Source organism: Pantoea piersonii (assembly GCF_003612015.1).
Lineage (GTDB): Bacteria > Pseudomonadota > Gammaproteobacteria > Enterobacterales > Enterobacteriaceae > Pantoea > Pantoea piersonii.
Genome location: NZ_RARB01000001.1, coordinates 1 through 114009, shown reverse-complemented (window position 1 = coordinate 114009; position 114009 = coordinate 1). Strand labels below are relative to the sequence as shown.

Sequence of the window (114009 nt, the reverse complement as noted above, 5' to 3'; positions counted from 1 at the left end):
CTAATTCAGCTATATTATTTCTTTCGCCTGGCAACTATGTTCGCTCAGAAAAGGAAGCATGGAGATGGATTCCCGGCTTCCAAGACATGACAATGGTCCAAAAACTGACATTTGGCTTTGACCGCGTACATCAAACAGTAGTGATGCACGATGGAATCATATTTGGTACTTTGTGTTTTCTGTGCATATGCTTGCTTTCTATCAGCCAGTTCAAATCAAAAACAGCAAGTTTCTTTAAATTAGTCATGATTATTCACCTTGTAATTATGGCTATTAAGCATTTTAACCTGACAAATCTAGGCGTAGCATTCTACAACGAAGATTATCTTAATCCACAACGATGGATTTCATATGGTCGATATGCCTCTTACTTTTTCTCCTTACTGGTGATTATTTCTGTTTTTTATAGTTTAAGCATTGCTTCAACAGTAAACAAAACCCTAATTAAGCCACTAATAGCATTACTACTTGGATATGCTACCGTAGCTATGCTTAGCTTCTCCCCAACGGTTTTCGCGTCATGGATGCGAGTCTTATTCGTTTGGGAGGTTGTTGCAGCAGCGGCTTGCTTGTGGATTTATTACGAAATGTTTTCTAAAGATGTAAATAGAAACTCTTATTTGATTTTTGGTCTAATGGCAACTGCCGCCCTGATGTTCTAATTAAAGGGCAAAAATAACAAAGCACATTAGCTCTTCATAACGAATGCCGTAGCGATCGCCTACGGCTTTCGCCTCCCTTATCACGTCACCGGTCTTGTCATCCGCTTGCTCTGGTGTGGCTTCCCATTTATCCAGGCATGCGATTCTATAACGGAACGGGTTTATCCCCTCAGCCTCGCATCATGAGCAATTACGCCGGTGTAGATGCGCACGTCACCCTTTTTTCTCTTTATTTTCTTTAAACCGGAACATCTTGATCAAGCCCTAAACCCTGACTGCTACGCGCTTTTCAGCGGCCGAAATGCCGCAATCGTCAGTTTTAAGGTGCTGTCTGACAGAAAGGCGGTGTTTGCTGTGAGTGTTCCATATTCGCTTTTCCCGGCTCTGGATGCTGTGAAGACTTTACCATTAACGAATTAAGTCAGATTGCCACTTGCATCGTGCCCCTTGCGGCAATACCGCTGTTAAGAGCCAATAAAACGCAATAGAGAATAAGGTAGCGATCCTGTCCTCGCTCTATTCTATGTAACGCTGGGTTGATGAAACGATCACCTGCTTTTCTCCGGACAATAAAAAACCGCCGAAGCGGATCAGGTGATAAGAATGAAGATGCCTTAGAGATTGGAACAAATGTGTAACTGGGTTAAATTAACGGCGCTAAATTGACACAACATTCATAAGCCCTCATTAACACCGAAAAGGATACTTATGCGAAAGCCGCCAAGTCTGCTCATGGACAGAATCAATATCAGGGTTCCATAAGGCATGCGCAAATCCATCGCTGAGCGAGCAAAGCGCAATGGCCGGTCTATGAACTCAGAAGTGATTCACATCCTGGAACAAGCAGAAATGCAGGACAGAATGCTCAACTCCGGCTCGAATTATGACCCAAGAGTTCAGATAGCGAAAGCATTGATAGATGCAGGAAGGCGCTAGAAGCCATTAGGGAACAGAGTTAGATATTGTCAGGTGATTGGTTTACCGAATTCCGTAGCAAGAGCAACAGTAAATACGCATCTTGCCCTGCTTCGCGTGTTACTTAACCTGGCTGTCATCTGGAAGTGGCTCGACAAGGTTCCGAAGATATCGACGCCGCGGCCAAAGAACATGGGGCGTACAAACGTAACAGATTTAGAGTGGTCTCAGGTTGATCTTGAAAGAAAGGTTGCATGGATGCCCCGGAAGAGACAAAGGCGGAGAAAGATATCGGCGCTCCGCCGAACGCAACGACCTTGGGGATTCTGCAGGGGCAGCAAGGGAAGCATAAGAGGTCGGTGTTCGGGCACATAGCAACGTCAGCATACCGGAACAACGACACCAAAACAGCCGCGCTCAGAAAATGCGATGTGACAGCAATAAGGCATAGAGGGGAGTACACAAGCGAGCAGGCATCAAAAACTTCCGCCTCCATGACTTACGGCATACATGAGCAAGCTGGCTGGTTCAGCTGGCGCATCGCTTCTTTCGTTCAAAAAATGGGCGGATGGAAAGCATTGAGATAGTTCGCAGGTATGCACATCTGGCACCGAATCATCTGACGGAACATGCGAAGCAAATCGACACTCACACAGGCTAAAAGGAGAAGGAACGAATGACGGGTAACGCTTTGATATAACTGGTGCCGGAAACAGGAGTCGAACCTGCGACCTTCGCATTACGAATGCGCTGCTCTACCAACTGAGCTACACCGGCATTAAGGCGAGAACTACGGGGCAATAAGGTAGAAAAAAGCGCTACCTGCGTCAAGAGCCGCAGCGTGCAGATGCTGCTTTTCTCGTCATTTGATACCTGAAATCGCTCCCCCGCTCGCTTTCTGCGCCAGAAACAAAAAAAGGCGAGGCCGCAGCCTCGCCAAAACGTGCCTGTCATCAATCGTAATAAGGAACCTTGCGGTCGGTACCATTGATATTGATAAGCACAAAGCCCGAAGGCGTGGTTTTGTTAGTCGGCGTACCCGCGGTCGTCGCGAGCGTGACTACGCCTTTCTCGTTGGCGCCGATCCCCGCCAGTCCATTATGCAAGCCAAAGCGTGCGGCCGGTTTCAGCGTCCCCATCTTGGTGGTGTCCGTTACCACCGACATATCGGACTGGAACAGCGAGCAGGAGCCGCTATCGAAGCGCGTTGGGCCGGTACATTGCAGGTTGAACATAGTGTCCCCACTGTTCGCGGCCAGCTTTACCCACACCACCGCATAGGTGGTGCCGACACGACTGTAGCGAATATCCAGCACCGCCGGTTGCCCCATATGGCAGGCGTCGGCCCAGACGGTTTCCAGTCGCTGCAGGTTGATCCAGGTTTTACCGGTCCCCACCATATTGACCGGCGAGGTGGCGGTCGTGGACGGTGAAGTGGCGTCGCCTTTACCAATCATCTCAATAACCCACTGCTGGTTAGGGTTAGGGAAGAAGAACTGGCCGAGGCGATACCAGTTATCGGTGCTGGTATTGTTGGTTACTTTATAACCGCTGTAGTACCCTGCTCGCAGCGAGCCGGTCATAAAGGTGCCGTGGTTCTCGTCACGACGATAACCATACTCAAAGGTAGAGAGCCAGCGGCCGCTGACGGCATCCTGAGAGATAGTGCCGCCCGACTGCAGGCCGATCTGGCGCATCACCACGCGCGCATTGTTCAGATTGAATGGGTTGTCGCAAGCTTCAATGTTCAGCGTGTCGATAGTCCAGCCGCCGTCGGAGAGATTGCCGGGGTTGCGCGTATGCTCAATCCAGACGTTGCGCATAATCCCCTGGGTCACGCGCGGCATATAGAGCGTGGCGTCGCCGTAACCAGTCTGGAAGTTAGCGTTGCTCAGCTCGATTGCCGTTGAGTGATCCCAGACGCCATTCGGTGAGTTTGACCAGCCCACATCAAACACGCGCGAATAGGTGTAGAGGGTATAGATCTGGTCAAACTTACTGTCGAGCGTATCCAGCAGTTTGAACACTGTGCCGCCGGTATTTTGCGCGCGGAAGCAGTGAATATTCACCGTTTCCCCTTCGATACAGGTGTTCTCAAAGAACGGCTGGGTGTTGCTCACCAGATCGGCGGTGATGGTGCCGGTGTTCTTCACGGTATCGGCGCTGGCCTGGCCGTTCCACGCCATCCCGGTGATCACCGTACGGCGCGCTTTTACCTTAAACACCGGCGTGGCGCTTTTATCAGAGATAATGGTGGTACGCGGCAGCGACCCCAGCGGCGAGTCATCGCCGAGCAGACCAAAGAAGGTCGCATCAGTGGCGCTGAGATCGATAGGCTTGATCAGGAATTTCCCGCCGGGAAAACGCACGGGCAGCGCGACGCAGTTGGCGTTCCAGGTTTTGGTCCAGTTGTACATGCGCATAAAGGCGTCGGTGTCGTCAGTGTAGCCATCGCCTTTCGCACCGAAGTGCAGCACGTTCAACTCGGATGGATCGTTAATGGTGCGCTTCCAGTAGAAGCCATCGCCCACCGCAATTGTGCCACCGTCATCTTTCAGCGTGGTGGTGCCGAGGTAGCCGATAAAATCGCCGCCGCCACGGAAGGTTGAATCCTTATCATAATAGCGGTTCAGGCTGGCGACCTGGCCTGCTGCTGCGGGTTTGGTGGTACGCAGTTCAGCATAAGAGTTCACTTCAATCATGGTATCCTCCTCAGGATTTCAGGGTACTAATGCTCTGACGTCTGTCAGTGCGTGGCCGGACGGCCGCAAAGTTGGTCCCACATATCGTTGTGGGTATTGATGGCGCGAACGGTGCGAACGTCCATGCGTTGCGCATCGTCGCCGTGGGTGTAAATCGGTGAAAAAAGCACGCAGGCCGAATCGGTGACGGCCGCTGGCTCAGGGTTTGTTGTATTTCGACTGCTGCAGCTTGTCGCGAGCAGCAGCGTCATCAAGATTGCTGTTCTCGGTCGTAACACGGGTCGCCTCCTCGCGATGCAGTTGTTGCTGATGCGCGACGGCGGCAGTTTGCGCCGCCTCTTTCTTCGCGCTCTCCGTATCGGCTTTGGCCTGCTGCTGCACCTTGCCGATCTTTTTGCCGCCGAAGTAGCTGGCGCCCAGCGCGGCAATTAGCGCCCCAATAACGGCGATCCAGTGCCAGCCGCCTGAGAGCAGTGCGGTAAACAGGCTCATTTTTTCTTCGTCTCCAGTTCTTGCTTTTGCAGCAGCAGATTCTTCTGCCGAACAAACTGCGCAATGACGCCCATCGCCACCATAAAGGCGCCGATCAGGCCGAGATAGTTGTGGGGAAGAATGGCTTTAACGTCTTCCGGCAGGGTGTTCCAGGCGTCCAGCGCCGCAGTGGGAAAGGACTGCACCCAGGCACTGAGCATCGATCCCAGCGACGCCAGCCAGACAGACCAGGTTTTAAACAGCAGCCGCGCATGGGCGACAAACTCCAGGGTGGTGAAGCGCTGCATAATCAGCAGCACAACGATGACCGCCAGGACGGCGATGATAAAAAGCAACCATTTCATAGCAGCCCCCGATAAACGTCATAGGTGCCGCTGCGCATCACTTCGGCATGACGACGGGCGCGTCCCGGCGTCTGACGCGCCCACAGGCTGTTGAGCATGGAGTTGGCCGCGCTGTCGTAGTCCTCCGCCGCCACCGCGCTCAGCATGCTGGTAAACAGAGAGAGACCATCGACCCCGAGCTGGTACGCCATGCTGTAAAGCACGTCGCTTCGCGCGTCGTTGCACTTCGCCAGCGCCTGTTGCAGCAGCGGTCGGCTCTGCATCTGCTGGGCTTTGCCCTCGATGATGCATTTCTTCCAGACGTCGCCGACCTGACGCGGCACGCGAAACACATAGTTATTGAGTGACGCGCCTTTTGGTCCGATGCGAATGCCACCCGCCACGGTAGGAAACCCCTGCGTGTCGAGATAAGGCGCTTCGACGTAACCCTCTTCAAAATTGAGAATCTCAATAATCTGGCTCATGACCATTCCTCTATTACGGGCATGGGAAAGCGTTCCCGATGCGACAACGACAGTTAAAGCGCACTGATCAGTGCCAGAGATAACCCCAGCAATGCCCCAGGCGAACCCAGCAGCAGGCCTAAACAGTGCGGTCAGGATCCCCGTTCAGACAAAACGGGAGAAAAGGTGAAGTACAGCGGTACAGGCAGGAAACAGGGCAGATTCAGCGCACGGCGTAGAGGTGCACATGCGGCAGACAGCAGTTATCGAAACTGGCGTTTTCGGAACGGTTAACGTGCGTCGGGGCGATTGCCCGTTCAACACGCGAGGTCACCGGACGCTGAGCGATGCGTTCGGCGTGACGTAAAGGGGGATTTTCGGGTTCGCAGCCCAGCGCCTGATCGATGCTGAGCTTGAGTCGACTGAGCGGCTGACGCCGACGATGTCTGCGGGTGCGTGCATTACCTACGAATACGCTTTTGCCATAATGTATTATCGCCATAACTCCTCCTGTGAATGAGTCTTTGGCGATGGGGTGGCAGGCGCGGGTTTTCGGCAAGCCGAACCGTCCCGGATGCCGCGTTTTCCGCTCACAGCGCAGTGCCCCGGCTGTAATAACAGCCAGGCTAAGCGCGAGTTGGGAGAAAAAGGCGGCATCTGACGACGCTGCATGTGCGCATCCACCCCATCCCAAAGTTCACTGACTTTGGATGGTTTGATTCGCGCTTGTGCAGCGCCTCGATTGTTTAAGAGCGGCTCACTCCGTGAGAGAAGGGCTTCGTTGGTCCACGCTCAAATTATTAACCTGTTCTTATGCTTTATCAAACACCAACAGTTAATTTTTTATTTACTATTGGTTAAATTTTTGAATTTTGCTGAATTATTTTTTTTCAGCAGGCTGGTACTGAACAGATTTTAGACAGACGCTAACCCAGTAGCTGATAGTGCCGCGCCTGGCTCAGGATGACCTTGGCCATCACCTGCATACTGTCTACATCCTCCCGATTAAGATACCAGGTTTCATAACGCTTATTATCTGAAATTACAGCGATTTTTTTATGCTGCAGCTGCAGTCGCTTGAGGTAAAGCTGATTATCCAGGGTAAAGATATAGATACCGTCTCCGTCGAAAACCTTCACGCTGATGTCCACGAACAGCTGATCGCGCGGCGCAAAGGTCTCTACCATCGAATCGCTGTTGATGGCAATTAACCGAATATTTTCCGCCGGACGGCCATTGAAGAGCACGCGCGCCTCATCCACGCCATATTCAATGGCATGGATGGTCTCGACGAACTCTTCGCGTACATACAGCCCGGATGCTGACTTTTGCCCAATATCGAGGCTTTCAATACGGAACACATTGCGCTGCGCGTTAAGACTGTCGATCGACAGCGATTCGGCAGGCTTTTCCATTCCGTACTGCAGCCATTCAACCCGCACGCCCAGTAGCCGGCTCAACGCCAGCAAATTATTATCATCGGGCACCGATTGCGCGTTAAACCACTTCCAGACGCCCGGCGTCGATATTTTGCACCCCAACTGTTGTAACGCTTTGGCAACCTGTTTATTTCGTCCATGTCCGACAATTCCCGCGCTTTCGCAAGCGGCAATCAGCCTGGCAGTAAAAGCTTGTCTCGTACTCTCTTTTTTAACCATTAGTTAATAATCTGCCATAGAGGAGATACTGGATGTTATTTTCATTATTGCTACCAGTTCATTTTATATTACCGTCCGTTTGCTACCCAATTGCTTTTGTAAAGCAGCGCTAATTATCATTATCCTCTTCACGTCTTGAGCAACCAGTCTCGAATGCACTGCGGCCCGTTGCGGCGCGGCTTTCAGGAATGTTCCGTAGAAAAATGGGCAAAAAACAGGCAGCCGCTTTGCGGAAAAAAAAGTGACGTCCTGACGCGCCGCAAGTCGCACCGGAAAACTCCAAATTTAACTGGATCGAAAAAGCGGCGTTAAAAAAAAAGGCGCCCGCTCTGGACACCCTTTTTGTTAAATAAAATCGCGATCAGGGGCGCAGCGTATCGTCGCCCCATGCGACCCATTTATAGGTCGTCAACGCCTCCAGCCCCATCGGGCCGCGCGCATGCAGCTTCTGCGTGCTCACTGCGACTTCCGCGCCGAGTCCAAACTGACCGCCGTCGGTAAAACGCGTGCTGGCGTTTACGTATACCGCCGAAGAGTCGACCCGTTTAACAAAGCGGCTGGCATTCTGCGTGCTGCGCGTCAGGATAGCGTCTGAATGCTGGGTGCCGTGCGTGCGGATATGCTCGATAGCCGCATCCATATCATCCACCAGCTTTACGTTGAGATCGAGCGACAGCCACTCGTCGTCGTAGTCGCCCGTTTTGATCGGCGTGACGCTGGCGGGGCCGTCCTGCAACTGCGCCAGCACATTCTCATCGGCGTGCAGCGGGATCCCCTCCTGCGCCATACGCGCCGTGAATGCCGGTAAGAAACGATCGGCGATCGCGCGATGGATCAGCAGGGTTTCCAGCGAGTTACAGGCGCTGGGCCGCTGTTTTTTCGCGTTGACGATCACCTCCAGCGCCGGCGCGATCTCCATGGTTTCATCCAGGTAGATATGGCAAACGCCGATCCCGCCGGTAATCACCGGTATCGTCGAGTTTTCGCGGCAGAGCTTATGCAGCCCTGCCCCGCCGCGCGGGATCAGCATATCGACATAGCGATCCAGCTTCAGCAGCTGGTTCACCAGTTCGCGATCCGGATTCTCAATCGCCTGCACCGCCGCCGCCGGCAAACCGTACTGCTGCAGCGCATTCTGGATTACCCGCACCGTGGCCGCGTTGGTGCGCCATGTCTCCTTGCCGCCGCGCAGGATCGAGGCGTTGCCGGTTTTCAGGCACAGGCTGGCGACATCCACCGTCACGTTGGGGCGCGCCTCATAAATCACGCCTACCACGCCGAGCGGAACGCGGCGACGCTCGATGCGCAGGCCGCTGTCGAGCTGGCCGCCATCGATCAGCTGGCCGACCGGATCGGCGAGCTGGCATACCTTACGCACGTCGTCGGCGATGGCACTCAGGCGCTGCGGATTCAGCGTCAGGCGATCGAGCAGCGCGGCGCTCATGCCGTTCGCGCGCGCATCGGCGAGATCCTGCTCGTTGGCCGCCAGAATCGTATCGCGTTCCTCATCGAGACGATCGGCGATCGCCAGCAAGACCTGATTTTTCTCAGCGGTCGAGAGATCGGCCAGCTTATACGCAGCGGCGCGCGCCGCTTTTCCCATTTCTTCAAGCATTTGACCGCTCCTTAACTGACGATCATGTCGTCGCGATGCACGGCCACCGGACCGTATTCATAACCGAGGATCTCCCCGATCTGCTGACTGTGACGACCAGCGATCATCCGCAGCGCATCGCTGTTATAGCGCGAGACGCCGTGCGCGATATCGCGCCCCTGCAGGCTGCGAATGCGGATCACCTCGCCGCGTGAAAAGTTGCCGCGCACGTCACGAATGCCTTTCGGCAGCAGCGAACTGCCGCGTTCGAGCATCGCCGCCAGCGCGCCGTCGTCGACGGTGATTTCGCCCGCAGGCGGCGCGCCGAAGATCCAGCGCTTGCGGTTCTCCAGCGGCGTCTGCATGGCGTGAAAGCGCGTGCCGACCGGTTGACCGGCAATCACGTCGGCGATAACGCCGGGTCGGCTGCCCGCAGCGATAATGGTGTCGATACCGGCGCGACAGGCGACGTCCGCCGCCTGCAATTTGGTGGACATGCCGCCGGTTCCCAGACCGGACACGCTGTCCCCCGCCAGCGCGCGTAGCGCGTCGTCGATTTCATGCACGTCGCTGATCAGCTCCGCCTGCGGATTACTGCGCGGATCGGCCGTGTAGAGCCCCTGCTGATCGGTGAGCAGCAGCAGCTTGTCGGCGCCGCCCAGCATCGCCGCCAGCGCCGACAGGTTATCGTTGTCGCCGACTTTGATCTCCGCCGTTGCCACCGCGTCATTTTCGTTGATCACCGGCACGATATGGTTGTCCAGCAGCGCGCGCAGGGTATCGCGCGCGTTCAGGAAACGTTCGCGATCTTCCATATCCGCGCGGGTCAGCAGCATCTGGCCGATATGGATGCCGTAGATAGAAAACAGCTGCTCCCACAGCTGGATCAAACGGCTCTGCCCCACCGCAGCCAGCAGCTGCTTTGAGGCGATGGTAGGGGGCAGTTCCGGGTAACCCAGGTGCTCGCGTCCGGCCGCCATTGCGCCGGAGGTAACGATCACGATGCGATGGCCGGCCGCGTGCTGCTGCGCGCACTGACGAACCAGTTCCACCATATGCGCCCGGTTCAACCGGCGCGAACCGCCGGTAAGGACGCTGGTCCCCAATTTGACCACCAGGGTCTGACTGCCGCTCATATTTCCTGCCGTTTAAGTAAAAAAAGAAAAAAATTTCTGCGAAGGAACTTTTTATCAGGAGTCAGAAGCGAAGCCAACTCTCCACCGGGGAAAAGCACGAAAAACCCCGGACAATCCGGTAGACCAAAAGTTCGCAGATAACAAGAAATCAGAAAAAATGTCATAAAACTTTCATCTACAACCGGTAAAACGTCCCCTGTTTAATAAGCCCTTTTCAGGGGCATAACACATTTTACTCATTGGGATTGATAGCAAATGAAGAAAAGTACACTGGCACTCGTCGTATCGGCTCTGGCGCTGACTTCTGCTGCTCATGCGGCGGAAGTGTATAACAAAGACGGCAACAAGCTGGACTTCTACGGCAAAGTAAAAGCGATGCACTATCTGAGCGACGCGGACAGCCAGGACGGGGATAAGTCCTATGTACGTATCGGCTTCAAAGGCCAGACCCAGATCAACGACCTGATGACCGGTTACGGCCAGTGGGAATATCAGTACAACATCAATAACTCCGAAGGCTCCGACGCCAACAACGGCAACAAAACCCGTCTGGGCTTTGCCGGTCTGAAATTCGGCCAGTATGGCTCGTTCGACTACGGTCGTAACTACGGCGTACTTTACGACGTAGAAGCCTGGACCGACGTATTCCCGGAATTCGGCGGCGACGGCACGGCGCGTGCTGACAGCTATATGACGCAGCGCGCGACCGGCGTAGCCACCTATCGCAACAACAACTTCTTCGGTCTGGTTGACGGCCTGCGCTTCGCGCTGCAGTACCAGGGTCGCAACGACGCCAACGGCGGCAACTCGCGTACCGATATCAACCGCCAGAATGGCGACGGCTACGGCGCGTCACTGGGCTACACCATTGGCGATACCGGTATCAGCCTGATGTCGGCGATTACCTCTTCCGACCGCACCAACCAGCAGCAGGCGCGTACTTACGGCAAGGGCGACCGCGCTGACTCCTGGGGCGCTGGCGTGAAGTATGATGCCAACAGCGTCTACCTGGCGGCGATCTACACCGAAACGCGCAACATGACCCCGTTCAGCGGCACCGACCGCGCAACGGGTCTGGCAGCAGCGGGCGCGGCGAACAAAGCGCAGAACATCGAGCTGGTGGCGCAGTATCAGTTTGATTTCGGCCTGCGTCCGTCACTGGGCTACGTTCAGACCAAAGGCAAAGATATCGAAAACGGTATCGGCGATGCGGATCTGGTTAAATATATCGACGTGGGTGCCACCTACTACTTCAACAAAAACATGTCAGCGTTCGTGGATTACAAAATCAACCAGCTGGACGACGACAACCGTCTGAGCCTGAACAACGACGACGTGGTTGCTGTAGGCATGACTTACCAGTTCTAACCCTCTGACGCCGCTGCGAAGCGACGCGCGACGGCGACAGTGCTTTACCCTCAATGTGTCTGTAAATAAGGGCCGCCTCATCAGCGGCCCTTTCTTTTTGTCGCTTGAGCAGTGGCGATCAGAACGTCCAGCGCACCCCGGCGTTATAGCGCCAGCCCTTCACGCCGTTGCCGTCAATCTCCTTGCGGTAGTCCGCCTCGGCATAGAGCGAAACATCGCTGCGAAAGCGGGTCGTCCCCCCGATGCCGACGTCCCACGTCTGACCGAACTGACCGCTGTTGAAATCCTGACTGATAGCGTTCTCCGCCGAGCCGACCTTCACCTTCGACCCGCCGCCCCAGCCGTGCGTATAGCTGGCGCGCAGATAAGGCGTATACTCGCGCTGCGCATCGTCCTGCCAGGTGCGATCCAGCCGCGCGCCAAGACGACCGATAGTCTGGTCGTCGTCGTCGAACGCCACGTCAACGCCATCCTTATCGCGGGTATCATCAAACTTCAGACGCATCCATGTCAGCTGCGCCTGCGGCTCCAGACGCACGCCGTTGGCGAAGATAAAGGGATAGCCCGACTCCAGCGAGGCGCTCCAGCCGTCGCCCTTCACTTTCCCGACCTCTTTTTGCCGCGCGATATCGGTATCGCCGCGGTGCCAGCTCCAGCTCAGCGAGCCGTCAAGATAGAACCCGCTGTCGCGCTGCCAGGTGCCATAGAACGAGACGCTGTCGCTGTCGAAGGTCGTGGAGCTAAAGCCGTCGGCCGCGTGTGGACGGATACGCGTATTGCCGCGCGTATAGGCCACGCCGCCGCGCAGGCTGTCGCTCTCCCCGTCCAGCTGCAGCAGGTTGCCGCCAAGCTGCACCGCGCTGAAGTCGATATCGGCGTCAAAGCCGTAGTTGCTAACGTCGCGATTGCTCATATAGGTCAGGTTCGAACCGAGATAGCGCAGGAAGAGTTCGCCGCCCGCGCCGCTGCGCTGACCGTCGCGCAGCTCGCCGAGACGCTTATGCAGATCGTCAGTGATCGCCTGGGTGTACCAGGCGAGGCCCACCGGCGCGGAAAGATAAGAGGGCACCTGCGGCGCTAACGCCGGTCGCACCGCTCGCGATGCCGCGCGCCCCGCCTGCGGCTGACAAAGCGAGCCATCTTCGCACACGTAGCGGCTGGCAAGCCGGTAATCCCAGCCCTGGTCACCGCTGTCAGGCGCAAAAGCGTAGAGCCCGTACTGCCAGGGACCGGCGACAAGGTAGCCCCTTTTCAGCGCGAAGCTGTCAGCGCTGGCGCTGCCGGAAACCTGCGCCAGTGAGATCCCTTCGCTGCCGTCGATAACACCGTCGCCGTTGGCGTCGCTCTGCGCTGCGGCGCTGCTGGCGCTCAGCCGATCCTCAATCAGCGTGGTGCCGGTGACGTTGCCGTTTACCCGCAGCGCGTCGCTCTGGCCGCCTGCGCCGTTAAGCCGGGTTGCGAGCTTCAGCGTGCCGCCGAGCGACGCCAGCGTGCCGTCAATCGTAAGCCGATTACTGGCCGCGTCGCCGTTGCTCAGATCGAGCGTACCGGCGTTGTTTACCACCAGCGAGTCATTGGTCGCGCCCGCCAGCAGCGGATTAACGCCATTTCCGGCAAACAGCGTGGAGTCGCGATCGATATTAATCGTGCTGTGTGCCAGTTTGAGGTTGTCGGTCAGCGTCCACTGTGTTTTATAGAAGTTGAGCGTGCTCCAGCCCGCGCCGAGGTTAACCCCTTTGCTGAGATCGTCGCGGCTGAACGAGCCGCCGCTGGCGTCGATGTTGCTGAAGCTGAGCGTGCTGCCCACGCCGCCCGCGGTGGTGATATGGCGGGTATTCGCCAGGCTAACGTTCTCTATCAGCGCCTGATTATTCTCGCCGCTGCCCAGGGTCAGGCTGCCGTTGAGGGTACCGCCGGTGACGGCAAGGGTATCGCTGCCGTTGCCGGTATCGACATCGCCGACCACGCTGCCGTCGATAAAAGCGAGCCGATCGCTGGTCGCGCCGCCCGCCACGATAGGGGTATCGGGATCGACCGCGCTGATATCGCCCTGGTTAATAAACAACGACTGGCCGCCGCGCAGATCGATAACCGGCGCCACGCGGCTGTAGGAGATAATGGAGCCGCGGTTGATCACTTCGCTGGCAGTATGGGTGACGATGGCCGAGCCGCCCGCCTCACTGGCGATAGCGATAAAGCCATCGGAGAAGACCCGGCCGGTGGTGTTGGCGTGAATGCCGTCGCCGCTGCCGTTGACGATAATCTGATAGCCTGGCGGCACCACCAGATCGTGAGTGGTGGTCGAACCATCCTCATTCTGAAACAGATAGCCTGTCGCCCCTTCAAGAATAGAAAGATAGGCTTTCCCGCCATAGTCGAAGGAGGTGGCGGAGCGTATGCCTGCACCATTGATGGCGATGATATAGGCATTATTCAGCGCAATATTCGCGGTTTCGGCGCGGTTATTGATGGCGCTGCCGCCGCCCTCGGCGCTCAGGGTAATTTCGCTTGCCTGTAATCCGGCCGCGCCGCGATCCAGCAAGACCGTATCCGCGCCGCCGCGGGCCCAGATACCGCTGCGGAAAAACTGATCCCCCTGAATATCCAGCGTGGCGTTTTCCCCGACGCGCGCGCCAGCGATGCCGCCGTCTACCTGCACCGTGCCGTTATAAGGCTGATAAATGCCTGCCCCCTGGCTGACGTCAATGCCTACGCCGGATGCCACACTGATCCAGACGTTGTTGATGGCGCGGCCGCCGTTCAACAGCCGCACGCCGGTGTTGTTTTCGCCGGAAAGCAGAATAGTGCCGTTGTTCATGACCGTTGCGCCGTCGCTTGCCTGCAACGCGGTGACGTTTTTGCCGCTGCCGATGATGTTGCCGTTGCTGAACACCGCGCCGTCGCCATTCTCGCTGATGGCGCCGATGCTGTTTTCGCCGTTCAGCCACACATCGCCTAAATCTCCGTAGGCGCCGTTTGAAGCGCGCAGCGCCACCGCGCCCTTACCGTTAACAAAATAGGTCTCATTGTCATACAGGGTGGCGGTGCCGGACATCTTCACCCCGGTGGTATTGGCGCCGCTCAGCGTGATCTCCCCAAGACGCTGCAGCGAAAGAATGGCACCGTCGCCCAGCTGGTAGAGCGTTGAACCCTCGGTAGAGACATCCTGGTTGCTGCCGTAGGCATAGATAATGCCGCCGCCCTCCACCACCCGCCAGGCGGTCTGGTTGGGGTCGTGAAACACGACGTTGGTCTGCTGACCAAGCACGAGCGTGCCGCCGTTGAGCGCCTCGCCCGCCAGCACGTTGCCGCCGTAGAGATTAACCGTACCGTTCTGCTCAATACGCGCCGCATCACCCGAGGCATAGAGGCCGGTAGTAGGGAAAAAACCGTCCGCGCTGCCTGCCGTTACGTTCAGCGTGCCGCTGCTGGTAATCGCGGTGCCGCCGCCAGGGGAGTCAAACGAGTAGCCTGACGCAAAGAGCGCTACAGCACCGTCGCTGACGCTGATATTGCCGCTGTTAACTGCCTGGCCGCTGATGAGCGCCTGGATGCCGTAGCTCTGGTCGCCGCGCAGGTTAATATCGCCGGTATTGGTCAGCGCCCCGCGATACTGAGCGATCAGACCGATCTGCTGATTGCCCTGCCCGTTGATGGCCGCATGGTTGACGAGGGTGGAAGCGAAAGGCTGATCGAAGCTGTTGGTGATGTAGCGCGTCAGGTTGTAGTAATTACCGTCTACCACCGCCGCCGTCGCGCCGCCCACGTTCAGGTTAAGCTGCGTCGCCGCATCGATAGTGGCCTGTGCGCCGCCCTCAATGCGCAGACCGGTCGAGGTGTTGCCGATGTTAAACGTCGCGCCGTGGGTGTTGACTACCGAGCCTTCGCCAACGGCCTCAATGCCGGTCGAGAAGGCTGCGCCCGGCGCGATGGTCAGGCCTGCGCCGTCAAAGTCCGCACCGTCCTGATAGCGAAAAATAGTGGCATACCAGTCGTCGGGACCGGTCGCATAGTTGCCCGCTTTCGGCAGAGCGATCCTGGCTTCTGGCCCTATGGCCAGAAAGCCCATCTGATATTGCCCGCTGCCGCCCAGCTGCGGCACCGCGTCGGCGGTAAGATCGACACTCGATTTGCCTTCGGCGCGAATGCCGATGGCGCCGCTGCCCTGGAGAGCGATCGGCCCGCTCAGCGTGGCGGAGGCGACGCCGCTGCCCTGTCCGTTGACCCATACCGCCGTGTTGAAGCTGCCGTTCAGGGTATCGGCGCGGCCGGTGACGTTGATCGCGCCGCTGGAAAAGGCGCTGGCGCGCTCGCCGTCGCTGGCGATAACCTTGATGCCGGTGCCGCCGTCGCCGTTGAGGTTGATGGTGCCGGTGTTGCCCACCAGCCCGCCGCTGCCGGCATTGATCGCCAGCAGGCCGACGTTTTCTGCCGGTCTGAACTGCGCCCGGCCGTTGATATCAATAGTGCCGTTGTTAAGCGCAATTGCTTCAGGTCCATCCTCGACGCGCATCGCTACGCCGTTCTGCACTTTGCTGCCGAGCACGATGCGCCCGTCGTTAATGACCGTCGAGTTAAGCGACTGAGAAATGGCGCTGACGCCGCCGCTCTGGTTAATCGCCACATCCTCCGTGGCATCGCCTTTATCATTCTGCGGCGTGCGGCCAACGTAGATAACGCCGCCCGCGCCGTTGATAAAGCTGGCGTTGTCGGTATTGAGCACCACGCCGGCGCTGCTGCGGCTGCCGGTAGCGTCCGCCACGCCGATATTCATATTGCCGTTGTTGATCCCCAGCGCGTCGCTTAGCCGCAGCGCGCTGCTGGCATCGCCCTCTTGCGTGATGGCGTAATTCAGCACGCCGTTGTTGATAAAGCGGCTGCCGTCGGTCGCCAGCACCGTGGTGCCGCTGTAGCCCAGCGTTGCAGGATCCACGCCGCTGCCGTCGGGGTTGTTAAAGAAGCCGCCGTTGATAACGCCATTGTTGACGCCGCGGCTGCCGGAGAGGCGCAGCGCCGTGTTCTCATGAGCCGCCGATCCGCTGGCCGCCAGCTTGCCATCAATCGTTGCTTTTGCGCCGTTGGTGGCGCGCACCGCGCCGCCGTCCGAGTCCACCACTTCCAGCGTCGCCCCCTTCTGCACCGAGACGCTGGCGCCAGGGCCGTCCGCGCTCATCACTACGCGCTCGCCTACTGGCTGCGTTACCTCGTCGTTGTACTCATCGGCGTCGATCACGTAGGCGATGGGCGCGCTGTAGAGAGAGAGCGCTTTGTTGAATTCGGCATTGTAGCTGCCAGCGCTGAGGTTGCCGCTCTGCAGCTGCTCAATCAGCCAGTCGTTGTACCGCTGCAGATCGCTCAGGCTGGCGACGTTGAACTCACGGCGGTTGCCGTCCAGCGTGGTCACGCTGAAAGGGCCGCTGTACTGGGCGACGTTATCGACCCAGTACGCCAGATTGTAGGTATATTCCGTTGCCGAGCCGGTAAAGGCGATACGGTTGTCAGACTGCCAGTTCATCGCGCCGCTGCCGCTGGCGGTAAACAGCTGGCTCTGTTTCGCCGCCATGCTCCAGCCGTTGGTGGCGGCGGTGGTCGCCGCGCCGTCGACGCCGATATCGACATTGATGACGCCGTTGCTCACCTGCGCCACGCGGGTATTGATATATTGCTGTCCGTTGACGTTGTAGTAGTTGGGCAGCTCGCTGGCAGGCGTCACTGAGGCGAGCGCGCTGATATTCGCCGTATTAAAAACCTGCAGCTGATTATTTCCGCTGCCGTTGACGTCAGGCACGCTAATCACATAATTTTGCGCGCCTAACGTCAGCCGATCCGCGCCAATAACATTGTCATCAGAAATAATTCTGCCGCGACTTAATAATTCGCCGATGGTAATACGACCGCCGCCATCCTCGCCCGGCTGAAAGCGTTGAATACCGCTCAGGGTTTGCGTCGAACCATTACAGACGCAAAAGACGCCTGCTTTATTGTCATTTAATAAGGGTGAAAAAGGTTTTAACGTGGCGGCATGACTAAAAGTAACGGGGAAAAACAGTCCGGGCGCAGCGGCCAGGCTTAATAATATGGGATTTAATTTAAACAAAACGTTTTCCTCCAGAGAGACAGCGCAGGACCACCCAGACTTTTAGGGGCGTCCGGGTTGGCATTGTTTTTATAGCGAGAACAAACGGAGAAAAGCCGCGACAAAGGCAATCGCGCTGGCTGTTATCACACCATTTCGTCAGGAAAACGTCTACAAAGCGTCAGTGCGATCGGCCTCAATAAAATGAGAATAAGAATTATGCTGTGCCGCACTCTGTTTTATCTGGACCGATTATTTTAAGTGGCCGTGTTGATTACAAAGGTTTTATAAAGCGGAGTTAGTTAATAACCATAATCAAATAAGCAGAGAGAATGTTTTTAACGCGTAGGCGTCTGAAAAAATAAAAAGCGGCAGTTAGCCAGGATATTACAGGGCGGTGGGGAAATATAAACGTAGCGGAAAATTCAGGGTAATGCAGAACAGGCATAGCCGAGCGAATCGGGCTATGCCTGCCGTTAAAGGTTTAGCAGCGTCAGGCGCTGAGTTTGACCGGCTGTTCGTCGAAGCCGCTGGCGGGCGTCAACCCCAGATTCAGCTCCTGCAGCATCGCTTTCAGACGGGTGTGGAAGTTACGCAGTGTCTCTTCCACCTTCTGATTATTCTCTTTTCCCTTGATGTTCGCGACAGACCAGTCGCCATCTTTATCGAACAGGCCAATATGATAGACGTAGGTAAAATGGTCCTGTTGCGCCTCCAGCTCCATCCACCAGCCCCAGAACTCGCGGCTTTCCGGCGCGGGTTTGACATTGACGCAGGCGGCCAGGCAGTCGAAAAAGAACCGCGTTTCTTCACATTTCCCTTCGCGGATATACGGTCCCAGCTCGGTGAAGCGCTTAAGCAGGCGACTACGGGGGTGACCACTCGGTAACGTCATGCTAATTCTCCATAAGTTTGACCGTTAGTATTAAAGCAAACCGCAGTGAATTTGCCAGCTACTGTTGTAACCGCTTTGCCAGCCAGTCGCAAACCTGATTCAGGGCGCGCTCAAAATTCGCCAGCGCCGGTCTGGCGGCAATCGGCAGCAGTTTGCCGTCGGCGGAGGAGTGGGCGATCAGCCGCGCATCCTCTTCCGGGCCGAAAGGATCGCCCGGCCAGTAGCCTGCGAGCATCGGCGTCGGCGTGCGGCGTCCCAGCAGCCCCTGCACTTTGAGCGAGTAGCGATTAAGCTCGGTGCGCAGCGCGCTGTCGCTGGTAAAGGCCATGCCGAGGCGGCTGGCGAGCATATCCATATACATATCCGGAATAGCGTCCTGCTGCTGTGCGCTGGTCAGCAGGCTGTGCACCATCGGGCCCAGCGTCGCCACGGCGCGCAGGCGCGGCGCTTCCAGATAAGCCAGACGCACCGCGACGTTGGCGCCGAAGCGATAGCCGAACGCCGCTACGCGCCGGTGATCGATCCAGGGCACATTCGCCAGCTCGCGCAGCACCTGCTGATGCAGAAAGCTGGTGTCCTGGTTGAGCCGCCATTTTACGGAGAAGCCCACCGACGGCATATCCAGCGTCAGCATGGCGATGCCGCGCGGCGCAAGATAGTCGTGAAACAGCCGGTAGTGGTCGCTTTGCAGCGAATCGAGACCGCCGCACAGCAGCACGACTGGATAAGGCGCCGACGCGTTGGGCGGCATATGAAGAAAGCCGGTAATCGGACTGCCGCCTTCGATATTGAAGCTGAGCGCTTTAAGCTCGCCGGGCAGACGGCGCGTCGCCTCTTCATAGGCGCGATTCGCCAGCGTCTGCGCCTGATCCGCCAGCTCATCCCCTTTGATATAGGGATAGGCGGCCAGGCTAAAAAGGTGCGAGGCGCGCAGCCAGTGTTCGCCGGCGCGGCTGTCGTCGCCCTCTTCCTGAGCGCGCTGCTGCCAGAGGCCCGCCTGCTTCGACCACTCAAACGCCCAGTTGCCGCTGCGAAAGCCGATCACGGTATCGAGCAGCGCGTCGTCGGTATGCCGCTGGTCGCTGATGGCGATACGTGCCAGCACTTCGCTGATCTCCTGCGGCGGCACGCCGCGCCACGTCCACATCAGCTTATTAAGCATGCGATACCAGCCGTGCTGGCTGCTGCCGTCCAGCGTCGCTTCGACGTCCACGGCGGCATGATGCTGACGATGCACCAGTGATGAGGTTTCGGGATAGTTGTAGTGCGGCTTGAACAGCTCTTCGCTGAGGTTTTTGCTCGACATACTCGGTTCTCCTGACGGCCCTGGCAGAGGCTAAGTGTACTGCAGGGTCAGGGGCGGCGCGAGGCGCAAAAGAGCGCAATGCCCGAGCGCGGCGGCAGGCAGCGTGGCGTTTAGCCAGCTTACGACAAAAAGCACAACGCCCGGCAAGCCGGGCGTTGTCAGAAGTGGCAGATCAGGCACCTTTAACGATAGGCGGAATGTAAACCACACCCATGTCCCACGGCTGCTCAATCCAGGTATTCTGAGGGATATCAACCACATAATCGTCTACCAGCGGGCGGCCTGCCGGTTTAGCGAAGATAGTGACGAAGTGCGCTTTAGGGTACATCTCACGGATCGCCTGCGCGGTGCCACCGGTATCGACCAGATCGTCAATAACGATAAAGCCTTCGCCGTCGCCTTCCGCGCGCTTGAGGACTTTCATCTCGCGCTGATGGTCGTGGTCGTAGCTGGAGATGCAGACGGTATCGACATAGCGGATGCCCAGCTCGCGCGCCAGCAGCGAAGCAGGCACCAGGCCGCCGCGGCTGACTGCGATAATGCCTTTCCACTGTTCAACAGGAAGCAGGCGCTGAGCCAGTTTGCGGGCATGAATCTGCAGCATGTCCCAGGTAACGACGTATTTTTCACTCATGAATAGCGATCCCAGCCAACTTAATCGGCTTAAATAATGTGCAACGGGAAAAAGGTTGCGCGAGATTATAAGGATCCTCAGCGCTAAAAACCAGCATCCGAACCACTGGTTGCGGGTTTTTAGCGCGCCTGAGTACGCACCCGACGATAACAGTGATATTCTCAGCCTCATCACGTCAGATCCGCTGACGGCGACCATTCACTGGAAACTCGCGCACACCGGCCTGGCCGGCGCACTGACACAGGAGACCTGTCGTGTCTGAATTGTCTCAGCTTTCTCCCCAACCGCTGTGGGATATCTTCGCCAAAATCTGCTCCATTCCGCACCCCTCTTTTCATGAAGAAGCGCTGGCCACTTATATTGTCGGCTGGGCAAAAGAGCAGGGTTTCTGGGTCGAACGCGACGCGGTCGGCAATATCCTGATCCGCAAACCGGCTACCGCTGGAATGGAAAACCGCACGCCGGTAGCGCTGCAGGCGCACCTCGATATGGTGCCGCAGAAAAACAACGACACCGTGCATGACTTTACCAAAGATCCGATTCAGCCCTATATCGACGGCGAATGGGTGAAGGCACGTGGCACCACGCTAGGCGCCGATAACGGCATCGGCATGGCCTCCGCGCTGGCGGTGCTGGCCGACAGCAGCCTGACTCACGGCCCGCTGGAAGTGCTGCTCACCATGACCGAAGAGACCGGCATGGACGGCGCTTTTGGTCTGCAGCCGAACTGGCTTCAGGCTGAGATTCTGATCAACACCGACTCGGAAGAGGAAGGCGAGATCTATATGGGCTGCGCGGGCGGCATCGACTTTATCACCACGCTGCCGCTGACGCGCGAAGCGGTGCCCGCTGATTTCCAGACGCTGAAGCTGACCCTGAAAGGGCTGCGCGGCGGCCACTCCGGCGCGGATATCCATATGGGTCTCGGCAACGCCAACAAGCTGCTGGCGCGTTTCCTCGCCGCGCACGCTGCCGAGCTCGACCTGCGTCTGATTGATTTTACCGGCGGCACGCTGCGCAACGCCATTCCGCGCGAGGCCTTCGCCACGCTGGCGATAGAGAGCCACAAAGTCGATGCCCTGAAAGCGGCGGCGGCGCACTTCCTGCTGGCGCTGCAAAACGAACACGGCGTCAAAGAGAAGAATATCAACGTCGTCACCGAGCCGCTGGCGCATCAGGGCGACGCGCTGAGCGCGGAGAGCCGCGACCGCTTCCTTAACCTGCTGAACAGCACGCCGAACGGCGTTATCCGCAATTCCGACGTGGCGAAAGGCGTGGTAGAAACCTCGCTTAACGTCGGCGTCGTCACGATGGATCACGACAAGGCGGAGATTAACTGCCTGATCCGTTCGCTGATCGATACCGGCCGCGACTATGTGGTGCAGATGCTGACCTCGCTCGGCCAGCTGGCTGGCGCGCAGACCAAGCCGAAAGGCGGTTATCCGGGCTGGCAGCCTGACGCAAACTCGCCGATTATGGCGCTGACCCGTCAGACCTATATCGCGCTGTTCGACAAAACGCCGAATATTCAGGTGATCCACGCCGGTCTTGAGTGCGGCCTGTTCAAGAAGCCTTACCCGAACATGGATATGGTCTCTATCGGACCCACCATCACCGGTCCGCACTCGCCGGACGAGCAGGTGCATATTGAGAGCGTCGGCCTTTACTGGAAACTGCTCACGACCTTGCTGAATGCGATTCCAGAAAAGTAAGCGCCCTACCGCGTAACAAACCAGGCTTCGGCCTGGTTTTTTTATATCTGCGCGTCAGACCAGCATAAAACACCGCATTATTTTCATTCCCCACTGTAAAAAACCAGCGTTGCCTGGTACGCCAGCTTTAGCCGCCAAACAATCCAGATGTCTGGATGGCTAATAAGTTTTCGTGCTAGCTTATGCGCTTTCGGCTGTTGCCGCGCCTGACACTTCAGGAAAAAATTGCGGCCAGCCAGTGACAGGGGAGCTTCAGCTGATGAGTGCGTTAAACCGCCTTGAGATGCGTAATATCTCGATCGCATTCGGCGGATTCGCTGCGTTGACGCAGGTGAATTTTGTCGCGGACGGCCGCTCGGTACACGCCCTGACCGGCGCCAATGGCGCGGGCAAGTCAACGCTGATGGCGGTGCTGTCAGGTGCGCACAGCCACTACAGCGGGGAAATCTGGCTTGACGGCGTCCCGGTCTCGATACGCAGCCCGCGCGACGCGAAACAGCTTGGCATTCATCTGGTGCAGCAGGAGGTCGACGTCGCGCTGGTGCCCCAGCTCAGCGTGGCGGAAAACATTCTGCTGGATCGGCTGGCAGAGCCAGGACACGGCTTCCGCTGGCGCGCCATTCGCCGCCAGGCGCGCGCCCTGCTGGCGCAGCTGGAGGTGAGCCTCGACGTGAACCGCCTGGTGGAGCGCTGCACCCTGGCGGAGAAGCAGCAGATTTTGCTGGCGCGCGCGCTGTCGCACCACTGTCGTTTTCTTATTCTCGACGAACCCACCGCCCCGCTCGATCGGCACGAGAGCGAACGGCTCTTCGCCGTGGTGCGCCGTCTGCAAAGCAGCGGCATCGGCGTGGTGTTTATCTCGCACCGCATCCACGAGCTGAAAGCGATCTGTGACCGGCTGACGGTGCTGCGCGACGGCCGCCTGATCGAGAGCGGTCCGATGGCAGCGCTCAGCGGCGAGCAGATCGTCGAAAAGATGCTCGGCCATGAGCTGACCGATATCTATCCGCCGCGTCGCCCCGCTCGCCCCCAGCCGCTGCTGCTGGCGGTAGAAGGCCTGCATGACGATCGGCTGTTGCAGGATATTTCGCTGCGGCTGCACAAAGGCGAAATCCTCGGCATCGCCGGGCTGGCAGGCGCGGGTAAAACCGAGCTGTGCAAGGCCCTGTTCGGCGCCAGCAAAAGCCGCGTGACGCGCGGCGAACTGCACGGCAAACCGTGGCGGCCGCGTTCGCCGCACGATTCGGTGCGCCAGCGCATGGCGCTGGTGCCGGAAGAGCGGCGCAAGGAAGGGATTTTTATCGACGAGCCGGTGGCGATGAATCTCAGCGTCAGCGCCGACAGCAGCTTTTCACGCTGGGGGCTGTTTGGCCACCGTCAGGCGTGGCGCTGGGCGGAAGAGATTATCCAGCGCCTGAACGTGCGTACCACCGGCCCGGCGCAGCCGCTGCGCCGCCTCTCCGGCGGCAATCAGCAAAAAATCGCCATCGGCAAGTGGCTGCGCAGCCACGCTGACGTGCTGATCTTCGATGAGCCGACCAAAGGGGTCGACATTAAGGCGAAAACCGAACTGTTTCGGCTCATCAGCGGGCTGGCGCAGGAAGGCAAAGGCGTTATCTACGCCTCCGGCGAGTTTTCTGAACTGGTTGGTCTTTGCGACCGAATTTGCGTGCTCTGGGACGGGCGCATCGTGGCCGAGCTGGATGCGCAAGCGGCCACCGAAGAGACGCTTCTGCTTTATTCCACTGGAGGAACCCCTGCGTGAGCAGCAAAGATATTTCCCTGACCGCGGCATCAACGCCGCTGCGCCATCGACTGTTCGATTTCCTCTATAAGTGGGGCATGCTGATCACGGTCGCTGTCCTGATTGCAGGCTTTGGCCTCGCCTCCGATAGCTTTCTGGAACCGAATAACATCATCAATATCCTGCGCGCTATCGCCATTGTGACGGTGATCGCCGTGGGCGTCTCGGTGTCGCTTACCGTCGGTGGCTTTGACCTGTCGGTCGGTTCTACCGCCTCGCTGGCCAACGCGCTGGTGATCTCGCTCTTTGTCTGGTACGGCATGAACACCGCCGAGGCGATAGCGATCACCCTGGCGCTCTGTACGCTCATCGGCCTGTTCAACGCCTTCCTGATCGTCATTCTGCGCATTCCCGATATGCTGGCGACCCTCGCCACGCTGTTTATTATCCAGGGTGTGGCGATGACCTACAGCTTTGGCGGCTCCATCACGGAAAACATGGTAATGCCGAACGGCGATATGGCGGAAGGCACCATCCCGGCGGGCTTCGGCCTGCTCGGTCAGGTGCCGGTGATCGTAATCGTTATGCTGGTGGTGACGGTGGTGGCGCAGCTGGCGCTCTCGCTGACCACTCATGGCCGCCGCATGTATGCGCTGGGCGGCAATCCGGAGGCGGCGCGCCTTTCCGGCATCCGCACCACGCGCTATCGCGTGCTGGCTTACGTCATCGCCTCGCTGCTGGCGGGGCTGGGCGGCATTCTGCTGGCGTCGCGCATCGGCTCATCACAGGTCAACGCGGGCGGTGGATACCTGATGGACGCCGTAGCGGCCGCCTGGATCGGCCTGTCGCTGGCCGGCTCCGGCAAACCTAACGCGCTGGGCACGCTGGTAGGCGCGGTGCTGCTCGGCGTGCTGCAAAACGGGCTGGTGATGCTCTCCGTTCCCTATTACGCCATGGACATTATTAAAGGACTGGTGCTGGCTCTGGCACTGGCGATGACCTACGTTCAGCGCCGCTAACGCTGATTAACCTGGAAAAAACAATGAAAAAAATATCGTTTTCTCTGCTGACCCTCAGCCTGCTCTCCGTCGGGGCCTTCGCCGATACCGTCACGCCGGTGCCCGCCCCTATTGCCAGCCATAACGGGCCGGTGCGCATCGCGGTGATCCGCAATCTGGGCTCCGACGACAACACCATGCAGTTTGTCGCAGGCGCTATTCAGGAGGGCCGCAAGCTGGGCTTTAAGGTCAGTACCTTTCTCAGCAACGGCGACGACGCGCGCTTTCAGGATTTCGTCAACCAGGCGATCAGTCAGAAGTATGACGGCATTATTCTCTCGCACGGCAAAGCGCCCTACGCCAGCGGACTGGTGAAGCGCATCGCCGACGCAGGCATTAAAGTCTCGGTATTCGATACCCCGGTCGATACGCCTGTGCCGGGCGTTACCGTGACCGCGCAGGATGACGCCTCGCTGGCGCAGGCCTCCCTCGGCCAGCTGATCCAGGATTTCCACGGCAAAGCCAATATCCTCAAGCTGTGGGTCGCGGGCTTCCCGCCGATGGAGCGCCGTCAGGTGGTGTATGAAAAGCTGCTGAAAGAGAATCCAGGCATTCATCAACTGGAGTCGATCGGCGCCGTCTCCTCTGACGTACAGGGCGATACCGCCAACAAGATCGGCGCGATTCTGGCGAAATATCCGAAAGGCAAGATCGATGCGATCTGGGGCGCGTGGGACGCCTTCAGCCAGGGCGCCTATAAGGCCCTGCAGGAGAATGGACGTACTGAGATCAAACTCTACAGCATTGACGTCTCCAATCAGGATCTGCAGCTGATGCGTGAGAAAAACAGCCCCTGGGTGCAGACCGTGGCGGTCGATCCGAAAATCATCGGCGCGGTGAATATGCGTCTGGTGGCGAACAAGATCGCCGGTGAAACCACGCCCGCCACTTACGATTTCAAAGGGGCGTCCATCTCTCAGCAGCAGCTGAACAGCCAGCCGGGCGCGATTAACGTGGCGTCATTGAACAAGATCGTCCCCGGCTGGGGCGGCAATACCGACTTTATTGCGCCCTGGTTCGCGACGCTGGAAGCGAAGTATAAGAAGTAAGCCGCGTCTTCAGACCGCGCCGGAACTGATAAGCGGATGAGAGAGTCGAGGAGCAAAGCGACAGCGAAAAAATGGCGGGAGCGTTTTTGTATTACGCCCAGTCAGGCCCGGTGACGGAGGCGCCTCAGGGATGAGGTGCCGCCGGGAAACGCTGTTTTGCCTGTTTGCGGACGGGCCGTTTCATCCGCGTCCGCACGTATCCAGACACCCGCTGGTGTTATTTCAGCTCACCGCCCATTTTCAGCGTTGCTGCGATATTGCGGGCCGCCAGCCGCAGATTGGTTTCCGCGTTCGCCAGCGCCTCCTCCAGCGTACAGATGCTGTAAAGCACGCTGAATACCGCATCCAGGCCGTGCTGGTGCACAACGCCGACATCCGCCGTCAGGCTGCCAGCAATGCCAATAACCGGCTTATTAAACTCTTTTGCCACCTGCGCTACGCCAATCGGCACCTTGCCGTTGATGCTCTGGCTGTCGATGCGTCCTTCGCCGGTAATGACCAGCGATGCGTCTTTCACCTGTTCCGCCAGCCCCAGCGCCTCGGTGACGATCTCGATGCCGCGCCGCAAATCCGCCTGGCAGAAAGCGTGCAGCGCCGCGCCCATGCCGCCCGCTGCGCCGCCGCCGGGAATATGCAGCACGTCGATATCGAGATCGCGCTGAATAATCGCAGCATAGTGCGCCAGCGCGCGATCCAGCTGCTCAACCAGCTCCGGCGTCGCGCCTTTTTGCGGGCCGAATATGGCCGAGGCGCCGTCGCGGCCGGTCAGCGGGTTGGTGACGTCGCACGCCACTTCGAAACGACACTGCCGCACGCGCGCGTCAAGCCCGTCGATATCAATCTTCGCCAGCGCCGGCAGCGCGCCACCGCCGAAGCCGATCTCTTCTCCCTGCGCATCCAGCAGCTTCGCGCCCAGCGCCTGCATCATGCCTGCGCCGCCGTCGTTAGTGGCGCTGCCGCCGATGCCGATAATGATATGCCCGACGCCCTTATCCAGCGCGCTCCGGATAAGCTCTCCCGTCCCGAACGACGTGGTGGTTAAGGGATCGCGCTGCGCGGCAGGCACCAGCTCCAGCCCGCTGGCGGCCGCCATCTCGATAAAGGCGGTGCGCGCGTCGCCGGAAAGGCCGTAGAAAGCCTCAACCGGCGCGCCAAGCGGTCCGGTCACGCGCAGGTTAACGATACTCCCCGCTGTCGCCGCCACCATCGCCTCAACCGTGCCCTCACCGCCGTCGGCAACCGGTATCTTTACGTAGGTGGCGTCAGGAAAGATGTCGCGGAAGCCCGCTTCAATCGCGGCTGCCACGCCTGAGGCGGATAAACTCTCTTTGTATGAATCCGGTGCGATTACGATTTTCATAGGCAATCCAGGCGCTGTTGATAGACGATTCATCATCCGTGATGGCGCGTTGCGGCGGCCGCGCCGGGCCGCCGCAACGCGTTAACGGGTAATCTCAACTTTCGCTAATTTTTCATAATAGCAGGCAAGCGCGCTGTGGTCGGCGTTACCCTGCCCGTCATTGCGCAGCGCCTGCATCATCTCCATTACCGCGGCGGTGAGCGGAAGATGTGCGCCGATGCCGTGTGAGGTATCCAGCGCGTTCGCCAGATCCTTGATATGCAGGTCGATGCGGAAACCCGGCTTGAAGTTGCGATCCAGCACCATCGGCGCCTTGGCGTCGAGTACGGTGCTGCCCGCCAGACCGCCGCGGATCGCCTGATAGACCAGCTCAGGATTAACGCCGGCTTTGGTCGCCAGCGAGAGCGCTTCTGACATCGCCGCGATATTGAGCGCCACGATAACCTGATTCGCCAGTTTGGTGACGTTGCCTGCACCGATATCGCCGGTGTGCACCACCGAGCCCGCCATCGCCTTCATGATGTCGTAGCAGCTGTCGAAGACCGCTTTATCGCCGCCCACCATCACGGAAAGCGTGCCTTCGATCGCTTTCGGCTCGCCGCCACTGACCGGCGCATCGAGCATTTTGATGCCCTTCTTCGCCAGCGCGTCATGCACTTCGCGGCTGGCGAGCGGCGCGATAGAGCTCATATCGATGACAATCAGGCCCGGCTTAGCGCCGTCGATAATGCCGTTTTCACCCAGGCATACCTCTTTCACCTGCGGCGAGTTCGGCACCATGGTGATCACCACGTCAACCTGCTCGGCCACCTCTTTCGGCGATTTCGCCACGGTGGCACCCAGTTCGGTTAATTCCGCTTCGTTGCTGGCGTTGTGATCGCGCACCACCAGGGAATAACCGGCTTTCACCAGGTTTTTACTCATCGGTTTGCCCATGATGCCGAGGCCGATAAATCCAATTTTCATTGCCTTTCCTCTTCGTCAGTTACTGCTTAAATTTGTCGCACAGCGCCTGAGTGGCGTTGCGAAAGACCCCTAAATCGCTGCCTACGGCAACAAAGCTGGCGCCCCATTCCAGATAGCGGCGCGCGTCCGCTTCCACCGGCGCCAGGATGCCGCTCGGCTTGCCCGCCGCTTTGGCGCGTTCAAACACATGCCTGATGACCTTCAGCACTTCGGGATGCGCAGGCTGGCCGAGATAGCCGAGCGCGGCGGAGAGATCGCCTGGTCCAACAAAGATGCCGTCGACGCCTTCTACCGCCGCGATGGCGTCGATATTGTCGACCGCCTGCTGAGTTTCAATCTGTACCAGCAGCGTGATGTTCTCGTTCACCGTGGCGTTGTAGTCCGGCAGCGTGCCGTACATGTTGCTGCGATGCGATACCGATACGCCGCGAATGCCGGCGGGCGGATAGCGGGTCGACGCCACGGCGCGCAGCGCCTCTTCTTCAGTTTCCACAAACGGGATCAGAAAGTTATAGAAGCCGATATCCAGCAGGCGCTTGATGATTACCGGCTCGTTGCAGGGCGGGCGCACCACCGGCGCGCTGACGCTGCCCTTGAGCGCCATCAGCTGCGGCACAAAGGTGGTAATGTCGTTGGGCGCATGTTCGCCGTCCAGCACCAGCCAGTCGAAACCGGCCAGGCCAAGCACTTCGGTGGTAATAGGGTTCGCCAGCGCGCACCAGCTGCCGATCAGGGTCTCTCCTGCCTGCAGGCGACGGCGAAAGGTGTTCGGCCAGGCTCTGTTACTCATCATCTCTTCTCCCGTGACAACCGCTCCCCGCAGGGAGCAGAAAAGTTAGCGCACCAGACATGGACGTTTATTGTCGAAGGTCCAGTTCGGCACAAGGAACTGCATCGCCTGCGCATCGTCGCGCGCGCCAAGCCCGTGTTTTTGATAAAGCGCGTTAGCCTGCATGACCTGATCCATATCCAGTTCGACCCCCAGCCCCGGTTTCTGCGGCACCTGCACCATGCCGCCTTTGATCTGCAGTGGCTCTTTGGTCAGGCGCTGGTTGCCCTCCTGCCAGATCCAGTGGGTATCGATGGCGGTAATGGCGCCTGGCGCGGCGGCGGCGACGTGCGTGAACATCGCCAGCGAGACGTCGAAATGGTTATTGGAGTGCGAGCCCCAGGTCAGGCCGAAGTCATGACACATCTGCGCCACGCGCACTGAGCCCTGCATGGTCCAGAAGTGCGGATCGGCCAGCGGAATATCGACCGACTGCAGCGACAGCGTGTGGCCCATCTGCCGCCAGTCGGTGGCGATCATATTAGTAGCGGTCGGCATGCCGGTGGCGCGGCGGAACTCCGCCATCACTTCGCGGCCGGAATACCCCTGCTCCGAGCCGCACGGATCTTCCGCATAGGCCAGCACGCCTTTCAGCTGTTTGCCGAGCAGGATCGCCTCGTTGAGCGACCAGGCGCCGTTGGGATCGAGCGTAATGCGCGCCTCCGGGAAGCGCTTCGCCAGCGCCGTTACCGCCTCCGCCTCTTCGCCGCCGCGCAGCACGCCGCCCTTAAGTTTGAAGTCGTTAAAGCCATATTTGTCATAGGCCGCTTCGGCCAGACGCACGATCGCTTCCGGCGTCAGTGCCTCTTCGTGGCGCAGCCGATACCAGTCGCAGGCTTCATCTTCCTGGCTCTGATAGGGCAGCGCCGTCTTTTTACGATCGCCAACGTAGAACAGATAGCCGAGCATCTCGACGCGGTCGCGCTGCTGGCCGTCGCCCAGCAGCGTCGCGACGTTGACCTGCAGGTGCTGCCCCAGCAGGTCAAGCAGCGCCGCCTCGATGCCGGTGACCACATGGATGGTGGTGCGCAGGTCAAAGGTCTGGCTACCGCGTCCCGCTGAATCGCGGTCGGCGAAAGTGCTGCGCACCAGGCTGAGTACGTTCTTGTACTCGCCGACCGTTTTGCCGATCACCAGCGACGCCGCATCCTCCAGCGTCTGGCGGATTTTCTCGCCGCCGGGGATTTCGCCTACGCCGGTGTGACCCGCGTTATCCTTGATAATTACGATATTACGGGTGAAAAAAGGCGCGTGCGCGCCGCTCAGGTTGAGCAACATGCTGTCGTAACCGGCTACCGGAATAACCTGCATCGCTGTGACTTTCGGTGTCGAACTCATCTCCTGCTCCTTACACTGTGGCGCGGCCAAATGCCGGGCGCTTGCGGTCGAACGTCCAACCGGGAATCAGATACTGCATGGCGGTGGCGTCGTTACGCGCACCCGCTGGCAGTGATTTATACAGGTCGTTGGCCTGGCGCAGCCGATCCCAGTCCAGCTCAATCCCGAGGCCGGGGGCATCGGGCACGGCGATTTTGCCGTTGCGGATCTGCAGCGGCTGCTTCGTCAGGCGCTGGTCGCCCTCCTGCCAGATCCAGTGCGTATCGAGAGCGGTCGGGTTACCCGGCGCGGCCGCGCCAACGTGGGTAAACATCGCCAGCGAGATATCGAAGTGGTTATTCGAGTGACAGCCCCAGGTGAGTCCCCACTCGTCGCAAAGCTGCGCCACACGCACCGCGCCGCTCAGCGTCCAGAAGTGGGGATCGGCCAGCGGGATATCGACCGCGTTCAGCATTACCGCATGGTTCATCTCGCGCCAGTTGGTGGCGATCATATTGGTGGCGACCGGCAGCCCGGTGGCGCGGCGGAACTCCGCCATCACTTCGCGGCCCGAATAGCCCTGCTCCGCGCCGCACGGATCTTCCGCATAGGTCAGCACGTCACCCATGCCTTTGCAGAGGCGAATCGCCTCGTCCAGCCCCCATGCGCCGTTAGGATCGACCGTAATGCGCGCGTCCGGAAAGCGCCGCTTCAGCGCCGCGGCGGACTCGATTTCCTGTTCGCCCGGCAGCACGCCGCCTTTGAGTTTGAAATCCTTAAAGCCATATTTCTCCTGCGCCGCCTCGGCCAGACGCACCACCGCTTCGGGCGTCAGCGCCTCCTGATGGCGCAGGCGATACCAGTCGCAGTCGCCGTTTTCGCCGCTCAGGTACGGCAGATCGGTTTTGCGCCGGTCGCCGATATAGAAGAGATAGCCCAGCACCGTAACCTCATCGCGCTGCTGGCCGGGACCGAGCAGTTCCGCTACCGGCACGCCGAGGCACTGGCCGAGCAGATCGAGCAGCGCCGCCTCCAGCGCCGCAACGGCGTTGACGCGCAGCTCAAAGGTCCAGGCGCCCTTGCCGAAAGTGTCGAAGTCGGCCGACTGGTTGCCTTTGTGCACCTGCTGCACCAGCCGGTTCATACGCGCCACCTGCTGGCCCTCTACCTGCGGGATCGCCTCTACCAGCGTCTGATAAATGGTGTCGCCACCCGGCGCTTCGCCAACGCCGGTGTGGCCCGCGCTGTCGGTCAGCACCACAATATTGCGGGTAAAGCAGGCGTTATGCGCGCCGCCGATATTCAGCAGCATGCTGTCGTATCCGGCGACCGGGATCACCTGCATTCTGGTGATAACCGGTGAGCTTTGCGTAGACATATTCTCTCCTTATGTCCGGTGTTTCAGTTCGATACGTTTGATATCGCCCGCAATCACCAGGAAGCTGAACGCGGCGATAAACGCATGGATGCCCACATAAACCAGCGCGCCTTCAAACGAGCCGCTGGTGGCGATGATGTAGCCGATAGCGATAGGCGTCACGATGCCGGATAAGTTGCCGAACATATTGAACAGGCCGCCGCTCAGGCCGCTGATCTCTTTCGGCGCGGTATCCGCCATGACCGCCCAGCCCAGCGCGCCGATGCCTTTGCCGAAGAAGGCGAGCGCCATAAAGAACACCACCACCCACTCCGTATCGCTGTAGTTACACATCACCATGCTGATAGAGAGCAGCATGCCGAGCACGATAGGGGTTTTGCGCGCAATGTTGAGCGAGCCGGTTTTACGCATCAGATAATCGGAGATAACGCCGCCGAGCACGCCGCCAAGGAAGCCGCACACCGCTGGAATCGAGGCGATCATCCCGGCTTTCAGAATCGACATGCCGCGCGCCTGCACCAGATAGACCGGGAACCAGGTGATAAAAAAGTAGGTCAGCGCATTGATGCAGTACTGCCCGAGATAGATGCCCACCATCATGCGTGAGGTGAGCAGCTGTTTGATCTGATACCACTTCTCAGCCCAGCTGACCTTATGCTCGCTCTTTTTCGCATCCATATTGATCAGCGCGCCGCCCTGCTCCATATACTCCAGCTCGGCTTTATTCACGCCAGGATGGTCATTGGGATCGTGGATCACTTTCAGCCAGATAAAGCTGAGAATGATGCCGAGGCCGCCCATAAACCAGAACACATGCGACCAGCCCACCTTAGCGACCAGCCAGCCCATGATCGGCGCAAAGATGACCGTGGCGAAATACTGCGCGGAGTTGAAAATTGCTACTGCGGTGCCGCGCTCCTGCGCCGGGAACCAGGCCGCGACGATACGGCTGTTGCCAGGGAAAGAAGGCGCTTCGGCCAGGCCGACCATAAAACGCAGCAGGAACAGCGAAACGATAATGCCGAAGCCGCTGAAGATATCGACGAAGCCTTGTAGCAGGGTAAAGAGCGACCAGGTAAAGATGCTCCAGAAATAGACGCGTTTTGAGCCGAAGCGGTCCAGCAACCAGCCGCCAGGGATTTGGCCAATAACATAAGCCCATGAGAATGCTGAGAAGATGTAGCCCAGTCCGACAGAATCCAGACCGATATCTTTTGACATGGCGGAACCGGCGATCGAAATGGTGGCGCGGTCGCCGTAGTTGAACGAGGTGACGATAAACAACATCACCACGATCCAGTAGCGGGCATTGGTGCGCTTCTGCACCGCTTCCGCCGTCTGGCTGTAACTATTCATGATGCACTCCTGAAATATAGCGTTCGCTACATTCGCTCTGACTGCATACACATCGCGTTGGGTATCAGAGAGAAGTCGGGTTAAACACGGCGATTTTTTATAGGGGCAAACCGATAGTGCGTCGTGACGAATAACCTAACGTCGTATAACGAAAGCCAGTATAGGAATGGTAAAAGGCGGTGACACTGGAAGAACGCCTGACAATTAAGGCCGTTTAGCACGCATTGTCTGGCAGTTGCCCAATCGACTGCGGCGCGCTTCACGGAAAGCGTTTTTTTCAGCGAGAAATGGCTATTTTTTAAGCGGAGGCAGGCACCTTTGTGAGACTCTTCACTTGCGTTTGGGAAAGCGAACCAAAAAGAGGTGGAAACGCGCTGAAATGCCGGTCAGTTGCACAATGCGGCAGAGAAGGCTGCTTCATATACTGAAGCTGGCAAATCCGATGTGCGTAATGAAGAACGATAGCGCGCCGCCATGTACGGCGCGCCAGGCCAGTGATAAAGCCTGAACGCGGGCTATCTCATCCGCGCAGACAGGTTATTAATAAACTCGCGCATGACTGGAAGGTGAGTGATGAACCGAATGCTAAATGAGCCACCGCTCCGTATCAAAGTCCATGAGGATGACAATGTCGCGATCGTGGTCAATAACCAGGGGTTGCCGGCTGGCACCCAATTTCCCGACGGGCTGACGCTGACGGAGCATGTCCCGCAAGGGCATAAAGTGGCGCTCGCGCCGATTCCGCAGGGCGCGCCTATCCTTCGCTATGGCGAAGTGATCGGCTATGCCCTGCGCGATATTGCGCCGGGCAGCTGGATTGACGAGTCGCTGGTGGCGCTGCCCGAAGCGCCGCCGCTTGCCACCCTGCCGCTCGCGACTAATGTTCCCCCCGATCTGCCGCCGCTGGAAGGCTACACCTTCGAAGGCTATCGCAACGCAGACGGCAGCGTCGGCACGCGCAACCTGCTCGGCATTACCACCAGCGTGCACTGCGTAGCGGGCGTGGTGGACTATGTGGTGCAGATTATTGAGCGCGAACTGCTGCCGAACTACCCCAACGTCGATGGCGTGGTGGCGCTGAACCACCTTTACGGCTGCGGCGTGGCGATTAACGCGCCGGCGGCGGTGGTACCGATTCGCACCATTCATAACCTGGCGCTGAACGCCAACTTCGGCGGCGAAATCATGGTGGTCAGCCTCGGCTGCGAAAAACTGCAGCCCGAGCGGCTGCTGACCGGCACCGATGACGTACAGGCGATCTCGCTGGATGAGAGCGATATCGTGCGCTTACAGGATGAACGCCATATCGGCTTCGGTGCAATGGTGGAAGAGATCCTCAGCGTGGCGAAAAGGCACCTTGAACGCCTTAATCAGCGCCAGCGCGAAACCTGCCCCGCCTCAGAGCTGATCGTCGGCATGCAGTGCGGCGGCAGCGACGCCTTTTCCGGCGTGACTGCCAACCCCGCCGTAGGCTTCGCCTCCGATCTGCTGGTGCGCTGCGGCGCGACGGTGATGTTCTCCGAAGTGACCGAAGTGCGCGATGCGATTCACCTGCTGACGCCGCGCGTGATTAATGAAGAGGTAGGCAGGCGGCTGCTGGAGGAGATGGCATGGTATGACGACTATCTCGATCAGGGCAAAACCGACCGTAGCGCCAATCCCTCACCCGGCAATAAAAAAGGCGGACTGGCTAACGTGGTGGAAAAAGCGCTCGGCTCCATCGCCAAATCGGGCCGCAGCGCGATTGTCGAAGTGCTGTCGCCGGGTCAGCGCCCGACGCGGCGCGGGCTGATCTACGCCGCCACGCCCGCCAGCGATTTTGTCTGCGGCACGCAGCAGATGGCGTCGGGCATTACGCTGCAGGTGTTTACCACCGGACGCGGCACGCCTTACGGTCTGGCGGCGATTCCGGTTATCAAGATGGCGACGCGTAACGCGCTGGCCGATCGCTGGCACGATCTGATGGATATTAATGCGGGTACTATCGCCACGGGCGAAGAGACGATTGAGCAGGTCGGCTGGCGACTCTTCCGGCTGATTCTGGAGATCGCCAGCGGTCGCCAGCAAACCTGGTCGGATCGCTGGGGCATTCGCAACCAGCTGGCGGTGTTCAATCCGGCACCGGTAACCTGATAAGCGCGCGCCCTGCATCGATTCCGACACAGGGCGCCGTTAACTCAGAGCTGTTTTCCCCAGGCCTCAACCCAGGGAGAGGTGACCGACTCTGGCTCGGGGTCTTCGGTCGCATCCACCAGCAGCACCTCGCCGATACGCTTCGCGCTTTGCTCCTGCAGGAGCGCGTCGAAGGTTTTGCCTGCGCCGCAGAAGTGATCGTAGCTGCTGTCGCCCAGCGCGATAACGCCGTAACGCAGCTCCGGCTGATAGCCCAGCTTATCTTTCACATCCTGATAAAGAGCGGCGATATTGTCCGGAAAATTGCCCTGCCCGGTTGTCGAGGTGATCACCAGCGCCACTTCGCTGCTGTAATTTTGCCACTGCGCTAACGTCGGATCGTCATACACCGCAACGTCGTGCCCCTGGGCCTGTAAAATCGGCTGCGCCTCTTCCGCTACCAGCAGCGCGTTGCCATATACTGTGCCTACAAAAATGCCAATCTTCGCCATGTGCCTGCTCCTTAAACTGAGGTGCTATCCTCGCCTGTCGCGTCGGCAAACTCAAGCCCTGCGGCGGCGAGCGCCTCCTGCCAGCCAAATTGCCGGGCCATCTGCCGCCAGACCGCATCCAGACCGGCACGGATCACCAGCGGCTCGCCGGTTATCGGGTGCGTCAGCGCCAGGCTGCTGGCGTGCAGCATCAGGCGACTGGCGCCGAAATGCTGTGCCGCGCCGCGGTTTTGCCGCAGATCGCCGTGGGTGGTGTCGCCGATGATCGGATGGCGCAGATGCGCCATATGACGACGCAGCTGATGCTTGCGGCCAGTGCGCGGAGAGAGCTGCATCAGGCTGTAGCGCGCGCTCGTATAGCGGCCAATCGGTACCGGCATCTCTGCCCAGGCCAGCGCCTGATAATCGGTCACCGCCGGCTGCGCCGTACGCGCTTCCGTCGCAAACTTATCGGCGATCTTGTCCAGCTCTTCCACCAGCGGATAGTCGAGCGTGCCGCTCTCCTGCAGCCAGCCGCGCGTGACGGCGTGATAGGTTTTCTTCATCTGATGCTGCTCGAACTGCTGCGCCAGCAAACGCCCCACCTCGCTGGAGAGGCCCATCAGCAGTACGCCGGAGGTTGGGCGGTCGAGACGATGCGCAGTAAAGACGTGCTGGCCAATCTGATCGCGCACGGTCTGCATCACCACAACTTTTTCTTTGCGATCCAGCCAGCTGCGATGCACCAGCCAGCCGGCAGGCTTGTTAACCGCCACCAGCCATTGATCCTGATAGATAATTTCCAGCATCAGGCGGGATCGTCCATAAACAGCGCATCGAGCTGCGTCAGGCTGTGCAGGATTGGCGCGTGGCCTGGCGTAGCGGAGGTCAGCGCGATTTCAAAATAGGGCGCGATGGCGAAATTTTGCGGCAGCGGCTGCTGCGCAGCGATAAGCGCCCGCATACGCGGGATCAGTACCCACTGGAGCCACTCGAGCGGCTCCAGCGTATCAAGACAGAAAGGCTGGTTGCTGGCGAGCGCGCTGGCGGACGGGGGCGTCTCCTGCCAGTGATGATGATCGCGCATCAGGGTTTCGAGCTGCTCCAGCCGTTGTAACAGTAAAAGGGTCATGCGCCACCTCCAGCGAGCAATAAATGGGGGCGGCAAGCATACCACCGCCAGACGCGCGCGCAAAAAAAGGGAGCACTGTTAAAACAGTGCTCCCGGTTCGTTTGCAGCTTTCCCGCCACGCTGATGCTCCCTGCTCTTCCTTGACAACTTTTCCTGTGCGCCATCCTGCGCTTATCATCCTGATAATTCCTTTGGCTTCCAGGCCCGCCGCGCATCATATGCGGCTCTCGTTCTCCTTCCTGGAGGTGTCCCTGACTCTCTCCTGAGTATCCTGCTTCATCCTGAAGCCTTCCGTGTGACGTAAGCTCCGTTACGGTCCCGCCTCCTGGCATGACGTATCCTGACGCTATCTTCAATCCTCTGGCTTCCTGCCAACTGCTGACTATTCTGGCAGAGGCCGCTGAATAAACAAGGTACTAAACAGCGTTACTGTATTTGTTTATAGACCAGTTTTAGGAGTAACGCCATTAAGTTAATGATTCACAATATCTTTACATTGCAGACTTCTGGATGTCTCCCAATAGAAATGCCAATCTCTCACAAGGCATGTAAGAGATATCTCACAAACCCATTAGCGATTGTCTGCAAATCAGGGGATAACCACCTGTAAAGATTTAAGAAAATTCTGGATATTTTCCGATAAAACCTCTCGTTTTTTCGTGCCAGGCTGTTCGAGAATCACTTCGCCAGACAGATTGCAGAGCGAAATGATCTCCTGCTCCGATTCAGTCGCGGCGATAAACAGCGTCGGCGTCTGTTTCAGGCGGCGCTTCATGATCAAATGCCCTATCAGATTCTCCTGCAGGCGCAAAAAATCTTCCTCGCTCCAGACCTGTAACAGCGAAAGTTCCCGCTGCCCGCAGCGCGCCGCCATGTCTCCAGCAAACTGCGCGGTATAAAAGGCGGCGATATCCTGCTGAAGGGTTATATCCAGCGCACGCTCTACCGCTTCCAGCGTGGCGGGCAAGGTAAAGGGCTGCGGTTGCCACCATACTTCGTCAGCCTGGGTCGCGATAATACAGGGGGACGGCACGCCATAAAGCGCCTGGCTGGCTGGCGCGTGGCCGGTGCGCTGCTGCCAGGCATCGCAATAGCGGGCGGTAAATTCGCGCAGGGCATCCACAGTCTGTTGCATGACTCTTTTTCTCACGTCTGATGGGTTACACTTATCCACTTTGTTTGGAATGACGGGTAACCGCTATGTCTTTATATGAAAAGGATCAGGCGCTGAGCAACCTGACCCTGGGCAAACCCACAGCCTATCACGATCAATACGATCCCAGCCTGCTGCAGGCGGTGCCGCGCAGCCTGAACCGCACGCCGCTGGGGCTGATGCCTGATTCGCTGCCCTTTACGGGCGCAGATATCTGGACGCTTTACGAACTCTCCTGGCTCAACAGCAAGGGGGTGCCGCAGGTCGCGCTGGGCGAAGTGGTGCTGAACGCCACCAGCGAACATCTTATCGAGTCGAAGAGCTTTAAGCTCTACCTTAACAGCTTTAACCAGACGCGCTTCGCCGACTGGGGCGAAGTCCGCCAGACGCTGGAGCGCGATCTCAGCGCCTGCGCGCAGGGCGACGTCAGCGTCGCGCTGTTTCGCCTGAGCGAAGTAGAGGGACAGCCCATCGGTCAGTTTAGCGGTTACTGCATTGATGAGCAGGATATTGAGATCGCGGACTACAGCTTCAACGCCGACTACCTCGCTGATGCGGCGGGCAGCGAAGTGGTGGAAGAGACGCTGGTCAGCCATCTGCTGAAATCCAACTGCTTGATCACCAACCAGCCCGACTGGGGTTCGGTGATGATCCGCTACAAAGGCCCGCGCATCGACCGCGAAGCGCTGCTGCGCTACCTTATCTCTTTCCGCCAGCACAATGAGTTTCACGAGCAGTGCGTGGAGCGCATCTTCAACGACGTGCTGCGTTTCTGTCAGCCGCAGCAACTTACGGTCTATGCACGCTACACGCGCCGCGGCGGTCTGGATATTAACCCCTGGCGCAGCAACGTGCCCTTCACGCCGGGATATTCTCGTCTGGCGCGGCAGTAGCTTTGCGAGTCCTCTCGCAGCCTGCGCGTCAGGCGTTGCGTTCCCCTTGAGCATTCACGGTCGACAAGGCACTCTGGTGAAGGCGGCGATCGGAGGATCGTCGGCCAGGAATTTTCGCCACCGCAACAGCGGTGTCATTAGTCACCCAGGCGGGTGTAACGGAGTTCATTTGATTACGCATATCAGCCCTCTTGGCTCGATGGATCTGCTGTCTCAGCTGGAAGTGGACATGCTCAAGCGCACGGCGAGCAGCGATCTTTACCAGCTGTTTCGTAACTGCTCGCTCGCCGTGCTGAATTCAGGCAGTCAGACCGACAGCAGCCACGAACTGCTTTCCCGCTTTGAAAACTTCGATATTAACGTGCTGCGTCGCGAACGCGGCGTAAAGCTGGAACTGATCAATCCGCCGGAAGAGGCGTTTGTTGACGGTCGCATTATCCGCTCGCTGCAGGCCAACCTGTTTGCCGTACTGCGCGACATTCTTTTCGTTAACGGCCAGCTGTCGATTGCCGGGATGCAGGAGGCGGCGCCGGAAGATTCGGCGCATATCACTAACCAGGTTTTCTCTATACTGCGCAACGCGCGCGCGCTGCACGTCGGTGAGTATCCCAATACCGTTGTCTGCTGGGGCGGCCACTCGATCAACGCGGTGGAGTATCAATACTGCCGCAACGTCGGCACCCAGTTGGGCCTGCGCGAGCTGAATATCTGCACCGGCTGCGGGCCAGGCGTAATGGAAGCGCCGATGAAAGGCGCAGCGGTAGGCCATGCGCAGCAGCGCTACCGCGACAGCCGCTTTATCGGGCTGACCGAGCCGTCAATTATCGCCGCTGAGCCGCCTAACCCGCTGGTGAATGAACTCATCATCATGCCGGATATCGAAAAACGCCTGGAAGCCTTTGTGCGCATCGCGCACGGCATCATTATCTTCCCGGGCGGCGTGGGCACAGCGGAGGAGCTGCTCTATCTGCTGGGAATTATGATGAACCCGCAGAACCACGAGCAGGTGCTGCCGCTTATCCTCACCGGACCGCAGGAGAGCGCCGACTACTTCCACGTGCTCGACGACTTTATCGTCAATACGCTGGGCGAAGCGGCGCGCAAACACTACAAGATCGTCATTGATGATGCCGCCGAAGTGGCGCGTCTGATGAAAAAAGCGATGCCGCAGGTGAAAGAGTATCGTCGGGAAACCGGTGACGCCTACAGCTTCAACTGGTCAATCCGCATCTCGCCCGATCTGCAAAAGCCATTTCTGCCGACGCATGAAAATATGGCCAATCTCAATCTCTATACCAACCAGCCCGCGGAGCAGCTGGCGGCTGACCTGCGACGCGCCTTCTCCGGCATCGTCGCCGGAAACGTGAAAGAGATCGGCATACGCGAGATCCGGGAAAAAGGGCCGTATAAACTGCATGGCGAGCCGGACATTATGCGCCGCATGGATGAGCTGCTGCAGGGATTTGTCGCCCAGCACCGTATGAAGCTGCCGGGCACCGCCTATATCCCCTGCTATGAGATCATTAAATAAAACGCAAGGAAGGCAGCTCATACGGGCTGCCGTTTAGCTTATGTCATTTCACCTTCTTATCGTAGACGCGCTCAACCTGATACGTCGTCTGCACGCAGTACAGGGATCGCCCTGCGTCGAGGGTTGCCTCGCGGCGCTGCGCCAGCTTCTGGGGCATACGCAGCCGACTCACGTCGTAGCGGTCTTCGACAGCGAACAGCGCCATCAGGGCTGGCGTCATCAGCTGTTTCCGGACTATAAAAGCGGTCGACCGCCGATGCCGGAAGATCTGCAGGCTGAACTGCCCGCGCTGCAGGAGGCGTTCCGCCGCGCAGGCGTCAGTTGCTGGATCGCCGGAGCGGACGAAGCGGACGATCTGGCGGCCACGCTGGCGGTAAAAATGGCGCAGGCGGGCCATCAGGCCACCATCGTCTCCACCGATAAAGGCTATTGCCAGCTGCTCGCGCCGCAGATTCGCATCCGCGACTATTTCCAGAAGCGCTGGCTGGATCTGCCCTTTATTGAAAACGAGTTCGGCGTTGCGCCGCAGCGGCTGCCCGATTACTGGGGACTGTGCGGCATCAGCAGCAGCAAAATTCCCGGCGTAGCGGGCATCGGCCCGAAAAGCGCAAAAACGCTGTTGCAGACATTTGGGTCGCTGGATGATATCTATGCGCAGCTTGATAACGTACCGGAGAAATGGCGCGCGAAGCTGGCGGCTGGCCGCGAGTCAGCCTTAATCAGCCGACAGGTTGCGGTGCTGAAGCAGGATCTGGTGTTACAGGGCAATCTGAAAACGCTGCGTTATGAAGGCCAGGCGGCGCAGCGCCCGGCCTGACGCTTAACGTTCGTCGCGGCGGCCAGGGATCGCGCCCCAGATGCGGCGAATATGAACCGTGACCTCTTCGCGGTCGTGGTAGAGCTGGCGGGCGCGAATCTGGGCGTTAATGCCCTGCGCCTTCAGCGCCTCGTCGATCATCGCCAGGTTCTGCGTCACCTCTTCGTAGCGCTTTTTCATCGGCAGCTTGAGGTTGAAGATCGCCTCGCGGCACCAGCCGTTGACCAGCCATTCGGTCATCAGGTTGGCGACGCGCACCGGCTTCTCTACCATGTCGCACACCAGCCAGTCGTTGTTATTACGCGTCGGGCGAAACTTAAAGCCGTCTTCGCGGCAGTGCGTCACCTGTCCGGTATCCATCAGGCTCGGCGCCATCGGGCCGTTATCAACTGCGTACACCCACATGCTGCGCTTCACCAGCTGATAGGTCCAGCCGCCGGGACAGGCACCGAGATCGACCGCGTGCATACCGCCCGCCAGGCGTTCATCCCACTCGTCGGCGGGGATAAAAACGTGGAACGCCTCTTCCAGCTTCAGCGTGGAGCGGCTCGGCGCATCGGCCGGGAACTTCAGGCGCGGAATGCCCATATAGAACGGCGAGTTGTTGCCGACAAACGAGTAGCCGACGTAGCAGGCGCCAGGCGCAATAAAGAAGACATGCACCACCGGGCGCTTCGGGCTTTCGTAATTGAGCAGGATCCCCGCTTCGCGCAGGCTGGCGCGCAGCGGCACGGTGAACTTGCGGCAAAACTTCGTCAGCTCTTTCGCTTCGTTGGTGTCCGGCACCTCGACGCGCAGCTCGCCGCCCTTCTCGACCACGCCGGTCAACATGCCGACAATCGGCGCAATGCGATCGTCCGGCGGCAAATCTTTCAGCAGCTCGCCGACCACCAGCATCTGGCGGGCAAAAATCAGCGTATCGAAAGGGAGATCGCGCACCAGACGATCCGCCTCTTCGTGCTGATAACATTCGAACAGTACGTAACCGCTGTTCTCTTTAACCCGCGGGAAACCATAGATTTCACGCTCGGCGGCTCTGGCGGCGATTTCCGCCGCGCACTCTTTTTCAAAACCGGGACGGCAATAGAGTAAAACTTTATTCATGGCGATCTGCCTTTCGTTTAAGACGCAGTGCGCCAATCAACATCAGGAACCAGCCGATCAGGAAGCAAAACCCGCCGACCGGCGTAACAAAAACCCAAAACTTGAGATGCGACAGCGCCAGAGAGTAAAGGCTGCCGCTAAACAGCACGATGCCAAGGGCAAGAAAGGCGCTGCTCCAGTAAAACCAGAGATTGGCGCGGCGCAGCATCGCTGCACCCAGGCCGATTACCGCCAGCGTGTGATACGCCTGATACTCCAGCCCGGTATGGATCCAGGCCATTTCGGCCGGGCCGAGCGAACGGCTTAATACGTGGGCACCAAAAGCGCCAAAGGCCACCAGCAAAAACCCGCTGATGGCGGCAAAAATAAACATGGCACGACTGGACATCTGACTATCCTCAAGGTGCATCTGTACCTCACTGTACAGAAATCAATAAGTTAGTGGTCGTAGCGAAAGCGGAATTTTTCTTGTTCGCTGGCGGCTTTCGCGATGATCCACTGCCGAAAGGCGGCTATTTTACCCAGTTCTGCCTGGCTGTCATGACAAACCAGATAAAAAGCATTTTTACTGACCAGCACGTCGTTGAACGGGCAGATTAGCCGGCCGGCTTCGATCTCGCTCTGCGCCATCACATTATTCGCCAGCGCCACGCCCTGGCCGTGGATCGCGGCCTGCAATACCATGGCGCTGTGGCTGAAAATCGGTCCCTGCTGGACATTAATGTGCTGCAAGCCAAGCTGGCGGATATAGGATTGCCAGTCGCGCCGCGAGGCGTCGTGCAGCAGGGTAAAACGCGACAGATCCATCGGCGTTTTCAACGGATTATCGCCGGTCATCAACGTGGGTGAACAGACCGGCAACAGATATTCGGCGTAAAGTTTTTCTACGCGCAGTCCCGGCCAGTTGCCGCGACCGTAGAAGATCGCCACGTCAACATCGTCGGCCAGCTTCTCTTCATCGCGATCCACCGCCTGGATACGCACGTCAATGCCCGGATAAGCCATATTAAAGCTGGAGAGGCGCGGTACCAGCCACTGAATGGCGAAGCTGGGCAGCAGGCTGACGGTCAGGGCACCCTTCGCGCTGCGCGCCTGCAGTTTGCGCGTCGCATCATTAAGGGCGGTGAAAATCTCTTTGATATCGAGATAGTAGCTCTGGCCCTCCTCCGTCAGTAACAGCGATCGATTCCTGCGGCGAAACAGCTTAAGCCCGAGAAAATCTTCCAGCGATTTTATCTGATGGCTTACTGCGGCCTGAGTAACGAACAGCTCTTCGGCGGCTTTTGTAAAGCTGAGATGGCGCGCCGCAGCGTCAAACACGCGGAGTGCATTAAGAGGAGGAAGGCGTTTCGACATGGTTTTCCGTGCTCGGATCAGGGGCAAAACACGTGCGCTTATAACAAGCATTCACATATTAGTTTTAGTAATCCGAGGCATTATAAATTGTCCGTTGAGGAAGCTCCAGCAAATACCTATAGTTGCCGCACTTCCTGAGCCGGAACGAAAAGATTTCAGGATTTGTGAGTGAGTTCGCAGACTTCCGGAAAACTTTTGGCTTGTGGTCGTGATGTTGTGTTTGCATTTTGATCTGACGATTGCAGATCAAGCTTTTAATTCCTGTAGATTTACCCTGTCTGTCCATAGTGATTTTGAATAGCACCGCAAATTGCGGTGCTTTTTTTTGCCTGAAGCAGGCGCCGGAGCGCTTACTTCATCTCAACCATCTCTTTGACATCTGAACGGTTAATCTGCTGCTTGTTGCCGTTAGCGTCTTTATAGCTGATCATACCGGTATCGTTGTCTACTGAAGGCTTACCTGCTGAGACAATGGTGCGACCATCATTGGTATGCATGACATAATTGCTTGAACACGCGGCCAGAGTAAAAGCCATAACGCAGACAGCCAGCACTGCTGAAAGTTTTTTCATTTTCTATCTCCTTGTAGATTGATTGCATCAAACCACCCGGCCAGCTGACCCTAGTCAAATCGACTAAAGAAGGTTGCTCATTGTACGGGTTTTGGTTTAAACCTTGCATTAATCAGCATAACGCGCTTTTACAGCTTTGCCAGGAGAGAGCCAGGCTTTTGCTCTGGTCCTGTTTATTTATAAGACGAGACAAAGCATGACCGCATTCAATCCAACCGCATTCCGCCAGCAGTTTCCGGCGCTGAACGATGCAGGTGTTTATCTCGACAGCGCCGCGACTACGCTCAAGCCTCAGGTGGTGATTGATACCACGCAACAGTTTTACAGCCTGAGCGCCGGCACCGTGCATCGCAGCCAGTATGGCGCGGCGCAACAGCTGACCGAGCGTTACGAACAGGCGCGGCATCAGGTGGCGCGCCTGTTGAATGCGGCGCATGGCCACCAGATTGTCTGGACGCGCGGCACCACGGAAGCGATCAACCTGGTTGCCAACAGCTGGCTGCTGCCACGCCTGAAGGCGGGCGATGAGATCCTGGTGAGCGAGGCGGAGCATCACGCTAATCTGGTGCCCTGGCTGATGGCGGCCCAGGCGCGCGGCGCGAAGGTGGTGAAATGGCCCATCGGCGCGGATCGCCTGCCGGATATGGCGCTGCTGCCGTCGCTGCTCAACGCGCGTACCCGACTGCTGGCGATAGGTCAGATGTCCAACGTAACGGGCGGCTGCCCGGATCTGGCGCAGGCTATCGCGCTGGCGCACAGCGTCGGTGCGAAAGTGATGGTCGACGGCGCGCAGGGTGTGGCGCACTGCCCGCCTGACGTACAGGCGCTGGAGATCGATTTCTACGCCTTCTCCGCCCACAAGCTCTACGGCCCAACCGGCATCGGCGTGCTGTATGGCAAAGCCGAGCTGCTGGAAGAGATGGTGCCCTGGCAAGGCGGCGGCAAGATGCTCACTCAGGTGGATTTCAGCGGCTTTACGCCGCAGCCGGTCCCCTGGCGTTTCGAAGCGGGAACGCCTAACGTCGCGGGCGTGGTGGGGTTAAGCGCCGCGCTCAGCTGGCTCGAGCAGCATGACCGGCTGAAAGCGGAGATGTGGAGCCAGCAGCTCGCCAGCCTGGCTGAAGAGCAGCTCAGCGAGTTTCCCGGTTTTCGCAGCTACCGTGTCGGGCGCTCAAGCGTGCTGGCGTTTGATTTCGAGGGCGTACACCACAGCGATATCGTGACGCTGCTGGCGGAACAGGGCATTGCGCTGCGCGCAGGCCAGCACTGCGCACAGCCGCTGATGGCGGCGCTTGGCGTAAGCGGCACGCTGCGCGTCTCTTTCGCGCCCTATAATAATTTGCAGGATGTGGATGCGCTGACCCGCGCTATCTATACCACGCTCGACCTGTTGTCTGAGGAGGAAGCATGAGTCAGACCCTGGCTGGCCCGCACCCGTTTGGCGATCTGATCACCCTTGACGGCCTGAAAGAAAAATTCGCCCACTTTCAGCAGTGGGAAGATCGCTATCGCCAGCTGATTCAGCTCAGCCGCCAGCTGCCCGCCCTGCCGGATGCACTAAAGACCGCCGACATTGAGCTGACCGGCTGCGAAAACCGCGTCTGGCTCGGCAGCCAGCTGCGCCACGACGGCACGCTGCATTTTTATGGCGACAGCGAAGGCCGCATCGTGCGTGGTCTGCTTGCGGTGCTACTTACTGCTGTGGAAGGAAAAACGCCGCAGGCGCTGCTGGCGGAAGACCCGCTGCAGCTGTTTGATGAACTGGGCCTGCGCGCCCAGCTCAGCGCCTCGCGCAGCAGCGGCCTGAAGGCGCTGGCGGAGGCGGTACATCAGGCCGCGCACGCGGCGCAGCCCTGATTCCTTACGCAGCCTGACGCGCCGCGCGCGCCAGATATTTCTTCAGCGCATGGGAAACGGCGACAAAGCCAAAGGTGGCGGTCACCATAGTGGCGGCGCCAAAGCCCGCTTCGCAATCCATTCTTTTTGGCCCTTCGGCGGTGCTGCGCGCGGCGCAGACGCTGCCGTCCGGCTGCGGATACATCAGCGCTTCGGTAGAGAAGACGCAGTCGATGCCCAGCTTACCTTTGCTGTTTTTCACCACGCCGAGCGCCTTTAGCCGCTCGCGCAGTTTGGCCGCCAGCGGATCCTGAATCGTCTTCGCCAGATCGGCGACCTGAATCTGCGTCGGATCGATCTGACCGCCCGCGCCGCCGGTGGTGATCAGCGGGATCTTATTGCGGCGGCACCAGGCGATCAGCGCCGCTTTCGGACGCACGCTGTCGATCGCATCGATCACATAGTCATAGCCCGCCGCCATCAGCTCCGCCGTGTTATCCGGCGTAATGAAATCGTCGATGCAGATGACCTCGCAGTCGGGATTGATGGCGCGCAGGCGCTCGGCCATCACCTCGGTTTTCGCCTTGCCGACGTTGCCGTTCAGCGCATGGATCTGACGATTGGTATTGGTGATGCAGACATCATCCATATCAATCAGGGTAATTTTGCCGATGCCGGTGCGCACCAGCGCTTCCGCCGCCCAGGAGCCGACGCCGCCGATGCCAATAACGCAGAAGTGCGCCGCGGCGAAACGCGTCAGCGCTTCCTGCCCATAGAGACGTGCCGTGCCGCCAAAACGCTGACGCCAGGCCTCGTTAACCACACTCATAATCAACCTTGTCACGTCATGCGGGCCGCTCGGCCCGCAGAGAAATCAGTTTGAACCCAGTAACAGAGAGCCATTATCGCCGTTTTGCGGATTGCTGAACAGCGGCTGTCCGGCGCCCGGTGCGGCTTTCAGCACCCAGACGCGGCCGTAGTGGTTGTAAAAGCCCGCCAGGTGCGCCGCATCAGGACCGATACCCTGATAGATATCAAAATGCTGGCCCTTAATTGCGCCGCCAACGTCCAGCGCCACCATCAGGCGCATCTCATATTTACCGTTGAACTTGCCCTTTTCATTTAGCTGTGGCACTTCCGCCAGCAGCGCGGTTCCCGCCGGGATCAGCGAGCGGTCCGACGCCACCGAGGCTTTCGCCACCAGCGGCACCGCGCTGGCGCCACGCACCGGCGTGTAGGGTTCCGGCTTAAAGAAGACGAACGACGGGTTCGTCTCCAGCAGCGCGCGCACCTCTTGCGGGGAATGCGCTGCCGCCCAGTCGCGGATAGCCTGCATTGACATATCTTCGCGCTTAACTTCGCCGCGATCGATCAGCTCTTTGCCAATGCTGTGATAGGCCCAGCCGTTTTTGCCGCCATACCCGAAAAAGGTCATCGGACGGCCGTCGCCGTAATCCACGTAGCCGCTGCCCTGCACGTCCATAATAAAGTTATCGATTAGCGAGTTGCTCCAGCCGATAACATAGCGGTCATCCAGCGCGCCGCTATAGATAGAGGCGCGGCTCGGCAGCTTCGCTCCGCGCTTGCGCGGCGGCATACGGTAGATGGGATACTGGAATTCGCCCTGACGCGTGTAGCGCGCCTGCACAACCGGCGTGTAGTAGCCGGTAAACTGCACGTTGCCATAGTTATCGGTCCCCTCCATCTGGAAGGCGTTCAGACCGAACTGACGCAGCTGGCGCGTATCGGCACCGGCCATCAGCCAGTTCTCAATCGCGCTGTAAGTGCCGGTGTGGCGTCCATAGAGGGCCGAGGAGGCGTACTGTATCTGTCGTACCTGCTCGCCGAAGTCCCTGCCGTTAACCGGTCGGCCTTTGGCGTTGGGCTGATTGACCAGCGCCAGCGGCTGTTCCAGCTTGCCATCTTTATATTGCTGCCCGCGATCGGTTGGTTTCGAGCTACAACCCGCCAGCAGCGCAAACATTGCACCAGTAAGTACATACTTCGCCCAGTGTCCTTTATTCATCGCCGTCTCTTATTCATTAGTGTTCGTCGCCACGCGACGATAGCAAAGCGTCCATCAGATTGAAATCCACGTGCTCTTTCCACGCGCACGGCTGTGCGATAATTAGCCAGATGGAGAAAATATTCAGCAAACAGTAGCCAATTTGGCGCTTCGCGGCAAAAAGGGGTTGCATCATCAGCTCCGCGAGGTATAGTGCGCATCCACGGACGCGGGATGGAGCAGCCTGGTAGCTCGTCGGGCTCATAACCCGAAGGTCGTCGGTTCAAATCCGGCTCCCGCAACCAACTCTTCTGATGAAGAGACAATGTGAAAAGTCGCAATGCGCACTACGGACGCGGGATGGAGCAGCCTGGTAGCTCGTCGGGCTCATAACCCGAAGGTCGTCGGTTCAAATCCGGCTCCCGCAACCAACTCTTTTAACGAAGAGCCAAAGTGACAAGACGCAAAGCGCAAGACGGACGCGGGGTGGAGCAGCCTGGTAGCTCGTCGGGCTCATAACCCGAAGGTCGTCGGTTCAAATCCGGCCCCCGCAACCAATCATTTAAGCACCTGAAAGGGTGCTTTTTTGTTTTTGTGCTTTATGAAAAACGGGACAGCCTGCGCTATCCCCTCTTCTTTAACGACGCGCCAGCGCCCCGCCATTATCAAAATAGGCTTTTATCCCGTGAAAAATCGCCTCGGCGACCTGCTGCTGATAACGGCTGGTGCGTAGCTTTCGCTCCTCTTCCACATTGCTGATAAAGGCGGTTTCCACCAGAATCGACGGAATATCCGGTGCTTTCAGTACCGCGAAGCCAGCCTGATCGACGGTACGCTTATGCAGATGGTTGATGCGGCCCATACGATGCAGCACCTCTTTGCCGAACTTCAGGCTGTCGTGAATAGTCTGCCGTTGCACCATATCGAACATGGTGTGATCGAGGTAGCGGTCGCCGCTTTTGCTGACGCCGCCGATGAGATCCGATTCGTTTTGCGTCTGCGCCAGGAAACGGGCTGCCGCCGAGGTCGCCCCTTTAGTCGAGAGCGCGAATACCGAAGAGCCACGCGCGCTGCGGCTGGTAAAGGCGTCGGCATGGATAGAGACAAACAGATCGGCGCGCTGCTTGCGCGCTTTCGCCACCCGAACCCGCAACGGAATAAACACATCCTCGTTGCGCGTCATGTAGGCCTTCATATTCGGCTCTTTTTCGATCAGTGCTTTTAGCCGTCGCCCAATCTTCAGCACGATATCTTTTTCACGCGTCTTATATTTACCGTGCGCGCCGGGATCTTCGCCGCCGTGGCCGGGATCGATCATGATGATCATCGGCCTGTCGCGCCCCGCCTTACCAGGAAGCGGCGCGGTCGCCGGTTCATTCCGTTCCAGATCGCCCTGGTTGTAATCCTTAAGCAGCGCCAGCAGCGGATCGTCGACCGAGGTATCCTGGCTGGGATAGAGATCCACCACCAGCCGGTGTTTGATCCCCGCCACCGGTGCCAGGGTGAAGGTTTTCGGCGCGACGTTGCGCTTTAGCTCCAGCACGATACGCACGGTACTGGCGTCGAACTGCCCTACCCGCGCATTTTTGATAAAGGGATCGTTAACGCGCACCAGCTTATCGACGCCTTTCAGCACCGGGTTGAGGTGCATATCTTTGATATCGATTACCAGCCGATCCGGATGCGTAAGCGCAAACTGCTTATAGTGAAGCGGCACGCTGGATTCCAGCGTCATGCGCGAATAGGTCGAAGAGGGCCAGATACGTACCGCGACAATATGATTTTTCGCTGCCAGGCCTGCGCGGCTGACACTCAGCAGCAATAATGCGCCTGTACCCTGCAAGAGCCTTCTGCGGGAAATAAGAGGATTTGATTCTGACATGCCGCCCCAGCTGCTCTGTTCTGTCTAAAAAAGCGCCACTTCAATAAACGGCGGTAAAAACTTTAGCCCATACCTTTGGCCAAGTCATCCTGGAAAAGCTAAATAATGCAGTCTCTTAGCGTCTGACGCACCCGAAAAAACGTAAATTTACGTCAGGTTTAATTCTTGCAAAAGTGGCCCTGAAAGAATAAAAATACAGAAATTACGAATAATCATTCATTGAGGTTTGCCGTGAAGGAACGTAGTACTGAGCTGGTTCAGGGTTTTCGCCACACCGTTCCCTATATCAATGCCCATCGGGACAAGACCTTTGTCATCATGCTGGGCGGCGAAGCGATCGAGCACGAAAATTTCTCCAGCATCGTCAACGATATCGGTTTGCTGCACAGCCTCGGGATACGTCTGGTGGTGGTGTATGGCGCGCGTCCGCAGATTGACGCCAGCCTGGCGCAGCATCAGCTGGAGCCGGTTTACCACAAGCACACCCGCGTCACCGATGCCCAATCGCTGGAGCTGGTGAAGCAGGCGGCGGGACGGTTACAGCTCGATATTACGGCGCGACTTTCAATGAGCCTTAACAATACGCCGCTGCAGGGCGCGCATATCAATGTCGTTAGCGGCAACTTCATTATCGCGCAGCCGCTGGGCGTGGATGACGGCGTGGATTACTGCCACAGCGGGCGTATTCGCCGCATCGACGAAGAGGCGATCCATCGGCAGCTGGATAACAATGCAATCGTGCTGCTCGGTCCGGTGGCGGTCTCTGTTACCGGCGAAAGCTTTAACCTGACGTCGGAAGAGGTCGCCACCCAGCTGGCGATCAAGCTGAAGGCGGAAAAGATGATTGGTTTCTGCTCCGAGCAGGGCGTGACCAGCCGCGACGGCGCGATTATCTCCGAACTCTTCCCGAATGACGCGCAGGCGCGCATCGAGGAGATGGAGAGCGACGGCGACTATCTGTCCGGCACGGTGCGTTTCCTGCGTGGCGCGGTGAAAGCCTGCCGGAGCGGCGTGCGCCGCAGCCATCTCATCAGCTATCAGGAAGATGGCGCGCTGTTGCAGGAACTCTTTTCACGCGACGGTATCGGCACGCAGATCGTTATGGAGTCGAGCGAGCAGATCCGCCGCGCCACTATTAACGATATCGGCGGCATTCTGGAGCTGATCCGCCCGCTGGAGCAGCAGGGTATTCTGGTGCGTCGCTCGCGCGAGCAGCTGGAGATGGAGATCGACAAGTTCACCATTATCATACGCGACAATCTGACCATCGCCTGTGCGGCGCTCTACCCCTTTATGGATGAGAAAATTGGCGAAATGGCCTGCGTGGCGGTGCATCCTGACTATCGCAGCTCCTCACGCGGCGAGATGTTGCTGCAGCGCGTTGCGCTTCAGGCGCGACAAATGGGGCTGGAGAAGCTGTTTGTTCTGACGACGCGCAGCATTCACTGGTTTCAGGAACGCGGCTTTACGCCGGTGGATATTGAGTCGCTGCCAGAGAGTAAAAAGCAAATGTACAACTACCAGCGGCGCTCTAAGGTGCTGATGGCGGATCTGACCTGATTTGGAACAGCTTGCGCCAGACTGATGAGCAGGCACGGGCAACAGGGGCTGTTCCACAAAGTCGCTCAAGCATCCCTGCCCGCTCGGCCCGCGCCTTCCCTGGCGCGGGACGCTTTGTTCCACAGCCCCTGTTGCCCGCGCAGTAATGTACTGAGTCGTTTGCCAGAAACACCCGTCAGACGGCGAGACTAAGCCTTTCCACCAGCCCGCTGCGGCGCTGGGTTTGCAGCTGCACCGCACGCTGAAACACCGCAGGTTCGCTGTAGAGCGTCAGCCGCTTGCGCGCGCGGGTAATGGCGGTATAGACCAGCTCGCGCGTCAAAACCGGTGAAAACTGAGCGGGCATTACCAGCGCAGTATGTTCGAACTCCGACCCCTGCGACTTATGCACCGTCATCGCCCAGGCGGTATCGTGCGGCGGCAGGCGGCTCGGCTGTACTGCCTTCACCGAACCATCCGGCAGCGGGAAAAAGACCTTCAGCTGATTCTCTGCATCGCGCAGGGTAATGCCGATATCGCCGTTGAAGAGCCCCAGCGCGCTGTCGTTTCGCGTCACCATCACTGGCCGTCCCGCATACCAGCGGCTGCCGACCGCCGGACGGCGGATGCGCTGCAGCTGAACCAGACGCTGCTCGATGCGCTGATTCAACCCCTGAACGCCAAAGGGGCCGTCACGCAATGCGCAAAGCAGCTGATAGCGGCTGAACGCCTGCAGGATCTCCTCAACCGGCGCGCGCGCCTGCACTAATTTCAGGTAAGGACGGTAGCCCTCCGCTACGGCATCGAGCATAGCCTGATAGGCTTCGCCGCTCTGCAGCGCCTGAAAATCGATATCCTCAAAGGCGGCGTTAATCACCGCCTCGACCTCGCGCGCATCGCCGAGATTGACCGCGCGCGCCAGCTGACCAATGCCCGATTTCGCGTCGAAACGGTAACTTTTGCGCAGCAGGCAAATGCTGTCGCGCACGTCGGGGGCGCGCGCGTCATCCGCGCCGTCGAGCGCGCACTGCGTCAGCGCCACCAGCTGCTGCGCGCGCGACAGGCTGTAACCCGTTTCAGCGCAGCGACAGATATCGCCCAGCACGGCGCCCGCTTCCACCGACGCCAGCTGATCGCGATCGCCGAGGAAAATCACGCGCGCATGGTCAGGCAGCGCCGCGATCAGTTTCGCCATCATCGAGAGATCGACCATAGAGGCTTCGTCCACCACCAGCACATCAAGATGAAGCCGGTTTGAGGCGTGATAGCGCAGCCGCTGCGTATCGGGCTGCGCGCCCAGCAGGCGATGCAGCGTTGTGGCTTCGCTGGGAAAACGCGCCCGCTCCTCGTCGCTTACCGACAGCGCCTGCAGCGCCTGGCCGAGCGATTCGGTAAGGCGCGCCGCCGCTTTTCCGGTCGGTGCCGCCAGCTGAATACGCAGGCTGCTGCGGCTCAGGCGGATCATCGCCGCCAGCAGCTTCGCCACGGTGGTGGTTTTGCCCGTGCCGGGGCCGCCAGATATCACCGCCGTTTTGCGCGTCAGCGCCACGGCGGCAGCAATTTTTTGCCAGTCATCGGGACGATCGCCAAACAGCGCACTCAACACGTTCTGCGCGGCGGCGATATCCATCTCCGCCATCTCCACCTGCCGGGTGAAAAAGCGCGCCACCTGGCCTTCGCTTTGCCACAGGCGATGCAGATAAAGCCGTTCATGATTGAGCACCAGCGGCGTGGCGATGCCGCCATCGCTCAGCGCCGGCCAGCCCGATAGCGCCGTTTTCCAGCACGGCGGCGCGCCCGCTGCGCGCCATAAGGCCTGCGCCAGTTCGGGGTGACGTCCGGCGAACAGCGTCTCTGGGGTCAGGTGCGCCAGCGGCAGGCAGACATGGCCGTCGCCCGCTTCGGCGCTGACGCAGGCGGCCGCCAGCAGCCACGCGGGCTGTGAGGCGTCGGCGAGCAGCCGCGCGAACTGGAGATCGAGCGACCGCAGCAGACGTTTCTCTACCGCCTGATCGAGCAATGACACTATCTCCGTCATACTTCCTCCTCTTTCGGGCGACGAAACAACGCGTCCAGCCCGTCGACGAACGCCGTCGACGGCCGCGCGGTAAAGATGCCGTTTTCCGGCGAACTGCCATCGACGCCGCGCAAAAACAGATAAAACACGCCGCCAAAGTGGCGCTGATAATCATAACCGGGCAGACGATGCTGCAGATAGCGATGCAGCGCCAGCGTATAGAGCTGATATTGCAAGTCGTAGCGGTGATCCACCATCGCCTGCGCCATCGCCTCTGGGGTATAGGCCGCTTCGCTGTCGCCTAGCCAGTTGGATTTATAATCCAGCAGATAATATTGACCGTTCCAGCGAAATACCAGATCGATAAAGCCTTTCAGCATGCCCTGCACCTGATGAAACTCCAGACGCGGCGCGCGTGCCGACAGCGCATCGTGCTGGCGCATCAGCGCATCCAGCTCCGCTGCGTTAAGCATGCGCTCCAGCGGCAGATAAAAAGCCATCTCTACCAGCCGGTCATGGTTTTGCAGCGCGCCCAGCGTCAGCCCGTCGCGATTAAGCGGCGTATGCAGCACGCGTGCAATCCACGCCTCCAGCACCGGCAGCCAGTGCGACGGGTAGCCGTTCTGTTCCAGCTGCGTCTCCAGCAGCGTCCGATCCGGCGGCCGGGTAAAATCGAGCGATTCAAACAGGCCGTGCAAAAAGGTGCCCGGCGCCGCGCCGCGCGGAAAGTGATGCGGCGTCAGCACGTTCTCCGCTTCGCCGCCCTCTTCGCCAGCCGCGTCGATATCGAAAGTGGGCATCGCTTCCAGCAGCGGCGAACTGTTGTGCTGCTGTAAACCTGAGTAGCTGGTGACGCGCCAGGCGTCGCGTAGGTCGCGCGTGACCTGACGGCTGCTGAGCGCATCGTCGGGCTGCGCCTGCTCGCGCCAGTTTTCGCCGGGGATCAGATCGTCGCTCACTACCTCGGTATCACCATCCGCCAGCGTCGCCAGACAGGTGCGCAGACGGTCGGCGTTGCCGCTCTCTCCCTGCTGCACCAGATAGCCCAGCGCGCTCTTGTGCAGATCGCTGTCGCCCTCTTTTTTGCGCGCGCCTTTAAACAGCGGCGCAACGCCAACGCTACAGTGGTACACCGAGCGCGTCAGGGCGACGTAGAGCAGGCGCAAATCTTCCGCCAGTCGCTCCTGCTCGGCCAGCTCCATGCTCTGCTCGTCGCCCTGCACATCGAGCAGCGTCGCGAAGCTCTCCCGGTCGTGATAGAGCGCGCTGGCCGCCTCACGAAAGCCGGCGGCGAAAGGCAGCCACACCAGCGGGTACTGTAATCCTTTGGATTTATGGATGGTAACGATCTGTACCAGATGGCGATCGCTCTCCAGACGCAGCTGCTGATCCGCCGACTGGCTATTGGGCCGGGCGATCTGCTGGGCGAGAAAGCGCACCAGCGCATGGGGACTGTCGAGCTGCGTCGAGGCCTCTTGCAACAGTTCGCCAAGGTGCATCAGATCGGTGAGCCTGCGCTCGCCGTTCTCCGAGGCCAGCATATTTTCCGCCAGCTGCCGCTGATTCATCACGTCGCGCAGCATTGGTAACACGCCGCGCTGGTGCCATAGCTGCTGCCAGCCAGCGAACTGCTCTACCAGCGCATCCCATTCGCGCTCGTTCTGGCTCAGCGTATCCAGCGAGGCGGCGTCGATAGCGAAAATCGAGGTGGCGAGCGCGCTGCGCAGCAGACGCTCCTGCTCCGGCGCCTGTATCGCCTGCAACAGCCACAGCAGTTCGCGCGCCTCGGGGGTGGTATAGACGCTGTCGCGGTTAGAGAGGTAGACCGATGGAATCGACAGGCCGTTCAGCGCGTCGCGAACCAGTCCTGCTTCGTTGCGGCTGCGCACCAGCACGGTAATATCGGACGCCTGTACCGGCCGCAGGTTATCGCCCTTACCCAGCAGAGCGCGTCCCTGCTGTCCGGCCACCAGCCAGCGGCTGATATCGGCGGCGCACTGCTGCGCCATAAATTGCTGATAGTCGCTTACGCCCACGCCGTCGCCGGGCTGCAGCCAGAAACGCAGCGCCGCCTGCGGCTGCGCATCTTTCAATAGCGTCAGTTGCTGATTCGGCTCAGCCGGGTTAACCGGCAGAAACGGGATAGCTGAAAAGAGAAACGGCGAATCCATGCGGGCGAAAAGGCGGTTTACGCTCTGCACCATTCCTGGCGACGATCGCCAGTTGGTATCAAGCGTGTAGTGGGCGCTGACCTCGCTGCGCGCGCGCAGATAGGTAAAAATATCGGCGCCGCGGAAGGCGTAAATAGCCTGTTTGGGATCGCCGATCAGCAGCAGCGCCAGCTCAGGCTGATTAAGATAGAGCGTGCGGAAAATACGGTACTGTTGCGGATCGGTATCCTGGAATTCATCGATCAGCGCCACCGGAAAACGGCCGCGGATAGTGTCGGCCAGCAGCGCGCCGCCCGGCTGCTGCAGCGCCTCGTCGAGCCGGCTCAGCAGATCGTCGAAGCCGAGCAGCGCGCGCAGGCGCTTCTCTTTACGCACCGCGTCGCGTACTTCTACCAGCGCGCGGGCGATAACCAGGTCACGCAGCGACAGCGGCTCGGCGAGAAAGGCCTCTACCGCCTGAAACAGCGGATGCTGCGGCGGCTCGCCTTTTTTGGTTTTTTCCAGCAGCACGCGCTGGGCGAAACGCTCCAGCTCTTTAGGAAAGAGATAGTCCACCGTTTCGCTGTTGGCCCACTGGGTGATCTTCGCCACCCAGAGCGGCAGATATTTACTACTGTAGCTGCGCTTATCAACGCCGGACTGGCTGACGATGCCTTCAACTTCGTCGCTTACCGCCTGCCACTGCTGCTTCATGGCGCTGATGCGCGCCAGATTGGCAGCGTGGCGCGTCGCAAGGGTTTCGTCGTCGGCAGGTGGACGCTTCAGGCGAGGCGACTCGCCTTGCAGCCAGGGCCGCAGCGTCGTCAGCAGGCTTTCGGGTCCGTTCCACTCAGCGATAATGGCGCGCGCCACCTCCAGCGTCAGCGGATAGCAGTGGCGTCGCCAGAAGTCCGCCGTCGCCTGTTTAAACAGCGCCGCCTCATCCTCTATCAGCTCCTGCTCGAACAGCATGCCGGACTCAAAGGCGTTCAGGTTAAGCATGCGCTGGCAGAAGCCGTGAATCGTGAATATCGCCGCCTCGTCCATCTGACGCTCCGCCGCCAGCAGCAGCGAAGCGGCCTGCGAGAGATCGTCAATCTGGCCCAGCAGCTGCGCCAGCATCGGATTACTGCTGGCACCGCGCACGCAGGCCAGGCGCAGCTCATGAATATTTTCGCGGATGCGTCCGCGCAGTTCAGCGGTGGCGGCCTCGGTAAAGGTCACTACCAGAATTTCTTCGACCGACAGCGGGCGGCTGTAACTGTTTTCGCCGCCCAACCCCAACAGCAGGCGCAAATAGAGCACGCCGATAGTAAAGGTTTTGCCGGTTCCCGCCGAAGCCTCGATCAGACGCTCGCCGCGCAGCGGCAGCGTCAGAGGATTCAGCGACTCAGGGTAACTCATTGCGTCTCACTCTTAACCGGTAGCGACTGCTGCAGTTTCGCTACCTCATTCCAGGTTTTCCATCCGGGCAGCCGCGCAAAGGCGACTTTTTCCGCGCTGTTGCCCGCAATCTGCGACGTCATCGCCATGCCCTCTTTTTTCATCACGGCACGGTGGAAGAAGTCCGCCAGCTCGCCCGGCGTCAGCTGCTGGATCGCTTCTATAACTTTCTGTCGGGTATCGAAGGCGTAATTCTGGCGATCGAAATCCCGGCTGTAGCGCGACGCCTCTTCATCAAGGGTTTGCGGCCGCTGCTTCAGCTGATTAATCATCGCCTGCTGATACTGGGCGAAGTCGCTCTGCGGCATGGCGCGCAGCCGTTTTTCCGCCTGCGGGTAAAAAGCCTGATAGCGCTGCAGCAGATAAGCGGGCTGCTTGCTGTTGCTTTGCAGCAGGAAGCCGATGCCCCACTGACGGCCGACCGGCATCTGGAAAGCGAATACCGCATAGCCCAGCTGCTCCTCGGTACGCAGCTGATTGTAGAACCAGGGCTGCACGATCTGACTCAGCATAGAGCTGTTCGCCATGCTCTGATATTCGCCGTAGCCGAGTGGCACATAGAGCGCCGCCAGCGCCGAATCGGTGCTGCTGCCGGTTTTTTGCAGGTTGGCTTTCACAGGCTTAGCGAAGGAAACATAGTTGTTGCGCCAGAGCTGCGTACCCTGGGTCTGCATCTGCTGCTTCAGCTCGCGACCAAGCTGCGTCACGCTATCGGCGCTGAGATTGCCGACCGCCAGCAGTTCAGGCGTCGCATGATGGATCAGATTGTCGCGATACGCCACTACCTCGTCGAGCCCGATCGCTTTGACCAGCGCGCGGCGCGTCTCGCGCTGCGTATAGGGAAGCTGCGACAGCATCTGCATCGGCTGGATAGCCATTTCAAACGCTTTGCCTTTGTCCGCCGCGTCCAGCTGATCCAGATACCAGGATTTCGCCTGCTCCAGCTGCTGCGTCGTCGGCTGGAACGTGGCATAGCCTTCGACCAGTTTTTTCAGCAGCGTCGGCAACCGCTGGGTAAAGCCGCTGGCGGTGAACACCAGCCCATCATTTTCGCTGGTAGAGAAGCTGATGCCGCCGACCGAGGCCTGCGAGTTCAGCTCATCCAGCGCCAGGCTGGAGAGATAATCGTTCAGGCCGAACAGCACCTGCTGGCGCGCGTCGCTGATGGCGTGCTGATTGCGCAGCGCCAGCATCACAGAGGCTTTCGGCTCGCTGGCGTAAAACTGGCTGGGCATCCAGTAGATGGGCATGCCGACGTCATTGGGCAGCGAAACTGGATGGGTATAGCTTTTGCCGTCCTGCGTGATCAGGGTGAAATCGTCAGGAATATAGGGGTTCAGCGTCGGCATTGAGAGCTGGATATGGCTGGCGCGCTGTCGCCAGTCGGCGAAGGTCTGGTCGCTGATACGATCGACCTGATAGGGCGCATTAACAAAGTAGGCCACTTTGTTGTGCGGCTCCTGCGGGCTGATATACCAGATGCGCGCATGCTGCGGCGTCATCTCGTCAAGGCGCGCTTTAATGGCGGCGGCGTCGTAGTCATCGGCCAGATAAGGCGCATCCAGCGTATGCTCAACCGGCACGCGCAGCATGGTGTCTGCCAGCCACTCGATGTAATCCATATCGCGCGTCAGCGAGGGATAGCGAAAATCGAGCGCCAGCACGTGGGAGACTTCGTCAAAGTAGCGCTTGTCGATGCCCTGCTCACGCAGCATGGCGATATAGCTGAAGATCGCCGCCACCACTTCATCGCGCTGCGCCAGGCCTTTATCGGTGAGCGAGGCGGTAATGGCGAAGACGCCGCTGCTGCGTTCGCTCATCGGGTCGGCGCCGGCATTGACGCCGTCGGCCAGCCCCTGCTTTTGCAGCCAGTCGACCAGGGTATTTTTGCTGCGGTTGCCGATGAGATAGCCGATCAGCGTATCGGTTTTGCTGCGGAAGCGATCGCTGTTATTCGCAATGCGGAACTCAATTTTGAGCTGCTTGCGCGGCTGCGCCGGGACATAGTGGATCACAATGCCCTGCTGCGCCTCGGTAACCACAGGTGCGTCGATAGCCGGAACCGCCGCATCGTGATTCGCGATGCGGCCAAAGGTGTTGGCGGCGATCTGCGCCATCTCCGGCAAGGGTTTATTGCTGTAGAGCACCGCTTTCATCAGGTTGGCGGAGTAATGGGTATGGTAGAACGCCGACAGCGCATCCAGCAGCTTGCTGTCCGGCTTATCTTTCAGCGTATCGAGATTGCCGCCAGAAAAGCGCGAGCCGGGATGCGCCGGATTCAGCGTCTCCGCCCCGACCTGCGCCATACGCAAGCCGTCACGCGAGCGCGCCATCGTCAGCTCGGCGTTGACGGCGTTGCGTTCGCGATCGGCGTTAACCGGATCGAGCAACGGCGCAGCCAGCGCGTCCGCCATGCGGTCGACCGCCGGTTCCAGCGCGTCGTTTTCCACCTCCAGGTAGAACGCGGTGCGGTAGGAGGCGGTGCTGGCGTTGTGACTGCCGCCATGCTTTTTCAGGAACTCCGCCAGGTTATCCGGCTGCGGATAGCGCTGCGATCCCATCAGCACCATATGCTCCAGAAAGTGCGCCAGGCCGAGCTGTTGATCCGGGTCGTCCAGCGAGCCGATCGGCAGCGTCAGCGCCGCCAGCGATTTTGGCGCCTGCGCGTCGGAGACCAGCAGCACGGTCAGGCCGTTGTCGAGCCGGATAGCCTGATACTGGCGCGGATCTTTTTCGCTTTTGCGAATGGCTTCATTAACCGGCGTCCAGCCCGTCGCGGCCTGTGCCAGCGAGGCGCAGGTCGCCAGGCTCAACATTAGCGCCGCTATCCAGCGAGCGTATCTACGCATGTAAACCCCTTCTGTTACCCTTGAAACTGCGCTGCCGGGCAGGCGCAGCCGAAAATGGTTCAAACTGACGTGACCTTTTTATCGGGCGTCGACGCGTCAGAGCTCGTCGTGCCACTTGCTATTCATCATCCAGGTGGGCCTGCAATACCGGCAGATACCAGCGTTGCGCGGCCTCGGTGATCTGCGCTATCTGCGCGTCGTTCAGGACGCGGCACAGTCGTTGCAGGTAGGGATCGCCGCCCTCGCCTTCCTGCTGATAACCGCCTGTCCAGGCCTGCAGCAGCCGATTGCGCGCCTTGACCTGGGTGGCTTCATCCAGCAGCAGCTGCTGCGTTTTTTTGTCGTAGCTTGCCGTCAGCCAGGCGCCGCCGCTCTTGTTCAGCAGCAGCAGCGGTTGTGACATGCCTTGCTTATAGCCCTGCATATAGCGCGTCAGCATCGCCTCGGCCTCTGGCTGCGGCACCGCCGCAAAGCGCCAGCGGCTGTTTTCTCTGCCCATCATGCGGCTCTCGCCGCTGCCACCCAGCGCACAGTAGATCAGGTGCTCCAGCCAGAGCAGCAGGCCGTCGTTCATATTAAGCACGCCGGGACGCCAGCGCAGCAGGCCGTCGTGCTGTACCTGCGTCAGCCAGCCGGTCAGCGTAACGCCGTCAAGCGGCAGATTCACCTCCCAGCTCTCGCCTTCGCTGCGCTGCTCAATGACCGCCGCCGCCACTTCCTGCATCTCCTCCTGCTGCGCCTGCCAGAAGAGCTCGCCGAACGCGCCGTAAGGCAGATTGCCCGCCGCGCGATGCAGGGCGTACAGCCGCTGCGTATCTTCGCCCTCCACCAGCGCGTTCAGCAGCTCGGCGTTGATCTGGTACCGCTCCAGACTGTCGAGCGCGAAAGGCTCATTGTCTGACAGCTCCGTCTCCTCCAGCCAGAAAGTGACGCCGAGCCGCTGATGAAACCAGGCGCGCACCGGATGACGCCAGAAGCGCAGGAACTGCTCGCAGGAGACGGACTCCATCTCCGACAGCGGCAGCGGCTGAACAAAGTCGGGCTGCGCCTCGCCTTTTCCCTGCGCGGCGGGCAGCCATTCGCGCGCAAAGCTATGGCATCGTGACTGCGGCTGAAAATTTTCCGCGGCGAACGGCATACGGCTGTGCAGATGCTGGATATGCTGCTGGACGCGCTGCGCGCTCTCATCCAGCTCTTTTGCCTCATCGCCGGGCAGACAGAAGCTCTGGCCAATGTAATCCAGCAGCTCTGTGACCAGCACAGAGGGATAGCGTTCCGTATTATCCTGAATTGCGCGACCGATATAGCTGATATAGAGCCGATCCTGCGCCGAAAGCAGCGCTTCAAGGAACAGATAGCGATCGTCGTCGCGCCGGCTGCGATCGCCTTTGCGCGTCTGTTGCTGCATCAGGTCAAAGCCCGGCGCCGGCAGCGTGCGGGGATAGACGCCGTCGTTCATGCCAAGCAGACAGACCACGCGGAAGGGGATCGAGCGCATCGGCATCAGCGTGCAGAAGTTAATCTGTCCGGCGAGGAAGCGCTGGCTGATGCGCTGCTGATCGAGGCGCGCGCGCAGATCGTCGCGCAGCAGCGTCACGGGAATAGCGGCCTGATAGCGCGCGGCCTGCCCATATTCGATCAGCTGCTTCCACTGCTCCTCCACCAGCAGCAGCGCCGCGTCCGCTTCGGCGTCGCCGTGAAAGAAGTCATTGATCATCTCCCGACAGAGCGGCAACCACCCTTCCAGCGGTCGGGATTCGCTGAGGCGCGCGCGCCAGTGGTTCAGGCGCATCAGCAGCTCCGCCAGATGACCGGCCAACTCGCCGACTAAGCCGCTCGATTCGTCATAGGGCAAAATGCCCTGCCAGTCGCCGTGATGACTCTCCATCGCATAGCCCAGCAGCATACGCTCCAGGCCAAAGCGCCAGGTGTGCTGGCCCGTGACCGGCAGCGCCAGCGCTTCGGCACTGTCATCGTCCAGCCCCCAGCGCACGCCAGATTCATCGACCCAGCGGCGCAGCAGGCGCAGGCCGCTCTCATCCACGGAGAACCGGTTCGCCAGCGCCGGGACCTCCAGCAGCGCCAGCACATCTTCCGCCGCAAAGCGGCTGTCCGGCAGCGCCAGCAGGCTCAGAAAGGCAAAGATAGCCGGATGCGCCTGGCTGGCGCGGCGATCGGAGATAGAGAACGGCAGATAGCGATCGGCGGGCGCGTTGGCGAAGACCGCCTGGATAAAGGGCGCGTAGCTGTCGATATCGGCGACCATCACAATGATATCGCGCGGCTTAAGCGCGGGATCTGCTTCCATCATCGCCAGCAGGTGATCCTGCAGCACCTCCACTTCGCGCTGCGCGCTGTGGCAGATCTGCACGCTAATCGAGCGATCGTCGGGATCGAGCGGACGCTTGTTGCCGCTCCAGGCCAGCTCCTCCGCGTTCAGCCCCAGCACCGCGTTGTCCTGCAGATTCAGCAGATCGTGCTGCATGGCATGCAGCAGATTGTCCTCTTCCACCTCGACAAAGGCGTCGACGTCATCCGCCTCGTCCATCTGGCTGAGCAGGAACAGGTTGTCGCGGCCCAGCTTGCCCCAGGAGGCGAGCAGCGGATTGCTGAGCTGCTGTTCGCCTTCGGCGTTGAAACGCGCCGGCGCCTCAAGCGGATCGCTGAAGAGATCGCGCGACTCTTCGCTGTCGAGGCGACGGCGCTGGCGGCTCTGCAGCTTCGCGAGGAAGGCGTAATCCTGAATATCGCCCCAGTAGTCGCGGCAGGGATTGGTGAACAACAGATGAATATCGATATGGCGGCCCAGCGCCTGCAGCGCCTGTAAATAGACCGGCGGCAAGGCGGAAATGCCGCAGATAAACACGCGCTTTGGCAGGCCAGAGGGGGGCCGCTCCGCCCGCTCCAGCGTCTGGATAAAGCGCGCGTAGAGGTTGGCGCGATGCCATTTCGGCTGTCCCAGCGCCTCGGTGTAGGCCACCAGGTCACGCCAGAGCGCCGACTGCCACAGCTGCGCGTCGCCTAAACCTTCGACCAGCTCGCCCTGTTCCCAGCGGTTCAGCCAGTCGGCGCGGTAGACCAGATACTGGTCAAAGAGATCGGCAACGCGGGAGCAGAGCTGGAAGAGTTTGCGCTTATCGCTGTCGTCGTGCAGATAGTGGCGCAGCGAGACAAACGCCTCCTGCGTCAGCAGTTCAGGCAAGCGATGCATCAGTTTCCAGCTCATGCTGGCTTTGGTAAAAGCGCTCTCGGCAGGAATGTCCGGCAGCACGCGCACGAACATATCCCAGATAAAAGAAGCGGGCAGAGGAAATTCGATATTGGCGGCGATACCGAAGGTTTGCGCCAGTTCCATCTGCAGCCACTGCGCCATGCCGGGACTCTGCACCAGCACGGTTTCGGCGGAAAAAGGATCGCTGAGGGGGTCATGTTCTATCACCGCTGCCGCGAGAATCTTCAGAACATCGAGCTGGTTTGAGTGATAAACGTGAAACATGGAAACTCCTGTGGTGACACTGTCTGGCGCGGCAAAGCGGCAGACTGGTCACTCTACCGCGGATCGCCGGGGTTGCCCATAGCGTGCGGGCTCTTTTGCCTCTCAGCAACGTAAACGCGTCAATATGGCGTGCCCCTGATACGCTCCGCTGACCTCAGCGCGTTCCAGCGTACAGTTCGAAGCGCTGCTGCGCTCAAGTGACGTACGCCAGCCCGGCATCTCATGCCCCATCAGACGCTGCGCGGCGACGCGTACGGCGACGCGTTGCTGCCACTGCTGGCTGAAGCCCTGCGCCAGAGCGAGCTGATAGTGCAGCAGCGCGCTCACGCTCGTCGCCAGCAGCAACAGCGCGAACAGCGCTTCCGGCAGGCTAAAGCCACGCTGCTTACAGACAGCGTTTCGCCGTCGCCAGCGGGCAGTAATCGATCCAGCCGTGCGGCAACGGTCTGAGCCTGTAGCCCTCCTTTGCCACCCAGCGCCATAGCGCCAGTTCGCCTGCCGCCGCGCGGCCTTTAAGCAACGCCCGTTCATCGCTCACCTTCTGTAAACAACTTTCCCAGCCCTGCCGCCGCTCCTGCTGGCAGCCCTGCGCCTGCGGCCAGCTCAGCGTCAGCCCCCACTGCAGCGCCGACTGCGCCGCCCAGAAATCGTGATAGTGCTGCCGCTCGTCGGCGACCAGCGACATGCCCTGCTCCAGCCTTTCCCGGCTGGCGCGCAGCGTCAGGCTGCCCATCAGCAAAATCATCAGCACCATGCCCAGCGCGCTGTTGCCTTTTTGATTCACTGGTTTTCTCCCTCGACCCAGCTCTCCAGCGTTTCCTGCTCGCTGCCGGCGCGCCCAGTCAGACGCAGCTTAATCAGCGCGCCCGTTTGCTCTACGCTGAACTGCTCAACCGCGAGAAAAGCGGGATCGGTGAGGCGTTCCCAGCCTGTTCCGCCGCATCCGTCCGCGCCGCGTCGGGTTTCCAGCTGCTTTTGCCGCAACCGAAAGCCGTAATAATCGCTTTCGCCGTGCGCGACCCCTTCCCATTTTCCATTGCTGTTGTCGTCCCAGCGCAGCAGCAGGCAGTCGCCGGAGGCGCTAAACCCCGCCGCGCCGCAGTCGCCGTTACAGTAGCCCGCGCGGCGCACCGCTTTTTCCAGCGTCTGCATCACCTGCTGCAGATCTTCGCGCAGCTGAACGCGCTGTTGCAGGCGCAGGTTTTCCCCCATCAGCAGCGGTAAAAACCGGCCTGCGCTCAGCATCAGCACGGCGCTGATGGCCATCGCCACCAGCATCTCCAGCAAACTGAACCCGGCTATCTTCAGTCGCATCCCTGCTCCTCCGGCTGGCAGAGGCGAATGCGGGCGCGGGCGGAAATAATCAACCGCAGCCTGCCGCTTGCGTTGCCAAACTCCAGGCTGCCCGCCTTCGCCATATTGCGGCGGCCGTAAAAGCCCGGCTCGCCGCGTACGCCGGTCAGGCTAACGCCGGGATAAGGCGCGATAAACTGCAGCCGCCTGCCGCGCTCACAGCCAGCATCGGGTTTCGGCCCGCTACCCAGACACCAGCGTTCGCCCGGTATCAGCCAGAGCGTGCGATCCTGGCTCTGCCAGTTGGCCTGCGCCCGCAGGCGCTGTAAAAAGCCCTGCAGCTGTTGCGCGGTCTCGCGCAGCTGCTGTCGCTGCTGCCAGCGCTGCCAGCCCTGAAGCGCGCCGAGGCTGAGGATGCCGACGATAACCAGTACGAACAGCAGCTCCGGCAGCGTAAAGCCATAGTGGGGTTCTTTTTTCATGGCGAAACTCTGCCGCTTTGCCCGCATAGTCGCGAGCGGCGTTGTGCCGGACTGCGCGCCGCGTTCCAGCAAAGATGTCAGGGTTGCATCAGGCAGCAAAAGGGTACGAGAGGGCGCGCTAAAAAGCAGAAAAAAAGCCCCGGCGAGCAAGGCTGCGCCAGGGCTTTATAACAGCAGGCAGAAGCGTTACACCGCTACCGGCGCCTTGATGGGCGGATGAGGATCGTAGCCTTCGATCTCAAAATCTTCGAAGCGATAATCGAAGATCGAGTCGGGCTTGCGCTTAATCACCAGCTTCGGCAGCGGGCGCGGCTCGCGCGTCAGCTGCAGGCGCGCCTGCTCCAGATGGTTGCTGTAGAGGTGCGTGTCGCCGCCGGTCCAGACGAAATCACCCACCTGCAGATCGCACTGCTGCGCCACCATATGGACCAGCAGCGCGTAGCTGGCGATATTGAACGGCAGGCCGAGGAAAATATCGCAGGAGCGCTGATAGAGCTGACAGGAGAGCTTGCCGTCCGCCACGTAAAACTGGAAAAAAGCGTGACACGGCGCCAGCGCCATCTCGTCCAGTTCGCCGACGTTCCACGCCGAAACGATAATGCGGCGCGAGTCGGGGTCGCGCTTCAGCTGTTCGATAACCTTCGCTATCTGGTCGATCTCTTCGCCGCGCGCGCTGCCCCAGCTGCGCCACTGTTTACCGTAGACCGGGCCGAGGTCGCCCTTTTCATCAGCCCACTCGTCCCAGATAGTGACGTTATTCTCTTTCAGGTAGCCGATATTGGTCTCGCCCTTCAGGAACCACAGCAGCTCGTGAATAATCGAGCGCAAATGCACTTTTTTGGTGGTCACCAGCGGAAAGCCATCTTGCAGGTTGAAACGCATCTGGTGACCGAAAATCGACAGCGTGCCAGTACCGGTACGGTCAGATTTCGGCGTGCCATGGTTCAGCACATGTTGCATCAGGTCCAGATACTGTTTCATTTTACCTCTCGAGTGTGTTGCTGCGGGCGACGACGATACGCCCAGACCATCATAATAACGCCTGCCAGGATCATCGGAATGGAGAGGATCTGCCCCATACTGACGCCGCCTTCAAACAGGCCGAGCTGCGCATCTGGCTGGCGGAAGAATTCAACGATAATGCGAAACGCGCCGTAGCCGATCAGGAACAGGCCGGAGACGCTGCCCATCGGACGCGGTTTGCGAATAAACAGGTTCAGAATAATAAACAGCACCACGCCTTCCAGCATCAGCTCATACAGCTGTGACGGATGACGCGGCAGCACGCCGTAGGTATTCAGCAGTTCCTGATAGCGCGGATTACTCGCCGCCAGCGCCACATCCTCGCTGCGCGAGCCTGGGAACAGCATGGCGAATTTGAAGTCAGGCGCGACGCGGCCCCACAGCTCGCCGTTGATAAAGTTGCCGAGACGACCAGCGCCAAGGCCGAACGGGATCAGCGGCGCGATAAAGTCAGAGACCTGGAAAAAGGTGCGTCTGGTGCGGCGCGCGAAAATCATCATCACCACGATCACGCCGATCAGGCCGCCGTGGAACGACATGCCGCCATCCCATACTTTGAACAGGTAGAGCGGATTTTCCAGAAACAGCGGCAGGTTATAGAAGAGCACGTAGCCGATGCGGCCACCAAGGAAAACGCCGAGGAACCCCGCGTAGAGCAGGTTTTCCACTTCCTCTTTTTTCCAGCCGCTGCCGGGTTGGTTAGCGCGGCGAACCGCCAGCCACATGGCAAAAATAAAGCCGACGAGATACATCAGTCCGTACCAGTGCAGCGAAACCGGTCCGATAGAGAAGATCACCGGATCGAACTGCGGAAATGCGATATAGCCGTTATTCATCATTCACCATTCAATTTTCAGCCCTGAAAAAGGGGCGCCAGGCGGATATGTTAAAGGCTGCGCATCATAGCACAGCCTGGTTTTTTACAGAGCAGCGTAAATGTAAACGAGGATAACGCTCAGCGCCCGCCGCGGATCAGACCGCCCAGCCCGCGCCGCTCCATAAAGGCGGCGACCAGGTGGCGAACCTCCGATGCGGTATGCGCGCTGAGGCCTTGCTCGCTTAGCTTCTGCGTCTCTTGTTTATCCAGATGGCGCAGCAGATACTTTACGCGCGGCACATTCTTGCCGTTCATGCTGAGATGGTGATAGCCAAGCCCCACCAGCAGCGCGACGCACATCGGATCGCCCGCCATTTCACCACAAAGACAGAGTTCAAGATTCGCCAGACGGGCTTCGGTGGCGATCGACCGCAGCGCGCGCAGCATGGCGGGATGCAGCGGATCGTAAAGATTGGCGACGCGCGTGTTGTTGCGATCGACCGCCATCAGGTACTGGGTCAGGTCGTTGGTGCCGACCGAGACGAAATCGACGCGCGTCTGCAGCTGCGGGATCATAAACAACATCGACGGTACTTCGATCATCACGCCGACGCGCGGCTTCGGAATCACATAGCCCAGCATCTCTTCCACTTCGCGTCCGGCGCGCTGGATCAGCCGCACCGCGTCATCAATCTCGTCGATATGGCTGATCATTGGCAGCAAAATGCTGAGGTTGCCGGAGGCGGCGTTGGCGCGCAGCATGGCGCGCACCTGCACCAGAAAGATTTCGGGCTGATCCAGCGTCAGACGGATGCCGCGCCAGCCGAGGCAGGGGTTCTCTTCGCTGATCGGCATATAGGGCAGCTGTTTGTCAGCGCCGACGTCCAGCGTGCGCAGCGTGACCGGCTTATTGTGAAACAGCTGCAGCATGCCCTGATACTGCGCAACCTGCTCCTCTTCGGAGGGAAAGCCGTTTTGCAGCATAAAGGGAATTTCAGTGCGGTAGAGGCCGATGCCGTCCACCCAGCTGTCGAGCGTCTGCTCATGCTCCGGGCTGAGGCCAGCGTTAAGCATCACCTGGATGCGCTCGCCGCTTTTTAGTTCGCCCGGCTGATCGACGACCCCTTCTGCCATTTTGCTCAGCGCGTTCTCTTCGCTGATCAGACGCTGATACTCCTGCACCAGTACCGGTTCAGGATCGATCAGCAGCTCGCCGCGATAGCCGTCGACAATCAGCAGGCGTTTATTCAGCTGCGCAGGCAGGATATCCGCGCCCATTACCGTGGGAATGCCCATGGCGCGCGTCAGGATAGCAGCGTGCGAGTTGGAGGCGCCATCGCGCACCACGATGCCCGCCAGCCGCTCGTGCGGCAGCTCCGCCAGGGTAGTAGCGGTAAGCTCGTCGGCGACCAGCACAAAACGTTCCGGCCAGGCGTTGGTGCCGACCAGAGAATCATCGAGATGAAACAGCAGGCGCTGCCCTAACACGCGCAGATCGCCTGCGCGCTCGCGCAGGTAGTTATCGCTCAGGCTGGCGAACTGGGCGGCGAATTTTTCGATCACCTTTTTTACCGCCCATTCGGCGACCGATCCCTGTTCGATCTCATCGAACAGATCCTTTTTCAGGCGGGCGTCGGTTAACAGGTGGGAGTAGAGATCGAAGATCGCAGCGCTCTCTTTCTGCACGCCGGCGGCGAAACGTTTGCTGAAGCGGCGAAACTCGCTGGCGGCTTCGTTCATCGCCACCACCAGCCGTTCGCGTTCGCGCTGAATATCGAGCGTTGAGGCGGCGGAGACCTGATCCAGCAGCGGCTGAGTTTCATCGACCCAGCCTGGCGCGACAGCGACGCCGGGCGCGGCAGCGATAGCGCGTACCCGCGTCTGGCGGAACTGGCCGAAGAGCTGACCGAGCTGCGACTGCGACAGCAGAGTCGCCATCTGCGTCGCCAGCGTAACCAGGAAAGACTCTTCGCTTTCGTCGAACTGTCGGTGTTCGCGCTGCTGTACCACCAGCACGCCCAACAGCTGACGGCGACTGATAATCGGCACGCCGAGGAAAGAGCGATAGCGCTCTTCTTTCACTGCAGGAATATATTTGAAGCTGGGGTGACTTTGCGCATCCGCAAGGTTGATAGGTTCGGCGAGACGTCCCACCAGGCCGACGATCCCTTCGTCGAACGCCAGCGTAACGGTGCGCCCGCGCGGTTTTTTCAGGCCTCGCGTGGCCATCAGGTAGTAGCAATGGTGTTCATGATCTGCGAGATAAACGGAGCACACTTCCGTGTCCATCGCCAGGCAGATCTCATTGACCAGAATGTCGAGCGCGTCGGTAAGACGTGGCGCGCCCGCCACCTTTTCTACTATTTCGCGCAACTGAGTGAGCATAAGGGCGTGGCCTATCCTCTTTTTCGTCGATGGGCTGGCGCGCTGCGCTGCTGCCCCGCACTCTCCTGCATCGACATTACCACGCCAGCGAATTCCTTCATGACGCGGCGATAGACATCGCGTTTAAAGGAGACAACCTGACGCACCGGATACCAGAAGCTCACCCAGCGCCAGCCGTCGAACTCCGGCGTGCTGCTGTGTTGCACATTGATATCCGCGTCACTGCTCATCAACTGCAGAAGAAACCACTTTTGTTTCTGGCCGATACACACCGGCTTTGTGTCCCAACGCACCAAACGTTTTGGCAATTTGTAGCGCAACCAGTTTCGGGTAGATGCAAGTATTCGAACATCTTTACGGTGTAAACCCACTTCTTCGAACAGTTCACGATACATCGCCTGTTCGGCGGTTTCACCGGGATTGATGCCTCCCTGAGGAAACTGCCAGGAGTGCTGTCCAAAGCGCCTGGCCCACAACACTTGTCCTTGCCTGTTACAGATTACGATACCAACATTCGGGCGGTAGCCATCATCATCGATCACTGGACTACCTCAAAGCTAAATTTGAATAGCCTGATTGTTTCACACTCCTTACAGGCGGTAAACCACTGGATTGCCGGGAAGAACGGCGCGTCGAGCCTGGATAACTCACAGCTCAGCCCAGAGTTATAAACAGTTGAGGCGCTAAAGCGCCGATCTTATTCACGTTTTCTGTGGATAGCTTTGTGCAGAACGCGGGAATTAGCTGGATAAACTTTTGCAGGCGTTAAAAAGGGCAAACACAACAATTCTGTTTTTATCAATTAAAAACAGCCATTTAAATAACTCTTATTCAGAATTCATTTTCCTGGCTTTTCAGTGAATAGCGCAGATCGCTTTTAGCTGGTCAAAGATCAAGCGACGCCGTTTTTATCCACAGACAATGGAGTAAACTTGCTCATCACTGGACAGAAAAGCGGCTTTTCCACTGAAGTCAAGGCTGTAAATGGAACCAGTAATGGTGATGCAGCGGGGTTATCCCACCGATCTGTGGATAACTTAGCTTAAGATCCTGTTCATTAATGCCATTAGTCCGGGATAACCTTGCCTTGCCGCAGAGAGTTAAAAAATGACGCCGTTAAAAAAGCATGGCGAATCATGCTATTATCGACGTCCTTTCTCCTGATGCCGCTGTGGGAAAAGAACCCAGAGAAAAAATTGTTCATTTTTTAACCATACAGGTTTTCGCCATGTTCCAGCTTCCTGCTCCGCCCGAAAATGAAGCCGTTCTGTTAACGCGCGCGCACGCGCTGGCGGGACAGACGCTGGAAACCCTCGCAAAGCAGGCTGGCCTGACGATGCCGGCCGATCTGAAACGGGATAAAGGTTGGGTCGGCATGCTGCTGGAGCGCTATCTCGGCGCCAGCGCAGGCAGCAAGGCGGAGCAGGATTTCGCCCATCTCGGTATTGAACTCAAAACCATTCCCATTGACGCGCAGGGCAAGCCGCTGGAAACCACCTTTGTCTGCGTGGCACCGCTGACCGGCAACAGCGGCGTGACCTGGGAGACCAGCCATGTGCGCCATAAGCTGGCGCGCGTGCTCTGGATCCCGGTAGAGGGCGATCGCGCTATTCCGCTTGCTCAGCGCCGCGTCGGCGCGCCGCTGCTGTGGAGCCCGAGCGAGGAGGAAGATCGAATGCTGCGCCAGGACTGGGAGGAACTGATGGATATGATCGTACTGGGCCAGGTTGAGCGCATCACCGCCCGCCACGGCGCCTGGTTGCAAATCCGTCCGAAAGCGGCCAACAGCCGGGCACTCACTGAAGGCATCGGCGAACACGGCGAGCCGATTATGACCCTGCCGCGCGGTTTTTATCTGAAAAAGAGCTTCACCGCCCCGCTGCTGGCGCGACATTTTTTACTGTGAGTTCATGAAAGCGGATGCGTATAATCGCCGTTTACTTTTCGTTTAAGATTGAGTGTGCGCATGTTTGAGTGGATAACCGATCCCAACGCCTGGCTGGCGCTGGGCACGCTGACCATCCTCGAAGTGGTTCTGGGTATTGATAATATTATTTTCCTGTCGCTGGTCGTCGCAAAACTTCCCAAACAACAGCAGGCCAGCGCCCGCCGTCTCGGCCTGATGGGCGCGATGCTGATGCGTCTCGCCCTGCTGGCCTCTATCGCCTGGGTCGCGCGTCTGACCCATCCGCTCTTTACCCTGTTCGATCACCCCTTCTCCTGGCGCGATCTGATCCTGCTCGGCGGCGGTTTGTTTCTGCTGTGGAAGTCGAGTATGGAGATCCATGAAACCATTGAAGGCGGCGAAGAGGAGCATAAAACCAATGTTCATTCTTTCCTCGGCGCCATTGTGCAGATTATGCTGCTGGACATTATCTTCAGCCTGGATTCGGTGATCACCGCCGTCGGCCTCTCCGACCACCTCTTCATTATGATGGCGGCCGTCGTGATCGCCGTTCTGATGATGATGTTCGCCGCGCGCGCCATCGGCGAGTTTGTTGACCGTCATCCTTCAATAAAAATGCTGGCCCTCTCCTTTTTGATTCTGGTGGGTTTTACCCTGATCCTGGAGAGTTTTGCGGTGCATGTACCAAAAGGTTACATCTATTTCGCGATGTTCTTCTCGATAGCTGTCGAATGCCTGAACCTGATGCGCAGCAAGAAAAAGGCGGCGTAAGGGGTAAAAAAGTCAAGGGCGGCCGCTGGCCGCCCTGTTATTTTCAGATTCATGCGATAACGCAAAGCGTCAAAACGATTTATTACTACACTTTTTGCTGTTGATGCTGCGCGGTCCTGTCACCAGGACGACGCAGCCCACTGGCTGACGGGAGTGAGAGGAATAAGCGTGATGAAAGAGTTGGCAGGCGTAGCAGTATTGATTTTTGCCGCCGTTACACTGAGCGGATGCAGTTCAGATTATGTAATGGCCACAAAAAATGGACAGATGATCATGACGGAAGGCAAGCCGACCATAGATAAAGAGACGGGGCTGGTTAAATATATCGATCAGTCCGGCCATGAAGTGCAGATCAATGGCGACGAAGTGTCGACCATCATTGAGCGTTAAGTGCCATTTCAACTCACCTGTCCCGCAATTTGTCCGGACAGGTGATTTCCCCGATTTTCCCCACTTCCTTCCCTGTTGATTCACGCGTTATAGTCCCAACGGACACATCATTACATTCCAAAAAATAAGGAAGACGGCTATGCACTATCACCGCATCCCCCATAGCACGCTGGAGATAAGCCAGCTGGGGTTGGGAACCATGACGTTTGGTGAACAGAACAGCGAAGCCGACGCCCACGAGCAGCTCGATTTCGCCATCGCCAGCGGCATTAACTTTATTGATACCGCTGAAATGTATCCGGTGCCGCCGCGCCCGGAAACCCAGGGTTTAACCGAACAGTACATCGGCAGCTGGCTGAAGAAGCGCGGCAGCCGCGATAAAGTTATCCTCGCCAGCAAGGTGGCAGGTCCGGTGCGTGGCGCTGACGCCTCGATTCGGCCGCATCAGGCGCTGGATCGTAAAAATATCCGCGAAGCGCTGGACGCCAGCCTGAAGCGCCTGAACACCGATTACCTCGATCTTTACCAACTGCACTGGCCGCAGCGCCAGACCAACTTCTTCGGCAAACTGGGCTATCAGTACAGCGAGAACACTATTCCTGTCACGCTGCTGGAGACGCTGGAGGCGCTGGCTGAGCAGGTGCGCGCCGGAAAAATTCGCTATATCGGCGTGTCGAACGAAACGGCCTGGGGCGTGATGCGCTACCTGCAGCTGGCGGAAAAGCACGAGCTGCCGCGCATCGTGACCATTCAGAATCCCTACAGCCTGCTGAACCGCAGCTTTGAAGTGGGCCTGGCCGAAATCAGCCAGCATGAAGGGGTTGAACTGCTGGCTTACTCCAGCCTCGCTTTCGGCACGCTGAGCGGCAAGTACCTTAACGGCGCTAAACCGGCCGGCGCGCGCAATACGCTGTTCAGCCGCTTTACGCGCTACAGCGGCGAGCAATCGCAGCAGGCGGTCGCGGAATATGTGGCGCTGGCGCAGAAGCATCGGCTGGATCCGTCGCAGATGGCGCTGGCCTACGTACGTCAGCAGCCATTTGTCGCCAGCACCCTGCTGGGCGCGACCACCCTTGAGCAGCTGAAGATCAATATCGACAGCTTTAATCTGACGCTGAACGAAGAGGTGCTTGAGGAGCTGGAAGCGATTCACCGCCGCTACACCTATCCGGCACCTTAAGGTGTCACAGACGGCTACCTTGCTTAGCAAGCGGGTAGCCTCGCCCGAAGAGCAAAACGACCCGCGCCAGCAACTGGGCGGGTCGAGCGCTCAGGGATGACGAACGGCAACGTTGCGGTTGGTCGATGCTACCTGCGCTGGCACCGTTCACAATGCTTTGGTTTTGCCCTTTGTCATTACAGCCCCAGCAGCAGCTGTCGCTCAAGCTGCGGGTCCAGCAGCGTCACATGCAGCCCCACCAGCCGCACGCCGCGCCCGGCGCGTCGCTCATCCCAGGTCTTACGCGCCACCGCTATCAGATCCTCTTTATTCAGCTCCGGCCAGATATGCTCCTGGGTCGTCAGCTGAAAATCATTGAACTTGAGTTTGACTCCCTGCCGCGCAATCTGTTTGTCGGGCCGCACCTGAGTCAGGCGGCGCTCCAGCTCCGCATAAAGAAAATCGATAATCTCCAGGCAGGCTTCCCAGCTGTGAATATCTTCCGCCAGCGTCCGCTCGACGCCGACGGACTTTCGCTCGCGCTCCACCACCACGCCGCGCTCGTCAATACCGTGGCTGCGCTCCCACAGCACGCGGCCAAACTTGCCGAAACGCTTAAGCAGCTGTGCCACGTCCGCTTTCTGCACATCGGCGCAGGTATGCAGCCCCATCTCTTCCAGCTTCTTTGTCGCCACCTTGCCGACGCCCGGGATTTTCGCCAGCGGCAGCGACAGTAGAAAGCCGGGCATCTCCTGCGGCGTAATCACGTACTGCCCGTCGGGCTTGTTGAGATCGGAGGCGATCTTGGCGAGAAACTTAATCGGCGCGATGCCGGCCGAGGCGGTTAGCCCCGTCTCGCGCTGAATAGTGGCGCGGATCTCGCGGGCGATCAGCGTGGCGGAGCCGTGACAGAGCGGGCTGTCGGTCACGTCCAGATAGGCCTCATCCAGCGACAGCGGTTCGATTAAAGGGGTGTAGCGCAGGAAAATATCGCGGATCTGCTGCGAGGCCTCTTTATAAGCGTCAAAGCGACCCGGCAGAAGTTTCAAATGTGGGCAGAGCTTCAGCGCCATCGCGGTGGGCATCGCGCTGCGTACGCCGAATTTGCGCGCCGGATAGTTCGCCGTGCTGATCACACCGCGTCGTTCCCGGCTGCCGCCAATGGCGATAGGGATATTGCGCAACGCCGGATTGTCGCGCATCTCCACCGCTGCATAGAAGCAGTCCATATCGACATGTATGATTTTCACGCTTGCCCGCCATCAGGTTTTCGCCACACCTTATGATACTGTATAGATGTACAGATGCAAAAGTGCCGCCGCCCCCCCATCGCTTCGGGCGCGGAAGAAAGCGGGCCTTAACGCAAATTGCCATTAAAGTTTACAAATTTCTGGCCGTCATACCTTGAGGAAAACGTGAATTTACCCGGCGGCATCTTGATAAAAAAACAGACAATGCTAATGTTGCGCTGCGGTAGCGGAGTTTTCCGATAATGCAAGTCTGGACGCGTTTCGCGTCACCGTTCTTCCTCTCTCAAGGTATACACAGCATGGGCAAAATCGCACTTCTGTTTGCGATGATTTTGATGCCAGCCCTCAGCATGGCAATGACTCCCGAGCCGACGCAGCAGATGTCGACGCCGGTGAGTAAAGAATTAAAGAAACAGCTACTCGGCACGCCGGTTTATATTCAGATCTTCAAGGAAGAACGCACGCTGGAGCTCTATGGCAAAATCGGCAACGAATTTCGCCTGCTCGATACCTACCGCATCTGTAACTTTTCCGGCGGCCTCGGACCGAAGCGCCGTGAAGGGGATTTTAAGAGTCCGGAAGGATTTTACAGCGTCAGGCTAAACCAGCTTAAGCCGGACAGCCGCTTTTATCGCGCTATCAACGTCGGTTTTCCTAACCAGTACGATCGCGAACACGCCTACACCGGCAACTATCTGATGATCCATGGCGACTGCAAATCGATCGGCTGCTACGCCATGACCAACGCCTATATGGATGAGATCTTCACTTACGTGAACGCGGCGCTGCGTAACGGCCAGGCGCAGGTCAATATCAGCATCTTCCCGTTCCGCATGACCGACACCAATATGCAGCGTCATCGCTACTCTACCTACGCCAGCTTCTGGCGCGAGCTGCAGCCGGGCTACGCCTATTTTGAGAAGTATCATCAGCCGCCGACGGTCAACGTCGCCAGCGGCAGCTATGTGATGAACAACAGCAGCCCGGTGATGGTTAATCCCGAAGCCGCGTCTAAATCATTCCTGGCGCTCTCCAAGGCAGAATAACGCCCACTCGCCTGGCACGATGCGGTGCCAGGTTTCATTTCCCGTCAGCGGCTGCGTTGCAATCACCGTCACCACATCGTTGGCGGTGGTGTGCTGCTGGAAATCGATCTCGACGTCCTGATCGAGCAGCTGCGCTTTGCCGAAGGGCGCGCGACGCGTGATCCAGTAAAGATTGGTTGAGCAGAACGCCATCAGATAGCGCCCGTCCGACAGCAGCATATTAAACACCCCTTTCTGCCGCAGCTCGCCCGCCAGTTCTGCCACATAGCGAAACACCGCCGGCCAGTTGGCAGGCGTGCGCGGATAGCGCGTCGCCAGCTTATGCAGGATCCAGCAGAACGCCTTCTCGCTGTCGGTTTCACCGACCGGGCGATAATGACCGGTTTCCAGCTGACGATAGCCTTTTAGCTGGCCGTTATGTGCATAGGTCCAGTTGCGTCCCCACAGCTCGCGGGTAAAGGGATGGGTATTTTCCAGCGAGACCGGCCCGCGATTCGCCTGGCGAATATGCGCCACCACTGAATGGGACTTGATCGGGTACTCCTGCACCAGCCGCGCGATGGGCGAGTTATAACTCGGCAGCGGATCTTTAAAGGTGCGACAGCCTCTGTCTTCATAAAAGGTGATGCCCCAGCCGTCTTTATGCGGCCCGGTTCCCCCGCCGCGCTGCACCAGGCCGGTAAAACTGAAACAGATATCGGTTGGAACGTTGGCGCTCATCCCGAGCAATTCGCACATAGCTACCGCCTTAGTCAGAAAGGCCGCCAGCGCAGACGCTGGCGGCCAGCAACCTTACTTCACCATCTCTTTTTCGATCAGCAGCATCAGGATATGGATCACCTTGATGTGGATCTCCTGAATGCGGTCAGCATAGCCGAAGTGCGGCACGCGGATTTCGATATCCGCCGAGCCCGCCATCTTGCCGCCATCTTTGCCGGTCAGGGTAATCACCTTCATGCCCTGCGCGCGCGCCGCTTCGATCGCCTTAATGATATTGGCGGAGTTGCCGGAGGTAGAGAGCCCCAGCAAAACGTCGCCCGGACGCCCCACCGCTTCGATGTAGCGAGAGAAAACGTAGTCGTAGCCGAAATCGTTGCTGACGCAGGAAAGATGGCTGACGTCGGAGATGGCGATCGCCGGATAGCCCGGACGGTTTTCGCGATAGCGGCCGGTCAGCTCTTCGGCGAAGTGCATGGCGTCGCAGTGGGAGCCGCCGTTGCCGCAGGAGAGCACTTTACCGCCCGCTTTAAAGCTGTCGGCCAGCAGCACCGCCGCGCGCTGAATCGCGTGAATGTTCGCTTCGTCGCTGAGAAACGTATTCAGCGTATCCGCTGCTTCATTCAGCTCAGAGCGAATGATGTCCTGATACATAGGGATGTCCTTGTTAGTAAAAGAGTGACTTTTCAAGTTTAACGGAATGGCGGGTTGCCGCAAAGCGTGCGCCGCGCGAAAGCCTGCGCGCCCTGCATGGCTGATTTTCCGATTTTGTGAGTAAGGTTGTAATTGCGATGTAAACGGATTGCTAATTAATCGCCAGTGTCATACACCTCTACAGATAACAGGTCAGACCTCTTACTACTTACGGAGCCGTGATTATGATGGTTGTGTCGATCCTCGCGACGCTGGTGTTAATCAGCGTCCTGTTTTATCACCGCGTATCCCTGGCGGCGAGCAGCGTGATTTTACTGTTGTGGACCGCCGGCTGGGCCGCGGCGCACCTCTGGACCCCCTGGCTGCTGTTGCCGCTGGCTATTGTGCTGCTGCCGTTTAACCTTCCTTCGATGCGCCGCGCAATGTTTTCGAAGCCGATGCTGCAGCGCTTTCAGCAGGTAATGCCGCCGATGTCGCGTACTGAAAAAGAGGCGATCGACGCCGGGACCACCTGGTGGGAAGGCGATCTGTTTCAGGGCAAGCCGGACTGGCAGAAGCTGCACAACTACCCGCAGCCGCGCCTGACGCCAGCAGAGCAGGCGTTTCTCGACGGGCCTGTGGAAGAAGCCTGCCGCATGGCGAACGATTTCGCTATTACCCATGAGATGGCGGATCTACCGCCGGAGTTGTGGGCTTATCTGAAAGAGCAGCGCTTCTTCGCCATGATTATCAAGAAAGAGTATGGCGGCCTGGAATTCTCCGCCTATGCGCAGGCGCGCGTGCTGCAAAAGCTGGCGGGCGTCTCCGGCATTCTGGCGATAACCGTCGGCGTGCCCAACTCGCTTGGCCCTGGCGAACTGCTGCAGCATTACGGCACTGACGAGCAGAAAGATCACTATCTGCCGCGTCTGGCGCGCGGCGACGAGATCCCCTGCTTTGCGCTGACCAGCCCGGAGGCGGGTTCCGACGCCGGGGCCATTCCCGATACCGGCGTCGTCTGTATGGGCGAGTGGCAAGGCAAGCAGGTGCTGGGCATGCGCCTCACCTGGAATAAACGCTACATTACGCTGGCGCCGGTGGCGACCGTGTTAGGCCTGGCCTTTAAGCTTTCCGACCCCGATGGTTTGCTGGGCGATACCGAGTCGCTGGGCATTACCTGCGCGTTAATTCCTACCAGCACGCCGGGCGTCGAAATCGGCAAGCGTCACTTCCCGCTGAACGTGCCGTTCCAGAACGGCCCGACGCGCGGCAAGGATATTTTCGTGCCGATCGATTTTATTATCGGCGGTCCGCAGATGGCCGGTCAGGGCTGGCGGATGCTGGTTGAGTGTCTGTCGGTAGGACGCGGCATTACCCTGCCGTCTAACTCGACCGGCAGCCTGAAAAGCGTGGCGCTGGCGACCGGCGCCTATGCGCATATCCGTCGTCAGTTCAAAGTCTCTATCGGTAAGATGGAGGGCATTGAGGAGCCGCTGGCGCGCATTGCCGGTAATGCCTATGTCATGGATGCCGCGGCGACGCTGATTACCACCGGCATTATGCAGGGTGAGAAGCCGGCGGTGCTGTCGGCGATTGTGAAGTATCACTGCACCCATCGCGGTCAGCGCGCTATCGTGGACGCCATGGATATCGCGGGCGGCAAAGGCATTATGCTTGGCAACAATAACTTCCTTGCCCGCGCCTATCAGGGCGCGCCTATCGCCATCACGGTGGAAGGCGCGAATATTCTGACGCGCAGCATGATTATCTTTGGTCAGGGGGCGATCCGCTGTCATCCGTTCGTGCTGAAAGAGATGGCGGCGGCGGCGAGTCAGGATCTCAACGCCTTCGACGCCGCCCTGTTCAGCCATATCGGCTACGTGGGCAGCAACGCCGTACGCAGCCTGTGGCTCGGCCTGACGGCGGGACGCAGCAGCGCCTCGCCGACGCGCGACGCCACGCGCCGCTACTACCAACACCTCAACCGTCTGAGCGCCAACCTGGCCTTGCTGGCTGACGTTTCGATGGCGGTGCTCGGCGGCAGTCTGAAACGACGCGAGCGTATTTCAGCGCGTCTGGGGGATGTGCTGAGCCAGCTTTATCTCGCCTCTGCCACGCTGAAACGCTATGACGATGAGGGCCGTCACGAGGCCGATCTGCCGCTGGTTCACTGGGGCGTACAGGATGCGCTGCATCAGGCCGAGCAGGCGATAGAAGATCTGCTGCGCAACTTCCCGAGCCCGCTGGCGGCTGGCGCGCTGCGCATGATGATTTTTGCCGGCGGCAAACACTGCCCGGCGCCGAGCGACCGTCTGGATCATAAGCTGGCGAAGCTGCTGCAGGTGCCGTCCGCCACCCGGACGCGTCTGGGACGCGGTCAGTATCTGACGCCAGGCGAGCATAACCCGGCGGGCCAGCTTGAGCAGGCCTTGCAGGAGGTGATGGCGGCGGAAGCGATCCACGATCGTCTGTGCAAACAGCAGAAAGAGCACTTCTCTTTCACCCGGCTCGACGCGCTGGCGCAGCGGGCGCTTAAAGCGGGATGGATTGATGCCGCTGAGGCGGATGTGCTGACGCGCGCCGAAGCGAGTCGCCTGCGCGCCATTAACGTCGACGAGTTTGAAGCGGATGCGCTGGCGGTGCCGGTAAAGCAGCCGACGGTTAAGGCCGCGCGAGAAAGCGAGGCGGCGTAAACGAAAGGGTCGCGCACAAGGAGCGTGCGCGGCCTGTAAAAGGAAACTTTTGCTCGACCTTAGCCCGCCTGCCGAATACGCGCAATCAGCGCTTCTACATCTTCCACATGATCCGCCGCCAGAATCAGCGTGCGTCCCAGCGTAATGGCGCTGCGGATACACTCGGTGCGCATCGCCTCATCCTTAATCAGCTTCATATCCGCGACGTGCGACATGCCGACGGTGCGGCGAATCAGCTCGGTGCCGCAATAGCCGATAGTATCGGCCCACACCTTGCGTAAAAACGCCTGCGCATAGCCTGGGTATGCCAGCGCTACGTCACGAGTTTTCTCTTGCGCCAGCGCCAGGAAGCGTGCAGCAAACCTGTTCCATACCTCGCGCACGTCATTCAGCCGCAGCTCGCGCCCTTCCGCCGCTTCACGCGGGGCCAGCAGCCCCGGCAGACCGCAGTAGTTAAGCAGCAGGTTGCCCAGCGCCGTGCCGACATCAAAGCCAATCGGGCCGAAATAACCGAACTCCGCGTCGATCGCCTTCAGGCTGTTATCGGCGACGAAGATCGAGCCGCTGTGGATATCGCCGTGCAGCAGCGCTTCTGCGTGGGCAAAAAAGCGGTGTTTCAGGCCGGCGACGGCGATCCTCAGCGCATCATCATTGCGCAGGCTGGCGACCAGCGGCTCCAGCGCCTGCGGATAGCTGTTGCGTTCGTGATCGGTATAGGGATCGTTAAAGAAAAGATCTTCGGTGATCTCGCACATTTCCGGATTAATAAAGCGCGCCACTTCCGCCTTTTTCTTGTGGGGATGCAGCATAAAATCGGAGGTGTGAAACAGCGTCTGCGCCAGATATTCGCCCAGCTGCGTCGCCGCCTGCGGATAGTAAGCGCCCTTCACCAGCTCGCTGCGCCAGATGCGGTGGCTCGAGAGATCTTCCATCACCATTACTGCCAGCGTCTCGTCGTAGTGCGTCACCTTCACCGTGTGCTGGGGAGAATATTTATAGTGCTCGACCAGGGTTTGCGCCTCCAGCCGCGCGCGATCCAGCGTCAGCGGCCAGGACTCGCCGACGCAGCGCACATAAGGCAGAGCCTGTTTTACGATGACCCGGCTGTTGCCCTGGCGGTCGAAAATTTTAAATACCAGGTTGAGGTTGCCATCACCTATCTCTTCCGCCGCAACCAGCGAAGCGGGGTCCTCTACGCCACCAAATTCTCTGGCATAGGCTACGGCGTCAGCCGCGGTGAAGGTACGGTATTGCGACATTGCCATTCCTCTCAAACAAAAGTCTCTGCAACGAAAACCCCGCCAGGGCGCTATAATAAGCCGTTCAGACGTCTATACATCCGTTCCGCATGTTGGCACAATACGTGATAACAACGCAACAGGGTTTTCACAGACAATGCAAACACTCCGTACCACCAGCTTACAGGTTCGTGACAATCAGCTCTGGATCCTTGACCAGCAGGCGCTGCCGCAGCAAAAAAACTGGCTTCCGGCGCATGATGTGCCGCAGCTGATTGACCATATTCACGCCCTGCGCGTGCGCGGCGCGCCGCTAATCGGCCTCTCCGCCTCGCTGCTGCTGGCGCTGCTGGCCGAAGCGGGGGCCAGTCGCGACGCGCTGGCGCAGGCGCTGGCTGTATTGCGCGCCGCGCGTCCGACGGCGGTCAACCTGATGAATAATCTGGACCGGATGAAACAGGCGCTGGCGCAGGAGGATTTCGTCGTCGCGCTGAGTCATGAAGCGCTGCGTCTGGTGGAGGAAGATCGTCAGCTGTGCGACAGCATCGCCGAGGCGGGCAGCGCGCTGGTTAAACCGGGCAGCCGCCTGTTAACCCACTGCAACACCGGCGGGCTGGCGACGGCGGGCGTCGGCACCGCGCTGGGCGTTATCGCTCGCGCGCATCAGCAGGGCAAGGTGGCGAGCGTCTGGGTCGATGAGACGCGCCCGCTGTTGCAGGGCGGGCGGCTTACCGCCTGGGAGCTGGGCGAGCTGGCGATCCCCTATCGGCTCATCACCGACTCGATGGCAGCCAGCCTGATGGCGAGCGGCCAGGTCGACGCGATCTGGGTCGGCGCGGACCGCATTGCGGCCAACGGCGACGTGGCGAATAAAATCGGCACCTATAGCCTCGCAGTGCTGGCGCACTATCACCAGATCCCGTTCTATGTCGCCGCGCCCTATACCACGCTGGATCGCCAGTGTGCCAGCGGCCGCGACATTCCTGTCGAACAGCGCGCCGCCAGCGAAGTGACTGGCGTGGCGGGCAGTTTTGGCAGCGTACAGTGGGCGCCGGAAGCGGCGGCCGTCTATAACCCGGCGTTCGATGTGACGCCTGCGGCGCTGATCAGCGGCTGGGTGCTGGATACCGGCGCGGTGTCGCCGGACGAGGTAAAGGCGGGAATTTTTCAGCCCTGAATAAAAGGGCGCGCTCAGCGCGCCCCTCAGGCATTAAGGCAGGCGCGGATAGGCGTCGGCGATGGCATCGCCGGTAAAGTGCGCCACCCAGCCTTCCTGATTATCGAAAATGCGAATAGCGGTGAAGTGCGGCGATGAACCCATATCGAACCAGTGCGGCGTACCCGCTGGCACTGAGATGAGATCGTTTTTCTCACACAGGATCTGATAGACCTGGCCGTCGAGGTGGAGGCAGAAAAGGCCCGCGCCCTCGACAAAGAAGCGCACCTCATCTTCGCCATGCGTATGCTCGGCGAGAAACTTCTCGCGCAGCGCCTCTTTTTGCGGGTGGTCGGCGCGCATGCTGATCACATCCCAGCTCTGATAGCCCTTCTCCGCCACCAGCAGATCGATGGCGTGCTGATAGGCTTCAATCACGCGGGCTGGCTCTGGATTTTCGCCTAAATCGCGATCCGCCGCCCAGCGCTCGAAGCGCACATTTTTCGCGTTCAGCCGCTCGCGGATCATCTCCGCATCGGTACTGTGCCACACCGGCAGCGTGGCCTCGGTATCGGTAAAAATGGTCAATGCACTCATGCTAAAACGACTCCCGAAAAGGTGTTCACCTGATGATGGCGGCTTTCGCTGTCTGCGGGGCCGCGAATTAACTGCACGGTATTCCATCCGGCTTCCGCTGCCGCATCCAGCTCCTGACGAATGTCGGAGAGGAACAGCAGCTGCTCAGCGGGCAGGCCGGTTTGTTCAGCAATATTGCGGTAGGAGGCGACCTCGCGCTTGGCGCCGACGCGGGTATCAAAATACCCGCTAAACAGGCCAGTAATATCACCTTCATCACTGTAGCCAAATAACAGTTTTTGCGCTGCAACCGAACCGGAAGAATAAACGTAAAGCTGAACGCCCTGCTCACGCCAGGCGCGCAGCGCCGGCAGGACGTCGGGATAGAGATGGCCGGTAAAGCTGCCGTTCATATAGCCGTCGCGCCAGATCATCCCCTGCAGCGCTTTCAGTCCGGTGGATTTGCGATCTTCGTCCATAAAGCGCAACAGGATCTGCGTTACCGCCGACAGATCGGCCTCCGGCTGTCCTGCTTCGGCGCGCACCGCGTCGAGCGCGGCACTGACGTCGGGCTGCTGATGCTGCGCGCGAATAAACGCGGCGAGGTGCTGACGCGCGTACGGGAACAGTACCTCATGTACGAAGCGGATATCGCTGGTGGTACCTTCAATATCGGTGACAATAGCGCGGATCATTGAGCCTCCAGCAGGCGACGTTGACGTTCGCATTCAAATAAAAATTCCAGACCTTCCAGATGGCGACGCGCTTCGTTAACGTCCCGGCCCCAGCAGGTCAAGCCGTGGCCGCGCAGCAGAAAGCCGTAGCGAAACGGATTGTGCCGGGCATATGCCTCAATGCGCTGCGCCAGCGCGTCGATATCCTGGTCGTTATCAAACAGCGGGATCGCCACGCACGCAAGATGGGTATGCTGCCCCGCCAGGGTTTTCTGCATTTCATAGCCTTCCAGCCGCAGCGCACTGCCCTTTTCGACCCGCGACAGCACCGTTGCATTGACCGTATGGGTATGCAGCACTGCGCCCGCGTCGGGAAACAGTCGGTAGATCAGGGTATGGAGTCCTGTTTCCGCCGAGGGCCTGCGTCCGGACGGCGCGCTGCTGGTGGCGATCTCCACCTGAATAAAGTCGTCGCGCGTCAGGCTGCCTTTATCCTTGCCTGATTCGCTGAGCAGGCAGAAGCGGTCATTTTCACGAACCGACATATTGCCGCCGGTAGCGGGCGCCCAGCCTTTTTCACCAATCCAGCGGCAGGCCGCCACCAGCTGGTCGAGCGGAGAGAGTTCAGACATAGCGTATCAGGCATCCTGTAACGTGGGTTTTAGACGTCTAAGCGTCTCGATTGCCAAATATTAACATCCTGTTTATAGTGGCTTCAACACAGGGTTACTCCGCAACGACATTCGCGCTTAAGGCAATTAACCATGACGCAGCCCAATCTGACGCCGGAGAGTAAACTTCCCGCTCTCGGCACCACCATTTTTACCCAAATGAGTGCGCTGGCGCAGCAGCATAACGCCATTAACCTCTCTCAGGGTTTTCCCGATTTCGATGGCCCGCGCTATCTGCAGGAGCGCCTGGCGCATCACGTCAGCCAGGGCGCGAATCAGTATGCGCCGATGACCGGCGCCCTGCCGCTGCGCGAAGCGATCGCCGGGAAAACCGCTGAGCTTTATGGCTACCGGCCCAACGTCGAAAGCGATATCACCGTGACCGCTGGCGCGACCGAAGCGCTCTACGCGGCGATCACGGCGCTGGTGCGCCAGGGCGATGAGGTGATCTGCTTCGACCCAAGCTACGACAGCTATGCGCCTGCCGTCGAGCTGTCAGGAGGCGTGCTGAAGCGCATCGCGCTGCAGCCGCCGGGCTTTCGCGTCGACTGGGCAGCGTTCGCCCGTTTGCTCTCCAGCAAAACGCGTCTGGTTATCCTTAATACGCCGCACAACCCTTCCGCCACCGTCTGGCGTAAAGCAGATTTCGCCGCGCTCTGGCAGGCGATTGCCGATCGGGAAATTTACGTGCTGAGCGACGAGGTCTACGAGCATATCTGCTTCGATGAGGCGGGCCACGCCAGCGTACTGGCGCATCCGCAGCTGCGCGAGCGCGCCATCGCCGTCTCCTCATTCGGCAAAACCTTTCATATGACCGGCTGGAAAGTGGGCTACAGCGTCGCGCCCGCCGCCATCAGCGCGGAGATCCGCAAGGTGCATCAGTATCTGACCTTTGCGGTCAATACGCCCGCGCAGCTGGCGATTGCCGATATGCTGCGCGACGCGCCGGAACACTACCGCGAGCTGCCGTCGTTTTACCGCGCGCGCCGCGACCGTCTGGCGCAGGCGCTGGGGAAGAGCCGCTTTAAGGTGCTGCCGTGCGAAGGCACCTACTTTCTGCTGGCGGACTACAGCGCCATCTCCGATCTCGATGACGTAAGCTTCTGTCAGTGGCTGACGAAAGAGGTGGGCGTGGCGGCGATCCCGCTATCGGTGTTCTGCGCCGGCCCCTTCCCGCACAGGCTGATCCGCCTCTGCTTCGCCAAACAGGAGGCGACGCTGGACGCCGCCGCGGAGCGCTTATGTCAGATTTAAAGATTACCGTTTTGCAGGAAACCCTGCACTGGATGGATGGCGAAGCGAACCTGCGTCATTTCGACGCCGTACTTGAGGGCGTGACGGGCCGCGATCTGATCCTGCTGCCGGAGATGTTCACGACCGGATTCGCCATGGAAGCGGCGCAGCGTTCCCTGCCGCAGGCGCAGGTGGTGGAGTGGCTGCACCGCCACGCCGAGGCGAGCGACGCGCTGGTAGGCGGCAGCGCGGCGATCCAGACTGAGAAAGGCGCGGTGAACCGCTTTCTGCTGGTAGAGCCGAACGGCACGCTGCACCAGTATGACAAGCGGCACCTGTTCCGCATGGCGGACGAGCATCATCACTATCAGCCAGGGACGACGCGTGAAGTGCTGCAGTGGCGCGGCTGGCGCATCCTGCCGCAGATCTGCTACGACCTGCGCTTCCCGGTGTTCGCGCGCAACCGCAACGACTACGATCTGGCGCTCTATGTAGCGAACTGGCCCGCGCCGCGCGCGTTGCACTGGCAAGCGCTGCTGCTGGCGCGCGCTATTGAGAATCAGGCTTATGTGGCGGGCTGCAACCGCGTCGGCAGCGACGGTAACCAGCATCACTACAGCGGCGACAGCCGGATTATTTCGCCGCAGGGCGAGATCCTCAGCGAGGCGGCGCCCTTTACGCAGGCGCGGCTCGACGCAACGCTGTCGCTGGAGACCCTGAACGCTTATCGTGAGCGCTTTCCGGCCTGGCGCGACGCCGACGATTTTACGTGGACGCAATAAAGCGCCGATCCCCCTCGCCCGCGGAGGAGGCACTGACAATTCGCGTCAGGTAAGGCGCAGGCCAGCGCAGGAGCCGTGCTTCGGCCATCGCGCTGGCACCGGCAATAAAAAAGCCGCAGCGGTTCAGGCTGCGGCTTTTTACTGACTGCTAATGCGTCAATCAGATATCGAAGCGATCCAGATTCATCACTTTGGTCCAGGCGGCCACAAAGTCAGTAACAAACTTCTGGTGCGCATCGCTGCTGGCGTACACTTCCGCCAGCGCGCGCAGGATGGCGTTAGAACCAAATACCAGATCGGCGCGGGTCGCGTGGTACTTCACTTCCCCGCTCTGACGATCGCGCCCTTCAAACAGCTCGGCGCTCTCATCGGTGGCGCGCCAGGCGGTGCGCATATCCAGCAGGTTCACGAAGAAATCTGTGCTCAACACGCCGGGACGCTCGGTAAAGACGCCGCGGTTGCTGCCGTCGAAGTTGGTTCCCAGCACGCGCAGACCACCCAGCAGCACCGTCAGCTCCGGGGCGCTCAGGGTCAGCTGCTGCGCTTTGTCCAGCAGCAGCGTTTCGGTCGATGAACCGCCCTGCACGCGGCGATAGTTACGGAAACCATCCGCCAGCGGCTGCAGTAAAGCGAAGGATTCAATGTCGGTCTGATCCTGACGCGCATCGACGCGGCCCGGCGTAAAGGGCACCTGTACCGCCACACCAGCCGCCGCGGCTGCCATTTCGATCCCGACGTTGCCCGCCAGGACGATCACATCCGCCAGCGAGGCTTTGCCTGAGGTCTGCTGAATATCCTGCAGCACCGGCAGCACGTCACGAATAACGCTGGCGTTAACCGCCCACTCTTTCTGCGGCGCCAGCGCCAGACGCGCGCCGTTCGCACCGCCGCGCTTGTCGCCGCCGCGGAAGGTAGAAGCGGACGCCCAGGCTGCGGAAACCAGCTGGCTTACGCTCAGTCCCGACGCAGCGATTTTTGCTTTCAGCTCGCTGATGTCGCTGTCGCTCGGCTGATGGATCGCCGCCGGCAGCGGATCCTGCCACAGCAGATCTTCTTTCGGCACTTCCGGTCCCAGGTAGCGCGCTTTTGGCCCCATATCGCGGTGGGTCAGCTTGAACCATGCGCGGGCAAAGGCTTCGTTAAACGCCTGCGGATCGTTAAGGAAGCGACGAGAGATCTTTTCAAATTCCGGGTCGAAGCGCAGCGTCAGATCGGTAACCAGCATGGTCGGCTTACGCTTTTTCTCCGGATCAAAGGGATCGGGGATAATCGCGTCGGCGTTGCTGGCTTCAAACTGGATCGCGCCTGCCGGGCTGTGCGTCTGCACCCACTCATATTTGAACAGGTTTTCGAAGAAGTAGTTGCTCCACTGGGTCGGTGTTTGCGTCCAGACCACTTCCAGACCGGAAGTAATGGCGTCCGCGCCTGCGCCGCTGCCGTAGCTGCTGCTCCAGCCCAGACCCTGCGCTTCAATCGGAGAGGCTTCCGGATCGACATCGAGATGGCTGGCGGCGCCCGCGCCGTGAGTTTTGCCCAGCGTATGACCGCCAGCGATCAGGGCGACGATCTCTTCATCATTCATACCCATATTGCCGAAGGTGGCGCGGATCGCCGGCGCGGCTGATGCCGGGTTGCCGCTCGCTTCCGGCCCTTCCGGGTTGACGTAGATCAGGCCCATTTCCGTCGCGCCGAGTGGTGCGTTCGCAAGGCTTTCCGGATGGCGGTGCGCCAGCCATTCGGTTTCGTTGCCCCAGTCGACATCCATATCCGGCTCCCACACGTCTTCACGTCCGGCGCCGAAGCCGAAGGTACGGAAGCCGGCGTTCTCCAGCGAGACGTTGCCCGCAAGGATATAGAGATCGGCCCAGGAAATTTTCTGACCATACTTCTGTTTCACCGGCCACAGCAGACGACGCGCTTTATCCAGGCTGACGTTGTCCGGCCAGGAGTTGAGCGGCGCAAAACGCTGCTGACCGCGGCCAGAGCCGCCGCGACCGTCGACGGTGCGGTAGGTGCCCGCGCTGTGCCACGCCATACGGATAAACAGGCCGATATAGCTGCCCCAGTCGGCTGGCCACCAGGATTGCGAGTCGGTCAGCAGCGCGCGGATGTCCGCTTTCAGCGCTGAATAGTCGAGCTTGCTGAACTCTTCGCGGTAGTTGAAATCGTCGCTGAGCGGGTTGGAACGGCTGGAGTGCTGGTTTAACAGATCGACACGCAGCATGTTGGGCCACCAGTCGCGGTTGCTGGTACCGCTACCGGCGCCGCGCGCCAGAACGCTTTTCTCTTCGGAAGCGCCATGGTGGAAAGGACATTTACCTGCTTCGGCTCCACTCGCGCTCGGGCTTTTTTCTTCCGTGGCGCCATGGGGAAAAGGGCATTTACCTGCGGCGGCTGCATTATCGTTATTTTCTGGCGTGCTCATTATCGGCTCCGTTGGCTTTTGATTACCCGGCTACGATAACGTTACGCTTGTATAAACACTATTTGGCTGAACCGACGGTATTGATAGCCGCAGGCTTTCAAATTTAGCTACCGCGATAGGTCGACCACGACCAGGGCGAAATCAAAAAAGGCAGATGAAAATGGCTGCCCGCTTCGGCAATCACAAAGTCGATTTGCGCAGAGACATAGAGCGCATCGCGTCCGTCTATAGCAAAGTAGTCGCCAATCTCTGCGGTCAGGCGATAGTGGCCGGGGGCGAGCGGCTCCGGCGTTAACTCACTAACGCGCCCGTCGCTGTCCGTGGTGCCTTCGCAGACAGGCAGCCAGCCCTCCGGGCTATTCTGCTCAAGCGAGACGGCGACGCCGACCGCCGGTTTGCCCAGCGCGGTGTCCAGAATATGGGTAGTGATAGTGCTCATGTCAGGCTCTCCTTCAGACGCAACAGGGTAATTTCGCGTAATTGCTGCAGCGCTTCGCGCGTTTCGGTCTCTTCGTCATGACTCAGGCGACGCTGAAGTTGCGCCAGCATCTCTTCGCCGCTGCGCCCACGGGCGCGAATTAAGAAAACGCGGCCAAAGCGCGCTTCATAGGCCTGATTGCCCGCCAGCATCGCCTGCTTCAGCGCCGCGTCGGCGTCGCCCATCGCTGACTGCTCCTGACGCGACAGCGCCGCCTCTTTGTCCGCGCCGCTGGCGCGCTCGCCGATGCGCGGATGCGCTGTCAGCGCCTGTTCAAGATCCTCGCTGTCCCACGCCTGCGCCAGCCTTTCCGCCGCCTCCAGCAAGGCCGACACGGAGGCAAAGGGACGCGCGGCCGTCAGCGCCTGCTGCCAGCGCGGGATCGCCACGCAATGGGCGATTACGGCCTGCGCCGCGTCATAAGGCAGCGCGTTAAAGGTCACAAGGTTCATTACGCGCTCCGCTGTGCCAGCTGGCACACGGCGTGCAGATAAGCGCGCACCGCCAGCGCCACGTCGTCGGTCATCACCGCCTCCGCCGGATGGTGGCTGATGCCGCGTTCGTTACGCACAAACAGCATGCCGACCGGCCAGCGCTCGGCGATGGCGATGGCGTCATGGCCCGCGCCGCTCGGCAGCGCCAGCGTGCGGCCCTGCACCGTCTCTACGGCGCTGCTCAGCGCCTGACGCAGCTGACCGTCGCAGGCGGTGGCGCTGATGCGGTAATACTCCTCCGCCTCGAAGCGCAGGCCACGTCGCAGCGCGATCGCCTCGCCCTGGGTCAGCAGGCTCGACAGCAGCCGTTCCAGCGGCAGATCTTCCGGGCCGCGCACGTCCAGCGACAGAACGACCTCGCCGGGAATAACGTTAACCGCGCCGGGCGCGCAGCTCAGGGTACCGACCGTCGCCACCAGCTGCGGATCCTGCTCGCGCGTCGTCGCCTCGATAAACACCATCCACTCCGCCGCCGCCGCCAGCGCGTCTTTGCGGTGCGTCATCGGCACCGTACCCGCATGGCCCGCCTCGCCAGTGAAGCGGCAGCTAAGACGACGCGCGCCGTTGATGGCGGTGACGACGCCCAGCGCCAGCCCGGCCTGCTCCAGACAAGGCCCCTGTTCGATATGCAGTTCAAGATAGGCGACGATGGCGTTAAGGTCACGGGCGGCGCGCGGAATAGTGTCGGCATCCAGCCCTACGTCCGTCATCGCCTGCGCGACGGTAATGCCGTTGCCGTCCGGGTGCATCGGCCAGCTTTCCGGCCAGCTGCCGGCGATGCCGCGACTGCCGAGCAGCGTAATGCCAAAGCGCGTTCCTTCTTCATCGCCGAACCCGACCACCTCCACCGCCAGCGGCAGGCGCAGCTGTTTCTCATGGAGCCACTGTACGGTTTCAATCGCGGTCAGCACTCCCAGCATCCCGTCGTAGCGTCCGGCGTTGCGTACCGTGTCGAGATGCGAGCCGAGCAGCAGCGCACGTGCCCCGCTGCTCGCGCCTTCGTAGCGGCCGCAGATATTGCCGACTTCATCCTGCCAGACGCGCATGCCGGCCTGCGCCATCCACTCGCCTACCTGGGCGTTGGCGCGCAGATGCTCCGGCGAGAGATAGACGCGCGTCAGGTGATCGGGCGATTCGCTGATCGCCGCCAGCGCGTCGCAGCGCGCCATTACGCGTTCAGCGGCCAGTTGCGCCTCAGCGGCGTTCATCATCATGCGCCGCTCCCGTAGTGATCCCAGGCCGCCTGCATCGCCGCGCCCTGCGTCGCGCGGAAGCCGACGTGCGTCAGCACTGCTTCCAGCGCCGCCAGCGTGGTCATGACGCAATCTTTCCGCGCGTTATAGCCCATGGTGCCGATGCGCCATACCTTGCCGTGCAGCGGGCCAAACGAGGTGCCGATCTCAATGCCGAAATCTTCCAGCATCAGCTTGCGCACCTGGTCGCCGTTGACGCCCTGCGGGATCACCACGCCGAGCACGTTGTTCATCTTGTGCTTCAGATCGCCGAAGGTCTCCAGCCCCATGCCCTGAATGCCCTTCAGCAGCGCGTCGCCGTGCAGCTTGTGGCGCGCAATGCCTGCGTCCAGCCCTTCCTGCAGAATAAGACGGGCGCACTCCCGCGCGCCGAACAGCGCGGTGGTCGCCTCGGTATGGTGGTTAAGCCGCTCCGGCCCCCAGTAATCCATGATCATGCCGAGATCGAAATAGTTCGAGTAGATCATCTCCTCATCGCCATCCTGATGCTCGGCGGTACGGATCCCCTCCTCAACGCATTTACGCCTGCGGATAGCCTCTTCCATCTGCGGGCTTAAGGTGATGGGCGAGGTGCCGGACGGGCCGCCGAGGCACTTCTGCATGCCTGCCGATACCGCATCCAGCCCCCAGGCGTCGGTCTCCAGCGCGTTGCCGCCGAGCGACGCGGTGGCATCGGTATAGAAGAGTACGCCATACTTTTTGCAGATCGCGCCCAGCTCCGCCAGCGGTTGCAGCATGGTGGTCGAGGTATCGCCCTGTACCGTCAGCAGCAGGCGTGGCTTAACGCACTTAATAGCATCTTCGATCCGATCCGGCGTAAAGACTTCCCCCCAGGGCACCTCAATGGTGTGCACCTCGGCGCGGCAGCGGCGGGCGATCTCGCACAGCAGATGGCCGAAGCGGCCAAATACCGGCACCAGCACCCGATCGCCAGGCCGGATCGCCGACAGCAGGATCGCCTCGATCCCGGCGCGTGAGGTACCGTCAATCAGCAGCGTCCAGCGGTTTTCCGTACGGAAGACGCCGCGATAGAGCGCCATCACCTCGTTCATATAGTGCGTCATCGCCGGATCGTACTGGCCGATCAGCTGAGTCGACATGGCGCGCAGCACGCGCGGATCGGCGTTGATCGGGCCAGGCCCCATCAGCAGACGCTGCGGCGGATTAATTTGCGGGTAGCGGTTTTCCATATTGGTTTCCTTCTGAAATTAGAGTCGCACCGAGGAGATAAACTGCTTCAGCTCCGGCGTCTGCGGCGCGGCGAACAGGGTTTTGCTGCTGCCCTGCTCCCAGACGCGCCCCTGATGCATAAAGACCACGCGATCGCCGACGTCGCGCGCGAAATTCATCTCATGGGTGACCAGGATCAGCGTCATTCCTTCGGCGGCGAGCTGCTCCAGCACTTTCAGCACCTCGCCCACCAGCTCAGGATCGAGCGCCGAGGTGATCTCGTCGCACAGCAGCACCTTCGGGTTCATTGCCAGCGCGCGGGCGATGGCGACGCGCTGCTGCTGGCCGCCAGAGAGGTTCGCCGGGTAGTAATCGAGGCGCTCGCCGAGGCCGACTTTCTCCAGCATCTGCGTCGCCAGCGCGCGGCACGCCGCCTCGCCTTTCTTCAGCACCCGGCGCGGCGCCAGCATCACGTTTTCCAGCGCGGTCATATGGGGAAAGAGATTGAAGTTCTGAAACACCATGCCGACCGAACGGCTGATGTCGCGCGCCTGGCTATCGCGATCGGTAATCGTCATGCCGCCCAGCTTGATGCTGCCCTCCTGATAGCCCTCCAGACCGTTCATACAGCGCAGCAGCGTGCTTTTGCCTGAGCCGCTGCGGCCGATGATGGAGATCACTTCACCCATTTCGATATCGAGATCGACGCCTTTCAGCACGTGATTATCGCCGTAGTACTTCTGCACCTGATTAATGGTGATGAGCGGCATGGAATTTTTTCTCCAGATACTGGCTGTAGCGGGACAGCGGGTAGCACATCAAAAAGTAGCCCAGCGCGACCAGCCCAAACACCTTGAACGGCTGCAGGGTCACGTTGTTAAGAATGGTTCCGGCTTTCGTCAGTTCGATAAAGCCGATAATTGAGGCGAGCGCGGTGCCCTTGATCACCTGTACGGCGAAGCCCACCGTCGGCGCGATGGCGATGCGCAGCGCCTGCGGCGCGATAACCCGCCACAGAGTCTGGCCGAAGCTGAGGCCGAGGCAGCGCGACGCTTCCCACTGCCCTTTCGGCAGCGCGTGGATGCTGCCGAACCAGATATCGAGCAGAAAAGCGCTGGTATAAAAGGTCAGAGCGAGCGAGGCCGCGGTCCAGGGCGCGACGTCGATGCCAAACAGCCCGACGCCGAAAAAGGCGAGAAAGAGCTGCATCAGCAGCGGCGTGCCCTGGAACAGCTCGGTATAGGCGCGGATGAGCCGCGTCAGCCATTTCCGCTGCAGCAGGCGCAGCAGGAGCAACGGCAGCGTCACCAGCGTGCCGCCGACAAAGGCGGTCAGCGAGAGCAGCAGCGTCCAGCGCGCCGCCAGCAGCAGATTGCGCAGAATGTCCCAGTCGGTAAAGGTCGTCATCATCGCTGCGCTCCAAACCATTTACGCCCCAGCGCCAGCAGCACCTGCCGCATGGCGATCGATAACAGCAGATAGATCAGCGTGGTCACCAGATAGACCTCGAAGCTTAAAAAGGTGCGCGACTGGATCAGGTTGGCGGCGAAGGTCAGCTCTTCATAAGAGACCTGCGACACCACCGACGAACCGAGCATCACGATAATGCACTGGCTTACCAGCGCCGGATAGATGCGCTGCAGCGACGGCGGCAGCACCACGCGCAAAAAGGTCTGCGCGCGCGTCAGGCCCAGCACGCGTCCCGCTTCCCACTGCCCTTTCGGCGTCACCTGAATCCCGGCGCGGATAATCTCGGTGCTGTAGGCGCCGAGGTTAATCAGCATCGCCAGCAGCGCCGCCTCGCCCGCCGTCAGCTTCAGTCCCAGATTAGGCAGACCGAAAACAATAAAGAAGAGCTGCACCACGAACGGGGTGTTGCGGATGATCTCCACATAGAGGCCCCAGAGACGGCTGGCCCAGCTCGCTTTACCGCTGCGCAGCGCCGCGCCAAGGATCCCCAGCCCGACGCCGCCCACGGTGGCCAGCACCGTCAGCTGAAGGGTGACCCACAGCCCGGCAAGCAACTCTGGCCAGTAGGGCCAGAGCGCAGGGAAGTTAAGTTGCCCGAGCATCATGCGCCCTTATGCGCCGAGGCTGGCGGGCAGCGGCGCTTTCAGCCACTCTTCCGACAGCTTGTTGAGCGTGCCGTCTTTGATGCCCTGCTCAATCAGCGCGTCGACCTTCGCCTTCAGAGCCGGCTCCCCCTTCTTCAGGCCGATAAAGCAGGGCGAATCTTTCAGCATAAACTGCGCTACCGGCGCTTTTTGCGGATTCTGCCGCGCGATCGCCGCGATCACCAGGTTGCCGGTCGCGACGTACTGCACCTGTCCAGAGAGGTAAGCCGAAAGCGTGGTGTTGTTGTCCTCGTAGCGCTTCACCTGCGCCTCTTTCGGCGCAAGACTGCTCAGCACCATATCCTCTACCGCGCCGCGCGTGACCCCAATACTCTTGCCGCTGAGCGCCGCCGCGTCTTTCAGCGCCTCGCCTTTTGGCCCAAAGACGCCAAGGAAAAAGGGCGCATAGGCACGGCTGAAATCGATTACCTTCTCCCGCTCAGGGTTTTTACCCATGCTGGAGATCACCAGATCGACCTTGTCGGTTTGCAGATAGGGCACGCGGTTGGCGCTGGTGACCGGTACCAGCTGCAACTTAAGTTTCATCTGTTTCGCCAGATAGCGCGCGGTGTCGATATCATAGCCTTGCGGCTGCAGATCGGTGCCCACCGATCCGAACGGCGGGAAATCCTGCGGCACCGCCACGCGCAGCACGCCGCGCTTCTCGATATCCTGTAACTGATCCGCCAGCGCGCTGCCGGTCTGGATCACGAATAACGCTGCCGCCGCTACCGCCATTAATACTTTTTTCATTATGCACCCCGGTAAGTTGACCTGAAACAAAAGATTCTTGTAATTGTTATTTGCAACTAATGTGCCAATGCAGTACGAGGTGAGGTAAACGGCAAGAGGGCTTAATTACGGTAGTTAAGGCGGATTTCCACCGCCCGATGCAGGAGGATCAAAATGAGGCAAAGCACCAAAAAGGTGCTCGTTAACGGTGCTCCAGCTCATCCAGCTGCAGGTAGAGATCGGCGATCTGGTGGATGCGCTGGCGACCTTGCGACAGCATTTCATGCAGTAGCGCATTGGTCAGTAAATTGATCAGGCTCATCGCCGAAGCGTAGCTGTCGAAGGCGGATACGCTGTCGAGCGGCGCGCAGAGCTGCCAGCTCGCCAGGCCCGCCATCGACTGCGCCTGCGGCTCGCACAGCACCAGCAGCGGAATATCACGCTGCTGCAGCTGCTGTATCAGCGGGCGGATCAGGCGCGGACGACGGCGAAACGCCATAACGATCACCATATCGTCGGCGGTAATATCCACCACCTCTTCCGCCAGCGTCTGGCCCGGCTGCGGCAGTACGGCGACGCTGGAACGGGCCTGCAGCAGCTGCTGGCGCAGGTGCAGCGCCAGCGGCCAGGAGTTACGCATCCCGATAACGAAAATACGTTTCGCCTGCGTCATCTGCTGCACCGCCTCGCCAAACTGCTGCGCGTCAAGCGCGTTCACCCACTGCGTCAGGTTCGCCATCTCCTGCTTATAGTGGCGCGCCAGCAGCGTATTGCCCTGCACCGCGTCGCGGTTGTCGGTCAAGGGCATACCGCTCTGCCGCAGAATACGCAGTTCGTCGCGCATATCTTTATATTTGTCATAGCCCAGCCGTCGGAACAGGCGGCTGACAGTGGCTTTCGACACGCCGCTGAGCCGCGCCAGCTCGGCGCTGTTGTAGCTGATCAAATCGTCGAAATGGTCAAAGACGAAATCCGCAATACGCTGCTCCTGGGGCGAGAGCTGCGGATAGTGGCTTCTGAGTCGTTCATCGAGCTGTTTCATGCGTCGTCCTGTAACTTTCGTTTCAGCAGAAGCTAGCATAATTCGATCCAGGTTACCGCTGTCGTGCGCGACCGCAAAAACTGGAACGGCTCTTGCTTGGATCCTCGCTCTGTCACCCGATAAGAAGCGTAAATATGATTCAGAGCAATATGGCTCCGCTGGGCATGGCGGTCGCGCCACATCACCTGGCGAGCGAGAGCGCGCTGGCGGTACTACGCGACGGCGGCAACGCCCTTGAGGCGATGGTCGCCGCGGCTGCCACCATCGCAGTGGTTTATCCCCATATGAACGGCCTCGGCGGCGACGGCTTCTGGCTGGTGCTGCCGCCCAACGGCGAGCCGGTGGCTATCGACGCCAGCGGCGCGGCGGGTTCGCTGGCGCATCCCCACTTCTACCATGGCGAAGGCACGATCCCGCATCGCGGTCCGAAAGCAGCCTTAACGGTAGCCGGGACGGTGAGCGGCTGGCAGGAGGCGCTGGCGCTCTCTCGCGAGCTGGGCGGCGCCTCGCTGCCCCTGCCGCGCCTGCTGCGCGACGCCATCCGCTATGCCGCCGACGGCATTCCGGTCACCGCGTCGCAGGCGGCCGCCACCGCCGCCAAACGGCACGAACTTGCACATCAGCCGGGGTTTACCGCCACCTTTATGCCGGACGGCGAGCCGCCGCGCCAGGGCAGCCGCTTTACCCAGCCGGCGCTGGCGCAGACGCTCAGCCTGCTGAGCGACCAAGGCCTCGACAGCTTCTATCGCGGCGAGCTGGCGCGCCACCTGGCGCGAGAGATGTCGGCGCTCGGCATGCCGGTGACGCTGGCGGATTTGCAGCAGCAGCGCGCACGTCGCTGCGTTCCGCTGCACGTGGCGCACAGCGAAGGCGATCTGTGGAATATGGTGCCGCCGACTCAGGGCCTGGTCTCGCTGGCGATCCTCGGCATTACCGATCATCTTGCGATGGCGCAGGCTGATGAAGCGCAGACGGTGCACCGCATTGTGGAAGCGACGAAAAAAGCGTTTGCCCTGCGCGATCGCCATATTACCGACCCGCGCCATATGAGGTGCGAAGCGCAGTCGCTGTTAACGCTGGATCATTTCGCCACCCTGGCGAGCCAGATTGACGAGGCGCAGGCCGCCCCCTGGGGAACCGGACGTGGCCCAGGCGACACGGTATGGATGGGCGTGATGGACAGCAGCGGCCTCGCCGTCTCCTTTATTCAGAGCATCTATCACGAGTTCGGCAGCGGCGTGGTGATCCCCGGCACCGGCATCACCTGGCAGAACCGCGGCGCCGCCTTTAGCCTCGATCCGGATCATCTGCTGGCGCTGGCGCCGGGCAAGCAGCCGTTTCACACCCTTAATCCCGCCGCCGCGCGCCTGAAAGATGGCCGCACGCTGGTCTACGGCTCAATGGGCGGCGACGGACAGCCGCAAACCCAGGCGGCGATCTTTACCCGACATGTGATTCAGGGCATGCCGCTGCAGCAGGCGGTAAGCGCGCCGCGCTGGTTGCTGGGGCGCACCTGGGGCAACGCATCTGACTCGCTCAAGCTGGAAGGCCGCTTCGCGCCGGAGACGGTCGCCAGGCTGCGCCAGCTGGGGCATGAAGTGGAGCTGCTGCCCGATTTCAGCGAGGCGGTCGGTCACGCGGGCGCTATCGTGCGCCATATCAACGGCATGCTGGAAGGCGCATGCGATCCGCGCAGCAACGGCAGCGCAAGCGGATTCTGACAGGAGAAACACAATGAATCAGACAACAGACTGGGCGCGCTATCTGGCGCAGATGGAGCAATTGCTGGCGCTGGAGCTGGACGACGTGCGCCGCGCCGAGCTGGTTATTCAGCTGGAACGCATCGCCGCGCTGGCAGCGCCGCTGATGGCGTTTCCTCTCGATGAGAGGCTGGAAGTGGCGGGAGTATTTCATCCATGAACCTCAGCGAATTTTCTCTCCAGGCGCTGCAGCAGGCGATCCAGCGCGGCGATCTCAGCGCGCGCGAGGTGGCGCAGCAGACGCTGCAAGGCATTGAGCGCCACCGGGCAATTAACGCCTGGACCGACGTTACGGCCGAACGCATGCTGCGCGAGGCTGACGCGATCGATGCGCAGCGGCGGCGCGGCGAGAACCTGCCGCCGCTGGCGGGCATTCCTTATGCGGTGAAGAATCTGTTCGACGTGGCGGGACATACCACGCTGGCGGGCGCCGCCTTGTTTCAGGATCGTCCTGCGGCGACGCAGGACGCCTGGGCGATCAGGCGTCTCAGCCGCGCCGGGGCGTTGCTCTCCGGCATGCTGAATATGGATGCCTACGCCTATGGGTTTACCACTGAGAACACCCACTTCGGCGCGACGCGCAATCCCCATGACCTGACGCGCGTGGCGGGTGGATCGTCGGGCGGCTCCGCTGCGGCGGTGGCGGCCGGGCTGGCGCACTTCTCCCTCGGCACTGACACCAACGGGTCAATTCGCGTGCCTGCGTCACTGTGCGGCATCTTCGGCCTGAAGCCGACCTTTGGCCGCCTGTCGCGCAGCGGCAGTCATCCGTTTGTCGGCAGCCTTGATCATATCGGCCCCTTCGCACGCCGCGTCGAAGATCTGGCGCTGGTGTATGACATATTGCAGGGCCGCGACGCCGATGACGCCTTCCAGGCGGACCGGCCTGCCGATCCGACGCTGGTCGGACTGGAAGTGCGCGGTCAGCGCTGCGCGCTGCTGGGCGGCTTTTTCTCTGCCTGGTGCGACGACGACGCGCGCGACGCGCTGGCGCGGGCCGCTCAGGCGCTGGATATCAGCGATGAGGTGACGCTGCCGGAAGCGGAGCTGGCGCGTTCCGCGGCCTTTATCCTGACCGCCTGCGAAGGCGGCAATCTCTATCTGCCCGCGCTGCGCGCCTCGCCGGAGCGTTTCGAACCCGCTTCGCGCGAGCGGCTGCTGGCGGGCGCGATGTTGCCCGCCGCCTGGTATGTGCAGGCGCAGCGCTTCCGCCGCCATTTCCAGCAGCAGGTTCTGCCGCTGTTCGAGCGCTTCGATGTGCTGATCGCGCCCGCCACGCCCTGCGTCGCGCCGCCGATCGGTCAGGAAAGCATTCGCATTAACGGCGTCGATCTGCCCGCGCGCGCCAGCATGGGCATGCTGACGCAGCCGATCTCCTTCCTGGGGTTGCCGGTGTGCAGCGTGCCGCTGGCGACGAAAAGCGGCCTGCCGATCGGACTACAGCTGATTGCGGCCCCCTTTAATGAAACCGCCGCGCTGCGCGTCACCTTTGCGCTTGAGCAGCAGGGCATTACCCTGGCGCCAGCCTGTCTGGATAAACGAAATGAGAACTGAAGAGATTAATTTGCCGCACGTCGTGGCGGAGGTAACGGCCGCTTTTCACCGCTACGAGCAGGCGCTGGTGAGCAATGATATCGATACGCTGGACGCCCTCTTCTGGCACGATGAGCGTACCGTACGGCTCGGCGCGGGCGAGAACCTCTACGGCATCGAGCAGATCCGGGCCTTTCGCGCCCAGCGTCCCGCCGCCGGACTGGCGCGCACCCTGCGTAACAGCGTCATTACCACCTTCGGTGAAGAGTATGCGGTTTGCAGCACCGAGTTCACGCGCGAAGGCACAACTAAAACTGGCCGCCAGCAGCAGAGCTGGGTCCGGCTGCCGGACGGCTGGCGTATCGTCGCCGCACAGGTCAGTTTGATGAGCGAAAGCTGAGATTAACGGGCGCGCTGCGCCTGCCGCTGAACCGCAATCGCCTCGGCGCGCTGCAACAGCTGCTGGAGATCGTCTTCATCAATATCCAGCAGCTGGCCGCTTTCCAGCGCCTGGTGCAGATCGTCACGCGTAATCGGTACATCGATTGCGACCGGTTCGGGCTTCGCCTCGGTTGAGGCCAGCGGATGCGGATAGCGACGGCCCGCCAGGTTGTTGAAGATAATCGCCAGCAGCGCCAGACAGAGGGAGTTAAGCAGCACGGGCGTCAGAATATAGTGGTAGCCCAGCTGATGTACGTTGCCGCCGCCGAGAATGGCGGTCAGCGCCACCGCACCGCTGGGCGGATGCAGGCAGCGCAGCTGAAACATCACCGCAATGGCCAGGCAGGCGGCGATGCCGCAGGCCAGCGGAGCATAAGGAATAGTTATGGCGGCGGTCACGCCAATCGCACCCGCCACCATATTGCCGCCGACAATGGACCAGGGCTGCGCCAGCGGGCTGTTGGGGATGCCGAACAGCAGCACGGCGGAAGCCCCCATCGGCGCGACAAACCATAAATTGACCTGTCCCAGTAGCCAGTGGCTGATCAGGCTGGTGATGGTCAGGCCAAGGCCGGCGCCGATACTGGCGATAACAATTTGTTTTTTTGCCACCGGCAGCGGATGCGGCCAGAAGCGGGCAAGAAAAGTGCGCAACGTGCCTCTCCACTTCGCCTGACGCGGTTCAGTCATGTTCACGACGCTCACTCATCAGAAAAAATTATGGAAACGGCCATTGTCGCTGATTGCTTTAACCGTAACAACCACGGGTTTTGCAGGTACTTCAGGATTCAGACAACTACGCAGGGCTGGCGTAGCACCAGCCCTGGCGGTTATTTGATTACCGGATTCTTTTGCAGCGAGAGCGCTGACAAAAACGCGTCATCAAGCTGCAGGTGCTGCGCCACCAGCTCGCGCGGCGTGCTGGCGAGCCACTGGTTAAGCGAAATATCGGCATAGTAGTCGCTCTTGAACAGCTCCAGAAACCGCAGCGGCCCTTTGCCGGTATTCTCAATATAGTGGCCCATGGCGAAAGGCACGTAACCGACGTCGCCCGCCCGGTAGTCGAAGGTTCTCGCCTGACCGGATGAGGCGAAAACGCCCATGCGCCCCTCTCCCTCCAGATAGTATTGCCACTCATCGTTATTGGGATGCCAGTGCAGTTCGCGCATACCGCCCGGCGCAATCTCCACCAGCGCGGCCGCAATGGTTTTTGATACCGGAAAGTTAGAGGAGTCGGTAATTCTCACCGTGCCGCCCGGGGCGGTTATCGGCTTCTGCGCCAGCATATGATGCGTGAAGACTTTTTTGGATTTCGGCGCGCCCTGAATCGCGTCCGAGGCCAGGCTGCCCGGCACCTTGCCAGCAAAGATATATTCGTCATCCGGCGAAGGTAGCTTTGCAAAGGTTGAGACCGGCACGCTGAAGTTTTTCGCCAGGATATCGGGCGGAATATGTTTGAACCAGTCCGATAACAGAAAGGTGCTGTCCTCATCAAAGCTGCCATCGTCAAAAGCCAGCAGAAATTCGCAGCCGTCTGGTCCCAGTCCCTGAATCGAATGGGGTATGCCCGGCGGAAAATACCAGAGATCGCCGACGCCGATATCATCGACAAACCAGCCGCCTTCAGTATCAAAAGCGGTAACCCGCGCCTGGCCGAAGGTCATATAAGCCCACTCGCCCTCTTTATGCCAGTGCAGTTCGCGGATGCCGCCTGCGTTAAGCCGCATATCGACGCCCGCGATGGTGGTGGAGATACCCAGCTCGCGCTGCGTCACCTGTCGCGTCCATCCGCCGCTGCCTTTGCGAACGTGCGCGTCGCTAAAAGAGAAGCGCAGGTTGGGCAGCGTACCGCTGTCGGTGGCGGGCGGGTCGACGATATCGGGATTTTGCGCTTCTCTCGCTGGATCGTGCGGGCCGGGATCGCGCGGCGTGCCGGCGGGCCAGGAGGCGATGCTATCGTGGGCGTGCACCTGTCCTGCCGCCAGCGCCACCGTTCCGCCTGCGGCGAACGCCATAAAGTTCCTTCTGGAAAGTTTGCTCATCAAAACAATTCCTTATTCCGTTATGAAAAATCTCAGCGGAATATCTATAAACGCAAAGCGAAAACCAGGCGGCAGGCAATATGTAACATTCCGCTGAGCGGCGCGGAACCTAACCGTTGTTAATTAATTTTGTTGCGCAAATATTTTTATTTCATTTAGGAAACGTTAATGAAACGCGGAATAAGGCGTTTTATGACGCGCACAAAAGGCTAACGGTTGAGGGGAAGCATTAAATTTCCTGCTAAATAGCCAGTTACAGTTTTTTAACGGCAGCAGGCAGGCGCGGCTGTCTGAGCAGCCGCGCCTTATTTTTTCAGGGCTGCGGCGCCGGATGGGTCGCGGCCCAGTGATCGGCGATCTGCTGGCGCGTACAGATCCAGACGTCGCTGTACTGCTGGATATGGTCGAGGAAGTTTTGCAGCGCTTTGAATTTCCCTGGCCGCCCCAGCAGACGACAGTGCATGCCGACCGACATCATCTTCGGCTGGGTTTCGCCCTCTTCATACAAAACGTCAAAGGTGTCGCGCAGGTAGGTAAAGAACTGCTCGGCGGTATTGAAGCCCTGCGGCGTGGCGAAGCGCATATCGTTGCACTCCAGCGTGTAGGGGATAATCAGATGCGGCTTCACAGTGCCGTCCTGACAGGTGACCTGCGTCCAAAACGGCAGATCGTCGCCGTAATAGTCGCTGTCGTAGCTAAAGCCGCCCTGCTCGACCACCAGCCGCCGCGTGTTGGGGCTGTCACGCCCGGTGTACCAGCCGGTCGGCGCTTTACCGAACAGGTCAGTAAGCACGTCTACCGCCTGCTGCATATGCTGACGCTCGGTTTTGGCGTCCATCGCCTGGTAGTGGATCCAGCGCCAGCCATGGCTTACCACGTCATAGTCGGCCTGTTTGATCGCGTCGACGATCTCTGGATGACGCGCCAGCGCCATCGCAACGCCGAACACCGTCAGCGGCAAACCGCGCTTCTGGAATTCGCGGTGGATACGCCAGAAGCCGGCGCGCGAACCATATTCGTAGAGCGAATCCATCGACATATGGCGGTCGGGATAGCTGGCCGCGCCAATAATGTCGGAGAGAAACTGCTCGGATCCGGCATCGCCGTGCAGCACGTTGTTCTCTGCGCCCTCTTCATAGTTGAGCACGAACTGTACCGCCACGCGCGCCTTGTTCGGCCAGGCGGCATGCGGCGGCGTGGCACCGTAGCCGATCAGATCGCGCGGATAGTTTTTGTTAAAGCTGTACTCTTTTTTGGCTGAACTATCCATTCATCAGTTCCTGTGTAATTGCGGCAAGGTCACGTTAGTTTAGATGCTGAAACGCGCCAGAGAGAGGTTTAGCTATCGGCCAGTCGAGATCGCCATGCTTGCTGGTGCCAAAGCCAAGCGCCACCAGCGCCTCAACCATTTTCACCGCCGCGCTGACGCCGTCGATAACCGGCATACCCAGCTCCTGCGTCAGGTCGCGCGCCAGCGTCGCCATGCCACCGCAGCCCAGAACAATCGCGCCGCAGCCATCCTGCTGCTTCGCCTGAAGGCAGCGCTGGCGCACCTTTTCCTGCGCAATGCCCGAACCATCCTCCAGCGCCAGCACCGGCAGATCGATCGCGTGCAGCGCGGCGCAGTGATGGGTGAAGCCGTACTGCTGCAGCAAATGGCGCGCAATCGTCAGCGTACGCGGCAGCGTGGTGACAATGGAAAAGCGCGTCGCTACCAGCGTCGCGGTGTGCATTGCCGCCTCGGCGATGCCGATTACCGGCCCGCTGGCCAGCTCGCGCGCCGCCAGCAGGCCGGGATCGCCAAAGCAGGCGATAACATGGCCGCTGACGCCCTGCGCTTTGCCGCGCTTTACCTGCTCCAGCACGCCGATCGCCGCGATAGCTTCGTCGAAATGGCCTTCAATCGAGGGCACGCCCTGCGACGGCGAGACCGCGATAATTTCAGTGCCTGGCGCTGCCACCGCGCGCGCCGCCGCGCCGATAGTTTCCGTCATCGCGAGGCTGGTATTAGGATTGATCACCTGGATCAGGCTCATGATGTCACCTCTTTATGACCGGCAAATAACCGTGAGAAATCGGGCAGCGTCTCGCCGCTGCGCTCAAAATGCAGGCTGGAGACGATATGATCGAAGTGCTGCTGCAGCGCCTCGGTCAGCGCGGCAAGATTGCCAGCGCGCAGATGGGCGATCAGGCGATCGTGATCGTCACAACGGCAGCCCTGTTGCCAGGGCGCGCCCCAGGCGGCAATCACCAGCGAAGAGCGCTGCGTCAGGCGCGTCACCAGTTCGGTCAGCACCTGGTTGCCCGCAATAGCCTGCAGTTCAATATGAAAGGCGGCCGAGAGGCGGATAGCCGCCGCGCCGTCGCGAGCCTCATGCGCCTGCTGCTCCTGCGCGATGCGCTGCGTTAGTCCCGCCAGATGCGGCGGTTGCAGATGCGCCAGCACCGCGGGCAGATTGCCGCATTCGATCAGCGCGCGAGTGCGGAAGATATCGCGCGCTTCGTCAACGCCGGGCGTGGCCACCTGTGCACCGCGCCTGGGCAATAGCGTCACCATCTGCACTGCGGCGAGGCGCTGCAGCACCTTACGAATGCCGGTGCGGCTGACGCCGAATACCTCTGCCAGCGCCTCCTCCGGCAGTTTGCTGCCTGGCGGCAGCTGATGCTCCACAATGGCGTTCATCAACGCCTGAAAGATAGATTCGTCTTTATCCCCGCGATCGACGGCCAGCGTCTGGCCTCTTTCACTTTTCATATCCGGCTCCCTTGAAAGGCTGCGTGCGCTTATCGTATACGCGAAGAGATTTTTTTGTATACAAGATTTCAATTGTGGCCTGGATCCTGCAACAGCCTTTTACGTTGCTATGACCAATAAACGTCGTTAAAAGGAGCAGGTTTCATGCCAAACTCTCGAAAAAATTCTTCTGCGTCGGCTGCTGATGCCCACGCGCGCTACAGTCCACGCCTCACCAACGAGGATCTGGCGCCGACGCGCCATCAGAGCTGGACGTGGTACAACATCTTCTCTTTCTGGATGTCGGATGTGCACAGCATGGGCGGCTATGTTGTCGCCGCCAGCTTTTTTACGCTTGGTCTGGCGAGCTGGCAGGTGCTGATTTGCCTGCTGGCGGGGATCTGCATCGTGCAGCTGTGCGCGAATCTGGTGGCGAAGCCGAGCCAGATGGCGGGCGTGCCCTATGCGGTTATCTGTCGTCAGGCGTTTGGCGTTTTCGGTGCGAATATACCGGCGGTGATCCGCGGACTGATCGCTTTCGCCTGGTACGGTATTCAGACCTGGCTGGCGGCCAATGCGCTGATGCTGGTACTGCTGAAATTCTTTCCTACGCTGGCGTCCATGACCCACGCCAGCTGGCTGGGCCTGTCGCTGCTCGGCTGGTGCTGCTTCAGCGTGATGTGGCTTTTACAGGCGATGGTGTTCTGGCACGGCATGAACGCTATTAAGCGCTTTATTGATGTGGCAGGCCCTGCCGTCTATGTGGTGATGGTGGCGCTGGCGGGCTGGATTGTATACAAGATCGGCTTTGACGGTATCTCTTTTACGCTGTCGAGCAAGTCGCTGAGCGCAGGCGAACAGGGCTGGCAGATGATTACCGCCACCGCGCTGGTCGTCTCCTACTTTTCCGGGCCGCTGCTTAATTTTGGCGACTTCGCGCGCTACGGCAAAAACATGGGCGAAATTCGCCGCGGCAACCGCTGGGGCCTGCCCTTTAACTTTTTACTCTTCTCCGTGGTGACGGTGGTTATCGTCTCTGGCACCCAGTCACTGTTCGGCAAAATGATCACCGATCCGATTGAGACCGTCAGCATGGTTGGCAACGATGTGGCGGTGGCTATCGGCCTGCTGACCATGATCGCCGCGACTATCGGCATCAATATCGTAGCGAACTTCGTGTCGCCCGCATTCGATTTCTCTAACTGCTCGCCGCAGAAAATCAGTTTCCGCACCGGCGGCATGATCGCCGCGGTCGGCTCCGTGCTGCTGACGCCGTGGAACCTGTTCCAGTCGCCGGAGCTGATCCACTATACCCTCGACGTTCTGGGCGCCTTTATCGGGCCGCTGTTTGGCATTCTGCTGGCGGATTTCTATCTGATTAAACGCAGCCGCGTCTCTGTCGACGACCTCTTCGATGCGACGCCGCAGGGCCGCTACTGGTATCGCGGCGGCTTTAACCCGAAAGCGATCGCTGCGCTGCTGCCGTCGGTCGGCATCGGCCTCATCATTAGCTTTGTGCCAGCGTTGCATGAGGTCGCCAGCTTTAGCTGGTTTATCGGCGCGGCGCTGGGCGGCGGATGCTATCGCTATCTGGCGCGCAACGAGCGTGAAGCGGGCGCGGTGAAGCCTTTCGCCGGCGGTATCGCAATGCAGAAAGAGTAAGGATTGAAACGTCAGAAAAGCAAAAGGCCGATTCATTGCTGAATCGGCCTTTCTGAAGAGTTGGCGGTGCGGACGGGACTCGAACCCGCGACCCCCGGCGTGACAGGCCGGTATTCTAACCGACTGAACTACCGCACCGCGCTGTGTTCCCCGTCGGGAACGAGGCGCATATTAATGGCCCCTCGTAACCCCGTCAACGCTTTTTATCGCCGCGCGACGCGTTTGCTGTTTTTTTACGCTTAACGCTGATTTAACCGGCGAAACGCCCTTGTTAACCGCGCCACAGGCAGCTTCCGCCTTTTTTCATCACCAGATCGAGCCGCGACTCATGCGCCATCACCTCTTCATCCGACGCCGCCACTACGCGCAGCGCCGAAGCGGGACGCACGATGCGCTGAATGGTTTCGCTCTCGTTCTGTTGCGCGCCATCCCCTTCCTGCGAGAACGCCAGCAAGGTCTGGCCGCCCGTCATCGCCAGGAAGACTTCCGCCAGGATTTCGGAGTCGAGCAATGCGCCGTGCAGCGTACGCTTGCTGTTGTCGATCTCATAGCGCGAGCAGAGCGCATCCAGGCTGTTGCGCTTGCCCGGGAACATCTTGCGCGCCATCGCCAGGCTGTCGGTGATCCGGCAGAAGGTTTCTGTTTTCCCAATGCCGCGGTTCAGCATGGAAAACTCATAGTCCATAAAGCCGATATCAAACGACGCGTTATGGATCACCAGCTCGGCGCCGCGAATATAGTCGAGGAATTCGTCCGCTACCTCAGCAAAGGTCGGCTTATCGGCGAGAAACTCATCCGCAATGCCGTGCACGCCGAACGCTTCCGGGTCCACCAGCCGATCGGGGCGCAGATAGATATGGAAGTTATTGCCGGTCAGGCGACGGTTAACCACCTCTACCGCACCAATTTCAATGATGCGGTGACCTTCGTAATGGACACCGATCATGTTCATGCCGGTGGTTTCAGTATCGAGAACGATCTGGCGGTTATTTGCAGTGCTCATAGGATTCGTTTTATGTCAGACTTGGCGTTTTTATCAGAAGGAAGTCTACCAGAGATGCGCAAGAAGGTAGAAATATTCACCGACGGATCCTGCCTTGGCAATCCAGGCCCCGGCGGCTACGGCGCGATTTTGCGCTACGGTCAGCACGAAAAACTGTTCAGCGCCGGTTACCGGCTCACCACCAATAATCGTATGGAGCTGATGGCGGCGATTGTGGCGCTGGAAGCGCTGAAAGAGCCCTGTCACGTGGTCTTGAGCACCGACAGCCAGTATGTGCGCCAGGGTATCACCAGCTGGATCCATAACTGGAAAAAGCGCGGCTGGAAAACCGCAGAGAAAAAACCGGTGAAAAACGTCGATCTCTGGCAGCGCCTCGACAGCGCGCTGGCCGGGCATGAGATCGAGTGGGAGTGGGTCAAAGGCCATGCCGGCCATCCGGAGAACGAACGCTGCGACGAGCTGGCGCGCAGCGCGGCGTCGCGTCCGCAGTCAGAGGATATCGGCTATAAGGTCGAATCCTGATCCTTCGCCGCGCGGAACTGCCGCGTGGCGTTAACCGCCGGGCGTAGCTGCGCATTAGAGAGTGCTTTTTTCGCTTTCGTCGGCGTCAGCGGGAAGGTGCGCTTGCGCGCCACGACGATATTGAGGCAGCCCAGCGCAGGCAGATGCGCGCTGATCACCTTGCCGCCCTGTCGATGCCAGGGCACCACCTGAAAGCGGGTGCGGAATACCACTTCATAATTAAGCAGGCTCAGCCAGTCAAGCAGCCGCATCTGACTGAACATACGTCCGCTCCACGGCGCTTTGCGCTGGATGCCAGGCAGTACTTTACTGACGCCCAGCAGCGAGAAGGGATTAAAGCCGCTAATAATCATCCAGCCGTCGTCAATCAGCACGCGATCCACTTCGCGTAGCACCCGATGCGGGTCCTGACTCCACGCCAGCGTATGCGCCAGCAGACAGGCATCAATAGATTTAGACTCAAAGGGTAGCTGAGTCGGCTGCGCCAGCACCTGCAGCAGTTCGCCTTCGCTGCCGACATTGACCTGATGTGAAATAGCGCAGTGCTCGGTGTTGATTTCTGCACTAAGGTTGCCAATCTTAAGCATATGAAAGCCATAAAGCTTTCCAAGGTAAGGCTGTAGTTGCTGAGTCAGCGCGTCGCGAAAATAGTCTCCCCATGGCATATCACGCCATGAGTGCGGCGCAGTCAGAATCTGGCGTGTTTTAGCGCGCTTCATGCTTTACCATCTTCCTTTTCTAACGGCCTGCGAGAGGTGATTATGAATCTTACCAGTATTCCTGCGCTGCAGGATAACTACATCTGGACGCTGAATGACGACGCGGGCAACTGCCTGATTGTCGATCCTGGCGAAGCGCAACCTGTGCTGGAGAAAGTGTACGCGAACCGCTGGAAACCCGTCGCGATTTTATTGACTCACCATCATCACGATCATGTCGGCGGCGTACAGGCGCTGCTGGAAAAATTCCCCGGCCTTGAGGTTTTCGGTCCACAGGAAACAGAAGATAAAGGCGCGACCAGGATAGTGAGCGAAGGCGATACGGTTGAGCTGCTGGGGTTGACGTTCACCGTCATCCATACCCCTGGTCATACTTTAGGACATATCTCATATTACAGTTCGCCTTATCTTTTTTGTGGAGACACCATGTTTTCCGGCGGATGCGGCCGTCTTTTTGAAGGCACGGCTGAGCAAATGTATGAGTCTTTTCAAAAGCTTGATCAGCTTCCCGGCGACACCCTTGTTTGCTGCGCGCATGAGTACACTTTATCTAATTTGAAGTTTGCTGCGGCTATTCTGCCTCATGACCCGCAAATTATGGCCGAATATCAGAAAATTAAGGACTTACGCGCCAAAAACGGCATTACTTTGCCCACAAAACTGGCGCACGAACGGCAAATAAATTTATTTCTTCGAACGCAAGACCCTGATTTACAAAGAGCATTAAACATAAATTTAACACCCGGGCACATATGGGACACATTCGCCCTTTTACGTGAGAAGAAAGACAAGTTTTGATTTTTCGGGTTGTGTTGTGACAGGGCGTCACGTATAGTTGCTCGTCTTTTAAGCGAACTATTGACACACACATGAAGGCTAAAGCGATATTACTCGCCTCGGTCTTGCTGGTGGGATGTCAGGCATCAAGGAATGACGCCAATATCCCCGAACAGCATGCCCAGAGTCTGTCTTCAGCTGGTCAAGGTGAAAATGGAAAGTACGGTGATCGAATGTTGTCGCCGCGATGGCAGGAAGATGGAACTGGCCTCGCAGAAGATAGCGATCTCTGGAGTTTCATTAGTGACGAGTTGAAGATGGGGATTCCGGAAAACAGCCGGATCCGCGAACAAAAACAAAAGTACTTAAAAAATAAGAGCTATCTCCACGATGTAACATTACGGGCAGAGCCGTACATGTACTGGATAGTCGAGCAGATACATAAACGTAAGATGCCGATGGAACTGGTACTGCTACCCATAGTGGAGAGCGCTTTTGACCCCCATGCAACCTCATCAGCCAATGCCGCCGGCATCTGGCAGATCGTTGCAACAACGGGCAAAAACTATGGTTTGAAACAAAACCAGTGGTACGACGGGCGCCGCGATGTCGTGGCCTCGACCAAGGTTGCGCTGGATATGATGCAACGTCTTAACAAGATGTTCGACGGCGACTGGTTACTGACCGTCGCGGCTTATAACAGCGGTGAAGGACGTGTGCTGAAGGCGATAAAACAGAATAAGGCGCGCGGAAAGCCCACCGATTTCTGGAGTTTATCCCTGCCGCGCGAAACCACGGTCTACGTACCTAAAATGCTGGCCTTAAGCGATCTGCTTAAGAACAACAAGCGCTACGGCATTAAACTGCCGACGCCTGACGAAAGCCGCGCGCTGGCGCGCGTCGAAGTCGGTCAGCAGATGCAGTTGACCCAGGCTGCCGAAATGGCGGGTATGTCGCTCAGTAAGCTCAAGAGCTTCAATACCGGCTATAAAAAAGGGGCAACCGCGCCAAACGGACCGCAGTACATTTTAGTGCCTAAGTCCCATGTCGCGCAGCTACGTAATTCGCTCGCTTCTGGCGACATCGCAGCGGTGCAGCCGACCCAGCTGGCGAAAAACAGCGCGTCGGGCAGCAGCTATAAAGTGCGCAGCGGCGATACCCTTTCTGGTATCGCAAGCAAACTGGGCGTCAGCGTAGCTACGCTGAAGCAGCAGAACAATTTGCAGGGCGGCAACATTCGTCCCGGTCAGACGCTGACCGTCGGCGACAGCGGCACTAGCCTGGCTGATAATAGCAACAGCATCACCTATCGCGTGCGTAAAGGTGATTCTCTTGCCAGTATTGCAAGGCGCCACGGCGTCGATATCAAAGATGTGATGCGCTGGAATACGGTCCTGAGCAGCACGAAAGATATCCAGCCCGGCGACAGGCTAACGCTCTTCGTAAATAATAGCGCATCGCCCGATACCTGATGCGTCGAAAAGGCCAACATTTGTTGGCCTTTTTTCATTTCTGCCCCCTCTTCTTCTCCATTCCTGCGCCTTACCTTTTGAAGGCTAACCACTTAAAACGCGTGACGGCGATCAATTATTAACCACAAAATACTTGTATGGCAGTAGATGTCGGGCCATGTTAACAACCCTGTTTTCGTGTAGCCAGATTGTTACCTCTGGCGTGGTTGCGCGAGATATAACCGATGCCGCACTGCGGCAGTCACTTTCGCCCCAGGGCCAACACTACAGGGTAAGGTTATGAGCGATAGCCTGGATCAGGAGTTAAAAGCCTCACAAACGCAGTCCGGCGAGGAGAATCACGCCGGGAACGCGCCGGTCAAACGCGGTTGGCTGCCGCGCGCCCATCCGCTTTCGTGGTGGATGCTGGTGATCACCACGCTGGCGATACTGATGAACTCGATTGACCGTATTATTTTGCCTACGCTGCTGCCCGCCATAATGAAAGACTTCAATATCAGCGAGGTGCAGGCCGGCTGGATCAACTCACTCAGCTTTATCGGCACGCTAACCGGCGCGGTGCTGTTTGGGCTGCTGTCCGATTATATCGGTACGGGCTATCGCCGCTGCTATAGCTGGTGTCTGGCGGTGCTGGTAGAGATCGTTTCCGGAGTCGCGACCGCCTTTTGTAAGACGCTGGGCGCCTTTCAGCTGCTGCGCGTATTTATGGGAATGGGCACCGGCGGCTCTGAGCCCATCAACGTCGCACTGCTCGGCGAGTGGTGGCAGAAAGAGAACCGCGGATTCGCCATTGGCGTTCACCATACCGGCTTTCCGCTGGGGCAGTTTATCGGACCTGTTCTGATCGCTGCTATTCTGACTTTCGGCGACTGGCGTCACGCTTTTCTGTTTATCCCGCTCATTGGACTGGGCATCGTGGTTATGCAGCTGCTGCTCGGCACCAAAAAGAATCATGGCAAGGTGTTCCGCTGGATCGATGAAAACCGTCTTACACGGCCCATTGAACCGCGTCCTCAGTCATCCGGTTTAGCGTCCTCTTTCAGCTGTCTGAAAAACCGTAACTGCAAGATGGCGATAGCGCTGGTATTCGGTTTTACCTGGGCGGAGATGGGTATCGCTAACTTTCTTACGCTGCAACTGACGCGTGAGGTGGGGCTCGATCTCTCCACGGCGGCGATTATTTCCGGCGCATCGGGGCTTACCGGCTGGGCAGGCCAGATCCTCTGGGGCAGCTTTTCTGACATACGTGGACGCAAATCGTCGCTGGGTTTCATTATTGCCGGCTGGATTGTCGCCTGCGCGCTCTGCACTTTTATTCATTCAGCCGCGCTCGCCTGGGCGATCCTGATTTTCTGGGGGCTGTTTCGCAACTCGCCCTACCCGGTTGCCTATGCGCTGCTGATTGACTCTGCTCCCCATGCCGCCGCCTCCAGCATGGGCCTGATGATCGGCCTTGCCGTAGGTATCGCTGGTATCCTGGTGGCGCCGGTAAGCGGCTGGATCATCCATAGCTGGGGCTTTGGTGTCCACTACGCAGTCATTGTCGCGGTGCTGCTGCTCTCCTGCCTGCCGCTGCTGCTTATCAAAGAAACGGTAAAAATTAAGCGAGGATAAGATGACCGCACTCTGGACAGCGTTACGTAACAGCAAGGTGATTGAGCTAAACCATCTCTATCAACCGCTGATGCCGGTATGGCCGACACATCCTAAATTTATGCTCGGTGAAAATGAAAGCTACGCAGGTGGAGATGGTAACTATAACTGTCAGCTGCTGATGGGCGATCACTGCGGCACGCACGTCGACTCCCCTTCTCATTTTATTCCGCAAGGAAAGACTATCGAGCAGGTAGATGTGCGTCAGCTGATGGGCCGCGGCGTGCTGATTAACGTACGAAACGTCGCGGCCGGCTCCACGTTTGGTACAGAGGAGATTACCCGCTGGGAGCGAGAGAATGGCGCTATTGTCCAGGACGACATCGTTATTTTTCATACGGGCTGGGATATGAAATGGGCGCGACGTCCTGAACAGGCAGACTTTTTAACCGGCTGGCCGGGGCTCTCTGCCGCAGGTGCGGAGATGTTGCTCGCCAGAGGCGTCAGCGTGTTTGGTACGGATGCGCTGTCGATCGATGCTTTCGGCAGCGAAGAGAATCCAGTTCATCAGCGGGTGTTAGGCAGCGATAAGGTAATTATTGAAAATCTGGCGAATCTTTCCTGCTTACCGCCCACTTTTACTTTTATCGCGCTGCCGCTGCGCATTGAGCGAGGTTCCGCTTCACCGGTTCGCGCTATCGCTCTGCTGGAGCATTAACCTCAGCGTGCCGCGTTAAACTCTACCAGTAACGGATTATGATCCGATGCGCGCGTCACCAGCACCGATGCCTTACTGACGTTCATTTCGCGATAGAAAACGAAGTCCAGGGGACGGCCAAACGCCTTACGTCGATGATCGTCAGTGAACCGCACCTCTTTTAGCGCCATTTCGCGTGCAAACCGGTAAAGCGCATGGATGCGCTGACGGCTCCAGGCATTAAAATCGCCCGCCATGATAACCGGCCCTTTATGGTGCAGGATCTGCTCGCCTATCGGCCCCAGCTGTTTGCTGTAGACATCGATCCCCAGGCTGAAATTGACCGCATGAATATTGACGACCATCAGCATGTCGCCGGTCGGCAATGGATAGGCGGTGACCAGCGCCGATTTAGCCAGACGCAGTAGCGGCTCGCGTTCACGCAGCGGACAGCAGTAGACCGGGTGAGCGGACGCCAGCGTCATCACGCCAGAGGGGTGCTGCGGCAGCACGAAGGCGGGAACCTGATCGGCGGCAAGGTAGTTGCTGGTCGCGAACTGCACCAGCTCCGGCGTAGTTTGCGCCTCCTGCAGCAGCACAAGGTGAGCGTCTTTGCCGAATCCCTGTAATACAGACATCCAGTCAGCACGTTGCTGTTTGAAAATATTCCAGACCAGTACTTTCAGATGGGCATCAGGCGACAGCGGCGCACCTGGAGGCAGCGCCTGACCGAGATGAAGCATGGCACCCGGCGGAAAGATCTGCTCGACCGGCTGACCCGCGACATATCGCATTGCATAAGTTTTTTTTCGCACGTTATCGCCCAATTCCTTCCGTACCCGTTGCACCTGTCTGTTATAGGGATTTTAGTCCGGCGTTTCAATCGGTGTGCGTAATTGTCGGAATCATCGCGTGCGAATGAAGGTTTTTTTAAGGCAAAAGAAAAAGCCCTGACTTTTCAGTCAGGGCTTATCTGTATAGGTGGCGGTGCGGACGGGACTCGAACCCGCGACCCCCGGCGTGACAGGCCGGTATTCTAACCGACTGAACTACCGCACCACCGAATACTGCTGCTACCA

102 protein-coding genes and 6 tRNA genes (1 of these 108 only partly in view) are annotated in these 114009 nt (G+C 59.4%); 37 read left to right on the top strand and 71 right to left on the bottom strand.

The genetic code is table 11. From position 1 onward, the window contains the following. From D7S44_RS00540 to D7S44_RS00530, 3 genes are all read left to right on the top strand, one after another. On the top strand, nucleotides 1-662 hold the 3' portion of the coding sequence (locus tag D7S44_RS00540) for a hypothetical protein (RefSeq protein ID WP_120451208.1). It extends 616 nt beyond the left edge of the window; 662 of the gene's 1278 nt are visible here — the last part of the coding sequence; its start codon lies beyond the left edge, outside the window; its stop codon occupies nucleotides 660-662. Between the two features lie 765 nt (nucleotides 663-1427). After that, complete coding sequence (locus D7S44_RS00535) at nucleotides 1428-1598, top strand: Arc family DNA-binding protein (protein WP_240629424.1); 171 nt, start codon at nucleotides 1428-1430, stop codon at nucleotides 1596-1598. 233 nt (nucleotides 1599-1831) lie between these two features. Beyond that, a complete protein-coding gene (locus tag D7S44_RS00530; RefSeq protein ID WP_120451207.1) occupies nucleotides 1832-2164 on the top strand; it encodes a hypothetical protein in 333 nt (110 codons plus the stop codon). A 114-nt stretch (nucleotides 2165-2278) separates the two neighbouring features. Here the strand turns inward: D7S44_RS00530 and D7S44_RS00525 are convergent. The 10 genes from D7S44_RS00525 to proB form a co-directional block, all read right to left on the bottom strand. Next, nucleotides 2279-2354: transfer RNA gene (locus D7S44_RS00525), tRNA-Thr, on the bottom strand. Between the two features lie 176 nt (nucleotides 2355-2530). Next, complete coding sequence (locus D7S44_RS00520; RefSeq protein ID WP_120451206.1) at nucleotides 2531-4279, bottom strand: amylovoran biosynthesis protein AmsF; 1749 nt, start codon at nucleotides 4277-4279, stop codon at nucleotides 2531-2533. Between the two features lie 44 nt (nucleotides 4280-4323). After that, nucleotides 4324-4449: a hypothetical protein gene (locus tag D7S44_RS23970; protein ID WP_257026002.1), complete on the bottom strand. Its 126-nt coding sequence runs from the start codon at nucleotides 4447-4449 to the stop codon at nucleotides 4324-4326. 28 nt (nucleotides 4450-4477) lie between these two features. After that, nucleotides 4478-4771, bottom strand: coding sequence for a hypothetical protein (locus D7S44_RS00515; protein WP_120451205.1), 294 nt, complete (start codon nucleotides 4769-4771; stop codon nucleotides 4478-4480). Next, nucleotides 4768-5115 carry a DUF7940 domain-containing protein gene (locus tag D7S44_RS00510; protein ID WP_120451204.1) on the bottom strand — a complete coding sequence of 116 codons (348 nt, stop codon included), beginning with the start codon at nucleotides 5113-5115 and terminating at the stop codon, nucleotides 4768-4770. The genes D7S44_RS00515 and D7S44_RS00510 overlap by 4 nt, the downstream gene beginning before the upstream one ends. Then, the gene (locus D7S44_RS00505) at nucleotides 5112-5579 is read right to left on the bottom strand and encodes a lysozyme family protein (RefSeq protein WP_120451203.1); all 468 of its coding nucleotides are present in this window, start codon (nucleotides 5577-5579) and stop codon (nucleotides 5112-5114) included. Before D7S44_RS00505 ends, D7S44_RS00510 begins: the two co-directional genes overlap by 4 nt. Nucleotides 5580-5781: 202 nt before the next feature. Then, nucleotides 5782-6060 (bottom strand): transcriptional antitermination N peptide, encoded by a 279-nt coding sequence (locus tag D7S44_RS00500; RefSeq protein WP_120451202.1) that lies wholly within the window; start codon nucleotides 6058-6060, stop codon nucleotides 5782-5784. 424 nt (nucleotides 6061-6484) lie between these two features. Next, nucleotides 6485-7216 carry an XRE family transcriptional regulator gene (locus D7S44_RS00495; RefSeq protein ID WP_120451201.1) on the bottom strand — a complete coding sequence of 244 codons (732 nt, stop codon included), beginning with the start codon at nucleotides 7214-7216 and terminating at the stop codon, nucleotides 6485-6487. 361 nt (nucleotides 7217-7577) lie between these two features. Continuing rightward, complete coding sequence (gene proA / locus D7S44_RS00490) at nucleotides 7578-8831, bottom strand: glutamate-5-semialdehyde dehydrogenase (protein WP_120451200.1); 1254 nt, start codon at nucleotides 8829-8831, stop codon at nucleotides 7578-7580. 11 nt (nucleotides 8832-8842) lie between these two features. Beyond that, nucleotides 8843-9946 carry a glutamate 5-kinase gene (gene proB / locus D7S44_RS00485; RefSeq protein WP_120451199.1) on the bottom strand — a complete coding sequence of 368 codons (1104 nt, stop codon included), beginning with the start codon at nucleotides 9944-9946 and terminating at the stop codon, nucleotides 8843-8845. A gap of 255 nt (nucleotides 9947-10201) precedes the next feature. Between proB and ompC the strand changes: the two genes are divergently transcribed. Further along, a complete protein-coding gene (ompC, locus tag D7S44_RS00480) occupies nucleotides 10202-11314 on the top strand; it encodes a porin OmpC (protein ID WP_120451198.1) in 1113 nt (370 codons plus the stop codon). A gap of 118 nt (nucleotides 11315-11432) precedes the next feature. Here the strand turns inward: ompC and D7S44_RS00475 are convergent, their stop codons facing one another. From D7S44_RS00475 to gpt, 4 genes are all read right to left on the bottom strand, one after another. Beyond that, on the bottom strand, nucleotides 11433-17411 hold the full coding sequence (locus D7S44_RS00475) for an autotransporter outer membrane beta-barrel domain-containing protein (protein WP_120451197.1): 5979 nt from the start codon (nucleotides 17409-17411) through the stop codon (nucleotides 11433-11435). Between the two features lie 472 nt (nucleotides 17412-17883). Beyond that, nucleotides 17884-18285: a sigma factor-binding protein Crl gene (crl, locus tag D7S44_RS00470; protein WP_120451196.1), complete on the bottom strand. Its 402-nt coding sequence runs from the start codon at nucleotides 18283-18285 to the stop codon at nucleotides 17884-17886. 58 nt (nucleotides 18286-18343) lie between these two features. After that, the gene (gene frsA / locus D7S44_RS00465) at nucleotides 18344-19591 is read right to left on the bottom strand and encodes an esterase FrsA (RefSeq protein WP_120451195.1); all 1248 of its coding nucleotides are present in this window, start codon (nucleotides 19589-19591) and stop codon (nucleotides 18344-18346) included. Between the two features lie 172 nt (nucleotides 19592-19763). Beyond that, a complete protein-coding gene (gpt, locus tag D7S44_RS00460; protein WP_081141165.1) occupies nucleotides 19764-20225 on the bottom strand; it encodes a xanthine phosphoribosyltransferase in 462 nt (153 codons plus the stop codon). Between the two features lie 254 nt (nucleotides 20226-20479). Between gpt and pepD the strand changes: the two genes are divergently transcribed. The 4 genes from pepD to D7S44_RS00435 all read left to right on the top strand — a co-directional run bounded on the left by pepD (nucleotide 20480) and on the right by D7S44_RS00435 (nucleotide 25788). Then, nucleotides 20480-21937: a beta-Ala-His dipeptidase gene (gene pepD, locus D7S44_RS00450; RefSeq protein WP_120451193.1), complete on the top strand. Its 1458-nt coding sequence runs from the start codon at nucleotides 20480-20482 to the stop codon at nucleotides 21935-21937. Between the two features lie 259 nt (nucleotides 21938-22196). Beyond that, nucleotides 22197-23702, top strand: a complete 1506-nt coding sequence (locus D7S44_RS00445; RefSeq protein ID WP_120451192.1) for a sugar ABC transporter ATP-binding protein — start codon at nucleotides 22197-22199, stop codon at nucleotides 23700-23702. Continuing rightward, complete coding sequence (locus D7S44_RS00440) at nucleotides 23699-24700, top strand: ABC transporter permease (protein ID WP_120451191.1); 1002 nt, start codon at nucleotides 23699-23701, stop codon at nucleotides 24698-24700. The genes D7S44_RS00445 and D7S44_RS00440 overlap by 4 nt, the downstream gene beginning before the upstream one ends. A gap of 23 nt (nucleotides 24701-24723) precedes the next feature. Then, nucleotides 24724-25788, top strand: a complete 1065-nt coding sequence (locus tag D7S44_RS00435) for a sugar ABC transporter substrate-binding protein (RefSeq protein ID WP_120451190.1) — start codon at nucleotides 24724-24726, stop codon at nucleotides 25786-25788. A gap of 217 nt (nucleotides 25789-26005) precedes the next feature. Here the strand turns inward: D7S44_RS00435 and D7S44_RS00430 are convergent, their stop codons facing one another. From D7S44_RS00430 to D7S44_RS00405, 6 genes are all read right to left on the bottom strand, one after another. After that, entirely contained in the window at nucleotides 26006-27148 is a 1143-nt protein-coding gene (locus D7S44_RS00430; RefSeq protein ID WP_120451189.1) for a glycerate kinase, read from the bottom strand. Between the two features lie 81 nt (nucleotides 27149-27229). Continuing rightward, nucleotides 27230-28114 (bottom strand): 2-hydroxy-3-oxopropionate reductase, encoded by an 885-nt coding sequence (gene garR, locus D7S44_RS00425; RefSeq protein ID WP_120451188.1) that lies wholly within the window; start codon nucleotides 28112-28114, stop codon nucleotides 27230-27232. 19 nt (nucleotides 28115-28133) lie between these two features. Beyond that, nucleotides 28134-28904: a 2-dehydro-3-deoxyglucarate aldolase gene (gene garL, locus D7S44_RS00420; RefSeq protein ID WP_120452818.1), complete on the bottom strand. Its 771-nt coding sequence runs from the start codon at nucleotides 28902-28904 to the stop codon at nucleotides 28134-28136. 45 nt (nucleotides 28905-28949) lie between these two features. Next, complete coding sequence (gudD, locus tag D7S44_RS00415; RefSeq protein WP_120451187.1) at nucleotides 28950-30281, bottom strand: glucarate dehydratase; 1332 nt, start codon at nucleotides 30279-30281, stop codon at nucleotides 28950-28952. A gap of 10 nt (nucleotides 30282-30291) precedes the next feature. Continuing rightward, nucleotides 30292-31638 carry an enolase C-terminal domain-like protein gene (locus tag D7S44_RS00410; RefSeq protein ID WP_120451186.1) on the bottom strand — a complete coding sequence of 449 codons (1347 nt, stop codon included), beginning with the start codon at nucleotides 31636-31638 and terminating at the stop codon, nucleotides 30292-30294. A 9-nt stretch (nucleotides 31639-31647) separates the two neighbouring features. Beyond that, entirely contained in the window at nucleotides 31648-32994 is a 1347-nt protein-coding gene (locus D7S44_RS00405; RefSeq protein WP_120451185.1) for an MFS transporter, read from the bottom strand. A 573-nt stretch (nucleotides 32995-33567) separates the two neighbouring features. On the opposite strand from D7S44_RS00405, the gene garD reads away from it, so the two are divergent. Then, complete coding sequence (garD, locus tag D7S44_RS00400) at nucleotides 33568-35127, top strand: galactarate dehydratase (protein WP_120451184.1); 1560 nt, start codon at nucleotides 33568-33570, stop codon at nucleotides 35125-35127. A 44-nt stretch (nucleotides 35128-35171) separates the two neighbouring features. On the opposite strand, the gene D7S44_RS00395 is transcribed toward garD, so the two are convergent. From D7S44_RS00395 to syd, 4 genes are all read right to left on the bottom strand, one after another. Continuing rightward, complete coding sequence (locus D7S44_RS00395) at nucleotides 35172-35618, bottom strand: flavodoxin (protein ID WP_120451183.1); 447 nt, start codon at nucleotides 35616-35618, stop codon at nucleotides 35172-35174. Between the two features lie 11 nt (nucleotides 35619-35629). Further along, a complete protein-coding gene (truC, locus tag D7S44_RS00390) occupies nucleotides 35630-36406 on the bottom strand; it encodes a tRNA pseudouridine(65) synthase TruC (protein WP_120451182.1) in 777 nt (258 codons plus the stop codon). After that, nucleotides 36406-36729 (bottom strand): YqcC family protein, encoded by a 324-nt coding sequence (locus D7S44_RS00385; RefSeq protein WP_120451181.1) that lies wholly within the window; start codon nucleotides 36727-36729, stop codon nucleotides 36406-36408. Before D7S44_RS00385 ends, truC begins: the two co-directional genes overlap by 1 nt. Before the next feature lie 589 nt (nucleotides 36730-37318). Then, nucleotides 37319-37864: a SecY-interacting protein gene (syd, locus tag D7S44_RS00380; RefSeq protein ID WP_120451180.1), complete on the bottom strand. Its 546-nt coding sequence runs from the start codon at nucleotides 37862-37864 to the stop codon at nucleotides 37319-37321. Between the two features lie 65 nt (nucleotides 37865-37929). On the opposite strand from syd, the gene queF reads away from it, so the two are divergent. The 3 genes from queF to xni all read left to right on the top strand — a co-directional run bounded on the left by queF (nucleotide 37930) and on the right by xni (nucleotide 41123). Beyond that, nucleotides 37930-38775: an NADPH-dependent 7-cyano-7-deazaguanine reductase QueF gene (gene queF / locus D7S44_RS00375; RefSeq protein ID WP_120451179.1), complete on the top strand. Its 846-nt coding sequence runs from the start codon at nucleotides 37930-37932 to the stop codon at nucleotides 38773-38775. Nucleotides 38776-38944: 169 nt separating this feature from the next. Then, nucleotides 38945-40306: a nucleotide 5'-monophosphate nucleosidase PpnN gene (gene ppnN, locus D7S44_RS00370; RefSeq protein WP_120451178.1), complete on the top strand. Its 1362-nt coding sequence runs from the start codon at nucleotides 38945-38947 to the stop codon at nucleotides 40304-40306. Nucleotides 40307-40346: 40 nt separating this feature from the next. Next, a complete protein-coding gene (gene xni / locus D7S44_RS00365; RefSeq protein WP_120451177.1) occupies nucleotides 40347-41123 on the top strand; it encodes a flap endonuclease Xni in 777 nt (258 codons plus the stop codon). A gap of 3 nt (nucleotides 41124-41126) precedes the next feature. On the opposite strand, the gene rlmM is transcribed toward xni, so the two are convergent. The 4 genes from rlmM to D7S44_RS00345 all read right to left on the bottom strand — a co-directional run bounded on the left by rlmM (nucleotide 41127) and on the right by D7S44_RS00345 (nucleotide 44155). After that, a complete protein-coding gene (gene rlmM, locus D7S44_RS00360) occupies nucleotides 41127-42227 on the bottom strand; it encodes a 23S rRNA (cytidine(2498)-2'-O)-methyltransferase RlmM (RefSeq protein WP_120451176.1) in 1101 nt (366 codons plus the stop codon). Beyond that, nucleotides 42220-42615: a DUF423 domain-containing protein gene (locus D7S44_RS00355; RefSeq protein ID WP_120451175.1), complete on the bottom strand. Its 396-nt coding sequence runs from the start codon at nucleotides 42613-42615 to the stop codon at nucleotides 42220-42222. Before D7S44_RS00355 ends, rlmM begins: the two co-directional genes overlap by 8 nt. 50 nt (nucleotides 42616-42665) lie before the next feature. Continuing rightward, nucleotides 42666-43583, bottom strand: a complete 918-nt coding sequence (locus D7S44_RS00350; RefSeq protein WP_120451174.1) for a transcriptional regulator GcvA — start codon at nucleotides 43581-43583, stop codon at nucleotides 42666-42668. A 350-nt stretch (nucleotides 43584-43933) separates the two neighbouring features. Next, a complete protein-coding gene (locus D7S44_RS00345) occupies nucleotides 43934-44155 on the bottom strand; it encodes a YgdI/YgdR family lipoprotein (RefSeq protein WP_120451173.1) in 222 nt (73 codons plus the stop codon). A gap of 196 nt (nucleotides 44156-44351) precedes the next feature. Between D7S44_RS00345 and csdA the strand changes: the two genes are divergently transcribed. Continuing rightward, nucleotides 44352-45566 carry a cysteine desulfurase CsdA gene (gene csdA, locus D7S44_RS00340; protein WP_120451172.1) on the top strand — a complete coding sequence of 405 codons (1215 nt, stop codon included), beginning with the start codon at nucleotides 44352-44354 and terminating at the stop codon, nucleotides 45564-45566. Further along, complete coding sequence (gene csdE, locus D7S44_RS00335; protein WP_120451171.1) at nucleotides 45563-46012, top strand: cysteine desulfurase sulfur acceptor subunit CsdE; 450 nt, start codon at nucleotides 45563-45565, stop codon at nucleotides 46010-46012. The genes csdA and csdE overlap by 4 nt, the downstream gene beginning before the upstream one ends. 4 nt (nucleotides 46013-46016) lie before the next feature. Here the strand turns inward: csdE and tcdA are convergent, their stop codons facing one another. Genes tcdA through D7S44_RS23445 form a run of 3 tightly spaced genes read right to left on the bottom strand, consistent with a single transcriptional unit; the run spans nucleotide 46017 to nucleotide 48192 of the window. After that, the gene (tcdA, locus tag D7S44_RS00330) at nucleotides 46017-46820 is read right to left on the bottom strand and encodes a tRNA cyclic N6-threonylcarbamoyladenosine(37) synthase TcdA (RefSeq protein ID WP_120451170.1); all 804 of its coding nucleotides are present in this window, start codon (nucleotides 46818-46820) and stop codon (nucleotides 46017-46019) included. A 45-nt stretch (nucleotides 46821-46865) separates the two neighbouring features. Further along, entirely contained in the window at nucleotides 46866-48017 is a 1152-nt protein-coding gene (mltA, locus tag D7S44_RS00325; protein ID WP_120451169.1) for a murein transglycosylase A, read from the bottom strand. Nucleotides 48018-48033: 16 nt separating this feature from the next. After that, nucleotides 48034-48192: a hypothetical protein gene (locus D7S44_RS23445; RefSeq protein WP_158591206.1), complete on the bottom strand. Its 159-nt coding sequence runs from the start codon at nucleotides 48190-48192 to the stop codon at nucleotides 48034-48036. Between the two features lie 32 nt (nucleotides 48193-48224). Here D7S44_RS23445 and D7S44_RS00315 point away from each other — a divergent pair. From D7S44_RS00315 to D7S44_RS00305, 3 genes are all read left to right on the top strand, one after another. Continuing rightward, a tRNA-Met gene (locus D7S44_RS00315) sits at nucleotides 48225-48301 on the top strand. A 49-nt stretch (nucleotides 48302-48350) separates the two neighbouring features. Beyond that, nucleotides 48351-48427: transfer RNA gene (locus D7S44_RS00310), tRNA-Met, on the top strand. A 49-nt stretch (nucleotides 48428-48476) separates the two neighbouring features. Next, nucleotides 48477-48553 (top strand) — tRNA-Met (locus D7S44_RS00305). An 80-nt stretch (nucleotides 48554-48633) separates the two neighbouring features. On the opposite strand, the gene amiC is transcribed toward D7S44_RS00305, so the two are convergent. Further along, on the bottom strand, nucleotides 48634-49878 hold the full coding sequence (amiC, locus tag D7S44_RS00300; RefSeq protein ID WP_120451167.1) for an N-acetylmuramoyl-L-alanine amidase AmiC: 1245 nt from the start codon (nucleotides 49876-49878) through the stop codon (nucleotides 48634-48636). Nucleotides 49879-50109: 231 nt separating this feature from the next. Here amiC and argA point away from each other — a divergent pair, with 231 nt between their 5' ends. Beyond that, the gene (gene argA, locus D7S44_RS00295; protein ID WP_120451166.1) at nucleotides 50110-51438 is read left to right on the top strand and encodes an amino-acid N-acetyltransferase; all 1329 of its coding nucleotides are present in this window, start codon (nucleotides 50110-50112) and stop codon (nucleotides 51436-51438) included. Between the two features lie 175 nt (nucleotides 51439-51613). Here the strand turns inward: argA and recD are convergent, their stop codons facing one another. From recD to rppH, 12 genes are all read right to left on the bottom strand, one after another. Further along, nucleotides 51614-53455: an exodeoxyribonuclease V subunit alpha gene (recD, locus tag D7S44_RS00290; RefSeq protein ID WP_120451165.1), complete on the bottom strand. Its 1842-nt coding sequence runs from the start codon at nucleotides 53453-53455 to the stop codon at nucleotides 51614-51616. Then, nucleotides 53452-56988: an exodeoxyribonuclease V subunit beta gene (gene recB, locus D7S44_RS00285; protein ID WP_120451164.1), complete on the bottom strand. Its 3537-nt coding sequence runs from the start codon at nucleotides 56986-56988 to the stop codon at nucleotides 53452-53454. Before recB ends, recD begins: the two co-directional genes overlap by 4 nt. Beyond that, on the bottom strand, nucleotides 56985-59876 hold the full coding sequence (gene ptrA, locus D7S44_RS00280; protein WP_120451163.1) for a pitrilysin: 2892 nt from the start codon (nucleotides 59874-59876) through the stop codon (nucleotides 56985-56987). The genes recB and ptrA overlap by 4 nt, the downstream gene beginning before the upstream one ends. A gap of 118 nt (nucleotides 59877-59994) precedes the next feature. Beyond that, a complete protein-coding gene (gene recC, locus D7S44_RS00275) occupies nucleotides 59995-63372 on the bottom strand; it encodes an exodeoxyribonuclease V subunit gamma (protein ID WP_120451162.1) in 3378 nt (1125 codons plus the stop codon). 102 nt (nucleotides 63373-63474) lie between these two features. Beyond that, the gene (locus D7S44_RS00270; RefSeq protein ID WP_311778980.1) at nucleotides 63475-63699 is read right to left on the bottom strand and encodes a prepilin-type N-terminal cleavage/methylation domain-containing protein; all 225 of its coding nucleotides are present in this window, start codon (nucleotides 63697-63699) and stop codon (nucleotides 63475-63477) included. A gap of 58 nt (nucleotides 63700-63757) precedes the next feature. Then, complete coding sequence (locus tag D7S44_RS23795) at nucleotides 63758-64156, bottom strand: DUF2509 family protein (protein ID WP_120451160.1); 399 nt, start codon at nucleotides 64154-64156, stop codon at nucleotides 63758-63760. After that, the gene (locus D7S44_RS00260) at nucleotides 64153-64686 is read right to left on the bottom strand and encodes a prepilin peptidase-dependent protein (RefSeq protein WP_120451159.1); all 534 of its coding nucleotides are present in this window, start codon (nucleotides 64684-64686) and stop codon (nucleotides 64153-64155) included. The genes D7S44_RS23795 and D7S44_RS00260 overlap by 4 nt, the downstream gene beginning before the upstream one ends. Next, a complete protein-coding gene (locus D7S44_RS00255) occupies nucleotides 64677-65147 on the bottom strand; it encodes a prepilin peptidase-dependent protein (RefSeq protein ID WP_120452816.1) in 471 nt (156 codons plus the stop codon). Before D7S44_RS00255 ends, D7S44_RS00260 begins: the two co-directional genes overlap by 10 nt. Nucleotides 65148-65333: 186 nt before the next feature. Next, nucleotides 65334-66128 (bottom strand): thymidylate synthase, encoded by a 795-nt coding sequence (gene thyA / locus D7S44_RS00250; RefSeq protein WP_120451158.1) that lies wholly within the window; start codon nucleotides 66126-66128, stop codon nucleotides 65334-65336. Beyond that, nucleotides 66125-67006 (bottom strand): prolipoprotein diacylglyceryl transferase, encoded by an 882-nt coding sequence (lgt, locus tag D7S44_RS00245; protein WP_120452814.1) that lies wholly within the window; start codon nucleotides 67004-67006, stop codon nucleotides 66125-66127. The genes thyA and lgt overlap by 4 nt, the downstream gene beginning before the upstream one ends. A 119-nt stretch (nucleotides 67007-67125) precedes the next feature. Further along, on the bottom strand, nucleotides 67126-69372 hold the full coding sequence (gene ptsP, locus D7S44_RS00240; protein ID WP_120451157.1) for a phosphoenolpyruvate--protein phosphotransferase: 2247 nt from the start codon (nucleotides 69370-69372) through the stop codon (nucleotides 67126-67128). An 11-nt stretch (nucleotides 69373-69383) separates the two neighbouring features. After that, complete coding sequence (gene rppH / locus D7S44_RS00235; protein WP_033752842.1) at nucleotides 69384-69914, bottom strand: RNA pyrophosphohydrolase; 531 nt, start codon at nucleotides 69912-69914, stop codon at nucleotides 69384-69386. 686 nt (nucleotides 69915-70600) lie between these two features. Here rppH and mutH point away from each other — a divergent pair. From mutH to D7S44_RS00215, 4 genes are all read left to right on the top strand, one after another. Further along, nucleotides 70601-71278: a DNA mismatch repair endonuclease MutH gene (mutH, locus tag D7S44_RS00230; protein WP_120451156.1), complete on the top strand. Its 678-nt coding sequence runs from the start codon at nucleotides 70601-70603 to the stop codon at nucleotides 71276-71278. A 60-nt stretch (nucleotides 71279-71338) separates the two neighbouring features. Next, a complete protein-coding gene (locus D7S44_RS00225; RefSeq protein WP_120451155.1) occupies nucleotides 71339-72049 on the top strand; it encodes a TerC family protein in 711 nt (236 codons plus the stop codon). A 171-nt stretch (nucleotides 72050-72220) separates the two neighbouring features. Continuing rightward, nucleotides 72221-72439, top strand: a complete 219-nt coding sequence (locus D7S44_RS00220) for a YgdI/YgdR family lipoprotein (RefSeq protein ID WP_120451154.1) — start codon at nucleotides 72221-72223, stop codon at nucleotides 72437-72439. Between the two features lie 139 nt (nucleotides 72440-72578). Beyond that, nucleotides 72579-73619 (top strand): NADP(H)-dependent aldo-keto reductase, encoded by a 1041-nt coding sequence (locus D7S44_RS00215; protein ID WP_120451153.1) that lies wholly within the window; start codon nucleotides 72579-72581, stop codon nucleotides 73617-73619. Nucleotides 73620-73795: 176 nt separating this feature from the next. Here D7S44_RS00215 and dinB read toward each other — a convergent pair whose 3' ends face one another. Continuing rightward, entirely contained in the window at nucleotides 73796-74848 is a 1053-nt protein-coding gene (gene dinB, locus D7S44_RS00210; protein ID WP_272867886.1) for a DNA polymerase IV, read from the bottom strand. Nucleotides 74849-75147: 299 nt separating this feature from the next. On the opposite strand from dinB, the gene dpaA reads away from it, so the two are divergent. Then, on the top strand, nucleotides 75148-75894 hold the full coding sequence (gene dpaA / locus D7S44_RS00205; RefSeq protein WP_120451152.1) for a peptidoglycan meso-diaminopimelic acid protein amidase: 747 nt from the start codon (nucleotides 75148-75150) through the stop codon (nucleotides 75892-75894). Here the strand turns inward: dpaA and D7S44_RS00200 are convergent. Together D7S44_RS00200 and lpcA are read right to left on the bottom strand one after the other, a co-directional pair. Further along, nucleotides 75865-76632, bottom strand: coding sequence for a class II glutamine amidotransferase (locus tag D7S44_RS00200; protein WP_120451151.1), 768 nt, complete (start codon nucleotides 76630-76632; stop codon nucleotides 75865-75867). The two genes, dpaA and D7S44_RS00200, sit on opposite strands and share 30 nt — an antisense overlap. A 54-nt stretch (nucleotides 76633-76686) precedes the next feature. Further along, nucleotides 76687-77265 (bottom strand): D-sedoheptulose 7-phosphate isomerase, encoded by a 579-nt coding sequence (lpcA, locus tag D7S44_RS00195; RefSeq protein WP_033752849.1) that lies wholly within the window; start codon nucleotides 77263-77265, stop codon nucleotides 76687-76689. 224 nt (nucleotides 77266-77489) lie between these two features. Here lpcA and fadE point away from each other — a divergent pair, with 224 nt between their 5' ends. Beyond that, nucleotides 77490-79937 carry an acyl-CoA dehydrogenase FadE gene (fadE, locus tag D7S44_RS00190; protein WP_120451150.1) on the top strand — a complete coding sequence of 816 codons (2448 nt, stop codon included), beginning with the start codon at nucleotides 77490-77492 and terminating at the stop codon, nucleotides 79935-79937. Between the two features lie 59 nt (nucleotides 79938-79996). Here the strand turns inward: fadE and mtnK are convergent, their stop codons facing one another. Then, nucleotides 79997-81196, bottom strand: a complete 1200-nt coding sequence (gene mtnK / locus D7S44_RS00185) for an S-methyl-5-thioribose kinase (RefSeq protein ID WP_120451149.1) — start codon at nucleotides 81194-81196, stop codon at nucleotides 79997-79999. Between the two features lie 136 nt (nucleotides 81197-81332). On the opposite strand from mtnK, the gene mtnA reads away from it, so the two are divergent. Then, nucleotides 81333-82352 (top strand): S-methyl-5-thioribose-1-phosphate isomerase, encoded by a 1020-nt coding sequence (mtnA, locus tag D7S44_RS00180; protein WP_120451148.1) that lies wholly within the window; start codon nucleotides 81333-81335, stop codon nucleotides 82350-82352. A 33-nt stretch (nucleotides 82353-82385) separates the two neighbouring features. Here the strand turns inward: mtnA and D7S44_RS00175 are convergent, their stop codons facing one another. From D7S44_RS00175 to D7S44_RS00165, 3 genes are read right to left on the bottom strand one after another with little or no spacing between them, the layout of a single operon-like run. After that, on the bottom strand, nucleotides 82386-82928 hold the full coding sequence (locus D7S44_RS00175; RefSeq protein WP_120451147.1) for a 1,2-dihydroxy-3-keto-5-methylthiopentene dioxygenase: 543 nt from the start codon (nucleotides 82926-82928) through the stop codon (nucleotides 82386-82388). Further along, nucleotides 82925-83602, bottom strand: a complete 678-nt coding sequence (gene mtnC / locus D7S44_RS00170; RefSeq protein WP_120451146.1) for an acireductone synthase — start codon at nucleotides 83600-83602, stop codon at nucleotides 82925-82927. The genes D7S44_RS00175 and mtnC overlap by 4 nt, the downstream gene beginning before the upstream one ends. Further along, the gene (locus D7S44_RS00165; protein WP_120451145.1) at nucleotides 83599-84213 is read right to left on the bottom strand and encodes a methylthioribulose 1-phosphate dehydratase; all 615 of its coding nucleotides are present in this window, start codon (nucleotides 84211-84213) and stop codon (nucleotides 83599-83601) included. The genes mtnC and D7S44_RS00165 overlap by 4 nt, the downstream gene beginning before the upstream one ends. Nucleotides 84214-84345: 132 nt before the next feature. On the opposite strand from D7S44_RS00165, the gene D7S44_RS00160 reads away from it, so the two are divergent. After that, nucleotides 84346-85506 carry a pyridoxal phosphate-dependent aminotransferase gene (locus D7S44_RS00160; RefSeq protein ID WP_120451144.1) on the top strand — a complete coding sequence of 387 codons (1161 nt, stop codon included), beginning with the start codon at nucleotides 84346-84348 and terminating at the stop codon, nucleotides 85504-85506. Then, a complete protein-coding gene (locus tag D7S44_RS00155; protein WP_120451143.1) occupies nucleotides 85494-86267 on the top strand; it encodes an amidohydrolase in 774 nt (257 codons plus the stop codon). The genes D7S44_RS00160 and D7S44_RS00155 overlap by 13 nt, the downstream gene beginning before the upstream one ends. 160 nt (nucleotides 86268-86427) lie before the next feature. Here the strand turns inward: D7S44_RS00155 and katG are convergent, their stop codons facing one another. The 10 genes from katG to hpxU form a co-directional block, all read right to left on the bottom strand. After that, the gene (gene katG, locus D7S44_RS00150; RefSeq protein ID WP_120451142.1) at nucleotides 86428-88692 is read right to left on the bottom strand and encodes a catalase/peroxidase HPI; all 2265 of its coding nucleotides are present in this window, start codon (nucleotides 88690-88692) and stop codon (nucleotides 86428-86430) included. Nucleotides 88693-88795: 103 nt separating this feature from the next. Further along, a complete protein-coding gene (uraH, locus tag D7S44_RS00145) occupies nucleotides 88796-89131 on the bottom strand; it encodes a hydroxyisourate hydrolase (protein WP_120451141.1) in 336 nt (111 codons plus the stop codon). After that, a complete protein-coding gene (uraD, locus tag D7S44_RS00140) occupies nucleotides 89128-89622 on the bottom strand; it encodes a 2-oxo-4-hydroxy-4-carboxy-5-ureidoimidazoline decarboxylase (protein ID WP_120451140.1) in 495 nt (164 codons plus the stop codon). The genes uraH and uraD overlap by 4 nt, the downstream gene beginning before the upstream one ends. After that, on the bottom strand, nucleotides 89622-90878 hold the full coding sequence (gene hpxK / locus D7S44_RS00135; RefSeq protein WP_120451139.1) for an allantoate amidohydrolase: 1257 nt from the start codon (nucleotides 90876-90878) through the stop codon (nucleotides 89622-89624). The genes uraD and hpxK overlap by 1 nt, the downstream gene beginning before the upstream one ends. Continuing rightward, the gene (locus D7S44_RS00130; RefSeq protein WP_120451138.1) at nucleotides 90875-92107 is read right to left on the bottom strand and encodes a pyridoxal-phosphate-dependent aminotransferase family protein; all 1233 of its coding nucleotides are present in this window, start codon (nucleotides 92105-92107) and stop codon (nucleotides 90875-90877) included. Before D7S44_RS00130 ends, hpxK begins: the two co-directional genes overlap by 4 nt. Before the next feature lie 18 nt (nucleotides 92108-92125). Then, on the bottom strand, nucleotides 92126-92857 hold the full coding sequence (locus D7S44_RS00125) for an amino acid ABC transporter ATP-binding protein (RefSeq protein ID WP_120451137.1): 732 nt from the start codon (nucleotides 92855-92857) through the stop codon (nucleotides 92126-92128). Then, the gene (locus D7S44_RS00120) at nucleotides 92838-93494 is read right to left on the bottom strand and encodes an amino acid ABC transporter permease (protein WP_120452809.1); all 657 of its coding nucleotides are present in this window, start codon (nucleotides 93492-93494) and stop codon (nucleotides 92838-92840) included. The genes D7S44_RS00125 and D7S44_RS00120 overlap by 20 nt, the downstream gene beginning before the upstream one ends. Then, entirely contained in the window at nucleotides 93494-94159 is a 666-nt protein-coding gene (locus D7S44_RS00115; protein WP_120452811.1) for an amino acid ABC transporter permease, read from the bottom strand. The genes D7S44_RS00120 and D7S44_RS00115 overlap by 1 nt, the downstream gene beginning before the upstream one ends. Before the next feature lie 9 nt (nucleotides 94160-94168). Beyond that, nucleotides 94169-94954, bottom strand: a complete 786-nt coding sequence (locus D7S44_RS00110) for a transporter substrate-binding domain-containing protein (RefSeq protein WP_120451136.1) — start codon at nucleotides 94952-94954, stop codon at nucleotides 94169-94171. A 181-nt stretch (nucleotides 94955-95135) separates the two neighbouring features. Beyond that, nucleotides 95136-95975 (bottom strand): MurR/RpiR family transcriptional regulator HpxU, encoded by an 840-nt coding sequence (gene hpxU / locus D7S44_RS00105; RefSeq protein ID WP_120451135.1) that lies wholly within the window; start codon nucleotides 95973-95975, stop codon nucleotides 95136-95138. A gap of 134 nt (nucleotides 95976-96109) precedes the next feature. On the opposite strand from hpxU, the gene D7S44_RS00100 reads away from it, so the two are divergent. Genes D7S44_RS00100 through hpxZ form a run of 4 tightly spaced genes read left to right on the top strand, consistent with a single transcriptional unit; the run spans nucleotide 96110 to nucleotide 99668 of the window. After that, a complete protein-coding gene (locus D7S44_RS00100; RefSeq protein WP_120451134.1) occupies nucleotides 96110-97696 on the top strand; it encodes a gamma-glutamyltransferase family protein in 1587 nt (528 codons plus the stop codon). Between the two features lie 13 nt (nucleotides 97697-97709). Then, nucleotides 97710-97895 carry an oxalurate catabolism protein HpxX gene (gene hpxX, locus D7S44_RS00095; RefSeq protein WP_120451133.1) on the top strand — a complete coding sequence of 62 codons (186 nt, stop codon included), beginning with the start codon at nucleotides 97710-97712 and terminating at the stop codon, nucleotides 97893-97895. After that, nucleotides 97892-99289, top strand: a complete 1398-nt coding sequence (locus D7S44_RS00090) for an AtzE family amidohydrolase (protein ID WP_120451132.1) — start codon at nucleotides 97892-97894, stop codon at nucleotides 99287-99289. Before hpxX ends, D7S44_RS00090 begins: the two co-directional genes overlap by 4 nt. Next, complete coding sequence (hpxZ, locus tag D7S44_RS00085) at nucleotides 99279-99668, top strand: oxalurate catabolism protein HpxZ (protein WP_120451131.1); 390 nt, start codon at nucleotides 99279-99281, stop codon at nucleotides 99666-99668. Before D7S44_RS00090 ends, hpxZ begins: the two co-directional genes overlap by 11 nt. Nucleotides 99669-99670: 2 nt before the next feature. Here hpxZ and D7S44_RS00080 read toward each other — a convergent pair whose 3' ends face one another. The 5 genes from D7S44_RS00080 to D7S44_RS00060 all read right to left on the bottom strand — a co-directional run bounded on the left by D7S44_RS00080 (nucleotide 99671) and on the right by D7S44_RS00060 (nucleotide 104506). After that, on the bottom strand, nucleotides 99671-100399 hold the full coding sequence (locus D7S44_RS00080) for an HPP family protein (RefSeq protein ID WP_120451130.1): 729 nt from the start codon (nucleotides 100397-100399) through the stop codon (nucleotides 99671-99673). Nucleotides 100400-100539: 140 nt separating this feature from the next. Then, the gene (locus tag D7S44_RS00075) at nucleotides 100540-101751 is read right to left on the bottom strand and encodes an oxalate decarboxylase family bicupin (protein ID WP_120451129.1); all 1212 of its coding nucleotides are present in this window, start codon (nucleotides 101749-101751) and stop codon (nucleotides 100540-100542) included. 313 nt (nucleotides 101752-102064) lie between these two features. Further along, the gene (puuE, locus tag D7S44_RS00070) at nucleotides 102065-103021 is read right to left on the bottom strand and encodes an allantoinase PuuE (protein WP_120451128.1); all 957 of its coding nucleotides are present in this window, start codon (nucleotides 103019-103021) and stop codon (nucleotides 102065-102067) included. A gap of 34 nt (nucleotides 103022-103055) precedes the next feature. Then, complete coding sequence (gene hpxA / locus D7S44_RS00065) at nucleotides 103056-103787, bottom strand: allantoin racemase (protein WP_120451127.1); 732 nt, start codon at nucleotides 103785-103787, stop codon at nucleotides 103056-103058. Then, on the bottom strand, nucleotides 103784-104506 hold the full coding sequence (locus tag D7S44_RS00060) for a GntR family transcriptional regulator (RefSeq protein ID WP_120451126.1): 723 nt from the start codon (nucleotides 104504-104506) through the stop codon (nucleotides 103784-103786). The genes hpxA and D7S44_RS00060 overlap by 4 nt, the downstream gene beginning before the upstream one ends. Nucleotides 104507-104650: 144 nt before the next feature. Here D7S44_RS00060 and D7S44_RS00055 point away from each other — a divergent pair, with 144 nt between their 5' ends. Next, nucleotides 104651-106147, top strand: coding sequence for an NCS1 family nucleobase:cation symporter-1 (locus D7S44_RS00055; protein ID WP_120451125.1), 1497 nt, complete (start codon nucleotides 104651-104653; stop codon nucleotides 106145-106147). Nucleotides 106148-106208: 61 nt separating this feature from the next. Here D7S44_RS00055 and D7S44_RS00050 read toward each other — a convergent pair. Together D7S44_RS00050 and dnaQ are read right to left on the bottom strand one after the other, a co-directional pair. Then, nucleotides 106209-106285, bottom strand: a tRNA-Asp gene (locus D7S44_RS00050). Nucleotides 106286-106418: 133 nt separating this feature from the next. After that, nucleotides 106419-107150 (bottom strand): DNA polymerase III subunit epsilon, encoded by a 732-nt coding sequence (gene dnaQ / locus D7S44_RS00045; RefSeq protein ID WP_120451124.1) that lies wholly within the window; start codon nucleotides 107148-107150, stop codon nucleotides 106419-106421. Nucleotides 107151-107204: 54 nt separating this feature from the next. Between dnaQ and rnhA the strand changes: the two genes are divergently transcribed. Beyond that, nucleotides 107205-107672, top strand: coding sequence for a ribonuclease HI (rnhA, locus tag D7S44_RS00040; protein WP_120451123.1), 468 nt, complete (start codon nucleotides 107205-107207; stop codon nucleotides 107670-107672). Here the strand turns inward: rnhA and D7S44_RS00035 are convergent. Next, nucleotides 107654-108391, bottom strand: a complete 738-nt coding sequence (locus tag D7S44_RS00035; RefSeq protein WP_120451122.1) for a methyltransferase domain-containing protein — start codon at nucleotides 108389-108391, stop codon at nucleotides 107654-107656. The genes rnhA and D7S44_RS00035 overlap by 19 nt on opposite strands. Before the next feature lie 42 nt (nucleotides 108392-108433). Between D7S44_RS00035 and gloB the strand changes: the two genes are divergently transcribed. From gloB to D7S44_RS00015, 4 genes are all read left to right on the top strand, one after another. Next, nucleotides 108434-109189 (top strand): hydroxyacylglutathione hydrolase, encoded by a 756-nt coding sequence (gloB, locus tag D7S44_RS00030; RefSeq protein ID WP_120451121.1) that lies wholly within the window; start codon nucleotides 108434-108436, stop codon nucleotides 109187-109189. A gap of 71 nt (nucleotides 109190-109260) precedes the next feature. Beyond that, entirely contained in the window at nucleotides 109261-110640 is a 1380-nt protein-coding gene (gene mltD / locus D7S44_RS00025) for a murein transglycosylase D (RefSeq protein ID WP_120451120.1), read from the top strand. 279 nt (nucleotides 110641-110919) lie between these two features. Next, a complete protein-coding gene (locus D7S44_RS00020; RefSeq protein WP_120451119.1) occupies nucleotides 110920-112254 on the top strand; it encodes an MFS transporter in 1335 nt (444 codons plus the stop codon). A gap of 1 nt (nucleotide 112255) precedes the next feature. Continuing rightward, nucleotides 112256-112951, top strand: coding sequence for a cyclase family protein (locus D7S44_RS00015; RefSeq protein WP_120451118.1), 696 nt, complete (start codon nucleotides 112256-112258; stop codon nucleotides 112949-112951). Nucleotides 112952-112953: 2 nt separating this feature from the next. Here D7S44_RS00015 and D7S44_RS00010 read toward each other — a convergent pair whose 3' ends face one another. Together D7S44_RS00010 and D7S44_RS00005 are read right to left on the bottom strand one after the other, a co-directional pair. Continuing rightward, nucleotides 112954-113745 (bottom strand): endonuclease/exonuclease/phosphatase family protein, encoded by a 792-nt coding sequence (locus tag D7S44_RS00010; protein WP_120452808.1) that lies wholly within the window; start codon nucleotides 113743-113745, stop codon nucleotides 112954-112956. Between the two features lie 167 nt (nucleotides 113746-113912). Next, nucleotides 113913-113989: transfer RNA gene (locus D7S44_RS00005), tRNA-Asp, on the bottom strand. Between the last annotated feature and the right edge of the window lie 20 nt (nucleotides 113990-114009).

Excerpts from the sequence above, each read along its gene's own strand:
- D7S44_RS00535 (WP_240629424.1), top strand. The coding sequence starts at position 1,428 with ATGCGCAAATCCATCGCTGAGCGAGCAAAGCGCAATGGCCGGTCTATG.
- D7S44_RS00530 (WP_120451207.1), top strand. The coding sequence starts at position 1,832 with ATGGATGCCCCGGAAGAGACAAAGGCGGAGAAAGATATCGGCGCTCCG.
- D7S44_RS00520 (WP_120451206.1), bottom strand. The coding sequence starts at position 4,279 with ATGATTGAAGTGAACTCTTATGCTGAACTGCGTACCACCAAACCCGCA.
- D7S44_RS00515 (WP_120451205.1), bottom strand. The coding sequence starts at position 4,771 with ATGAGCCTGTTTACCGCACTGCTCTCAGGCGGCTGGCACTGGATCGCC.
- D7S44_RS00510 (WP_120451204.1), bottom strand. The coding sequence starts at position 5,115 with ATGAAATGGTTGCTTTTTATCATCGCCGTCCTGGCGGTCATCGTTGTG.
- D7S44_RS00505 (WP_120451203.1), bottom strand. The coding sequence starts at position 5,579 with ATGAGCCAGATTATTGAGATTCTCAATTTTGAAGAGGGTTACGTCGAA.
- D7S44_RS00500 (WP_120451202.1), bottom strand. The coding sequence starts at position 6,060 with ATGGCGATAATACATTATGGCAAAAGCGTATTCGTAGGTAATGCACGC.
- D7S44_RS00495 (WP_120451201.1), bottom strand. The coding sequence starts at position 7,216 with ATGGTTAAAAAAGAGAGTACGAGACAAGCTTTTACTGCCAGGCTGATT.
- proA (WP_120451200.1), bottom strand. The coding sequence starts at position 8,831 with ATGCTTGAAGAAATGGGAAAAGCGGCGCGCGCCGCTGCGTATAAGCTG.
- proB (WP_120451199.1), bottom strand. The coding sequence starts at position 9,946 with ATGAGCGGCAGTCAGACCCTGGTGGTCAAATTGGGGACCAGCGTCCTT.
- ompC (WP_120451198.1), top strand. The coding sequence starts at position 10,202 with ATGAAGAAAAGTACACTGGCACTCGTCGTATCGGCTCTGGCGCTGACT.
- crl (WP_120451196.1), bottom strand. The coding sequence starts at position 18,285 with ATGACGTTACCGAGTGGTCACCCCCGTAGTCGCCTGCTTAAGCGCTTC.
- frsA (WP_120451195.1), bottom strand. The coding sequence starts at position 19,591 with ATGTCGAGCAAAAACCTCAGCGAAGAGCTGTTCAAGCCGCACTACAAC.
- gpt (WP_081141165.1), bottom strand. The coding sequence starts at position 20,225 with ATGAGTGAAAAATACGTCGTTACCTGGGACATGCTGCAGATTCATGCC.
- D7S44_RS00445 (WP_120451192.1), top strand. The coding sequence starts at position 22,197 with ATGAGTGCGTTAAACCGCCTTGAGATGCGTAATATCTCGATCGCATTC.
- D7S44_RS00435 (WP_120451190.1), top strand. The coding sequence starts at position 24,724 with ATGAAAAAAATATCGTTTTCTCTGCTGACCCTCAGCCTGCTCTCCGTC.
- D7S44_RS00430 (WP_120451189.1), bottom strand. The coding sequence starts at position 27,148 with ATGAAAATCGTAATCGCACCGGATTCATACAAAGAGAGTTTATCCGCC.
- garR (WP_120451188.1), bottom strand. The coding sequence starts at position 28,114 with ATGAAAATTGGATTTATCGGCCTCGGCATCATGGGCAAACCGATGAGT.
- garL (WP_120452818.1), bottom strand. The coding sequence starts at position 28,904 with ATGAGTAACAGAGCCTGGCCGAACACCTTTCGCCGTCGCCTGCAGGCA.
- gudD (WP_120451187.1), bottom strand. The coding sequence starts at position 30,281 with ATGAGTTCGACACCGAAAGTCACAGCGATGCAGGTTATTCCGGTAGCC.
- D7S44_RS00410 (WP_120451186.1), bottom strand. The coding sequence starts at position 31,638 with ATGTCTACGCAAAGCTCACCGGTTATCACCAGAATGCAGGTGATCCCG.
- D7S44_RS00405 (WP_120451185.1), bottom strand. The coding sequence starts at position 32,994 with ATGAATAGTTACAGCCAGACGGCGGAAGCGGTGCAGAAGCGCACCAAT.
- garD (WP_120451184.1), top strand. The coding sequence starts at position 33,568 with ATGAACCGAATGCTAAATGAGCCACCGCTCCGTATCAAAGTCCATGAG.
- D7S44_RS00395 (WP_120451183.1), bottom strand. The coding sequence starts at position 35,618 with ATGGCGAAGATTGGCATTTTTGTAGGCACAGTATATGGCAACGCGCTG.
- truC (WP_120451182.1), bottom strand. The coding sequence starts at position 36,406 with ATGCTGGAAATTATCTATCAGGATCAATGGCTGGTGGCGGTTAACAAG.
- D7S44_RS00385 (WP_120451181.1), bottom strand. The coding sequence starts at position 36,729 with ATGACCCTTTTACTGTTACAACGGCTGGAGCAGCTCGAAACCCTGATG.
- syd (WP_120451180.1), bottom strand. The coding sequence starts at position 37,864 with ATGCAACAGACTGTGGATGCCCTGCGCGAATTTACCGCCCGCTATTGC.
- queF (WP_120451179.1), top strand. The coding sequence starts at position 37,930 with ATGTCTTTATATGAAAAGGATCAGGCGCTGAGCAACCTGACCCTGGGC.
- xni (WP_120451177.1), top strand. The coding sequence starts at position 40,347 with ATGTCATTTCACCTTCTTATCGTAGACGCGCTCAACCTGATACGTCGT.
- rlmM (WP_120451176.1), bottom strand. The coding sequence starts at position 42,227 with ATGAATAAAGTTTTACTCTATTGCCGTCCCGGTTTTGAAAAAGAGTGC.
- D7S44_RS00355 (WP_120451175.1), bottom strand. The coding sequence starts at position 42,615 with ATGTCCAGTCGTGCCATGTTTATTTTTGCCGCCATCAGCGGGTTTTTG.
- D7S44_RS00350 (WP_120451174.1), bottom strand. The coding sequence starts at position 43,583 with ATGTCGAAACGCCTTCCTCCTCTTAATGCACTCCGCGTGTTTGACGCT.
- D7S44_RS00345 (WP_120451173.1), bottom strand. The coding sequence starts at position 44,155 with ATGAAAAAACTTTCAGCAGTGCTGGCTGTCTGCGTTATGGCTTTTACT.
- csdA (WP_120451172.1), top strand. The coding sequence starts at position 44,352 with ATGACCGCATTCAATCCAACCGCATTCCGCCAGCAGTTTCCGGCGCTG.
- csdE (WP_120451171.1), top strand. The coding sequence starts at position 45,563 with ATGAGTCAGACCCTGGCTGGCCCGCACCCGTTTGGCGATCTGATCACC.
- tcdA (WP_120451170.1), bottom strand. The coding sequence starts at position 46,820 with ATGAGTGTGGTTAACGAGGCCTGGCGTCAGCGTTTTGGCGGCACGGCA.
- mltA (WP_120451169.1), bottom strand. The coding sequence starts at position 48,017 with ATGAATAAAGGACACTGGGCGAAGTATGTACTTACTGGTGCAATGTTT.
- D7S44_RS23445 (WP_158591206.1), bottom strand. The coding sequence starts at position 48,192 with ATGATGCAACCCCTTTTTGCCGCGAAGCGCCAAATTGGCTACTGTTTG.
- amiC (WP_120451167.1), bottom strand. The coding sequence starts at position 49,878 with ATGTCAGAATCAAATCCTCTTATTTCCCGCAGAAGGCTCTTGCAGGGT.
- recD (WP_120451165.1), bottom strand. The coding sequence starts at position 53,455 with ATGACGGAGATAGTGTCATTGCTCGATCAGGCGGTAGAGAAACGTCTG.
- recB (WP_120451164.1), bottom strand. The coding sequence starts at position 56,988 with ATGAGTTACCCTGAGTCGCTGAATCCTCTGACGCTGCCGCTGCGCGGC.
- ptrA (WP_120451163.1), bottom strand. The coding sequence starts at position 59,876 with ATGCGTAGATACGCTCGCTGGATAGCGGCGCTAATGTTGAGCCTGGCG.
- recC (WP_120451162.1), bottom strand. The coding sequence starts at position 63,372 with ATGTTTCACGTTTATCACTCAAACCAGCTCGATGTTCTGAAGATTCTC.
- D7S44_RS00260 (WP_120451159.1), bottom strand. The coding sequence starts at position 64,686 with ATGCGACTGAAGATAGCCGGGTTCAGTTTGCTGGAGATGCTGGTGGCG.
- D7S44_RS00255 (WP_120452816.1), bottom strand. The coding sequence starts at position 65,147 with ATGAAAAAAGAACCCCACTATGGCTTTACGCTGCCGGAGCTGCTGTTC.
- thyA (WP_120451158.1), bottom strand. The coding sequence starts at position 66,128 with ATGAAACAGTATCTGGACCTGATGCAACATGTGCTGAACCATGGCACG.
- lgt (WP_120452814.1), bottom strand. The coding sequence starts at position 67,006 with ATGAATAACGGCTATATCGCATTTCCGCAGTTCGATCCGGTGATCTTC.
- ptsP (WP_120451157.1), bottom strand. The coding sequence starts at position 69,372 with ATGCTCACTCAGTTGCGCGAAATAGTAGAAAAGGTGGCGGGCGCGCCA.
- mutH (WP_120451156.1), top strand. The coding sequence starts at position 70,601 with ATGTTCCAGCTTCCTGCTCCGCCCGAAAATGAAGCCGTTCTGTTAACG.
- D7S44_RS00225 (WP_120451155.1), top strand. The coding sequence starts at position 71,339 with ATGTTTGAGTGGATAACCGATCCCAACGCCTGGCTGGCGCTGGGCACG.
- D7S44_RS00220 (WP_120451154.1), top strand. The coding sequence starts at position 72,221 with ATGAAAGAGTTGGCAGGCGTAGCAGTATTGATTTTTGCCGCCGTTACA.
- D7S44_RS00215 (WP_120451153.1), top strand. The coding sequence starts at position 72,579 with ATGCACTATCACCGCATCCCCCATAGCACGCTGGAGATAAGCCAGCTG.
- dpaA (WP_120451152.1), top strand. The coding sequence starts at position 75,148 with ATGGGCAAAATCGCACTTCTGTTTGCGATGATTTTGATGCCAGCCCTC.
- D7S44_RS00200 (WP_120451151.1), bottom strand. The coding sequence starts at position 76,632 with ATGTGCGAATTGCTCGGGATGAGCGCCAACGTTCCAACCGATATCTGT.
- lpcA (WP_033752849.1), bottom strand. The coding sequence starts at position 77,265 with ATGTATCAGGACATCATTCGCTCTGAGCTGAATGAAGCAGCGGATACG.
- fadE (WP_120451150.1), top strand. The coding sequence starts at position 77,490 with ATGATGGTTGTGTCGATCCTCGCGACGCTGGTGTTAATCAGCGTCCTG.
- mtnK (WP_120451149.1), bottom strand. The coding sequence starts at position 81,196 with ATGTCGCAATACCGTACCTTCACCGCGGCTGACGCCGTAGCCTATGCC.
- mtnA (WP_120451148.1), top strand. The coding sequence starts at position 81,333 with ATGCAAACACTCCGTACCACCAGCTTACAGGTTCGTGACAATCAGCTC.
- D7S44_RS00175 (WP_120451147.1), bottom strand. The coding sequence starts at position 82,928 with ATGAGTGCATTGACCATTTTTACCGATACCGAGGCCACGCTGCCGGTG.
- mtnC (WP_120451146.1), bottom strand. The coding sequence starts at position 83,602 with ATGATCCGCGCTATTGTCACCGATATTGAAGGTACCACCAGCGATATC.
- D7S44_RS00165 (WP_120451145.1), bottom strand. The coding sequence starts at position 84,213 with ATGTCTGAACTCTCTCCGCTCGACCAGCTGGTGGCGGCCTGCCGCTGG.
- D7S44_RS00160 (WP_120451144.1), top strand. The coding sequence starts at position 84,346 with ATGACGCAGCCCAATCTGACGCCGGAGAGTAAACTTCCCGCTCTCGGC.
- D7S44_RS00155 (WP_120451143.1), top strand. The coding sequence starts at position 85,494 with ATGTCAGATTTAAAGATTACCGTTTTGCAGGAAACCCTGCACTGGATG.
- katG (WP_120451142.1), bottom strand. The coding sequence starts at position 88,692 with ATGAGCACGCCAGAAAATAACGATAATGCAGCCGCCGCAGGTAAATGC.
- uraH (WP_120451141.1), bottom strand. The coding sequence starts at position 89,131 with ATGAGCACTATCACTACCCATATTCTGGACACCGCGCTGGGCAAACCG.
- uraD (WP_120451140.1), bottom strand. The coding sequence starts at position 89,622 with ATGAACCTTGTGACCTTTAACGCGCTGCCTTATGACGCGGCGCAGGCC.
- hpxK (WP_120451139.1), bottom strand. The coding sequence starts at position 90,878 with ATGATGATGAACGCCGCTGAGGCGCAACTGGCCGCTGAACGCGTAATG.
- D7S44_RS00130 (WP_120451138.1), bottom strand. The coding sequence starts at position 92,107 with ATGGAAAACCGCTACCCGCAAATTAATCCGCCGCAGCGTCTGCTGATG.
- D7S44_RS00125 (WP_120451137.1), bottom strand. The coding sequence starts at position 92,857 with ATGCCGCTCATCACCATTAATCAGGTGCAGAAGTACTACGGCGATAAT.
- D7S44_RS00120 (WP_120452809.1), bottom strand. The coding sequence starts at position 93,494 with ATGACGACCTTTACCGACTGGGACATTCTGCGCAATCTGCTGCTGGCG.
- D7S44_RS00115 (WP_120452811.1), bottom strand. The coding sequence starts at position 94,159 with ATGCTCGGGCAACTTAACTTCCCTGCGCTCTGGCCCTACTGGCCAGAG.
- D7S44_RS00110 (WP_120451136.1), bottom strand. The coding sequence starts at position 94,954 with ATGAAAAAAGTATTAATGGCGGTAGCGGCGGCAGCGTTATTCGTGATC.
- hpxU (WP_120451135.1), bottom strand. The coding sequence starts at position 95,975 with ATGAAACAGCTCGATGAACGACTCAGAAGCCACTATCCGCAGCTCTCG.
- D7S44_RS00100 (WP_120451134.1), top strand. The coding sequence starts at position 96,110 with ATGATTCAGAGCAATATGGCTCCGCTGGGCATGGCGGTCGCGCCACAT.
- hpxX (WP_120451133.1), top strand. The coding sequence starts at position 97,710 with ATGAATCAGACAACAGACTGGGCGCGCTATCTGGCGCAGATGGAGCAA.
- D7S44_RS00090 (WP_120451132.1), top strand. The coding sequence starts at position 97,892 with ATGAACCTCAGCGAATTTTCTCTCCAGGCGCTGCAGCAGGCGATCCAG.
- hpxZ (WP_120451131.1), top strand. The coding sequence starts at position 99,279 with ATGAGAACTGAAGAGATTAATTTGCCGCACGTCGTGGCGGAGGTAACG.
- D7S44_RS00080 (WP_120451130.1), bottom strand. The coding sequence starts at position 100,399 with ATGACTGAACCGCGTCAGGCGAAGTGGAGAGGCACGTTGCGCACTTTT.
- D7S44_RS00075 (WP_120451129.1), bottom strand. The coding sequence starts at position 101,751 with ATGAGCAAACTTTCCAGAAGGAACTTTATGGCGTTCGCCGCAGGCGGA.
- puuE (WP_120451128.1), bottom strand. The coding sequence starts at position 103,021 with ATGGATAGTTCAGCCAAAAAAGAGTACAGCTTTAACAAAAACTATCCG.
- hpxA (WP_120451127.1), bottom strand. The coding sequence starts at position 103,787 with ATGAGCCTGATCCAGGTGATCAATCCTAATACCAGCCTCGCGATGACG.
- D7S44_RS00060 (WP_120451126.1), bottom strand. The coding sequence starts at position 104,506 with ATGAAAAGTGAAAGAGGCCAGACGCTGGCCGTCGATCGCGGGGATAAA.
- D7S44_RS00055 (WP_120451125.1), top strand. The coding sequence starts at position 104,651 with ATGCCAAACTCTCGAAAAAATTCTTCTGCGTCGGCTGCTGATGCCCAC.
- dnaQ (WP_120451124.1), bottom strand. The coding sequence starts at position 107,150 with ATGAGCACTGCAAATAACCGCCAGATCGTTCTCGATACTGAAACCACC.
- rnhA (WP_120451123.1), top strand. The coding sequence starts at position 107,205 with ATGCGCAAGAAGGTAGAAATATTCACCGACGGATCCTGCCTTGGCAAT.
- D7S44_RS00035 (WP_120451122.1), bottom strand. The coding sequence starts at position 108,391 with ATGAAGCGCGCTAAAACACGCCAGATTCTGACTGCGCCGCACTCATGG.
- gloB (WP_120451121.1), top strand. The coding sequence starts at position 108,434 with ATGAATCTTACCAGTATTCCTGCGCTGCAGGATAACTACATCTGGACG.
- mltD (WP_120451120.1), top strand. The coding sequence starts at position 109,261 with ATGAAGGCTAAAGCGATATTACTCGCCTCGGTCTTGCTGGTGGGATGT.
- D7S44_RS00020 (WP_120451119.1), top strand. The coding sequence starts at position 110,920 with ATGAGCGATAGCCTGGATCAGGAGTTAAAAGCCTCACAAACGCAGTCC.
- D7S44_RS00015 (WP_120451118.1), top strand. The coding sequence starts at position 112,256 with ATGACCGCACTCTGGACAGCGTTACGTAACAGCAAGGTGATTGAGCTA.